Genomic DNA, 109,639 nt, shown 5'->3' with positions numbered 1-109,639 from the left:
TGGAGCCATCACCACGTCGCTCTACGCCTTTCAATTCTCTTCGAGTCTTATTGCAACGGGAGCGTCCTTCCTCATTATCTCAAGTCTCTTGCCGCTTTCAATTCTCTTCGAGTCTTATTGCAACTTGGTACTTGATTTTAGACCCCTCAAGGGGTATTTTCCTTTCAATTCTCTTCGAGTCTTATTGCAACACCCTCAAAGAGGTTCAGGACAAGCTAAGCCAGCTTGCTTTCAATTCTCTTCGAGTCTTATTGCAACCTGAACATTGATCGGGTACCTCACAACCTTGTTACCAACTTTCAATTCTCTTCGAGTCTTATTGCAACCCCGGAGGAGCTCGTCCAGAAGATAAAGGAGGTTGCCCCTTTCAATTCTCTTCGAGTCTTATTGCAACAGCCTATGAGCTGGGCGAAGGCTTTTAACCCCTCAAGCTTTCAATTCTCTTCGAGTCTTATTGCAACTTGAGGACGTCGGCGAACTCGCGCGCCCTGTTGGCGCTGCTTTCAATTCTCTTCGAGTCTTATTGCAACGGTTTCCACACACAGAAATTACCGCTTTAAGAACGAGCTTTCAATTCTCTTCGAGTCTTATTGCAACCGGTGACATACTTCGTGCCAACCGTCTTGAGCTCCTCGACTTTCAATTCTCTTCGAGTCTTATTGCAACTTGGTTCCGCTAGCACCTTCAACGGTGAACGGCGCCTTCTTTCAATTCTCTTCGAGTCTTATTGCAACGCAATAAACAACGTCAACGGCTCCGCCGTCCTTACTCCTTTCAATTCTCTTCGAGTCTTATTGCAACGAGCTCCCCGTTGATAAACAGTAGCCCTGAATCATAGTACTTTCAATTCTCTTCGAGTCTTATTGCAACTTTCGACCCAGCACAAATAAGCAAAAGAAAATAAAACTTTCAATTCTCTTCGAGTCTTATTGCAACTGCTCGGCGTCTGGAGTGTTTATGTCAAAGACCCACCTTTCAATTCTCTTCGAGTCTTATTGCAACGAATAGTATCCTCATTATACCTGCCTCTCCACCGATACTTTCAATTCTCTTCGAGTCTTATTGCAACAGAGCGTGAAATTCGCCCTTTAGCCTAATGGAGAAAGAAGAACGTCCCAATATTTAAACCTTTCTGGAAATCCCCCTCATCATCGCGACCTCTGCTCGGCCTCACGGTAGCTCTTGGATTGGTGATAACCAGTTTTGAGGGCCCGTTGGAGAAACTACCCGCGACTTCCAAACACCTAAGGGCCCTTTAATTCTTACTTAGCCTCTTCTCTGCACATGTTTAAAGGAATGGTCAAGTTTCAATTGGGTTCTTCCCGAAAGTCGTTTTCTCCAGTGGTGTTTCCACTTTCCGAAAAAATTTCGTGACATTTAATCGGTGAATCTGGAACATTATGTCACATTTTCAAATTCATTGAATTCGATTTCCAACAGCCTCTTCCATCATTTCTCTCCGAATTTTCCATTCAGAAGGGGCCTTTCGAGTCTCGGCCTTTTCTCATCGTGATATCTTGGAAAGAGTGCTGGTTGATTTTATATCAAACCTTGCATATTTTGTCCTCAACTTAATAACCTACCGTAATGCTTAAAACCCGCAGGTCTTATAAGCGCAGGAAACAACGGCCATCGGTGGTTAAAATGGTTAGGTACATGGTAACCTCTGCACTCCCTTACGCGAACGGGCCGATTCACGCGGGCCACCTGGCCGGAGCGTACCTCCCGGCGGACATCTTCGTCAGGTACCTGAGGCTCAAGGGAGAGGAAGTGCTTTTCATCTGCGGCACCGACGAGCACGGGACGCCGATAACCTTCCGCGCGCTCAAGGAGGGCAGGAGCCCGAGGGAAATCGTTGACGAGTTTCACGAGCACATAAAGACAACCTTTGAGCGGGCAAAGATAAGCTTTGACTACTTCGGAAGGACTGAACTGCCAGTTCACTATAGAATAAGCCAGGAGTTCTTCCTCAAGGCGCTTGAAAACGGCCACCTCGTCAAGAAGGTCACCAAGCAGGCCTACTGCGAGCACGACAAGATGTTTTTACCAGATAGATACGTCATCGGAACCTGCCCCTACTGCGGTGCCGAGAACCAGCGCGGCGACCAGTGTGAGGTCTGCGGAAGGCCCTTAACGCCGGAAATCCTCATCAACCCGCGCTGTAACATCTGTGGCAACCCGATAACCTTCAAGGACTCGGCTCACTACTACATCAAAATGCAGGACTTCGAGGAGAGGCTCAAGAAGTGGATTGAGAGCAGGCCCTGGAAGCCCAACGTCAAGAACACCGTCCTCGGCTGGATTAACGAGGGACTCGAGGAGAGGGCCATCACGCGCGACCTCGACTGGGGGATCCCGGTTCCGCTCGACGACGAGGATGTCAAGGGCAAGGTGCTCTACGTCTGGTTTGAAGCACCAATAGGATACATCTCCATAACCATCGAGGCCCTCAAGCGCGCCGGAAGAGAGGACGAGTGGAAGAAGTTCTGGCTCAACATCGACGGCGAGACGAGGGTCATACACTTCATCGGAAAGGACAACATACCCTTCCACGCGATATTCTGGCCGGCCTTCCTGATGGCCTACGGCAAATACAAGGACGGGGAAGTCGAGGCTGAGTGGAACCTGCCCTACGACATCCCGGCCAATGAGTACCTAAATCTTGAGGGCAAGAAGTTCTCAACGAGCAGGAACTGGGCCATATGGGTTCACGAGTTCCTTGACGCGTTCCCGGCAGACTACCTCCGCTACTACCTCACCGCGATAATGCCTGAAACTCGCGACAGCGACTTCAACTTCGCCGACTTCAAGAGCAAGATAAACGAGGAGCTGGTGAACAACCTCGGAAACTTTGTGCACAGGGCTTTAACGTTCGTGAACCGCTACTTCGACGGAGTCGTGCCTGAGAGGGGTGAGCTGAACGACCTCGACAAACAGGCCTTCGAAGAGATTGAGAGGGCCTTCGAGGAGGTCGGCGAGCTCATAAGCCAGTACCGCTTCAAGGACGCCCTCAGGCGTGTCATGGAGCTGGCAATCTTCGGCAACCGCTACTTCGACTACCAGAAGCCGTGGAAGACCGCCAAGACCGACCGCGAGAGGACGGCAACAACCGTGAACGTCTCGCTCCAGATCGTCAAGGCCCTCGGAATCATCCTTGAGCCGTTCCTGCCCGACGCCAGCGAGAAGATATGGCACCTGCTCAACCTCGAGGAGCTGAAGCGCTGGGAGTTCACCGAGCTTCCGGCAGGTCACCGCGTTAGGAAGGCCACCCCGATGTTCAGGAAGGTCACCGACGAGGACATAATCTACTTCATCGTCAACTACATAGCCAGGGGCAACCCCGAGAGTGCCAGGGTGCTCCTTAACAAATACTACAAGAAGGACGACGTTGTGAGGGTGACCCTCGAAAAGTTTGGCGAAAAGCGCAGGGAAGAGGCCATGGCAATCCTTAAGAGCATCTACGGTGATGAAATCGGGGCCAAGTCCGAGAAGGCCGGAAATGCCTCCAAGAAGGAGAAGGTAAAGAAGGAAAAAGGTGGTGAAAGCATGGAGTACGTTAGCTTTGACGACTTCGCGAAGCTCGACCTCCGCGTTGGAAAGATAATCGAGGTCAAAGACCACCCGAACGCCGACAGGCTCTACGTGGTCAAGGTCGACCTCGGAGACGAGGTCAGGCAGCTCGTCGCCGGTCTGAAGAAGTACTACAAGCCGGAAGAACTCCTCAACCGCTACGTCGTCATCATAGCGAACCTCGAGCCCAAGAAGCTCAGGGGGGTAGAGAGCCAGGGAATGCTCCTTGCCGCCGACGACGGCGAGAACGTCGCCCTGCTCATGCCGGACAAGGAGATAAAGCTCGGCGCGAGGATAAGGTGAGGCCTTCGAAACCCTTTTCTTTTCTTCCGTAACCTTCAGAGGGCTGAAAATTTCCTTGAAAGGTTCATCAGGGCTTAGGCTCCGAAACTCTTAAAAAGTTATAGGCAGAGTATTATACCATGGCAATAACTTTCGTGGACAGAAAGCGGGAGCTTGAGTTCCTCGAGGAGCTGTGGGAGAAGGAGAACTCCTTCCTCCCGGTCTACGGGAGGAGAAGGGTAGGGAAGACGAGGCTCATCAAGGAGTTCATGCGGAACAAGCCCTCCGTTTATTACCTTGCTCGGAACAGCACCTACTCCGACAACCTGAGGGAGTTTTCGAGGGCGGTGCTTGAGGCATTTCCCTCAGCTTTTCTGAGCGAAACGTCGTTTTCGAGCTTTTCGGACGTTTTCGGATACCTGACAGAGAAGGGAAAGGTCGTGGTCGTTATAGACGAGTTCCCCTACCTCATCCAGTCCGACAAAAGGGTTCTGAGCGAGTTCCAGTACATAGTGGACGAGATAGTCAGGACATCAAACCTCCACCTGATACTCGTTGGCTCATCCGTCGGCATGATGGAGGAGCACGTACTGAGCCAGAAGAGCCCGCTCTACGGCCGGAGGGACGGGCAGATAAAGCTCTCCCCGCTCGGGTTCTTTGACTCATGGAAGCTCCTCGGGGTTGACGTTGAAGAGGCGGTTCAAATATACGGGGTAACCGGCGGAATTCCGGCGTACCTTGAGCTTTTCGAGAGGTTCGAGGACGTGAAGAGGCTGGCCTTTGACAAGAGGGGCTTTCTCTATGCCGAGGGCGACTTCCTTCTCTCAAGCGAGCTGAGGGAGCCGAGGGTCTACAGGCTCATCCTCAAGGCAGTAGCTGAAGGGAAGAGGAGGTTCAACGAGATAAGCACCTATACAGGAATCCCGCGTTCAAACCTTTTTAAGTACGTTGAGGTTCTTGAGAGGCTCGGATTTCTTAAACGGGAAATCCCGATAACAGCGAAGCCGAAGACTAAAAACACCCTTTACAGGATTGACGACAACTACTTGGCTTTCTACTTCCGCTTCGTCGAGCGTTACAGGAACGAGATAGAGCTTGAGGACCTCAGCTTCTGGGACGATTTCTTGAGGGATTACAACCACTACCTCGGAGGAGTCTTTGAGGACGTTGCAAAGGAATTCATCCTCAGGCTTAACAGAGCCGGCAAGCTGCCGTTTCGCTTAGCCAAGATCAGCAGGTGGTGGCGGAAGGGTGAAGAGGTAGACCTAGTTGCACTGGACGAACGGAGTAGGAAAGCCCTCTTCGTCGAGGTCAAGTGGAAAGACCTGAGCGAGAGGGAAGCCATGGGAATTCTGAAGGACTTGGAGAGAAAGGCCGAGCTTGTGGGGTTGAAGGGATGGGAGGCAAACCACGGGATAGTGGCACGGAGAGTTGAGAACAAAGAACGCCTTAGGGAGAGAGGCCACTTCACCTGGGACTTGGAAGATTTCAAGAGGTTTGCCCGCAAAGAGTGAGGTATAGTGGAAAAGCAAAGCCCAAACAAACCCATTCTTTAAAACTTGAGCTCCACCCAGTTTTCCTTTCCCCTTTTGTAGACCTTGACGAGGCCGTTCTCTTCGAGGCGCTTGAACATCCTCCACGCCGTGGTCTTCGGAATCCCAAGGGCCTTTCTGACGTCCGCCTGTTTGGCCCTCCCGCCCTGGTCGTAAACGTAGAGGAGCGCGTTGATTTCCCCCTCAGTGAGTCCCAGCGACTCAAGCTTCTCCCTGAACTCGTCCCTTGAGACCGGCAGGTCTCCGGTGCCCGTTTTCTTTTTGCTCCAGTATGCGAGTGCACTGACCCCAACGATGGCAATGAGGCCAATCAGCGGGAGCAGGCTCTTTATACCTGCCGTTGAGGACGTGTCGGGGCTTTCGGGCGTCGTGCTTTCAGGGGTTGTTGAGGTCGGCTGGGGCGTTGAGGTAGTTGAAGAGGTCGAGCTGGAGGTCGTGTTTGTGGGGGTGGACTGCGTGTCCGATGTCGTGGTTGTCGTGGTCGGCGTCGGTTCCGGCGTGGACGTGGGGGCAGGGAGAATGTAGGAGACGTACTGGTTTCCGGGGGGCATAGTTATGGTGTTTGCGGTTATCGTGAAGGGAAGGTCGCTCAGGTCGACCACGACCGCCCCAGCGGGGAGCTTTACCGTTACGGGATAGGGAAAGCTGTAGCTCAGGTTCCAGAGCTCCCCCTCCTTTGATGTGAGAGAGGCCGTGAAGTACGTGATTCTAATCTTTGTCGTGGAGTTGAGGGCGTAGACCGTTAGAGAGCTCCCGTTCACCTCAAAGAGCAGGGGGTCTCCACTCTCGTCCAGAACGGAAAGCCCCGTGATGTTCCCACCCAGAACAGGGACTTCAACCGCCACCGAATACTCCGAGGGGAGGACGACCTGCGTCACCTTAACGTAACCGCTCTCATAGACCTCGACCAAAACTATCTCAACGGTGGCCTGTCCAGCAACAAGGGGCAGGAATACCATCAGGAGCACCGCTGCCGCGAGCTTTCTCAACTACCTTCCCCCCGCGTTCTTCCCTTTCCTGGAGTTTGATTGGAGACGTTCTGTGGAGGGGCGCCGTTGGGGCCTCTGTCGCTGTTTCCTGGTTGAGGTGACTGTCCCTGGCCGCGCCGGGCCGCTCCACCAATCCCGCCTTTCTGCTTCAGTTCCCTCATAATTCTCGGGACTTCCTTGAGGATCCTCAGGATTTCCCCGGTGTCGCCGCTCTTGATGGCCTCTTCAAGCTCCACTTTTAGGGTGAGGAGCTCCGTTGTATTGGCGCCTCTCTCGATGAGCATATCAATTCTGCGGAGCTGGGCATCTCCCAGCAGCTTTGCCTTCCTCTCGACAGCGCCTTTGACCGCGAGGTTTATCGCCTTCTCAAGCTTTTCCCTCGATGTTACGAGGAAGGCAATCTTGTGAACGATGTCCTGGGTGTCGTTCTTTTCAAGAGACGTTTTCACGGCGTTGTAAGCGAAGAGGGTCTGGTTGTACCATGCTTCGAGATTTTTCAGGTCTTCCCCACTCAGCTCGCCGGACTCGATGAGCTTTCTGGCGTACTCAAGGACGTTGGCAGTAACTTCAACCTCGCTCTCGGCAACCGATACCCAGTTGGTCCCCCCGCTTTCTGAGTCGCTTCTCTCCCCCCCACAGGCCTTTAGTGCAGAGCGGTAGAGGCGCATTGCTTGGAGGGCCTCGTTAATGCTCTCGTTGTACTGACCGGCCCAATAGAGCTCCTTTGCCCTTTCCAGCAGGGCATCAGCCTCGTCGGAAATGCATCCAATCTGGTGGGTGTAGTTCGCCAGCCTCTCCAGGGCCATGAGAAGCCCGTTTGCACGTTCTGAGGCCGAGACGGTCTCAGGACTAACCCCGCCGGTCTGGGGAATGGTGGAGATGAGCATCACCAGGATAAGCAGGAGTGGGGCTCTCCTCACCGTTATCACCGTGTTAAGTTGCCCCCGCACCTAATTAGGGAAGCGGTGGAACGGAGGGCTTAAAACGTTTCCTCAAGTTCCTCTTGATTTCAGACGGATAAAGTTGGGGAGAAAAGATATAACGTTTTCTCTACCGCCTCAGCTCCACCCAGTTCTCCTTCCTGCCCCTGATGATTTTGATAAACCCCTTCTCCTCAAGGCGCCTGAACATTCTCCAGGCCGTTGTCTTCGGAAGCCCAAGGGCGTCTCTTATCTCCGCCTGGCTGGCCCTCCCGCCGTGCTCCAGGAGGTATCTAATCGCCTGCTTCTCTTCGTCTCTGAGCTCATCACTCTCCAAGAGGGCTTCAACGTCTATTTTCCTTCCCCTGATTTTGAACCAGTAACCTGCCACTGCCCCACCGGCCAAAACGGCCACGGTTGCCAGTAGGGCCTTAACGGGAATGCCACTACCGCTGGTGTCTTCGTCTGTAGTGCCTTCATAGGAACGAGACTCCCCAAGGACGTAGGAGATGCTCTGGTTTCCGGGGGGCATTGTTATTGAAGTCCCGTTTATCTCTAGGGGCACATCGCTTAAATCGACGACAACGGTGCCTTCAGGGAGGACGACCTCAAAGGGAACCCCGGAAGAAACGTTGACCGTCCAGACTATCCCCTCCTTAGAGGTGATGTCGGGGGTGTAATAGGACACCGTAACGATCTCAGCGTCCCCGGGATAGATGAAAAGAGTTCCGTTTTCGAGCCTGAAGTCAAGGGGGTTTCCGTTCTCGTCTTCAACAATAACGTTCTCGTAATGCCCACCGATGAGGGGGAGCTCAATCTGGGAGGAGTAATCCTCAGGCAGTATTTCGTATTCGGTCTTAACATAACCGTCGGGGTAGACGGCCAGAACGAGCGACGAGATGGTATAGGCACTAACCTGGGGCAGGAGAAGCAACGCGATCATTATGATGGGCAGGGCCCTGGATTTCATCTTGGCCATCCCTCCCAACGAAAAAGGAAAGGTCAGGAGTGGGCGGAGATAAACTCTTCGACCCTGCGGAGCATGTCCAATGCCTTCGCAAAGTGGGGCTTGGCCCCAAGCGGTTTCTCCGTCTTGAGGAGGTGGAGGCCGGTTCTGAGCTCCTGGACGGCCGCCCTCAGCTGGGCCTCGGCCCTCTGGGTGTTTATGCCCCTGCCCTTAAGCTCGCGGAGCGCTTTCCAGTCCTTCTGAACCCTGTCGCTCATTTCCCTGATGAAGGCACGGACGTCCTTCAGCTTTTCTTCGAGCTCCCCCTCGCGGGCCTTCCTGAGAACGAACTCGACGGCCCTGTGGAACTGGGCTATCGTCTCCCTGTTGTCCTGTATGGCCTTCAAGGCCTCTTCCCATTTGCCTTCCTCTGCCAAGCTTTTGGCTTCGTTGTAGACGTCCAAGAACGCGTTGAGGCTTTCCTGAAGTCTTGTCACGTTGTAGCCGTTCTCAATCCCCTTCTCGATGGCGTTCTGGGCTATCTCAATTTCCTTCTCGCCCTTGGCCAGGAAGTCCTTGACGATTTTATCAGCGTTTGCATAGGCGAGCTCCTCGCGGACCTTCTTCAGCTCCCCATCGAGGAGGGCCTTCTTTTCCCGGGCGGTTTCGTAGTCCTCTTTTGCCTTCTCGTAGTCCCTGGCCTTGAGGTCGTCCAGCACTGCTTTGTACGCATCTCTAGTCTCGTTGTAGAGCTCCTTGAGGTTGCCCACGTCTATTCCCTGGTTCTCCGCCAGCCTTATTGTCTTCTCGACGAACCTGAAGTACTCCGCCATGCGCTCGATTTCCAGCCTTATGTGCGCCCACTCGTCTTGACCCCTGCCCTTTGCTTCCTTGAGGCCCGAAAGAGCAACTTTGTAGTGGTGCATGGCCGTTAGGCTATCGCGGATGGAGTTGTAGCAGTCGCCGGCCTCGTACTCACTAACTGCTCTCTCTTTATACTCCTCTGCAAGCTTGTAGTGGGTCAGTATCGTTGAGTTCTCAGGAAGTTTATCCTTTATGGGCTCTATCTTGTTCTCCGCGAGCTTGCTGAGCTTCTGGAGTTGCTCAGTCAGCTGGCCCGCTATCACCATCTCTCTGGTGCTGTTGTCGAGGGCCAGGTCTCCGTAGGGCTCTGGAGCGGTGCCGTTTGCCCCCGCGTCGCTGCCCTCCGCAAGGCTGAGGGGCAGTGCGCTACTAACCAGCAGTATCACAAGGGCCATTGCCAGGCCCCTTGTTCCCACCATCGCCATCACCGATGAACACTGGGGCGTTGTTATATTTGAGGACTCCGGTGGAACGAACGTTTCAGAGCGTTCCTTTTTCCTCAAGCTCCTTTGCAAGCAGAGATACAGTCAATATGCCCTCCAATATGCTTTCAAAGTTCGGACTCTCGCCGAACTGGGCAAAAAGCGTCCCATAGTTTGGGTGCCACGCATCGACCTGCTTTCTTCCTTTGGCAGTTATGATGTAGACGACCCAACCCCTCTCCTCAAGCCACTCAACGAGCCTCCAGGCGTCGGCCATGTCCTTGACTTCAAAACCAAACTTCTCACGAACTTTCTCAATTAGCTCCCTCACCGCTTTCACCGACCAAACTTTGCACGGCGGTTAATAAACCTTCACAGGAGCATCTTGAGAGCGACCAGAATTAGAACACCTGCGAAGGCCCTCCGCAGGGTCTCAGGGTGGACGCTGTGGGCCGTCAGAGCGCCGAGCCTCCCGCCGATTATGAGGCCCGGGGCGAGCAGAATCGCCGTGTGGACGTCCACCTGTCCGAGCTGGTAGTGCTCAATTGCCCCCGCCAGGGCGGTGAAAAACAGGGCAAAGCTCGATGTCCCGACGGCGTATCTCATTGGCATGCCCACGAACGTATGGAAGAGCGGAACGTTGAGAACCCCCCCGCTTATCCCCAGAAGTCCGCTCACGAGGCCGGAGAGGATTCCAACAATTGGAACGCGGAAGTTGTGGATTTCGCCACCGTTCTCCTCAATGCCCCCCTCTCTTCTGGCCATTTTGTAGGCCAAATACAGCAGGAGAAGCGCAAAAATCAGCTTGAGCTTCTCCCCCGCAATTAGTGACGACAAGTACGCGCCGAGAACTGCAAAGGGTACCGAAAAGATTTCTTTGAGAAGGACGACGCGGTAGAGGACGGCGCCTCTTCTAATATGGGTTATTGAAGCGGAAAGCGAGCTGAGGACGATGCAGGCCAGGCTCGTCCCTATGGCCAGGTGTATGGGCTCACCTAAGAGGACGAGAGTCGGCACTATCAGGAATCCTCCGCCGACGCCGAGGAGGCCGGCTATGAACCCGATGCCGAGGCCGATGATGAGGTCGAGGAGGTACTGGAGCATAAAAAAGGGTGGAAAGGGCCGTTTAAAAGCTTCACGGGACCCCAAATCCGAGCCCCTTTAGGACCATTCTCAGCGCGAGCAGGGCCATAACGACCGCAAAGGCCTTCTTGAGGTCGCTGGCCTTCGTTCTCTTCGCGATCCTCGCGCCGAGCTGGGCGCCGACGATGAGACCCGGCACGAGGAGGACGAGCCACTGAACTTCAACGTTGCCCATCATGTAGTGCTTGAGCGCTCCAGCCGTTGCCGTAAAGACTATCGCGAAGCTTGAGGTGGCAACTGCGTGGTGTATCGGCAGGCCGAGGTATGTCAGGAAGGGCACGTTGATTATTCCACCCCCGACGCCGAGGAGGCCGCTCGCTATCCCTGCGAAGAAACCACCGACGGGTACCAGCTTGTAGTTAATCTCAACGTCCTCAAGCCTTACCTCGGTTGGCTCCGCGGTCTTCTTGCGGTATATCCTTATTGCAACGACGACCAGCGCGAGACCGAAGATGACCTTCAGCTGGGAAGAGCTTATGAAACCCGTCATCCACGCGCCGATGTAGGCACCGACTACTGCGGTTGAGGCCAGCAGGAGACCGGCCTTGTAGTGTATCCTTCCCTGCCTTGCGTACGCTACTGCAGAGCTGAGCGATGTGAAGACCACCGCCGCGCTCGACGTTCCGACTGCGTGGTGTATCTCAACGCCGAGCAGGTTGAGCGTTGGCACTACGAGGAACCCACCCCCGAGGCCAAACATGGCCGCGAGGATGCCGATGAAGATTCCAACCGCGAAGTAGCCAAGATATTTCAGCATGGAATCACCTTCAGAGCCCTTTGCTCCGCATGTTGGGACAAAGCCCCAACACGTCGGGAAGCTTCGCTTCCCACGAAGCGCTAGCGGAAAGTTTAAACACTAATCTAATAATCTAATATTGTTTTTTCGCAACCCTGTTTCCATTCCCTATCATTTCTGCATTGGTTCCGGGTATTTACAAGGTTACCACTCGAAGGCTATCGCCTCCACGAGCTTTATCAAAGCCTCGAAGTCTTTCTCGGTGAAGTTCCCCGGAAGGCCGATTCCGTCACCGCTTCCGCGCTGGTATTCAATGTCGTTGCGCTCCGCTATTTTGACAGCCTTCTCGGGGACGTCCCCAATCACGGGGCCCGCCCCGGGCTTTCCGTCAAAAAGACCGAGTCTAAGAACGGTTCCCTTGAAGTCCGGGGTAAATCCGAAGGCGAAGAGGTTCCTGCCCGGGACGTCGTGGTCCGTTAAATCCGCTATCGCCTTTACAGCAACTTCTACCAGCGGCCACTCCTCAGGTTTCTCAATGATGAAGGCAAGTCTGTCCGAAAAGTCCCCTTCGTCGTCGCCGAACTCAAAGATTAACCCCTTCTCGGTTTCAGTAATTTCGCCGTACGGTTCGAGAAGGGCCTTAAGCTTTTCCTTCCATTCCATCTCCACCACCTCAGAGCATCTTTACCTCCTTAGGTGAGCGGACTTTGAGAACCTCGCGGTTCACCAGAGCCTCCGGAACCTCGCCGCGGAGGACGGCGAGCAGGTTCCTAACCGCCTGGAAGCCCATGTCCTCCATCGCCTCCTTCGAGAGGCCCGCGTAGTGGGGGGTTAAAACAGTCTCCCACTCGTACTTGAAGAGCTCGTGCTCCTGAACAGGCTCGTTTTCGAAGACATCGGTCGCGTAGCCCTTCAGCTTTCTTTCCTCGATGGCCTTTGTGAGGGCTTTCTCGTCCACCAGCGTTCCGCGCCCGATGTTCACCAGGTACTTCCCCTCAAGGAGCTTCAGCCTCTCCTCGTTGATGATGTGGTACGTCTCCTTGGTCGCAGGGAGGGCTAAAATAACGATGTCGCTCTCCTTCAGAACCTCGTCGAGCGGGAGGTACTTCGCACCCACTTCATTCTCAATGTCTGGCTTCCGCGAGCGCGACCAGTAGAGTATCTCCGTGCCCATAGCCTTCATTCTCCGCGCTATGGCCTTTCCTATCGCGCCCATTCCGAGGATTCCGACTTTCTTGCCGTAGACCGTCTCAATCCCCTTGAAACCGCTCCAGACGGTGTTGTGTGACTCCCACTTTCCTGCCCTTAGGAACCTGTCCGCGTAGGGAATCTTTCTGAGGAGGTCTATGGTCAGGCCAACGGCGAACTCGGCAACGGCCTCGCTGAGGACTCCAGAGACCTTGGTAACGTAGATTCCTTTCTTGGTTGCGGTCTCAATATCAACGTGGTCGTAGCCTGCTGAATGACAGCTTATGACCTTGAGCCTCTCGGCCCTCTCAAGGACTTCCTTCGGGAGGGGATTTGTCGGGGAAATAATCACCCCATCGTATTTGCCGATGACCTCTTTAAGCTCCTCAACGCTTGGGTACAGAATCACATCAACGTCCGCCCATTTCTTGAGTTCCTCAAGGGGTTTGCTCTTCATCTTAAAGAGAACGGCCACCTTCGGCCTCATGCTATCACCTTAAGACCCATATCGAAACGAACCTAATAAGGTTTCTCCTGATGAAGTGGCAAATCTCACCTGAGAAAGCTTAAAAACTCCTTCCAGTTCTCCCTTTAGGTGGTGCAGATGGGGAAGGTAAAGCGTGAGAAGTGGAGCAACGAGTTCAGCGAGTGGTACAACGAGCTCCTTGAGACCGCCGGAATTATTGACAAGCGCTACCCCGTCAAGGGAATGAACGTCTGGCTTCCGTACGGGCTGAAAATCATGCGCAACATCGAGGCCTTCATAAGGGCCGAGATGAACAGAACCGGCCATGAGGAGGTTCTGTTTCCAGCGCTCATCCCTGAAACCGAGTTCCAGAAGGAGGCCGAACACATAAAGGGCTTTGAGGACGAGGTCTACTGGGTAACTCATGCGGGCCTCGACCCGCTCGACGTGAGGCTCATCCTCCGCCCGACGAGCGAAACCGCGATGTACTCGATGTTCTCCCTCTGGATTCGCTCCCACGCGGATTTGCCCTTCAAGGTCTACCAGATAGTCAACGTCTACCGCTACGAGACCAAGCACACGAGGCCCCTCATCCGCGTTAGGGAAATCAGCAGGTTCTTCGAGGCGCATACAGCTCACGTTGACTTCGAGGACGCCGAGAGGCAGATAAAGGAGGACCTCGAGATATTCGACCGCCTCGCGAAGTTCCTTGCTTTGCCCTACATCATCTCAAAGAGGCCCGATTGGGACAAGTTCCCCGGAGCTTTCTACTCACTGGGAGCGGAAATAATGATGCCCGACGGGAGGACTCTTCAGATAGGCACGATGCACAACTACAAGCAGAACTTCGCCAAAGCCTACAACATCCAGTACGAGACCGAGACGGGCGACCACGAATTTGTGCACCAGACGACCTTCGGAATGAGCGAAAGGCTTCTCGCGGCAGTTATAGCGGTTCACGGCGACGACAGCGGAATGGTTCTCCCGCCGACGATAGCTCCGATTCAGGTCGTTATCGTACCCATTCCGAAGAAAGATGCGAGCGTTGACGTCTTCGCCTACGCGAGGGAGATAGCGGAGGAGCTGAGGAAGGCTGGCTTCCGTGTCCACGTTGACGAGCGCGACATAAGGCCGGGCAGGAAGTACTACGACTGGGAGCTGAAGGGCGTTCCCCTGAGAATAGAGGTCGGCCCGAGGGACGTCGAGGGCAGAAAGGCAGTCCTTGCCAGGCGTGACACCTTTGAAAAGATTCCCGTCGAGCGCGACGCTATAGTCGAGGAGGTGAAGAAGACCCTCGACGCGATTCACGAGAACCTTTACAACCGCGCCAAGGGGTTCCTTGAGAGCCACATCAAGCGCGTTGACACGATTGAGGAAGCCAAGGCAGTTTTCGAGGACAGGCGGGGTATAGTCGAGATTCCCTGGTGCGGTGACGAGGAGTGCGGGCTTAAAATGGAAGAGGAGCTCGACGCAAAGATGCTCGGAACACCTTACCCCGAGGAGAAGGCCAAAGCTCCAGAGGGCAAGAAGTGCCCAGTCTGCGGCAGGGAGGCCAAGTTCATAGCACGCTTTGCCAGGACTTACTGAGCCTTTACTCCGGTTTCTTTCTAATTTCCCCTTAAAATCCGGGAAACAACTAAAACCGGGTGAACCCTCATGATTCTCGGAGTCCACGACGGCCACGACGCGGGAGCGGTGCTGATAGACGGCGAAAGGATTTTCGCGGTCAACGAGGAGCGCCTCAACAGGGTTAAGAAGTACAGGGGCTTCCCCGAGCTCAGCATCAAGGCGGTTCTCAACATGGCCGGTGCCAGCCCCGAGGACGTTGATGTGATAGCTGTCGCGGGGATTTTCAGGAAGCAGTCACGGCTTCTGGAGCTTGAGGCGGGGCTGAAGGGGATCTTTGGGCCGGAATTCAAGAGGAAGGTGCTTTTCGTGGAGCACCACCTCGCCCACTCCGCTGGCGCCTACTATACCTCCGGCTGGCGCGAGGCCCTGGCCCTGAGCATAGACGCAGCAGGGGACGGCCTGAGTTCGTCAATCTACGTTGCAAGGGACGGGGAGATGATACGGATAGCCCAGAGCACCTACATTGACTCCCTCGGCGACTTTTACGCCTCTGTGACAGAGCTTTTGGGCTTCAGGCCGATGCGCCACGAGGGCAAGGTCATGAGCTTAGCGGCATATGGAAGACCCACCTACGACCTGAGCGCGATAATAGAGCTCAACGGGCTGAGCTTTGAAAACCACCTGAAGGTCATCGGCGTTGAAGCGACAAGAAAACTGGCGGATTTCTTTGGCTATCCATTCTCCCAGGCAAAGGAGATTGCGAACCAGATGAAGCGCGGAAAGCTTGACGGCGAGCTCCAGAGGAAGGCCATCGAGATAGCCGCGAGCTCCCAGGCGCACCTTGAGAAGCTCATCGAGGAGCTGGGCATGAAGCTCAAATCGAAAGGTTTTCCCCTGACCTACGCCGGCGGTGTTGCCCAGAACGTCAAGGCCAACGCCGTACTGAGGAACATCGTTGGGGACGACAACCTCTGGGTCTTTCCGGCTATGGACGACGGGGGGCTGGCCTTCGGTGCGGCGGCATTTGTGAAAGCCCAGCTTGAGAGGCTCGACGGCGGATGGAAGCCATTCAAGCTTGAGCACGTCTATATAGGTCCCTCCTACGATGAGGCCTATGTCGAGGACTTCCTGAGAAAAGAAGGCCTTGAATTTGAGGAGGTAGATGAGAAGTTCGTCGCTGACGCCCTTGCCGAAGGGAAGCTCGTAGGCTTCTTCCAGGAGGCGATGGAGTTCGGGCCGAGGGCTTTAGGCAACCGCTCAATCCTCGCAGACCCCTCTGACGAGGGCGTCAAGGAGAGGCTCAATTTAGCGCTCAAGAGGGACGTCTTCCAGCCCTTTGCACCGTCAATGCTCTGGGAGAGGGCTGAGGAGTACCTCGAAGACCTCGGGGGGAAGCCGAACGAGTTCATGACGATGAGCTACACTGCCAGCGATGTCTTCAGGGAGCTTGCTCCTGCGGTTGTGCACGTTGACGGCACGACGAGGCCACAGGCGGTAAGGAAGGAGATAAACCCAAGCTACTACGAAGTCATCAAGGCCTTCGAGAGAAAGACTGGCCTTGGAGCAATCCTGAACACGAGCTTCAACATGCACGGCGAGCCGATAGTATGCTCGCCGGAGGACGCGCTGAAGACGTTCAGAAACGCCGGGTTGGACGTCCTTGTGGTCGAAGGGTTTGCAGTGTGGAAAAAGAATGAAATCACTCGGCCGCGAGCTCGATGAGCTTCCTCATGTGGATTTCAGCCGTGTCAAAGACCTCGACCGGCACGTCGCCCTGCTTTATGGCCAGCGGGAGCTCGGTGCAGCCGAGGATGACCCCCTCAACGCCCTTTTCTTGTGCGTACCTCTTAACAAGATTGATTAGATATGATTTGCTCTTGAGGTTCTCAAAGGCCAGCTCCTCGAAGATTATCCTGTCTATTTCGTCAATCTCTTCTTCGTTGGGGGTTATTACCTCAAAGCCCGCCTCGCGGAGGGCGTTCTTGTAGAAGTCCGCCGTCATCGTCGTCTTCGTCCCGAGGAGGAGAACCTTCTTGACGCCCCTCCTTTTCATCTCCTCTATGAGGGCGTCGATTATGCTCACCATTGGCACATTGACGGCTTTCTGAACCTCCGGGAAGACGATGTGGGGGGTGTTAGCGGTCAAGGCTATTATCTCAGCTCCAGCCTTCTCAAGGGCCTTCGCGGCCTTGATCAGTATCTCTTTCCGCCCCTCCCAGCCACGCGGGTTGTTTTTGAACTCATCAAAGTTTATCGAGTAGATTATCAGCTCCGGAAACGTAAACGGCCCGAACTTTTCTCTGCTCAGCCTGATGTAGTTCCGGTAGTAGTAACAGGTTGATTCCGGCGTCGTTCCACCTATGAGGCCTATCTTTTTCATGGCGAACCACCGGGAAAAGTAGACGCAATGCAATTATGAACCTTTTGGTTTGAAACAAAAGGTTGGGAATAACGTTGAGCAAAGAGAGATTGCAAAAACAGAAATGCTAAAGAAGCTTCTCGATTTCTTCCCAGAGCCTCTCGGCGAGCTCGCGCTTGTTCATCTTGGGCAGTTTCTTCGTAAAGTCCCTACCCACGAGTACGACCTCGTTCTCGTCGCTTCCGAAGGCCTTTAGCGTGTTGGCCACCACCAGGTCGCTTCCCGCCCTCTCCATCTGCTTCCTCGCGGCCCCTATGAGCTCGTCCTCGCTGAGGCCCGTCTCCGCCTTGAACCCAACGAGGAAGACATCTGGCTGGAGTTCCTTGACGCGGTCTATTATCTTCGGCGTGGGTTCGAGCTCAAGGGTTAGTTCTTTTCCGCTCTTGATTTTCTTGTCCGCCTTGTTCTTGACACGGAAGTCGCTCACCGCCGCGGCTAGGACAACGATGTCGTACTTCTTGCTCTTCAACTCGTCCTCTATAGCATGGAGCATCTCCTCGACGGTCTCAACCTCAATCTGGTTCTCCACGAAGCTGGGAACGCTTCCCTTCGTCTTGATGAGCGTTACCTCGGCCCCCCTGAAGTCTGCCTCTTCGGCGATGGCAACGCCCATCTTCCCGCTGCTCGAGTTGGTTATGTAGCGGATCGGGTCTATGTACTCCCTCGTTGCACCCGCAGTCACGAGGACGCGCTTACCCTCCAAGGTCTTGGGGTGGAGCTTCCGGATAACGCGGTAGACTATCTCGTCTATTGAAGCGACCTTCGCCTTGCCCTCCTCAAATCTTGGCCCTATGAACTCTACACCAAGTTTCTTAAGCTTCTCAATGTTCTCAACGACTATCGGGTGCTGGTACATTGTGGAGTGCATTGCTGGGGCAATCATAATGGGTGTGTGGGCGAAAGCCGTCGTTACAACGGTCGTAACCGGCGTGTCATCTATGCCGTTGGCAATCTTCCCTATCGTGTTGGCCGTTGCTGGACAGACGAGTACCAGGTCTGCCTTGTTCTCGTGTTCTCCAGCCAGTTCAACGTGCTCGATGAAGCCCGTGATTTCCGTCACTACCGGGTTCCCCGTAGCGAACTCCATCGCGTAGGGATGGATTATCTTCTGGGCGTTCTCGCTCATGACCGCGTGAACCTCGGCGCCGTGCCTTATCAGCTCCCTAGCGAGCTTGACGCACTCCACTGCCGCTATGCTTCCTGGAATAGCGAGGACTATTTTCTTACCGACGAGCTTCCTGCTCTTCGTTGCGTGGATAAGTTTGACGTGGTGAAGCATCACGACCACCAGAAAAGGTTGGGAGGGGAAGTTAAGAAACTTCTGACTGTGTCACACAAAGACAACACCATTAGTAGAGGCGTTTGCCACGCTGGTTCTGAACTGGACGAAAAGCCCGTCCTCGATTATTGAGCTCCTGACCTTCTCTGCTTTGAGAAGGTTGATTTTACCAATCGTCAGGTTGAGGACTGCGTCTATAAGCTCGCGGGGAGCGTCTGCGGAGGTGCCCACTATCAGGGTGTCCGGATAGAACTTGCTGATGTTGTACAGGAGCAGTATGGCGACGGGGTAGGACTTCTCTGCAACATCCACCCTGACAAGGAAGGCCTCGTGAATTGCCTTGCCGACTTCCCTCTCATCGACTATTGTAACCTCAACGGGGACATCAACGACTGCGGCGAGCTTGAGGAGGAACACCTGGAGGGCGCTCTTTGAGACCACCGTCCGTATAATAACGCTGTTCGTGTCCTCGCGGTAGTAAACTCTCTGGAGCTTGGAGTCCTCTCTAACTATGACGTCCATGACGTCGTTGAGTCTTTTTAGGGGTACTTCGAACTCCAGTAACACCATATTTGACCCCCCACATGTACAGCTTACATTTAGTATGTCATTTAGTATGTCATGTAATAGTCTAGCAGTCTTATTAATCTTTAGGTTATGTCTTTACTCTTCATGAACGGCGTCATCTTCAAACTTTTTGACTTCTTCCTGTGTTCCGACCCACACAACAATGGTCGGCTCGACCGTTATCATTCCGTCTTTAATCATCGGCTTGATTTCGCATATTGCCTTTTCTATCTTATAACCCCTGTCAACTACTTCAATGACGATTGGTAGGTCAGTTGAAAGCCTCATGACGTCGCTTGAATGAACTCTGCTCTTCTTTCCGAAGCCGTATATGCCCCTGTAAACGGTGGCCCCCGCCATACCCATCTCGCGGAGCTTCTCAACTATCACCTTGTAGAGGGGCCTTCCGTTCCAGCGGTCGTTCTCACCTATGTAGATGCGAAGGCGGAGCGTGTTCCAGTGCTCAACTTCGACCATTGACTCACCTCCGGGCCAGGATAAACCCTATAAATACTAGGCTTATGGTTACAAAAACGTTTGCCAGGACGTTGAGGCCGGCTATGATGTACTCCCTCTCGCGGAGGAGTGAGAATGTCTCGTAGGAGAACGTGGAAAACGTGCTCAGCGCACCGCAGAAGCCAGTCCCAAAGAAAGCCCTCCAGTCAGCCGGGACGTCCACTCCCCAGAAGAGCAGGCCGTAGAGGTAGCCTAGTATGAGGCTGGCCATGGAATTCACTAGCAGGGTTCCCACGGGGAAGTCTTTATACACTGGGAGCAGCCCCGAGATGTAGAACCTCGCCAGTGCACCGAGAGCGCCGCCGAGCATTACTGCGGTCGCTATTTTCGGGTTCATTGTCTCACCTCTCCTTTTGCTTATCTCGCTCTTTTGAGAAGACTCTCATCTCCAGCGAAGATGGAACATTTAAATTTTTGGGTTTCATCGCGGGTTTTTACTTTGGTCTTATTTCTCCTGAGTGGGTAGGGCAGTTCTCCTCACACGAACCTGCTCATGAAGTCAACCACTGCCAATGCGCGGTAGGTGTTCTGAAAGTTGGATATTCCGAGCTCAAGGCTCCTCCTGAAGCCGCCGTTGGAGTTCCAAAGCTGGCGTATGAACCAGACGTGCCTTCTTGGGCAGGTTGGCGTTTCGTCCTGAAGCTCCAGTCCCCTTGTAGCGTAGAAGGTTGGCTCAAGGTACGGGGGAAGGCTGTAGGGCACCTCGGTGAAGCCGCCCCAGTCACCGCAGAGCTCGCAGTTCCTGAAGTGTGGGCTCTTGGGCGGCCGGTAGCCGAGGATATAGAGGGTGAAGAGCGCCTGGTATGTCATCGTCGTCGTTGGTTGCTTGACGCCGTAGCCGTTTCCGTTGCGGAACTTCATCACGAACTCCCTTATGGCATCTCTCTCATCTGGGTTGAACTTCAAGCCAACTGCATCAAAAGCCTTAGTGACCCAGTAGGTGGCTTCGAGGGGCGTTGCCGTCCCGAACTCCTCGCTTCCACCCAGCCCAACGGCGAACTTGCCTTCTGAAGGATTGTACTTGGTGAAGACTATCTCAGTCTTCTCCCTCGCTGTGTCCTTTGCCCCAAGCAGGGCGAGGCCTTCGAGGGCCATCGCTATCGCAACCACGGCCGTCTGCGGCTGAATTGCGCTGGCCAGGAACTCAATCGTTTTCTCAGGTTTGGGGAACTCTAGACCGAGGAGCTTGTAGATTTTGACCGCGTAGTAGGTGTCGTTCACGTTGGTGTCACTGAGTACGCTCACGAAGCAGTACCCACCGTCCTCGTGCCGTCTCTCCTCAACGTAGCGTAAGACGGCATTGACGTTAACGTAACGTCCAAGTCTGCGAAGCTTCGAGCCCATTCTACCGCCTCCCAAGCTTTTAGCGGAGAACAGGCGTCATCAGCCCTTTCGGGCGGTTCGGGCTCGAAGCCCCGGGCGGACGCCATCGCCCAGGGCTCCATTTTGGGAAGGGATTTAAAAACCTCTCGGTTGCCCTCCTAAAAGAACGCTTATAAATTCCGCACTCACTACACTTGAGAGAGGGTAAAACATGGAGTTCATAGGCTTCACATACGTCACTAATTTCCTTGAAAACACCCTAAAGGAAGCTATGTTCGAAGTAGTTGACGAGGCCAACAGACTTCTCAGGGACTGGGACTTGGGAGTACGGTTTCTCTACCTCGACAGCCTTACTCTTGAGCCGGGCTACCTTATCAGCGTAAAGACCCCAGAGGAGACCGTGAGGCTCTATCCCCTCGAAGTTCTCATTGACTTCCTCGACTACAGGCTCAAGGTCGAGATGGAGAAGGACAATGGCTTTGTTATGAACAAGATACTCGGCCTGATAAGCTTCCCTCTCGCATCACGAAACCCGTATCTGGACTTCTACGAAAGCTTTCTGGGGTTCGAGACCGAGAGACTCGGCAGGAAGATAATGGTGCTATCCATGAAGCCCTTCGAGTCCGATGCCCTCAAGATGGCTCTGCGTGCCCTTGAGAGCCCTCACGTTGATGAAGACGTCAAGCGCCTTGCGAGGCGCGTCCTCTCCCGCGAGCTTGAAACGTTCAAGATGCGCCTGCTCAAGGGTATCCTTCACGAGGTCGGCCACGCCTTTGGTCTTGAACACTGCTCCGGCTACTGCGTTATGAATTCCCCCGGCACGATGGCCCTGTGGGACACCCGGCCGGCGTTCTTCTGCGGCTCGTGCATGAAAAAGCTCAGGGAGAGTTTGACTTTTTCTTTTGAGCCTCGAAAGCTTTGAGGTTCTCTACAACACGTGCCACTGCGACCTCTCAGGCCCCCAAACAATAAGCAGTGACGCGCCCGGAAACGTTTTTTAGCAGAAGCACGTAGTCTCTTTTAGGTGGTAGCATGAGGCTCCCAGGGCAGAAGACAAAGATTATAGCGACACTCGGCCCCGCGTCGCTCAAGGAGAAGACAGTGTCCGCGATGGTTCGTGCAGGAATGAGCGTCGCAAGGCTCAACTTTGCCCACGGTGACCTAAAACAGCATGAGAAGGCGGTAAAGCTCGTCAGAAAGGTTTCAGAGAAGCTTGACAGGCCTATTGCGATACTCGGCGACCTTCCCGGTGTCAAGATTCGCGTTGGGGAAATCGAGGGCGGTTCGGTAAACCTCAGGCGCTGGCAGACTGTGACGCTGACGACGAGGAACGTCACCGGAAACGAGTCGGTAATCCCGGTGCAGTTCAAAGACTTCCCGAAGCTCGTCTCGAAGGGAGATATCATCTACCTCAGCGACGGGTTCATAGCGCTCCGTGTCGAGGAGGTCAGGGATCAGGACGTGATATGTAAGGTCCTCGTTGGGGGAACGCTGTTCTCCCACAAGGGCATAAACATTCCGAAGGCGAGGCTCGCAATAGACGCCGTGACGAAGAAAGACCTGGAGTTCATTTAGTTCTCCCTCGAAGCAGGTATTGACGCGGTTGGAATAAGCTTCGTCGGCTCGGCCTACGACGTTCTTAAGGTGAGACGCTTCGTTGACTCCCACAACGGCAACCTCTTCCTCGTCGCCAAGATAGAGCGCCCAGATGCGGTCAGGAACTTTGACGAGATTTTAAACGCCGCCGATGGTGTCATGATTGCGAGGGGAGACCTTGGCGTGGAAATGCCGATTGAGAAGCTCCCAATACTTCAGAAGAAGCTCGTCAAGAGGGCCAACTGCGCCGGCAAGCCGGTCATCACGGCCACCCAGATGCTCGAAAGCATGACCCATGAGAAGCTCCCGACGAGGGCAGAGGTTACGGACGTGGCCAACGCCATTCTCGACGGAACGGACGCTGTCATGCTCTCCGAGGAAACTGCCGTCGGAAAGTACCCGGTTGAGGCCGTGAAGATGATGGCAAAGATTGCCAGGACAACCGAGGCCTACCTTGACAGCATGTGGGCCAGCAGGACGGTTGAGTGGAAGATGAACGAGCTGAAGGGACGCGGGCCCGCCAAAGGCACCATAAAGGACGCGATAGCAAGGAGCATCATCGAGGCCCTCAACTCCCTCGACATCAAGTACATACTGACGCCGACAAGGACTGGACAAACGGCGAGGCTCATCGCGAGGTTCAAACCTAGGCAGTGGATTCTGGCTTTTGTGACCAACGAATGGGTCGCCAACACGCTGATGTTCTCCTACGGAGTCTACCCGTTCAAAGTGGAAGAGACTAGTGAAGAGGAGATAATCCGTGTGATAACGGGCCTTGGACTCGTAAAAGAAGGGGACACAGTGCTGCTGACCAAGGGAACCCCCATAGGAAAAACGGTAGGAACGAACACGATACGTATTTTCAACGTCTGAGCCTTCCCTGCTCTCCATTTAATATTTCAGCCTAGGGTTGTACTCCAGCAGCATGAGCCCGTTCTTGAAAATCCTTATCGTCCCGCTTTCGGAGAGGCTTATCGCCATCGCCTTTGTGAGCTTTGTTATTCCCGCGGCCGCTATGTGTCTGCTCCCAAGGCCGGGGGGCAGCATGAGGTCGATTACCTTCGGCTCAACTTCCAGATACCTTCCGGCCGCAACAATTCTCCCGTCCTCTTTTATGATGAAGGCCCCGTCGAGCTGGGCAAACTCCTTTATTATCTCCTTGCTGTCCCTGTCCATGACGTTTATTTTATGCCCTTTGAACGGGTTTGGAATCAGCTGGTGGGAGTGCTTCAGGACTCTCCTCGTGTCCCCGATGACGAATATCGTCCCCACGGGGTTCCCTTCCCTGCCCTCGATGCTGAGTTCGATTGCAATCTCCAGCATTCTCTGCAGGACGTTCTGGTTCTGGGCAAAAAAGCTCTTCATTGCCAGAATTCCCTTTTTGACCGTCTTGATGCCTATCGCGTCCTCCGTAACGTAGACAAATGAGTCCCCCTCTTTTACGATGTCCTGCTCTATGAGAAACGCTGAAATCAGGTTGAGCACGTTGTTCAGGTCGAGGTTCTGGGGGACGGAGACCCTCTTGATTTTCTCGTCCTCGACGTCGAAGGAGGAGCCGACGATAATGATTGACAGGTCTGTTTCAGGTATTTTGTCCTCTTCTATCTCCTTCATTATCACGAGTGCCTTGGCGCCGAGCTTCTCAGCTATCTTCAGGGCGCTCTCTATGAGGACTTGATACGTCTTCATGACCCTTCAGCCCTTTTGGCCCAAAAAAGTATAAAAAGCTAGCGGGGAAGTGGGAGCGGTGGTTTCATGAAGGTAGTTGTTGCAATAACCGGTGCGAGCGGGGCCGTTTACGGTGTGAGACTGGCCAGCGTTCTCCGCGAGCTCGGCCATGATGTTATTCTCCTTGCAACTAAAACCGGGATAAAAGTTGCCAGGCACGAGCTCGGTGTTGAAATCGAGCCCGACTACTATGAAGATGACCTGTTTGCCCCAACTGCCTCGGGCTCTTATCCCTTCGACGCCATGGTCATCGCACCCTGCTCCATGAAGACCCTGTCCGCGATAGCCAACGGTTACGCTGACAACCTGATAACGAGGACGGCGGACGTTGCGTTGAAAGAAAGACGAAAGCTTGTGCTCCTCATACGGGAAACTCCTTTGAACCTGATACACATTGAAAATATGCTCCGGGCAACCCGTGCAGGTGCTGTTGTAATGCCAGCGTCGCCTGGATTTTATACAAAACCAAAAACTGTAGATGATATAATAAACTTTATAATCGGCAAAATCTTAGACGTTCTGGGAATACAAAACGAAATTTACAAGCGCTGGGGGACTCCCCATGGTGCAGCTAGACGACCTTGACAGGGCCATACTCAGACTGCTAAAGGAAGACGCTCGCCTGACAATCTCAGAGATAGCGGAGCGGCTAAACAGACCAGAATCAACTGTTCACTTTAGAATCAAGAAGCTCCAGGAGAGGGGCATAATCGACAGGTACACCATAGTCCTTGGAGAGGCTCTCCGGCCCAAAGCGGTTGCTCTGGTCTACATCCAGGTGGAGACTCCAATCATCGAGGACTTCCTTGAGAAGTACATCAACCACATCATGAAGACCCTCTCGATTCTGCCCAACGTCCTCGCCGTTGCAAGGAGCACTAAAGACAGCCTCGTTGCGCTCGTGGGAGAGGAAAACGAGGAGAAGCTCAACAAGTTCATTGACGAGACCATAAGGGTGCTCCCAACGCTGAAGCGCGTGGAAGTAATACCCCTAACGGAGCTCGTCAATGGCGGCGACGTTATTGGGTTCCTTGTGAGGGTCTGATATGGAAGTTGAGGTCAAATTCAGAGTCGATTTTGAAGACGCGAAGCAAAAAATTGAGTCTCTTGGTGCCGCCTTCGTTCGAGAGGAGCTCCAGGAGGATATCTATTTCTCCCTGCCCCTCCCAAAACTCCTCCGCGTGAGGAAGCTTGGGAACCTTGGAAAGGCCTTTCTAACGTACAAGGAGATTAAAGACCCCGGCAGAAACGAGGAGTTCGACGAGATTGAGGTGGGGGTCTCGGACTTTGACAAAACCGTTGAGATTTTCAGGCGCCTCGGCTTCGAGGAGGACATCGTTGTAAGGAAAAAGCGCCTCGTCTACAGGCTCGGTGAAGTCACATTTGAGCTCAACGACGTTGAGGGCCTCGGCGGTTTCCTCGACATAGAGGTGATTTCTGAGGACGTTGACGACGCCAAGAGAAAAATCTGGGAAGTCGCGAAGAAACTCGGCCTGAGCGGGGAGGACGTCGAACCGAGGCTTTACCAGGAGCTCCTGAGGGAAGCCAAAAGCGGGAAAAAGTGAAGCCGAGCATTGGAGGCACAGAGACGGTTTAGAGACTTCACCTTGCTGTGGCGACGATTTTGATTATGTCGTTGAACTCCAGCTCGTAGTCTTCTCCGACGCGCCTCTTTGTCCTGGCGTTCACCGCGTAGAGGAACGTCTTTCCGAGGTCGGTGTGGACCTTGTAGGCCAGGTCTCTGGGAGTCGAGCCCTTCGGGAGCAGGTAGACGTGCGGCAGGACGTTGCCGAACTGGTCCGTGAGTTTGTTCTCGTCCTGAACCGGGTAGACCGGTATGAGGTTGAGCAGTTCAAAGACCGCCCTGTTGATGACCTCCTGAACTCCGGTGGAGCCAAAGCGGTCGAGCACTTTCTCCTTTATGAGCATGAGGGCCTTCTCCTGCTTGGGACTCATCGGTTTGAGGATTTTGAAGTCGCTTGAGCCCGGCACGTAGTCAATAAAGCCCGCCTTGGCAGCCTTTCTAAGGGTGAGCTCAGCGGCGGCGCTAGTTGGAATGACGATATAGCCCCTCTTCTTGCCCTCCTCAACGAGCCTCTTTATCCCCTCGTCGGTTGCGGCGTCGGCCTTGTTGGCCGCTATGATAATCGGCTTGTTGGTCTTCCTGAGCTCGCGGACGAAGGCGAGTAAATCCTCATCGCTCCACTTCGTCGGGTCGCTTGGGAGGCCAACCTTGTGAACCGCTTCCCAGACATCTTCTTCGGTAACCCCAATGCCCGAGAGGTGGTCTGCTATCGCTTGCTCAAGCTTCATGTGCTGGAGCTTTATCCTCTTCGCGAACTTCTCCCAGCCCTTCTTGAGTATCCCGTAAATCCAGTAGTCTATCTCCCTCTCAAGGAACTCGATGTCCTCAACTGGGTCATGGTAGTCTGTCGGCTGACCCTCGGCGTCTGTCTTGCCGGTCGCGTCGATGACGTGGATTAGAGCGGAAGCCATCCTCAGGTCGTCGAGGAACTTGTTGCCCAGTCCACGCCCCTCGTGAGCTCCAGGGACGAGACCGGCAACGTCTATCATCTTTATTGGAATCAGGGCCTTTCCGTCTCTGTACTCGTAGTTCTGGGGGTTTGGCTGACAGCCGAGCTCCTTGCAGGGGTGCTCCGCTATTGCGTAGGTGACACCGACGTTCGCGTCTATCGTCGTGAACGGGTAGTTGGCTATATCAACGTCAACGAGGGTGGCCGCTGAAAAGAATGTCGACTTTCCAACGTTTGGCTTTCCGACGACACCTATCTCCATTTCTCCCACCGGGCCAAGTTGGAAGGAGGGTTTTAAGGGGTTTCGGCCAGAAACCTATGGGAGAAGAAAAAGGCTCAGAGCTCCTCAAGGCCGAGTGCGAGTCTGACAGCCTTCTCGGCTATCACGTCGAGGGGGTCTATTAGGGAAACACTCAGGTCGTCAGGCTTAAGCGCAACGCTTACCTCAGTACAGCCAGCTATGATTCCATCAACCCTGCGTTCAAGCTTTCTGGCGACTTCCAAAAGGAGCTTCCTCCCCAGCTCAAGGTTTCCTGCCTTAACGCCCTCATAGATGGCCTCCATGACGCGTTTTTGGTCATTTTTGTTGGGCACCGCTATCTGGACTCCTCTGCTGAGGAGCGCACGGTGGTAGATGAGGCCCTTTACCGTCCCGTCAGTTGCTAGGAGGCCAACCTTCCTGAGCCCCATCTCCTCGATTTTCTTCGCGGTCTCCTCTATCATGTTGACGAGGGGTATGCTTATGGCCTTCTGTATTGTCTCTGCAAAGAAGTGGGCCGTGTTGCAGGGCATTATGATGAAGTCTGCCCCCCAGCTCTCAAGCTTCCTCGCGCCCTCTATCAGCTTGGGCCTCGGGTCTTCGCCGTTTCCAAGGATAAACGCCGTCCTATCCGGGATTTTGGGGTTGTTGTAAATTATTATCCTCGGGTGGTCCTGGTCCCTCTTTGCTGGCGTCTTCTCGACTATCCTCCTGAAGAGCTCGACCGTCGCGAGGGGGCCCATTCCGCCGAGGATGCCGATGATTTTCTCGGCCATCCTCACTCCTCCAGCCAGACGGAGTCGTCGCCATAGTAGTTCAGCTTCACGACGAAGAGCCTGAAGGGCTCGTCGCGCTCGTTGACGACCCAGTGGACAGTCTTAGGCTTGACGAGGAATATATCACCGGGCTTTGCATGGTACTCGGTCTCGCCGATACCAAGCTTCGCCTCGCCGCTTATTATGTAGAACAGCTCGTACTGGTGGAGATGATAGTGCTTCTTAACCGTCTGCCCCGGCTTCACCTCGACTATCTGGGCGTAGCTCCCCTCGGGCAGTTCGCCCTCGAAGAGCGGAAGCTTCCTGTAGGTGCCCCTGTCTATGAGGTTCTTGATTTCGGCCTTCATGATTGTTGGATGGGGGCGGAGAATAAAAACATGACGGGACGGTAACTTTTTGAAGTGCTCCTGCGTATATTTTCAGGTGGTTCCGGTGGGAAAACACCTCCCGCTTCTCGTGCCGGGCCTGGTGTTCCTCGCTGTTGCTGCGTCGAGGGGAACATGGCCGAGTGGCACTGGAACCTCTACACGGCCTCCAAACATCCAATCCACGCCAAGGCGAAGGTGGAAAAGAAGGGCCTCTGCGGACCGGCCCTGATGGCCCTGCTCGCGCTTCTCCCGGCGGCCCTCTCAAGGCGCCGGTGATTTCTCCCCTTTCTTTATGCGGCCCAATCACCCCGTATCCGGTTCGACGACCAAATCCTCAACCACGTCAAGCTCCGAGTCGAAGACCACCCCCTGGCCACTCGCCCCGGACAGGGCCACCTCTGAAAGGAGGGGCCCCGTGAGCATGTTCCGCACCCTTCCGTGGAACTTTATCCAAACGGCCGGCTCACAGGTGCCTCCTGCGGTCAGGTTCAGGCGCAGCTGTCCCGACGAGTTCCCCGAGAAGTCCTTCTCGTAGTAGGCCCCGTCGCTGTAGAGGCCTGAGAAGTCGAGCGGGCGCTGTGTGTACACCAAATCCCCGGGAGCGGAGAGCTCAGCACAGTAGCTACCGGGCGGCTCGGGGCCTTTTGAGTCCGGCCTCTTCAGGGCGTTCAGGGGGTGGATGCCCTTTTTGAGCCCGCCGAGCATCGAGGATATATAGCCTTCGAGCTCCAGCCGGTAGGTCTTGTTTCTCCCGAGCCTCTTAGGGACCAGCACGGACAGCGACCAGTTGCCGTAATCCCAGGGAACCGAGATTTTAAGGGTATAACTGCCGTTCTCTCCCCCGAGAGCGGCATCGGGTAGTGTGAGCTCGTTAGCACTCAGCCCGCTGACCTCTATCCTCTGCGGGAGACCCGTTTCCCTGAACACTGCCCTTATGGACAGAACTGTACATTCACCTTTTCTCAGGTATCCCCTGTACCTTATCGTCCCGTTTTCATAGCTGAAGTCGGAGATTGTGGTGTTGGCCATACGAAACTTTCCTACTTCCTTGGGGATATTTTCGAGAAACCCCGGCGGATACGCGCCGGGTGGACTCGCTAAAAATCGCGACCAGGAGGATGAGAAAGAAGAAAATCACCACGGAGTATTTTTTCATGCCGCTCACCCAAGCCTCCAGTTCCTGTCTCCATCCAGCTCGAACGCCGCTTTTCCCTCAATGTACCGTTCTTTCATTACCGGATATAATAGCCAAAATATATAAGTGTTACTCCAACCAGAGGTTTAAAACCAGACTGGGATTCTTTTCGACCCCCATCGAAAGGCTCAAAAGACTTTTATAGTTGTCCATCCCACAATGGATTGGACAAACGTCAACGGTGGTGGACATGGAGGCACTTGAAAGGGCCCTTAAGTGGGCTGAGGAAAACCTGAAGGCCGAGTACATCGAGCTACGCTACGAGGATTTGAGAAAGACCACGCTCGGCCTCAAGGACGGCGTCTTCACGAGCTTCACGGGGAAGCTCCACAGGGGCGTTGCCATAAGGGTTTTAGCGGACGGCGCCTGGGGCTTCGCCTCGACAAGCGAGCTTGAGAACCTCGAGAAAAAGATTGAAGAGGCCTACAAGCTCGCTAAGGCGGCCGCACAGACGAAGAAGGAGAAAATCCAGCTGGCCGAGATAAAGCCGGTCGAGGACTTCGTGAAGAGCAGGATGAAGCTCAAGCCAAGGGAAGTGGACATCGAGGAGAAAGTTTCCCACCTCAGGGAGCTTGAGAGGCTCCTCAGGGAGGATAACGCTGTAAAGAGTGTCCAGATTCGCTACGAGGACGGCAGCGGGAAAAAGGCCGTCCTCACAAATGAGGGCACGAGGATAGAGTGGGACTACAACTACCTCTACCAGGGGGCATACGTAACCGGAAAGGCCGACGGGAAGCTCGCGATGGCGAGGGACAGCATTGGAGCCGTTGATTACGGCTGGGAGCTGATGACCGAGATAGAGCCGAACGAGAAGGTGAAGGAGAGGCTTCTCAGGAAGATGCACAGCCAGCTGAAAGGAGTGGCTCCGAAGCGCGGTGAGTGGCCCATCGTTGCCGGCCCGATAGTCGTCGGAATCATCGCCCACGAGGCCTTGGGCCACCTCGCGGAGGCAGACCTTACCATAAACTCGCCCTTCAAAGACCTCATCGGCAAGCAGATAGCTCCGGAGTACGTCACGATGAGCGAGCGCTATGTCAAGGGCGGCTTTGGAAACGACAAGTACGACGACGAGGGCGTTCCGGTTAAGGACATCCACATCATCGAGAACGGAATCCTGAAGGAGATAATGCTCAACCGCGAGTACGCGGCGAAGTGGGGAATGGATCCGAACGGCCATGCCAGAGCTGAAAGCTACCGCTACCCGCCGATAATCAGGATGCGCAACACGGTCTTCGAGCCAGGCGACCACTCCTTCGAAGAGCTCATCGAGGACATCAAGTTCGGCTACTACGTCGTTGACTTCCGCGGTGGCCAGGCCCAGCTCAACAGCGCCTTCCAGGTCGGAATCCAGGAGGGTTACGTCATCAGGAACGGCGAGATAGCTGAGCCGATAAGGGACACCTCGATTACCGGCGTTGCCATAGAGGCCCTCAAGAAGATAAGCGCCGTTGGCAAGGACTTCGGCCTCGAGGTCGGCTTCTGTGGCAAGGGACAGACCGCCTTCGTCAGCTCAGGCGGCCCGCACATGAGGTTTGACGGAGGAATACTGATTGGCTGAGGTGGTGACGATGGAGAACCTCATACGCTACGCTGAGAAGCTCTTCGATGAGGTTGAGATTGCAGTTTACCGCTCGAGGGAGGTCAGCGCGAGCGTCGAGCTTAACGAGATTTCGATGGCCTCGACGAGGAGCGGTGCCGTAACGATAATCCGCGGTATAAAGGACAAGCGCCTCGGTTTAGCTATAGTGGACAGCGACGAGGAGAAGCGCGTTAAGGAAGCGATAGAGCAGGCCGCGAAGATGGCGAGGCTCAACAGCAGGGACGAGAAGTGGGTCTCCCTACCGGAGCCCGGAAAGTACCGCGAAAAGCCCAAGCCCAACTACGAGCTGAAGGAGGCTTCTCCCGACACCCTCGTCGAGATGCTCGTCAGGGCTATAAAACTCGCCCGCGAGAAGGACAAGAACGCCATCGTCGCCGGTGGGGAAGGCGGCGTCAGCTGGGAGGAGAGACAGATAGTGAACTCCCACGGAATAGACGTCTTCCAGGAGGGAGGCGCGGCGTTTTTCTTCGTTGAGCTCGTAGGCAGGAAGGAAGGCGTTGTGACGCCTGGAATTTTCGACTTCGACGCGAAGCGTAGCTTAGACCTCGACGTGGAGGGCGTCGTGGAGAGGGCCGTGCAGAAGGTCGGCTGGGCCTACAGCGTTAAGCCGAGCAGGAACGAGGAAGTGCCGGTAATCTTCGGCCCGTGGGCGATAGCGGGCCTCTTCAGCTACGCGCTCTTCCCGGCCTTCAGCGGTGAGCGCTTAGTCAAAGAGACGACTCCACTCGCCGGAAAGGCCGGCGAGAAGGTGGCGAGCGAGATAATAACGCTCTACGACGACCCGTTCCACGAGCTCTCGCTTAATCCGGTCATAGCCGACGGCGAGGGCGTTCCGACGAGGAAGAACGTCCTTGTCGAGAACGGTACCTTCAAGGGCTTCGTCTGGGACAACTACTGGGCAAAGGTTTACGGCACGGAGAGCACCGGAAACGGCAAGCGCGACCTGAACAGCGGCGGAATCAGCATTGGCTTCCACAGCATGGTCATCGAGAACGGAAAGCGCTCGCTGGAGGACATCATAGCGGAAATCGAGCGCGGCTACCTCGTGGACGGTGTGCAGGGTGCGCACTCAAGCAACCCGGACAACGGAAACTTCGCAGTCACGGCGAACCCGGCATTCCTCATCGAGGACGGGGAAGTCGTCGGCTCGAGCGTCTTCCTCATAGCGGGAAACGTCTACGAGCTCCTCGGGCAGGCCAGTGAAGTTACGAAGGAGCAGACTGTAATGCCCTCCAGCACCACAATCATAACGCCGTTCATCAAGTTCGAAAACGTGAAAATCGCTGGAAAGTAACTTTGACTTGACTTTAACTCTCAGTCTTTCCTTTTTCTAACTTTTAGGGTGTTTTATCAAGAAAACACTCGCTTTTAAGCTCATGTTCTCCGCACAAAACATCGCTTCGAGACTTCAAGACCCTGAAGTCAATCGCGATGTTGAACTGCCTCGGGGCGTAGGGGCGGACTTTCCTCCGGTCAAGGAACTCGACCTCAAAGCCAAGCTCCCTCGCAGCGGCTTTAATCTTCGCCTCGTGCTCCGAAAAGAGGTCTTCCTCCGGGCCGAAGCCGTAGTAGTGGACAACTCCTCCGTCCTTAACACTCAGCATGGCCTCCCTCAGGAAGCGGTCGGCGAACTTGGGGAGGTTCATTATGACGCGGTCGGCTTCTAGTTTTCCGGCGACCTTTCTCACGTCCCCAAGGATTGGCACGACGTTGCTGGCTTTGTTCAGCCTGATGTTCTCCTCAAGGTAGCGTATCGCCCAGGGGTTGATGTCGCAGGCAAAGACGAGCTTTGCCTTCTTCGCTAAGAGCACCGCGTACGGGCCGACGCCGGCGAACATGTCGAAGACTACCTCTCCAGGCCGGGCCTTCTCGAAAATCCTCATCCTCTCGGTGGCGAGCCTCGGGGAGAAGTAGACCTTCGCTACGTCGAGCTTCAGTCTTATCCCGTTCTCGCGGTGGAGGGTTTCAGTCCTTTTTTCTCCCGCGAGGTGGATCAGCTCCCTCACGCGGTATTCGCCGGAGACCTTGCTCCCCTTTGCGAAGACGGCCTTTATGTGGCGGTGGACTTTGAGGATTGCCTCCCCAATGGCCCTTCCGTACTTCACAAGCCCCTCGGGGATTTCGATTATGGCAATGTCGCCGATTATATCGAAAGAACTCGGAAGGAGCGGTCTAACTTCTTCGGGGACGTCAACGACCTCGCGGTAGCTGTGGGGCCTCTTCTCAAGTCTCTCAAAATCGGCCTCTACGAGTTCAAAACCCTCCGCTGGCCCTGTGACTGGGAAGAGTATGAACTCACCCTCCCGCTTAACGGCGTAGCCCTTGGCCAGGACGCCGAGTTCGATGAGCTTCCTCCTCGCTTTTTCGGCCTCTCTCTTGGGGACTCTGACGGCGAGCATCGTTCAGTTCAGATGAACACAACTTAAAAACTATTCCTTTTTCGCTTTCGTCTCTCTTTAGTACTTCCTCTAACGTATGAGCACTCATCTAGAAAAACCTCATAAGAGCTAAGATCCAATAGGATAAGTCTTATTTCATCTAATAATTGTTTTGCAACTTTGGCACTTTCATTTACTCTATATCCATTGGTTAAAGAGAAAACTGCAGACATGAACTCCGTGAAAGCCTGCTTTAGGTCTGGAGCATGATTATCTAGCAAGTCATCCAACAGATGGGTATTTATATCAACGCCAGCAATCTTACACAAGTCTTCTAAGTTTTCTGTGCCGTTTAACACATAGGACGTTCCAACGCCTACGGTCAATGTGACGTGTTTTTTAGTTGTGTCAACAAAAATCCGCTTAAATATTGATGTTAAAGGATTAATGACCTCTGTTTGGAGTTTCTGAGTGTGTTCCACCATAAGAGGAAACCGAATAGCCATCTCTTGTTGTTCTGTTGATTTGCGGATGAAGTAAGATTGAATCCCCACAAAAAATGCCATCCCAATGGTACCCATAGCAACGGCTGCATCTAAGAAGTCTGGATTCTTTATGAGAAGGATACTGGAATCAAATATAGCGTCTATGAGGAACAATAAGGATATGCCTACAAAAATAGCTGTGATTAATGAAAAGATATAGTACGGGGACGGATTACCTTTTGTGGATTCTCCCCAAGCCATACGCTTTCCTCTAAGGTTTCTTATGGTGCCCCGGCCGGGATTTGAACCCGGGGCGCGGGCTCGAAAGGCCCGCATGTTTGACCGGGCTACACCACCGGGGCTCGATATTAGGGAAGGGCGAGCGTTTAAAAATCTTTCGTCAGGTCTCGGCAAACCTTTTTAAACCTCCCCCCGAGCCTCAAGCGATGGCCATGAAGACCCTCGCGGACGTTCTCAGGGAGGCACTGAGGGAGAGGGGTATAGAGAGCATCGGAACGCTCTCGAAGCGCTTCCGAAAGTCCAAAAACAAGCTCCAGGATATAGCGGTTGAGATAGTCCACGGCAAGGGCGCAATCTTTCGCGTCCCCGAGAAGACCGCGGTCGCGTGGGACTTGAGCGGGAAACGCGTTGAGGGCTCATACTACGCCTACGCCCCGCTGTGCATGATGGAGAAGTTCGAGCCGGTTCTTACCCCTGAGGAGCTCCGCTCCAGGCTCCCGGAGTGGCCCTACTTTATAATAGACCTCCAGCTCTGGGACAAGCACACCGGGAAGGAGAAGGGCAAGGTCTGCCTCCAGATAAACCAGAGCTACGGCCTGCTGAGGGACTATTTCACCGGCGGAGAGCTGGCCGTGACCTGGGCCGGCGAGGAGTTCAGGTCAATGTTCCACGGCCCGCTTGACAGAATTACCACCTACGAAGGCCCAACCGCCGAGTTCCTGAAGGAGAAGGGGATTGACGAAGTTGTCCTCCTCGACCCCTGGGCGGACGAGGTTCTGAGCGAGAAGGACTTTGAGGTTAATGCCTTCGTAATCGGCGGGATAGTTGACACCGGCAGGGACAAGAAGCTGACGCCTAAGATAGGCGAGGAGCTTGAGAGCGCTGGAATCCGCGTCAGGAGGAGGAAGATCGTCCTCAGGGGGGACGTCATCGGCGTCCCGGACAGGATAAACCGCATCCTCGGCATAATCCTCAAGATGATGGTTGAGGGCAAGTCAATGGACGAGGCCGTTTACGAGCTCCAGGAACCGTTACACGCCCGCTGGCGCCTGAGGAAGGAGCTTCCAAAGAGGGCAGTCAGGTACAAGGTGGACGGCAAGACCTACCGCGTCGTGGAGAAGGAGCTGTTCGAATATTACTCCAGCTGGCTCAAAATCCGCTGGGAGGACTTCGTGAAGGTGCTTAGGGAGCTAGACCTCGTTGCCCTCGAAAGGAAGAGAATGCACCACCTCAACAAGATTTCAAACGCGAGGGTAATCAACGGCAAGCTCTACAGGGTAATCCTCCTCAAGAAGGCCGCGATGCTGTGCTACAACTGCTGAGTCAATCATCTAATTTTTCACGAGAGATACAAAATAGCGGATCCCGTGGTGGCAACTGTGTTAAAAAGCTGATTCCCGACTTATGCTCCCGTAGGTAACTTACGGTACCACCAAATAAAATGGGGGAACAATAGAAAAGAGGTTCAGAAGAACACTATAACCGCGTCCTCGACAACCGCCGTTTCTACCTCTTCGCCCTCGCTGAACACGGCCTTCCTGAGCACGATGTCCTCTTTGCCGAGCTCGACCCTCTCTCCATCGACCTCGAACTCGACCTTTCCGGTCTCCTTGAGGGCCCTGGCGACTTCCTCTGCGTTCTCCTTGAGGTAGGTGGTAATCTTCGGAACGAGTTTGCCGTATTTCGGCCCGACCGTTCTGAAGTTGGGCTTTATCTCGGTGATGCGCTCTTCCAGAGCAGGCTCGCCCCTGATTATCTCCAGCCTCTCGATGTTCATTGTTCCGGCGATGTCCTTCTCGATGGCCTTGAGCCTGTCGTAGCCCTCGGTGGCGTAGATGGCCACGTGCTTGAGCTTGGCGTTGAGAGCTAAGCCGTGGCTGTTCTTGTAGCGCCTCATCGCACCGACTATCTCCCTCGCGAGTTCGCCGAGCTTCTCGGCCTCTTCGTCGATTCTATCCTCCCTGAACTTCGGCCAGTCGAGGAGGTGGACGCTTTTGGCACCAATCCTCTCGCGGAAGAGGTTCTGGTAGAGCTCCTCGGTGATGTGCGGAACGAATGGAGCGAGCAGGAGCATTATGTTGTAGAGCAGCTCGTAGAGCGCCGCTTTGGCTTTCAGCTTGCTCTCCTCGTCGTCGCCGTAGAGGCGGTACTTGATCATCTCAAGGTAGTCGTCAGCGACCTCGTGCCATACGAAGGTCATCAGCTCGCGCGTGAGCAGGTTGAAGCGGTAGCGCTCCATCTCCTCGGTGGCGAACTTGATGAGCCTGTGGAGCCTTGAGAGAATCCAGCGGTCGAGCGGTTCGAGCTCCTCGGGCGCTTTGGCCGGGTCGAAATCCTCTAAGTGTCTCTCGGCGAAGCGGTAGATGTTCCAGACCTTCTGCAGGAAGCGGAAGTTGTAGTCTACAGTTTCCCACTTGAACGGGTGGTCCTCTCCGGGCGGCGCTAAAGCAGTCCAGAGCCTCAGGGCATCGGCGCCGTACTTCGGAATGACCTCGTCCGGGGCAACGACGTTGCCGTAGCTCTTGCTCATCTTTCTCCCATCGGGCCCAGCCACCATTCCGTTGATGAGGACGTCGTGCCAGGGCTTCTCGCCGGTGAGTATGTAAGTCCTGAATATCGTGTAGAACGCCCACGTCCTGATGATGTCGGTTCCCTGCGGCCTGAGAGCGGTCGGGAAGTTGTGCTCGAACCAGCGCTTGGCCTCTTCGTTGCCCTTGATGGCCTCGTGCCACTTGCTGATTATCAGCGGGGTTATGCTTGAGTCGACCCAGCAGTCGAGGACATCGGTGACCGGCTCAAGCTCGGCACCGCAGACCGGACACTTCTCGACGGGCGGCTTGTCGAAGCGCGGGTCAACGGGGAGGTCTTCCTCCTTTGCCGGAACCACGTGGCCGTTCTTACAGACCCAGAAGGGAATCGGCGTGCCGAAAACGCGCTGCCTGCTTATGACCCAGTCCCAGTCCATGCTCTCGGCCCAGTCCTTAAGCCTTAAGAACATGTCCTCTGGGTACCAGTTGATCTGCTCGGCGACCTTCACTATCTCGTCGGTGAAGTCCCTCACCTTGATGAACCACTGGGTCTTGGGGAGCAGCTCGATGGGGGCCATACAGGAGCTCCTCTCGGTGTGTCTGAGGACGCGGTGCCTTATCTTCTCCTTCTTGTAGAGGAGGCCCATCTTCTCGAGGTCTTCGGCTATCTTCTTTCTCGCCTCCTCGGTCTTGAGGCCAGCGTACGGCCCGGCGTTCTCGTTCATCGTGCCGTCCTCGTTGATGGCTATGATGACCGAGAGGTTGTAGCGCTTCTGCCAGACGACGTCCTGCTCGTCACCGTAGGTACAGTTGTAGACCGCTCCGGTTCCAAAGCTCGGGTCAACGTCCTCGTCGGCTATAACCGGTACTTCCCTCTCGAATATTGGCAGTTTAACCTTCTTACCCACAACGTCCTTGTAGCGCTCGTCCTCCGGGTGGACGAAGACGGCAACACAGGCGGGCATCAGCTCTGGCCTCGTGGTGGCTATCGGGACGTGGCCGGAACCATCAGCAAGCGGGAGCTTGATGTAGTAGAGGAAGCCTTCCTCCTCGACGTAGCCGACCTCTGCCTTGGCCAAGCTAGTCCTACAGCGCGGGCACCAGTAGACCGGGTGCTTGTCGCGGTAGAGCATGCCCTTCTTGTAGAACTCAAGGAGGGACTTCTGGACGGCGGCCTTGTACCAGTCGTCCATAGTGTGGTACTCAAGGTCCCAGTCGGCGGAGTAGCCTATCCTTATGAACTGGTTGCGCATGGCCTCGATGGCCTGCCAGGTCCACTCGACACACTTCTGGAGGAACTTCTCGGGCTCGTCCTTGCTTATTCCGAACTCCTTCTCGACCTTGAGCTCGGTCGGGAGGCCGTGGTTGTCGAAGCCCTGCGGGAAGAGCACGTTGTAGCCGGTCATCCTCTTGTAGCGGGCTATGATGTCGATCCAGGTGTGGCTGAGCACGTGGCCGAGGTGAAGCGTCCCGCTCGTGAACGGGGGCGGGGTGTCTATCGCGTAGCTTGGCCTCTTTTCGTCGAGCTCGTACTTGTAGATTTTCTCGTCCAGCCAGAACTTCTGCCACTTGGGCTCAATCTCGTTTGGGTCGTAGTTCTTAGGAAGCATGGGCATCACCCTTTCGGTTTTTTAAAGATGTGATACCCTCAGAAGGGCGGCTTAAAAATCTTAGCAACGCCGGTGGTGCCGGAGTAAAGGCTAACCGAGAAGCGCGGAACGCATGGGATTCAAAGGTTGAAATCAGCGTTACGGTGGACGATATGCACCACCGAGGTATAAAAACGGACCGGGGGTTTAAAAAGTTTGGGGTCAAAGAGCGAAAGGACTTCTCAATCGCTTTCAGGTAGATAGGCATAGAACCGTGCCCCAAGTATTTCAATCCATTCACTCTCTTCGCTAAAACACTCCTCAAACCTCAGGTTCCCGCACTCAAATACACCACAGTCTCCCTTAACCTTTCTAAAGCGTCCAATTATACGGTATCGTTCTTGTTGTTCTTCCTCCAACAAGAATTTCTTTTCTCTTGCAGGCCTTGCGAGTTCAAAATACTGCAAATCAATCACTACATCCACGTACGAGTTTTCCCGCCCAACAAGTCTTAAAACGTCCTCTGAATCGGGCAGGAACGCCACCAGGATCTTTCCCACGGGCTCCACGAGGAAAAGGGCATCGCCGGAGTGAACAACTCCAGTATAGTCCTTAAAAGGATGCAGAGATATCAGTTTAAGCCTGCTGGTTATGATTTCCATATCTTAACCCTCCTGAAGTCCTCCAACACGTAACCATAAAACCTAACTTTCCTCAGCTCAACCCACGCACTTTTCACAGGTTCTGGCTTCCTGGGCCATTCTTTTATATCCGAAAGGTCTATCCTGAGGGCATCGCGCACAAAGAGGGCCTTACCGTTTTGAGTCTCCAACCGCCCTTGGATTGGAAACCTCAGGTTTCCACACTCAAAGATGCCCCACTCTGGCTCAAAGATTTTGAAAAGACCTATCAAACGGTAGCGCAGTGCCGTAGTCCCGGAAGCGGACGGTTCCAAAGTGATAAATGGCTCTTCAGCGTTCATTGGCCCGAAGGCTTCAAAGTAGGGCGGGTCGATTTCCATATCAACGTACTGGCCTTCAAGTTTTGAGAGTTTTTCAGCGTGCTCTCCAACTGGGATGAAGATGCTTATTTTGACGCCTAGCGGTTCTACAAGGAACACTGCTTCTCCTGAGTGAATTGTCCCACTGTAATCTCTAAATGAGGTAAAAGAAAGGAGCAAAAGCCTGCTGGGCACTATAAAGTTTTCGTACATGGTGCGAACCCTCCGGGAACTGTCATTTTCCATTAATTCCATAAGGATTGTACGAACGTGGAGTGGGCCCTCGTATTTTCTCAAGTTTAGGATACGCCGTTGTTATACTCCCATTTTGTTAATAGAAACTACGACTTCTCTGACATAAGCCTTGCCGTTCTCGAAGTACAGGCCAAACTTCTTCGTTACTTGGACTTCATTGGGGAGGTATTTAACTTCGTCAGGGTTCTCGAGTGTTTTGCGGATTAAGTTTATAATGTCATCTCCAGTCTGTGTGTAAAACACCTTATCAAAATCTGTGGCATGTTTCTGGAATATGTGAATCCCCCCAAACTTATAATTGCCCTGCTTGAGTACAGCAAAGTTTTGGATTTTATGTCCACCGACTTTAGTTGTTATACCCTTGGCCTCAAAAACGTCCACAATCTGATGGACTCCTGAGACAGTACCTCTCCAGTATGGCAAATATTCATTTGCGAGCTTTTCGAGCGCCTTTGGATTTGTACCTCTCCGCAACATTGCGCGTATATATCCTTTTTTGACTCCCTTCTCGGAAATTTTTGATATTATCCTGGCAGTTTTGTCAGTGGATAGCCTGAACTTTTCAGAATACTTTACGAGATTTATCCATATTTGCTTGTTTTCTGCAGTTTCCTGCAGTAACCCTGCCTTTGCTAGATTGTCGATTGCTCCCTTGGAGAAAGATACGGTTTTTAGTACTTCCCCAGCAGTATTCTTTGCTTTGATTATAAGTTTTGTGAGTCTGCTCCCGTCCTTTACTATCTCTGCCTCCCATCTGATTTCACCCGATGGTATAACGAATCCCAACGCAAACACTGCTAGGTCATAAGTTTTTGCGACTTTATCACCGAAGTGTTCCTTTAACCATTTTACAACGTCATCATGGACAGTGAAAGTATATATTAAATATCCCACTGCTATTATTATTGGAATCCACGCAAATTGAGGCCGTATCTCGTCTCCTGGCTTTTTTGGATGGGGTTTTGACGGAAGCTTCACATGCTATTAGCGGTTGAATTAACAAAGGTGGCAGTGGCACTTGCCCCGCTGATTGTCATTCCAAGGAAGAGGACCACCAAAGCCAAGGCTAAAAACTTCTTCCCACCCATGGATTCACCTCCAATGTTGTTCATGCAGATAATAAATCCAGATCTTAAAAGTTTTCTATCGAAAATATTAACACGGTGAAGGCAATCAAAAGGAGATTACTTTTTAAAGTTGCATCATTTCACCGTCACCAACCAATAACGCCGGTCGTTGGGCTTCAGCTCGTGCCCGTCCCCGTAGATTTTGACCTTCCTGAAGTGCTTTTCCGCCAGAAGTCTCATCTCCCTCGGGGTGTAGATGTTGAGCTCGTCGTCCACCATGAAGGCCTTAACGCTCCCGTCAGGCTTTAAAATTTGCACGAGCCTCTTGAAGTGGAGCTTCTGGAATGCGGGTTCAACCTTGCGCCAGTCGGTAATCACCAGCCGCTCGTCGCCCTTCCGTTCGTCCCATACTATCGGGCCGTCGCTCCCGCCGTAGAACCAGCACGGGAAGTCTGCTATGAAGACCCCGCCTGGTCTTATGGCCCGCTTTACAGAATTAAATAATTCCTGAATTGTAGAATCATCGAAATACATAATTGATGAGAAGAACATCGTCACGGCGTCAAACTCCTCCTCAAAGCCGATTTCGAGAGCGTTTCCTTGAATGAACTCGATGTTGAGCCCCGCCGCTCCGGCCTTTCTCCTCGCGACCGCGAGCATCTCTTCGTGGAGGTCAAGGCCGATGACCTGATATCCGCGTCTCGCGAGTTCAAGCGTCGGGATTCCCGTCCCGCAGGCGAGGTCGAGGACTTTCTTCACCTCGCGCTCTGCCTCCTTCTGGAAGAGCTCCTCCACGAAGTCTATCTCCCTGGAAACCCGCTCCACCCTCCTTCTGTAAATCGCATCGTAGTATTCAGCCAGAACGGTGTAGAGCTCGTGCATCGCACCACCAAAACTTGAAACGTGGTTCAGGTTAAAACCTTTCCCCAAGCTCCCTGAAGGCCTCAATTAAGATGCCGTTCTCCTCTGGCCTCCTGACTGAAAATCTAATGTATTCCGGCAGGCCGAAGCTTTCACAGCTCCTTACCAGGATTCCCCGTTTTTTCATCGCCTTTGCAAATTCCTCGGCGTTGCCAACACGCTTGATAAAGAAGTTCGCGTCGCTCCTAACGCCTAAAGCCTTCTCAATCCTCTCCTTCTCGCGCCAGATGAGGGGCATCGTCTTCCTGAGGTGCTCGAAGCCATCTTTGATAAGGAACTCAAGGAAAGCAACCCCCGTCGAGCCTATGCCCCAGGGCATTCTCACGCTCCTGAAGGCCTCCTCAAAGCCGGTGACGTAGCCGACCCTTATCCCCGGCAGGCCGTAGCTCTTTGTGAAGGTTCGAAGCTTCACGATGTTTTCCCCTTCTGGGCTCTCCGGTTTCTGCACGAAGTCTATGAAGGCCTCGTCCAGGACGAGGAGCGCCTCTTTCTCTTCCACCGCATCGAGGAGCGGCCTGAGCTCCCTAACGCGGTAGAACTTCCCGTCCGGGTTGTTCGGGTTGCAGAAGAACACCACAGAATCTCTCTCAACGAGCTCGGCCAGCTTTTCGGGCTCGTTCGGGCCTTTGATGACCTCCGCTCCAAAAATTCTCGCCGCGCGCTCGTACTCGCCGTAGGTGTGGCGGGGGATTACAACATTCCTCCCCCGGAGTGCAAGAATTCCAAGCAGGTAGAGCGCCTCCGTGATGCCCGCAGTGACCGTCAATGGTTCGCCCACCAGCTCCACCAGCCCCTCCTCAAGCCTCTCGTAGTAGGGGTAGCGAGTGCTTACCTCCTTTGCCCTCCGGAACATCTCGTCGAGCCACTCAGGGGGGTAGGGGTTCAGCGACGCGGAAAAGTCCAGCAGTCCTTCCTCCCTCGCACCGCCGTGATAGGCCGAGAACTTCACGGGCTCAAGCATGGAACCACCTCCAGCATTAGAAGTATCAGGACGATCGCGACCCATTCTCCAACAACGATCAGATAAACCTTCAACGCCCGCTTTATGTCCTCGTTCTTCGGCGTCCTGCCAGGAAACCGATAGAGGCCGGGCTTTTCAAGCCACACGTCGAGGACGGCACTCATGGCTGAAATGGGCTTGTCGGAGTTGAGTTTGAATCTCGCGAGGAGGTAGTGCCCGAATACCTTCCTTCCGCCGAGCGGGAGGTAGAGGAGAACCGTCAGCCTAGCAGGGATAAAGTTGAGGACGTCGTCAACTCTCGCCGGGAACTTGCCGAAGAACTCGTAGCGCTCGTTCCTGTACCCGAGCATGGCATCGAGGGTGTTCACAGCGCGGTAAACTAATGCCCCTGGAAGACCAAAGAGGAGGAAGTAAAAGAGCGGGGCAACAACGGAGTCGTTGAGGTTCTCGGCAAGGCTCTCTATCGCGGCCGAGTTCAGGTGGGCCCCGTCGAGGGTGCTGGTGTCTCTGCTCACTATCATCGAGACGGCCTTCCGCTTTTCCTCAATGTCCTCTGTTACTGTTCTTGCAACGTGCTTGTACAGGCTCCTCACCGCAAAGGAGCTTTTGAGGAGGTAAACCGCAAGGGCGTAGTTGAGAGGGAACGGGAGGTAAAATGGGACTGTTGAGAGCACAAGGGCAAAGGCCACCACAATGAGGGTTGTAAAAGCTCCTGCGAGGAAATCGAGAACTGGGCCTCTTCTCTTACATCTCCTGTCTAGAAAGCCCGCTATGCTCCCGAACCACACTACGGGGTGGAGTTTGGCCGGCGGCTCCCCGAGGAGAAAGTCCCATAGCAGGGCAAGGAGGAAAATGGCAGTTGGCTCCATTTTGTGGCCTCCCTTGTTTAATGGTGACTCTTGGTATTGTGTTTCCTTCACGAGTTGGGCATAATGGATAAAAAGTCCGGGGGGTTTATAGGTTTGGTGGTTCCGGTGGTTGAGACAAGGAAGTGTCCGTTCTGCGGAGGGACGATGGTGCCGAGCAAAACTGAGAGCCACGGGTATTCCACTTACTTCTGGGTTCCGCCCTGGAAGAGCAAGACCACGGGCCTGCTGAAGGGTGCCGTCTACGGGAAGGGCTGGCTCTGCCTCGATTGCGGGGCGTTGATACCCTACGTTGATGCCGAGACGGTTGCAAAGCTTAGAGAGGAGTACGAGCAGTTAAAGCTGGAGGGAAGGATTTGAAGGGCGTAGCATTCTTTTCGGGCGGGAAAGATGGCCTCTACGCGCTCCACCTTGCCCAAAAAAGCGGAATAGATGTCCCATACTTAATTGCGCTTAAAACGACGATAGGAGCCTCCCCCCACTGGGAGAACTTCTCGGCCCTTGAGGCGTTAGCGAGGGCCATGGGGAAGGAACTCCTCACGTTTGACATGGCGCGGGGTAGCGGAGCGCTGGCCGAGTTTATCTCCTCGCTCGACGTTGACTACCTCATCGCGGGGGACGTCCTCCTTGAGGATCACTATCGCTGGGTTGAGCGCCTTGCTATGGAAGCTGGGGTTAAAGCCCTTGAGCCCTTATGGGGCAAGGATACTAAGAGACTGGCCGGGGAAATCCTGGGGGCTGGCTTTGAGTACGCGATAATAGCCGTGAACCGCGAAAAGCTCGGTAAAGAGTGGCTCGGCTACACCTTCCGCTCGGTCGCCGACCTAGAGCTTTTCCTCGAAAAGAATCCCGGTGTTGACCCGGTAGGTGAGTTCGCGGAGTTCCACACAGTCGTTTTAGCGTCTCCGCTCTTTAAGGGGTGCTTTGACATTGAAATCCTGTCCAGAGAAGAGAGCGAGAGGTATCACTGGGTCAGGTTCGGGCTAAGAAAGGAGAAAAGGTAAATATGGGCAGGGCAAAAAATACGGTGAGTGATGGAATGGGCGAGATATTGCTCAGGATAACCGTCCCTGAGGGTTGGAGTGAGGAGATGAGAAGAGCCCTAGGAGCGAAGACTTGTCGTGGACGTTGCGAGAGCTCCAAAGAGAATGTTACGCAAAGACCAACTTCGTGATTATCTTAGAATATCTCTGAGCAAGAATAAATGTTTAAAACTTAACTTACGAACCCCACCATGGTGAGAGACATGGAGAGCTACTATGACAATGTACCTGAGTTCCGCTATTGGGATGTAAGTGCTTGGAGGAAGTACATAGAGAAGTACATTGGCAGGATATACACCATTACTGAAGCGTTGCTACAGTTTAGGGAGCATCTTAAGACATGGGAGGGAGAAAGGCTTTCTGAGGTTCCTGAAGAATACAGAAAGTTTTTCATAGGGGGAGTAACAGAGAAGGGGCCCTCTGAAAATGCTCTTTCATGGCTTGTGTGGTCGGTATATGGAGCAGGGATTACAGAATTTGACAAGCTCAGAGATATGCTAAAAGCCAATGAACATGAAGGTGCACTCCAAATTTGTCAAGTTCGCTTTATTGATGAGGACTCAGTTGAGTTTCTGAAATTCCTCAAAAAAGCAAACCACCTTTCGAAAGATATCCTTTCAAAGGCTCTTATCACGGTACCCACGAGTTTTTCTCCATATGACCTCGTTAGGAACCCCCGTGAGTTTGTAAAAGCTATCGGGGAACTATATCTGGCATCCGCAAACTTTAGTGCAGCTCACAACTACTACACGTTCTTTATCATCAGCACGAGGAACATTCACTACAAGTATCTGCTAACCGCATATCCAAGGCTTGAGACTAACTTTGGGGTAGTAAGGGAGTTTCTGAAGCTTGAGCCAATGTTCGAGACTTCCATTGAGATTGAATCACTAAGGAGGAAATACACAATCTGGACTCACTCCAAAGGTGGTCTTGCAGATAAGATTTACTCCCTTAATGAACTCGTCATGGAGACATTCAACTTTCCTGAAAACAGAAAGCACAGGATTAAGAGGATACTTAAGTATGCAATTCAGGAACCGGAAGACTTGAAGCTAACTTACTACCAGCTTGCGAAGGATGCCTTGGAGAAAGTGGTAGCCGATGTAGAAGCAAAATTGTACCATCAGTTCAATACCAATAAGCTCACAATTACTATCAACGACCTCTCTGTGACTGTTGGGAACAAATATGGGTTCCAGAGAACCATGTCCTTGCCACTGTTCCTTAACACTATTGGTCCCTGGCTTTTCCTGGGATTGGGAAAGCTCGAACGTGGGTCAGAACCTAACACTCTGGTATACAAACCCGTTGAAGTGTGATGGGGGATACTCATGTCTAACGAGCGGGTACTGACGAAAAGTATTGCCTCCCTTGAGCGACGAGAGCGCATAAGACGACTTAAACACCACGATGAAAAAGGACAACAGGGTTCCAAACCAACGACAATGGAGCACCATATGAGCATAGATGAAGGCATGGTTTCAGTACCAGAGCTTTCGTTTTTGATGTATCGGGTTAGCATTACCCCCAAAGTGAAGTGGGACATTGAATTAAACTCCTCCCCCCTCCCACAGGTTGAGCTCAAAGAGCCCCATGCCTTGGCCTTAGCCGTCCTAAATGATTCTCTTTTTGAGAAAAGACACAATCCTGTCCTTGTTCCATTTATTTCCCTTGATTCCCCAAGTGAGGAGGTTCCAGTTATCAAAGTTGATTCCAATGTTTATACTCCACTTCACACGACCATATTAGTACCTCCCATTGAATTGCCCTCGGCTAAAATTTCAAGTGAAATCAACTTCGAGCCCCACGTTATGAGGAGGCAACTCTCCATACCTAAACTTGAGCTTGATGAGAGACCCAATCTCAACATTGAGGTTAAAGTAGAGTCGGAAATTTCAGACTTTAGGCATGCCTCAGTTATACCGCAGGTAAGGCTCTCGCTCACGAAGTTTAAGATACTGAGCGTTGAGTTGGACAGTGAAATACCTGTTGTGGATTTTTCTATTTCGGTGCCATTACTTAATATCAATCCCTTATCCTCACCGCAGATTGGCCAAGTGGTAAATGTTACTACTGAGGTAAAGTTCCATGCGCCACGTGGGCCCATAGTTCCCTATCTCCGCTTACGTTCACTTGAGGATACCACGAGGGGGGCTGACAATGTGGCCATAGACGCAGAGATTAAGATAACTCCAAAAACTGAACCGAGAACAGCCAGAATTCTCACCCAAGAACGGAGAGAATTAGTTTCAAGGAGAATAAAGCAAGATTCTTCTGTTAGGCCTGTGGAGGTTGAAGCTACATCTAACCCAGAGGTTGGTTCAGGAGAGGGTTCTTCTGAACTTAAGGATCCTCTTGAGGTTCTGTTTGGTGCAGGGGTTGGGAAAATCCGCGACCTTGAGCCTCTCGTGATATTGTTCGAGGAGCTACCGGATGATAGTTATAAGGATACGTTTACGGAGCTCTTGCTAAGGATATACAGGGAAAAACATGGTGGTTATCCAGAAGTTAAAGAGTTAAGCCTAGATGAGGAATGGAACAAACAGGAAATCGAACGGTGGCTCGACGAAGGAAAAATATTTTTAATTGATTTGGATGGGGGAGAAGATGCCAAAATAAACGAGCGGTTGCTGGCTGATAGACTATGGGCAATTTTCTCGAAAAGGAAAGGAATTGTAATATTCTACACAAGGGATATGGAGAAGTTCAAGAAATATAAGCGCATGCTTACAAGTCCAAGCGGCATCAACTGGAGAGATTTACACTTCAAGTTAAGAATTGTTGAAGTTCATTCACCAAAGCTCTCTATCAACGAAAAGCGCAAACTTGCAAGTTTAATTTATGGATATGGAATAAAAATTAAGCTTCCAGACATCGACATTATGACTTTCACGGACAGCATATTTAACATGTCCAAAGAGGAATACGAGAAGAAGCTTAAGAAACTCGTTGGGAAGTACTCCATCGTTGGTATTATTAACGAGGCCGAAGATAAAAAAGGAACCGAAAATGAAAGTCCCGAGCACTATGCTGGTAAGGTTTTCATAGTTAACTACCTTATTAAGAAGCTTCAGGAGGAAGAGGAAATTTCAAAGGACTTTAACGAGATAGAATGGGATAAAGTGGAGAGAGAATACATTTGGACTGAAACTCCCATTAAAGTAAAGGACGAGAGTAAAAAGATTGTCCCTGACGTCACATTTGTTCCTGAGGGAGAACACTACGAGTTTGAGACCCTCTTCGGCGAGGGATTCTCTAAGATAAGTGGGAAAACTCTGAAAAAATACCACAAGTACGCACCTAACAGTAAAGTCAGAATAGTTGTGGAGCCCATAACAGCTTTCCTCCATATGAACGAGTTCTCGACGTTGATTAAGCTTATAAAGAAGGGGAACCGGTTCGGGGAACTTGACGTCAGGTTCTACACTTTTGATGTTGAAAAAGAGAGGTTATTGGACTTAGAATCCTACCTAAGAGAGCTGAGAAAGTTCCTCAAAGAGATATCAAAGCATAGAACGGAGGAAGCGCGGTGACCCCCGAAGAACTTCTCTCTCGCCTCGAATCCAGAGGTATAACCCTTGAAAAGATGCTTGACACCGCGCTGGGACTCTACATCGGCGACGGAGAAGAGGAAGTCCGGGAGAAACTGCGAGAGTTGATGCTCCGCTATCTTGGGGACATCAACGTTCAAGCTCTGCTCCTCTCGGCCCTGCTCCTTGAGGAGAACTTCAGCGTCGAGGGCGACCCTGTCAACCTTGTCGCCGATGAACTTATTGGAATAGACATCGCAGAGTACATCGGCGGGAAGATGGCGCTCTTCAACTTCTTCTATTACGACACGAAAAAGCCAGGAATCCTGGCCGAGCTCCCGCCCTTTCTCGACGACGCCATCGGCGGCTTCATAGCGGGTTGCATGACGAGGCTCTTTCAAGAGACGGGTGAAAAGCCATGAAGAACCTGCTTCCCTTCTTCACCCGGATTCCAGTAAGGGGAGACTTTGAGAAGATTAGAGAAGAGCTGTGGGCGCTCCCCCTTCTCGCACCCCTGACTTCTGCCCTAGGGACTCTAGTTCTTTACTTAAACCTCCCCCTCGCGAACGTCCTGGCGGTTTTGGTCCTTTACCTCACGATAGGCCTGCTCCACCTCGACGGCTTAGCCGACTGGGCCGATGGGGTGATGGTCAAGGGCGACCGCGAGAGGAAGATAATGGCAATGAAAGACCTCAACACCGGGATAGCGGGACTTTTTGCCGTCATTATGGTTCTCTTCCTGCAGGTCTATTCGCTACCGCTTCTCCCGTTCTATGCGTTGTTTTTGGCGGAGCTGAACTCAAAGTTCGCAATGCTCATTGCTCTGGCGACGAAAAAGCCACTCGGCCAGGGACTTGGAGCCTACTTTATGGAAGGTCTTAATAAGAAACAGCTTGTCCTCGGAACTGCCCTTTACTTAGCGCTGCTTTTGCCCTTTGCTTATTTTGACCTGCGCTCACTCTCTTCACTCGCCGGCCTCGTGGCCGGGATTTACGTAGTTCGCCTCTCCATTAAGGAGTTCGGCGGCCTGAATGGGGACTGCATCGGTGCTGTGGCGGAGATAACGAGAGCGGGGGTGCTCTTAGGGATGGCGATGGTTTGGAGCTACTTTGGGGGCTGAGAGCATGATAGTCATAATGGCCGGCGGAAGGTCGAGCAGAATGGGCCGGGAGAAGCCCATCCTGAGGGTTGGAGGAGTGCCGATGCTCCTGCGGGTTTATTACGAGGCCGAAAAAGCCGGCGAGACTGTGGTGGCCCTCTCGCGGAACACCCCCAAGACGAGGGAGCTCTGCCTCCGCGAGGGAGTTCCCTTCTTTGATACTCCCGGGAAGGGCTACGTTGAGGATATTAAATGGCTCCTCTGCGAGTTCGGGCCCTTCGTCAGCGTTTCCTCCGACCTGCCGTTTGTTACGACGGGCGACATTGCGGCAGTAAAACAGGCCTTCGACAGCGAGACGAACCTGACGGGAGTCCTCCCGCTGTGGCTGGTTCCGAGGGACTTAAAGCCCTTAACATACAATGGCTATGCAATCGTTGGTCTGAACGCCGTCGGGACGAGAGGAGAAAGTTTTTTCGAGCTGAGCAACCCCCTGCTGGCCCTCAACGTGAACACGCCGGAAGAGTTAAGGCTTGCCAATAGGATAGCGAGGTTGGTGGGAAGGTGAGGGAGAGCGAGATTAAAGGGACGGTGGCGTTCGTCCTCTTCCTGATACTTGCCGTGCTGTTCCTCTCTGGCTTCCTGCTCCTCGCGGTGGTTTTAATCGCGGTTGGCCTGCTGGTCTTCATCGGGTTCTACATCTACCTTCACCTGAAGCTCTGGTGGGCGAGGAGACACCCGCCGAAGGAGCTTGAGGGGCCGGAGGACTACGTTTAAGTCATTTAGATTCCCTTACGTACGCAATAAGAGTTAGGATGGCGACTCCCACCACTACGAGTAACAAGAAACCACTGGGGCTGTTTTTCTGGTTGGAACAACCAGAGCTCTCCAGGGGAGTGGTGTAGCTGGATGACTGCTGTTTTGATGTGGAAGAAGGAGGAGAAACAATGGAACCGTTTGTAGTGGTTGAGGTGATTGCAGATTCGTTCGTGGTGTAAGGGGAAGCGAGGTTTTCAAAGCTGTAGTTTGGGAATATTTCCAAGCTTTTCTGCCCCAGAGAAACCTGAATCCGCATAATGGGCATGGGTCTAACTGAACTTCCGTTAAAGTAAAAGATGTAGAGAGGTTTTTGGAACATCCCTGTGAGTTCATCCCACGTTACCACACCCTCTTCCTTCCTGAGGCTCCCCCACACAAACCTGCCGTTCATGCTTCCGTTCAGGTACAGTGGGTACCTGTAGGAAATCCTGTATGTGAAGTTGAAATCGACCAGCGTTGTGCCGACCTTCATTCCTCGTTTTCTAGCAATCGTGAAGTTGTCCTCAACGATGTCTATGATACCTGTCGGGACAATGACGAGTCCGTTTCCTTCCGGGAACGCTACCAGGGCATTCACCATGTCTTTGCTCCACAGATACGGCAGTACTTCTCCAACGGGGACGGTGTAGTTTACACCCTCAACACGAAAGATAATATTTCCATCCTCCACGCGCCCAAAAACCGGAAAGACGTGCTTTTTGACCCTCTCCAACCTCTCCGTCAGGGTGTTATTTCCGGACCCATACTCATGGTACTGGCCAATGTGGTAGGTGCCGGAGGAGTTAACAATGTAGAAGTGGTCTAACTGGGTCGTCGGGTCGTAGTCTGGGATGCACTCCCCTGCACTCATGGGTTCGGCTGAATAAAGTCCCGTGCTGACGTAGATAACCCCCCAGTCGGTGGGGGCAATTCCAATCTCAAATCCCGATGAACAAAATCTCACAGTAATCGTCGGGTCTGCATAGGTTGAAGACTGAAGAATGAAGAAGATCAAAAAGAAAGATAGAAACATGCAGGGTCTTCTCATACAACTCCCATCCTCGTAAGGTAGTAGTCAAATACCTTATCCACAACATCAAGCGTTGCCCCAAAATAATATACTACCGGATTGTCAAGCCTTCCTAATACTTTCTGCTGTACAAAATAATAATCACTTGCAAGAGTTAGACAGCATTTTTGATTGCCACAGCATCTACAGTTTCCATGACCCCCAAGCACACATTCATCTGCTTCTAACACAATGTGGGTTTTTCCTGAGCCTATACGCTTAAGAGCTGATAACCAGTCACAGAACTGGGAGAAAGTAACAGGGTACCTTTCTGCAGAGTTCATGTAATAATTTGATTGCACAAATATGTAATCAAAGGACCTCATAGCAGTAGGGGATGGAATGTCTGTGTTTTGTAGGGCATAAGTATGCGCAGAGGGAATCCAGATGAATTTAAGTCCCTTCTCATGTATATATGCTGCTATTTTTGAAAGCACTTCTGGCTTTATAGTTGATTCTTTTTTACCTTTTTGATAGTCTTTAAACATCCAAGCATATTCTAAATCCCAGTAGAATCCTATAAGACTATTGCTATCCACAGAGAGTACCCCATCAATCCAATCAAACCAATAATCTCCTGTGTTAATATTTCCCCGTCCATTCTTGTCTTCATGGGTAGGGTCATATGGGTAATATAGGAGTGAAATATAATATTCAATCTTTGTACCAAGTTCAGATTTCACAAAAATCGCTAAGTCTCTCCCATCGGCGTATCCATTATGCGTGTATTTGGCATCAAACCCTTCAAGTGTTGTAACAATTGCAATATCGAAACGACTTTTGAAGTCTTCAACTGTCGCAGGAGACTTGTTCAGCGTCTTTAGTCTTGAATAATATGCGTTCGAACTTTTATCCCATCTTACGTACCACAATCCGAGTTTATCCATACGGCATATCACCCACTCTATAATATCTGACAATACTTATAAAATTTACTGTTTAAGTTGGATAAATTAAAAAAAATTAATTAGCGTTGTAATATTGAGGTTCTTTTCCACGACCCTTGCGAACCTCTCTATCTCTTCCTCGATGCTCCAGCCCTCAATGGATATTGGTTCGAGTCCCCTTTCTCCCCTCAGGAAGTTGAGAAACGCCTCCGTGAAAGCGAAGTTGTGGAAGATGCCGTGTAGGTAGGTTCCGAAGGTCCTCTCGCCTATCGCTCCATCAGGCTCGAAGGTTTTGGCGCCGTTTATTGCATTTATCACCGAGAACGGCCTTCTGGAGACGCTTCTGCCGAATCGTATCTCGTAGCCCTCGACGGCCATTCCCCTAGCAGGTTCCCATAGAACCTCGGCGTTGAGGTGGTTCGTCCGCTTGTTCCGCTCAAAGACGGTTTTGGCTGGCAACAGGCCGATGCCCTTAACTTCCCCGCGCCCCGATTCGACGGTGTCAATGATTTTCTCCCCGAGCATCTGGAAGCCGCCGCAGATTCCAACGACGAAAGAGCCCTCGCGGTGGGCCTCGATTATCGCCTCCTCAAAGCCGTTCTCTCTCAGCCACAGCAGGTCTTCGACAGTGTTCTTGCTCCCGGGGATTATAATAACGTCGCCTTTGATTTCCTCCGGCTTCGTCACGTAGTCAACGCCGTTCGCCCAGTGAAGTGGCTCAAAGTCCGTGAAGTTGCTTATGTGTGGGAGCCTGATTATCTGAATGTGGAGGTCGCCCCTGACCTTCGGGAACTCTGTCAGGGAGTCCTCCTCTGGCAGGCGGTGCTCGGTGTAGGGGATGACTCCCAGCGTCGGCTTTCCGTATCGCCTTTCGAGGTACTGGAAGCCAGGCTCAAGCAGTGAAGCGTCCCCGCGGAACTTGTTGAAGACGAAGCCCATCACGAGCTCCCGCTCTTCCTCGCTTAGAAGCTCCATCGTGCCGACTATTGAGGCAAAGCTTCCCCCGCGGTCTATGTCGGTGACCAGGATAACCCTGGCGTTGGCGTGTCTGGCAACGCGCATGTTGGCAATGTCGTAGTCCTTCAGGTTGATTTCCACGGGGCTCCCGGCCCCCTCAATTATCACGAGGTCGTGCTTTTCCTTGAGCTCGTCCAGCACCGCCATGGCCTTTCTGAACAGCTCCTCCTTCTTGGACAGCATGTAGTCCCTCGCAGAAACGCTCCCAATGGGCTTCCCCATGAAGACGACCTGGCTCCGCATGTTCCCCTCAGGCTTGAGCAGAATCGGGTTGAACTTCACGGAGGGCTTTTTGCGGCATGCCAGGGCCTGCAGATACTGGGCCCGACTTATTTCCCCACCCTCTACGCTCGGCGCCGAGTTGAGGCTCATGTTCTGGCTCTTGAAGGGGACGACATCATAGCCGAGGTTCGTGAGAATTCTGCAGAGCGCAAGTGCCAGCAGGGACTTTCCGGCTCCCGAAGATGTTCCCTGAACCATAATCGCCTTTCCCATTTTCCTCACCCGATTCTGGGGTATAGCAAATTGGGGGGCTCGCCCTTCGTCGCCATAATTCTGTAAGTTCTGGGCAGAATTTTCATAACCTCCTTTATGCAGCTGTCAACTTCCTCGTAAGGGGGATTCTGGACGAGGGGGTCAATTCTAAATGTGGTCTCCGGGTTCAGCGATGCTATAAACCTCGCTATCCTCAGCACCTCATCGCACTCCACGAGCCCTTTGACGTAGACGGTTTCGGCCACTACCTTCCCGCTCCCCACGAAGCGTTTAAAGTTCTCGAGAACGGTGCGGTTGGAGCGGCCGGTTATTCTCCTGTGAAGCCCATCGTCAAGGGCCTTTATGCTGAACGTAATCCCCCGCACCATGCCAACGAGCTCCTCGTCCAGAAGCTCGCCGTTGGTAATGAGCCACACGTCAATGCCTTCTTCCTTCAGGCGCTTTATCAGTGGCTTAAGCTCCCTGTCAATCGTGGGCTCCCCTCCTCCAAAAAAAGCCAGCCTAACGCCGCTTTCCTTCAAAATCGCGACGACCTCCTCGATGCTCAGGAATTTAACACGGCCCTGAAGCCACAGTTTGTCGAGCTCATTTCTTACATCTTCGGGGAGACCCAGGTCCCACAGTCCAAGCGTCCGCACGCAGTAAGAACACTTCCAGTGACAGCCGTGGAAGAACGCGTACGCGTCCCCGCTTTGGAACTGGACGATATGATAGACGTTTGTCACGTCCCTCACCCCTCGAACGAAAAGGGCCAATCTCAGCCTTGCGACCCATCCAAAGGCACCCGCGTGCCTCAGTTGTCCCTTACTGGATAATCTGTCCAGTTGGAAGGATATATAAACCCATTGGATAATTTGCCCAGAGGTGGTATTTATGATGCTCGTGGTTCTGGGAAACACCGAGATATCCACAGTACCAGGAATAAGCGTTGCAGGTGCCACGCCAGAGCTGACGAAGCTCACGCCGGTGGCCGATGCCGAATACCTCTTCCATGAGAAGCCCTTAACGATTGACACCGTCCCCGTGACACCAGAGGGGCACCCGACTCCCGCCATAATCACGAAGGCCGCGAAGGAGCTCGCGGACTTCCCGGTTCTCATCGTGAGGGGAGGGACTTATCTTTCTCCCCTCATCCCGCACGTCCACATCAGCGGCGCCGTCGGAAGGGACTTCAGGAGGGAACCGGCGCTCCCAGAGTTTGGAGAGATAATCAAGCGCGCCAAACTGCTCGGCGAGGAGCTCAACAAGACGCCGATAAAGGAGCTTGTGATAGGGGAATCGACTCCGGGGGGAACGACGACCGCCCAGGCAGTCCTGTGGGCGCTCGGCTACAACGCTAAGACGAGCTCGGCTTCCCCCGACAACCCACGCGGCCTGAAGGAAAAAGTTATCCGGGAGGGATTTGAGCGCGCTGGAATCGAACACGGCGGGCTTAAAGACAACCCCCTCGAAGCCCTTCGCCAGTTCGGCGACCCCATGATGGCAACGGTGGTCGGCATAGCCCTTGGGTTCAGAAGGAAGGTCGTCCTGGCCGGCGGAACCCAGATGCTGGCCGTTTCAGCACTCCTTAAGGCCCTTGGGGAGGACTTGAGCAGGTTCATGGTGGCTACTACCAAATGGGTGGTCAATGACAAAAGCGCCACATTCATTGAGACGGCCAAGGAAATCGGCATTATGAGCTACGCTGCAGACTTAGACTTCTCAAACAGCGAGTTCAAAGGGCTGAGGGACTATGAGAAGGGCTACGTTAAAGAGGGAGTTGGGGCGGGCGGAGCGACCTGGCTGGCGGTTAAGGCAGGCTTTTCGCCGGAGGAAGTGAGTGCCAAGGTGGAGGAGCTTTACAGGAGGCTCATGGGAATGAGGTGAGACTCCTCCGTTCTTTTGTTCCCTTCCATTTTCTCAGGCTCTCCTCGAGGGCCTTCCTAACGGTCTTCCCAATGTTTATTCCGAGCTCGGTTGCGGTTCCAGCCCACTCGGTCTCGCCCTCGAACGCAAAAACCCCGATGCCGTCGCTTGTCGTCCCGGTGGCGTTGTAGCCGAGCTTCATCAGGGTGTAGGTTTTTGCCTCCGTGGCCGTCATTATCGCGTTGGCCATCGCCCCGACCGTGAGGCCCTCTTTAATGATGAGGGCTATGTTTATCGTTCCAGGCCTCCACGGCGGCTCTTCCCCGGCTATAGCGGGGTTCGTGACCCCTGCGGTGATGTAGGCCCTGACGCTCCCGCTTGTTGCAGTCGCGAGGACTTTTCTCACGCTGGCGGCTGTCATGAAGCCGACGAAGTTGCTCAGCCCGTTTTCGCGCTCGAAGGCGAGGCAGTCCTCCCTGTAGTTGCCGGAGTAATTCTTGGGAACCTGCATGAAGAAGAAGCCGTTCGCTTCAGTAAGCCCTCCCCTGTGAGGGGCGTTGCTGAGAGCTATCATCGGCTCGTCGAAGGGATGAATGAAGTGCTCGAACTCCATGCGTTCACCTTCCTCTAGGGGAATATAACGCTTGCGCAGTTAAACGCTTCCGTTTGCTGAAAGGTTATTAAGTTCAAGGAACGAGCTTACTCGGGTGGTAGTATGGGAGCTGAGGAGCACAAGAAAAAGGCCCCGAAGAAGTTTAAGTTCGCGGTCATAACTGTCAGCGACACCGCGAGCAGGGGAGAGAAGGAAGACGAAAGCGGAAAGTTTCTTTTGGAAGAACTTGAAAAGGCCAGGCACGAGCGGGTTCTTTACAAAGTTGTCCCCGACGAGAAGATGGCGATAATCGGGGCGGTCGTCGAGGCCTTTGAGAAGGGGGCCGAGGTTGTAGTTACCTCCGGAGGAACCGGGATAGCGAGCAGGGACGTCACGATAGAGAGCATCAGGCCGCTTTTCGACAAGGAGCTGACGGGCTTTGGCGAGATATTCAGGCTCCTCAGCTACGAGGAGATAGGCACAGCGGCAGTTATGACGAGGGCAACTGCTGGAATAATCAGGAGCTCCGGCAGGGCCATGGCCGTCTTCTGCCTGCCCGGCAGTCCTGGGGCGGCAAAGACCGGAATCAAGATAATCCTCAAAGAGGCGGGCCATGTCCTCAAGCACGGGAGGGAGTGAGATGAGGGAGTTCAAGACTCTCACGCCCTACAGGAAGGCGCTGAAGCTCCTCTTAGACGACCTGAGCGAGATAAAAGAGACCGAGGAGCTCCATCTGAGCGAGGCCCTCGGACGGGTTCTGGCCGAGGACGTGGTTTCCCCCATAGACAACCCGCCCTTCGACCGCTCCGCCGTTGACGGCTATGCCCTCCGCGCAGAGGACACTTTCCAGGCGAGGGAGTACAGTCCCGTTGGGCTGAAGGTCATAGACGAGATTACCGCAGGTGAGGAGAGCAGGGCAAAGGTCGAGCCGGGCACGGCAGTGAAGCTGATGACCGGGGCAAAGATGCCCGAGGGAGCGAACGCAGTTTTGATGCAGGAGATGGCAGAGCGCGAAGGAGACATCATAAGGGTTCTCAGGCCGGTCGCCCCGGGACAGAACGTCGCGTTCGCTGGGGAGGATGTGAAGAAGGGCGAAGTCGTTCTTAAGAAAGGCCAGGTTTTGAGGCCCCAGGACTTGGCCCTGCTCAAGAGCCTCGGCTTCAAGACCATTAAAGTCAAGAGGAAGCCCCGCGTTGGGGTAATCATCACCGGCGACGAGCTAATCGAGGAGTTTGACGAGGAGGCGTTAAAGGGGGGCAAAATACTTGAGAGCAACTCGGTTATGCTTACCGGCCTGGTTAGGCAGTACTTCGGCGAGCCGGTCTTTTACGGCGTTATCCCCGACGATGAAAAGGCGGTAGGGGAAGCAATTGAAAAGGCGAAAGCCGAGAACGATCTCGTTCTCGTTACCGGCGGTTCTGCCTTCGGCGACAGGGACTTCGCACACCGCTTCGTCAAGGTGCTCTTCCACGGCACGACGATAAAGCCGGGAAGGCCTATAGGCTACGGCGAGAGGGTCTTCATAATGAGCGGCTATCCGGTGGCGGTCTTTACACAGTTCCACCTCTACGTCAAGCACGCCCTGGCAAAGCTCGTTGGGGCCAGAAACTACGAGGTCAGGGTTCGGGCGAGACTAACCGAGCGCGTCTCAAGCCAGCTCGGAAGGTACGAGTTTGTGAAAGTGTGGTACGAGAACGGGGAAGCGAGGCCCATCAAGAAGAAGGGCAGCGGGATAATAAGCTCACTAGTGGAGAGCAACGGGTACATAGAAATCCCTGAGGACAGTGAGGGGTACCTCGAAGGGGAAGAGGTCTGGGTGACCCTGTACTGAGAATCGCTAAAAGTCCTCGCTCAGGAGTTTACCTTCTGGGACTTTTATAATTTCCTTAACGTCCTCTGGAAGTTCACCAATGATGCTCAATTCTTTTTGTGCAATATCTATGATGATTTCCATGGCCTCGCGCCTTCTTTGCTCTAATACATCATGGACTGGATTATCCTTAAGCCATGGAATAATTTCTTTAACATCTCGTTCGGGAGGCTCGATAAGACCACTCGCAGTCATGGCATTATTAACTACACGTTAGAACTAATAACTCTTTCTATTCCCCGGGTTACATACAGAAAAATGTAACCGGGCGGAACGTTGCATTGAAGCTTAGGATTGAGATGTAGTGTGTCGCCCGCCCGTAACGCCCGCCCTCATCGGTGCCAGACGGCGGGCTTGGGCGGGTTAACCCAGGCGGGCGAGAAGTGTGCCCGGCCTGGGTTTCCCGCGGTCATTGCGCTCCGGGACGCGGAAGGCCCTCCCGCGGGGACCTCGCTGAGGCCGGGCTGTCGCCCCCGCATCGCCCCCCGGTTCATTCTCCCCGGGGTCCTCGCGCGGGGGCATTGTTGGTTGAGGTATATCATTTATAACCCTATCCTTTGTCATAATGCCGAAAAGTTATTTAAGGCCACTCTCAAATTTTCAGCCGGTGAGGTAAAATGAAGGACGCGAAGATTATCCACGACGGAGTACATGGGAGCATGAAAGTTGCGGGCCCAATCCTCGAACTCGTCAAAACGCCGGAGTTCCAGAGGCTCAGGCACATAAGACAGCTCGGCCTGGCGTATCTGGTCTACCCCGGCGCAAACCACTCCCGCTTCGAGCACTCGCTTGGAACATGGCACCTGGCAAAGAGGCTCGCGAGTGAGGTCGGGCTGAGCGAGGACGAGAGCCTTCTCCTCCAGGTTGGGGCTCTGCTCCACGACATCGGCCACGGTCCATTGAGCCACACTTTCGAGGGAATCTACCGCCACTACGTCAAGGAGCACGACCACATGCGCCTCGGCCAGGACATCATCATGGGCAAGATAAACATCACCGGCGACGAGGACGGGGGCAGGATACCTGAAATCCTGGAAAAGCACGGAATAGACCCTAGGGAAGTTGCTGACCTCCTACTTGGAAAGGCGGAGAAGCCCTACCTCGGCCAGATGCTCCACGGGGGAGTGGACGTTGACCAGCTCGACTACCTCATCAGGGACGCCTACTACACCGGCGTTGCCTATGGAATAATAGACCTCGAAAGGCTCCTCAAAGTCCTAGAAATCCACAACGGGGAGCTGGTGGTTGATGAGAAGGGCGTCGAAGCTGTTGAGGGAATGCTCGTCGCTCGCTCGCTCATGTACTCCAGAGTTTACTTCCACCATACTGTGAAGATTGCTGAGGGCATGCTCACAAGGGCTTTGGAGTTCGCCCTTGAGGAGGGCCACCTGTGGGACTTCTGGAAGATGACAGACTGCCGCGTCCTCGTTGAGCTTGAGGACCTTGAGGGCCTCTCCTCGGAGCTCACGAGGCGCGTCCTTTACAGGAAGCTCTACAAGGCCGCGGTTCTCGCGAGCGCCGAGGAGCTCGGCCCGGACGAGAAGCGGGAGCTCCTCTCTGCTTACAGAAACGTCAAGAAGAGGCAGGAGCTCGAAAGGGCCCTGGCCGAGGCCGTTGGCGCGAGTGAGGGTGAGGTAATCCTCGAGTTCAGCATAGCAGACCTCATGGTCAGCGAGCCGAGGCTTAAGGAGACCGGTATAAAGGTGCTCCTCGAGAACGGTGAGGTTCAGCCGCTGTCGAAGGTCACTCCTCTAGCAAACGCCCTCAAGAGGCGCCAGACCCCCAGGTGGGCCGTCCTCATAGCCTCACCGGAGAAGTACGTTGACAAGCTCCGCGAGGGCTGGAAAGAGGTGCTCTTCAGCTGAATAGCTTCGCCTTTATCTCCTTTTTGAGTTCTTCAATCATCTCGATGAGCTCGTCAGCGTCCCTCACTTCTTCAAGGCTTTCTTTCGGAATCAGGGGGACTTCCTTGACGACTTCGGTCTTCGTTTTCTCAAGTATGAAGACTCCATCGGAGTTGATTATCCTCCCGACCTCCGCCACCATCTCCGCCCTCTTTACGGTTGAGCGGGTCTTCCTCTCGTCGAGACCGGTCAGGATTCTGAACTCGTCACCCTTTGACACGGCGTTGAACGGGGCCTTCTTCACCTTCACGAGGCCAAACCCCAGGCGCTTCAGCCTCTCAAAGACTTCCTTTTCAAGCGGGCTCTCGGGTTTAACGTCAAGCTTGGCCTCAACGCGCGTGTTTAGGACGTCAATGGGCTCCGCTAGGGCCTCATCAAAGAGCTCTTCGAGCCGGATTGCCACCTCAAGGGACACCGCCTGCTCCCCGCGCTCGTAGTTGAGGACGGTCTTCCTCGAAACCCCCAAAAGCTGGGCCAGTTCGTTCACGGAATAGCCGTGCCTCTCTCTGAGCTCGCGGAGGAGCTCGCCGTTCACCCTAACGTAGAACCCGCCGCGCTCGGCGAAGATTGCTGGAAGCTCGTTGTTGGCCAGAACGTCGTACAGGGTCTCAGGCCTAAGGGCGTACACCCCAAAGCGCTCGTAGACGACACCCTCTTCAAGCTCCGCGTTCTTCGAGCGGACGCCGACTATGAGCGGGGAGGCGTTGAAGAACTTCGCGAGCCTTTTCAGGTCCTCTACCTGCTCCTCCGTTACGGTATCTATATTTGAGACTACCTTGATGAACAGAAGAACCACTAACCGGCTTGCGACCAGGTCAAAGCATGAGCCCCTAAATTCAAGACGGGCGGTTTTGTAGCCCGCACTCCTGAGTATTGCCTCGACGGTTTTAATCAGCTTTTCCCTCTCCATCGAATTTAAATATTCATAACCGCTTAATAAAGTTAAGGTGCACCCTATGAGGCCGGTCGTTCTCAAAGGTAAGCTTGTGTCCCTCGCCGTTCCGGTTAGGGAGGACATCAGAAAGGCATGGCTCTGGTTCAACGACAGGAATGTGAGGCTCTTTTTGACTGCTCCGGAGGAAGTCTTCTTCTTTGAGGACGAGATGGAGTGGTATGAAAGGATAAGAAAAGCAAAAGAGCGCGATAAGGTCTTCTCTATAGTCGAGAACTCAACTTCTTCCCTCGTTGGTTTTATTGGCCTACACAGGATAGACCACCGCGACGGCAACGCGGAGCTTGGCTACTTTATCGGGAAAGAGCACTGGGGACACGGGTACGGGAGTGAGGCCGTGAAGCTCGCCCTTGAATACGCTTTCCAGTGGCTCAACCTGAGAAAGGTCTACGCAAGGGTCTACGAGCCTAACACGGCATCAATAAAGGTTCTCGAAAAGAACGGCTTCAAGCTGGTTGGCAGGCTGAAAAAGCACCACCACGTTCCAGGCTACGGCTTCGTGGACGAGCTGATTTTTGAGAGGTTTAGAGAAGAATAGAGAACTGGAAGAAGCTCAGTCGAGCTTCTTGTGGCAGAACCACCAGTCGTAGCACTCGATCTCGCCCTTGGCCTTGGCTTCCTCGCGCTCTTTGATCTGCTCGACGGTTCCGGCTGGCGGGACTATGGCGCGGTCGCCGATGAGCTCGTTGTTGGGCCACTTGTGCGGGAGGGCGACTCCCTTCTCGTCGCTGACCTTGAGGGCCTTGACGAGCCTGAGTATCTCGTCCCAGTCCCTGCCGACCTCGGCCGGGTAGTAGACTATCGCGCGGATGACGCCCTTGTCGTCAACGACGAAGACGGCTCTCGCGGTCTGGGTTGAACCGCTCGGGATCATGCCGAGCTTCTCGGCGAGCTCACCGCGGTCGTCGGCTATGACCGGGAAGGTTATCTCCTCGCCGAGGTTCTCCTTTATCCACTCCATCCACTTGAGGTGGCTGAAGACCTGGTCAATGCTCAGCCCTATCGGCTCGACGCCGAGCTTCCTGAACTCCTCAGCGCGCTTCTGCATGGCGTAGAACTCGGTCGTACAGACCGGGGTGAAGTCTGCCGGGTGGCTGAAGAGAACGAACCACTTGCCCTGCTCGGCGAAGTAGTCCGGGAGCTTTATCACTCCGTGGGTGGTCTTGACCTCAACCTCTGGGAACTTTTCTCCTATGACGACCATCTTCCATCACCTCTTCTTTTTGTGTGTCGTCTTCACTATAAACTTGAATGGTTCGAATATATAAGCCTTTCGGTTCGCTCAGCGCTATTATCTTTGTCGAATTTCAAGATAGTTTAAGGTGTCACTGGGCAGACATGCAAAAGTTTGCACAGTTTGTTGTCAGAATGAAGGATCAACCAGAAAAGAATCGTCAAAAAGCTTGAAAGAAAAGGCTATTTTTGCCTCAAACTCTCCTCACATCAACCCAAGTTGAGTGATAAGCAGAGGCGTTGCCGTATTTTTCTACGGTCTCGTCCGTCGTCAGGACGTTGGCGTTCCAGCCGAGCAGGGACGGCCAGAAGGCCTTGTACAGGAGGACGACTCCCCGTGGGACGTCCTCACTGAGCTTGGCCTTCGTTCTTACCCTGCCGTACTCGTTGAAGACCTCAACGGCCTCGCCGTCCTTGATTCCCCTCTCGTTAGCGTCGGTCGGGTTGATGTAGAGCTTGGGGTCAATCATGCCGTGGGTGTTGTGGTACTGGCTCGTTATCGTCATTCTGTGGGTTGGCGTTAGCAGGCGGAGCGGGTATTTGCCCCCGAACTTCCTGTACTTCGGGAACGGGCTCAGCCCCCTCTCAACGGCCCTCCGCGAGAAGAACTCAATCCTCCCACTCGGCGTCTCCCACGTCCTGGGCTTTTCGGGAACTTTCACGAAGCCTTTGGCCTTTAGCTCCTCAAAGCTCAGGCCATTGAGTTCAAGAATCTTCCGGATTACCTCCTCGTCGCTCTCATAGAGGTATGGGTTTTCGATGCCGAGTGCCTTTGCCAGAAGGCGCGTGACCTCGCTGTTGCTCTTCCCGTAAAGCCTTGCAACCGGCTCATTTAGGGCCACGTAGCGGTGGTAGTAGCCCTCCGCTATGTCGAGGCGCTCGAAAAAGGTGTTCGCCGGAAGGACGACGTCTGAGTAGAGGGCAGTGTCAGTCAGAAAGATGTCGTGCGTAACGACGAAGACGTCGCTTTCTTTCAAAGCTCTCCTCAGTCTGTTCTGGTTAGGAAGGCTCGCGAGCGGGTTGGAGTTGTAGATGTAAAGGAACTTTATCTCGCCCCGCTCGATGTACTCGGTGAGCTTTACCTGGGGAACTCTTCTGGCCGGCTTCGTCCGTAGGAATGCACCTTCGGCGTAGCTCTTGTCTATCGTTTTCATGTCGTAAATGAAGCCGAAGCTGTGGCCGACGAGAGTGGGGAGGATTGCTATCGCCCTGACAGCCTCACCTCCTGCAAGGGAGCGCTGGAAGCCGTAGCCGATGTGGATTACGCCCTTCTTTTCCGCAAATTCGCAGGCGAAGGTCTCTATCTCCCCAACGCTCAAGCCCGTTTCGCTACTCACATAATGAAGCGATAATGTTTTTACATAATTCTTGAATTCTTCAAAACCATAAACGTTCTCGCGGACGAAATCTTTATCGTAAAGCTCTTCTTCGATAATGACTTTAGCAACTCCGAGGGCTAAAAGGACATCGGTATCGGGTCTAATCTGAAAGAACCTGTCGCTTCTCTTGGCCGTTTCGGTTCTCACGACGTCAACCGTCCAGATTTCGAGGTTGTGCATTCTGGCGAGGGCGAAGCCGTGGAGGTTCGTCCAGAAGGCGTTTATGCCCCAGTAAACGAGCAGCTTTTGGTTTTTCAGCTCCTCAGGATCGAGGCCAACCGCTGTGCCGTAGACGTCCTTTAACGCCTCCTGCCCAGCCCTGTCGCAGACGCCGTAGTCGAGCATAGCGGTGTTGAGGTAGTGGAAGAGCCTAAGTGGAAACGCGTAGTTCACAACTCCTCTATCACCGGCGTACTGGTAAACCAGAACGCTCTCACTCCCGTATTCCTCAATGGTCTCCCTCAGTTTCTTGGCGACGAGGTTAATTGCCTCTTCCCAGCTTGCCTCCCTGAATTCTCCACTTCCCCTCTCGCCCGTTCTAATGAGCGGTTTTTTGAGCCTGCTCTCCGAGTGGAACCATTTTGGCAGAAGCGCACCCTTTGGGCAGAGGAAACCGGCCGTTATCGGGTGTTCCGGATTGCCCCTTACTTTGAGCCTTCCGTCCCTAAGTTCACTTACCATTGCGCAGGTGTCGTAGCAGTCGCGCATGCAGACGGAGAACGGCATGGTTATCACGGTGAGATTTTTACCTTAAACGCGACCTCTCTCTCAACGAGAACCTTCCCAATCTCCTCTGGCAGAACCGCCATGTCCCACGCCTTAAACGGCCCGTATTCTCTCAGGTCCGGCCCTAGAATCGTTGGCAGCTCTGTGGTGATGATGTAGGCGGCTCTTGGGGCTTCCCGCCGGGGGTATTCCTCTTCCTCCTGTTGGATGACTTCAAACTCCTCAGAACCAAATTCTTCCCCGACTTCAGGTAGCTCCTCGCGCTCGATAAACGCCCTAAGAACCGCGAAAATTTTCTTCTCCTCACTGGTGAGCTCGCCGGGGACTCCCTCAACCGCGAGGTCAACTATCTTGTGGAGCCTGATTTTGATTATCTCACGCATGAGCCTCTCGGCTATCTTGAGCTGGGCGAGATAAAGCCTCTCCTCAACGCTTTCGCCCCTCTCACGGGAGCTCTCGGCGCTCAGCTTGAGGGCCTTAATCAGGCTGTCAAACTCCTTGTAGAAGTCGTCGTCCAGCTCCGTGAGCTCGATGCTCGAAAGCTCTGCCTCCAGCAGTTCCCTGAGCTTGACGATGTCCATGGGACCACCTCATAGAAAAAGAAGGGGAAAATCACTCCTCGACGCGCGGTGCGAGGAGGAAGACGAGCCTTCCTTCGTCCCTAATCATGTACTCCATCTGGAGGGGCATCTCGTTGCCGAAGCGGAGGACAACCTCATCGGCCTTTCCGATGCCCTTTATCATGTCGCTGAGGTAGCTGATTCCGTAGGCGCTCTTGGTCTCCTCCTCGACTTCGAGGTCGAGCAGGCCCTCGTCCTCAAGGGTGAGCTTAATCTCGACCTCGTTGGTCTCGCCCTCCGCCTTCATTATGAACTCGTTCTCCCTCGCGATGAACTTGATGGCGTCGCTGACGAGGGAGGCGTCCTTAACGGCCTCCTTGAGGACTTCTCCGAGGAGGACGACCTTGGCTGTGAACGGGAGCTCCGGGAGCTCAAGCTCAAGCTCCTCGACGTCTATGAGCGGAAGGCGGAAGGTTCTCTTCGCGGTGCCCTCAAAGGTTATTTCGAGGAAGTTCTCGTCGCCCTTCCTGAGGATGAGCGTGTCCTTGGCCTTTCCGCGCTTGAGTATCTTCTTGAACTGGTCCATGTTGATTCCAACGGTTTCGGGCTCCTCGACCTCGTACTTGGAGAATATGCTCTCCGGGAGGTTGAGGTCAATGAGAACGACCCTGCTCGGGTCCATCGCGCGCATGCTTATGCCTTCCTCGGTGAACTTAAAAGCCGCCTCGTCTATCAGGTTGCTCGCCGTGGCGATAAGGTCCGCAAACTCCTTGGCACCATCAAAAATCACTTCGAACGGCATCTTCATCCCTCCAGTATTTTAAGCATGAGCCTAACCCTTTCTTTCCCGCGGAATAAATAAGCTTTTCCATTCTCGGTATCAGGAATCCTGCGGTAGGCTTCCTCAAGCTCTTTCAGGGCCTTCTCTGCGAGCCTTCTGAGGGTCTCGTGCTCAAGCTCGTTCACTCGTAGGCCCTCCATGTGTACCCACACTTGGTGCACTTGTAGAATATAGTGCTCGGCTCATCTCCGGCCCTCGTCTGCATCTCCCACCAGTAGGCGGTGTCGTTGCCGCACTTCGGACAGGTAATCTTAGTGGTCGGGAGGGTCTTGACGTCCTGCTCGATGACGACTATGTCCTCGTCGGGCTTGTGCTCAACCTTCTGTGTAATCTTCGTCCTCTCCCTGTCCTTGGCCTCATCAAAAGGCTCCTCGTAGCCACAGACACGGCAGACCCAGACCTTCTTCTTTCTATCTGGAAGCATGATGTTACCGCACTTCGGACAGAACTTCATGAGCCTCACCCCCTTTAGCCGAGGGGTCGGTATGTGGGAGGAGAATAAAAAGTTTTGCCAAGCCCAGCCGGTTATCTTAAACTCCATACCGGGTTCCTGCAATCGGGGGGCAAGCCGCAGATTCTCTTTATGGGCTTGCGTCTCTGTGGAATGAGCAGTATCAGCCCAGTTTCGGCCTTCAACATCATTCAACTACCTCAAACTCGGCCGAGAGCGTTATTTCATAGTTCCCGGTTCTGAAACCCTCTCTGTAGATGAGGACGGTTTTTTCTATACGGTACTTCCCCGGAGGCAAGGGTTCCAGAGTCCCTACGGTGCTTTCTCCTTTGGTGGCCAGCCGTATCCTCTGGCTCCAGTTGCCGCCGGGCGGTATCATATAACCGATCATTGTGAATGTGAGGCCCAGAGGGATTTCCCTCCACTTCCCACCCTCAAGCCGGTAGAGCCTGTAAGCCACGCCGACAAGAAGGGTCTCGCTCCCATTGTTGATTATCGTGAGGGTGGCGGTCTCGCCGGCGTGGTAAACTTCTCTATCGAGAACCATGAGGGCGGAAGTCTGAGAGACTCCAGTATTTTCTGGGGAAGTGCTCTCCCCCGATCTTTCAAGACAAACAACGGCCGAGATAATGAGAATGATGCCAATGACACAAATCAGTTTCCGATTCATCTGTCTTCCCCTCTCACCTCGAACTCAGCCCACACTTCAATCCCCAGGCTCATCTTGTTCACGGGGTCGGTAACCACTAGGATTTTCTCTATTTTGTAATGCCCCGGCTCGAGGTTGAGGTGGGTCAGGTTCACCTTCTGTTCCCAGCTCCTCCCGGGCTCGATTACGACCGCGACCTCAATGAAAGCCAGATTAACGGGAACCTCCTTCCACGTCTCGTTCTCCAGCCGGTAGAGCTTGAAGGCGTAGCCCGTCGTGAAGTTGGCGTTTCCGTTGTTGGTTATTGTAATGACCATCGTATCTGTGGGGGAGTAGACGGTCTTGTCGAGCTTCATGAAGTCGTTCATCGGCCGACACTCCAGTGTGGAGTTCTCGATTATCGGGCAGCCTCCGGTGGGAGCGTGGGCGATGTTCTCCCCGTCGGAGGAGCCGTTGGATGAGCCTCCCCAGTATGAAGCGATGTAATACCCGGCGGGGACCAGCAGGATTATCAGCAGAACGGGAATAATCTTCCTCACGCCACACCACCAGATAAGAGTGCGCAAAAATCCGTTTAACCTTTCCCAACGCTTCAAACGGGATTGCAGTGAAAGGGAGAAAAGAAATCACTCCCTGAGCGGGAGGCCGTGGTCGAAGGAGTAGTAGACCTTCTGGAACTCGGCGCGGAAGCCGTAGACGTCGCGCCTGACCTTGGCCGGGTCCTCCTTGTCGATGAGAACGCGCTTGATGAAGTGAGCAATCTCCTTCATGTCGTCCTCGAACATTCCAACGCGGGTCATCTCCTGGACGCCTATTCTGAGACCGCTCGGCTCGTTGACCTTCTCAAGCGGGTCCCACGGCAGGAGGTTCTTGTTGAGGATTATGCCGGCCTCTTCGAGGAGCGGTGCGGCCCAGCCTCCAGCAGCTGGGTGAAGGTCGCTGACATCAACTATGACCTGGTGGCTCTCGGTGTAGCCCTTGTCCTCGCCGATGACCTTGAAGCCCTCCTCGGCAAGGGCCTCGGCAAGGGCCTTGGCGTTCTTGACGACCTGGGCCGCATACTTCTCACCGTACTCAAGCATCTCCGCCGCGGTGATGACCTTTCCGGCCATGTGGTGGAGGTGGTGGTTGCTAAGCACACCGGGGAAGATGGCCCACTGGAGCTTGGCTATCTCCTCGGTCTCGCCGAAGCGCTTGTAGATTATGACACCGCCCTGAGGTCCGGGGAAGGTCTTGTGGGTCGAGGCGGTGATTATGTCGGCGCCCTCGCGGAGCGGGTCCTGGAACTGCTTTCCGGCGATGAGTCCGAGGACGTGGGCACCGTCGTACATGACGTAAGCGCCGACCTCCTTGGCGACCGGGGCGAGCTCCTTGACCGGGTGCGGGAACGGGAAGAGCGAACCGCCGAAGACAACTATCTTGGGCTCGATCTCGCGGATGAGCTTCTCGGCCTTGTCAACGTCGATGTTGAACTCCTCGTTGTCGAAGGGCCAGGTGTGGACCTCAAGGCCGCGCATTCCGGCGGCACCGAAGGGCATGTGGCTTATGTGGCCGCCGTGGCTGGTGTGGAGAACTATCGCCTTGTCACCCGGCTGGGTGAGGCCGAAGAAGACCGCCTGGTTGGCGTTGGTTCCGGAAATCGGCCTCAGGTCGGCGAAGTCGCTTCCGAAGAGCTTGACGAAGAGCTCGACACCGATGAGCTCGACCTCGTCAACGTACTTACAGCCCTGGTAGTAGCGCTGCTTCGGCCAGCCCTCGGCGTACTTGTGCATAAAGCCGCTCGCAACGGCGCGGGTGACACTCGGAGAAGTCACGTTTTCGCTCGCTATCAGGTTTATCGTGTGCTTCCTCCAGTGCTCGTGGTCCTCAATAAAGTTCAGAACCTTGTCGCGGTATTCACGGTAGCTCATGGTGGACACCTCGGTTGTGCTTTGAACGACGGGAATATAAACCTTACCACATATGTCCACACGTTCAGAGTTGTCCATCAGGCACCGAAGGGTTCTTAAGAGCCCTCAGTAAACACCGGCCATGCTTTCAGGCAGGATAGAGACGCTCAGCGACGACGGCCTTGGAGTCCTTCTCGGCGGGGGCAGGGAGATACACGTCCCCTTCGCTTACCCCGGCGATTTCGTCAGTGTTAGCTCAAAGAGGAGGCGCTTTGGGCGGCTAATTGCGAGGGACTTCAAGCTGATCGAGCCCTCGTCCCTGAGGCAGGCCCCGAGGTGCCCACACTTCGGGAGGTGCGGCGGCTGTCTCTGGCAGGGAATGAAATACAAGGAACAGCTGGGGCTTAAGGCGGAGCTCTTCGAGCGGATAACGGGGATAAGCGCGCCGGTCAAAGGTTCGCCCAAAATCTGGGGCTTCAGGAACGTCAGCAACTTCATCGTGACCACGGCGGGAGTAGGCCTCAAGGAATACGGAAATCCCCTCGGCGTGGTCAGTGTTAGGGAGTGCCCCGTCTTCTCTAATAGGACACCCGAATACCTCCGCTCGCTCCGGGATTTTCTGGCCGAGACCGGACTGAAGCCCTTGAACCTGCGGAAGAGGAGCGGTGACTTCCACTACCTCCAGATACGGGAGGGCAAGTTCACGGGAGAGGTCATGGTGAACCTCATCGCCCATACAAGGCCTTCTAAGGAAGTCGCTGAGGCATTTAAGGACTACTTCTCTTTCGCCGATTCGCTATACTGGAGCATTAAGAGCGATGAAAGAGACAACCCTCACGGAGAGCCTGAACTGGTCGGGGGAAAGCCCCTTATAACTGAGAAAATAGGCGACGTGAGGTATTTAATCCACCCTAACAGCTTCTTCCAGACGAACAGCTACGCCCTCGGACTGCTCCTAAAGGCCGTTGAAGGCTTTACCGAGGGCGGGAGAGTCCTCGACCTCTACTCGGGAGTCGGAACGTTCGGTGTCTGGCTTGCCAGAAGGGGCTTTGATGTTGAAGGAGTCGAAATAAACCCCTCTGCCGTCGAGATGGCCAAGGGAAACGCCGAGCTGAACGGCGTAAACGCCAAATTCCACGTTGGGAGGGCCGAAGAAACCCCAATCGGAGACTACGACACTGTGATAGTTGACCCGCCGCGGAGGGGTCTGAAGGAGGCGGCGGAGTTGCTTGTAAAGAGCAGGGTTGAGAGGGTCATTTACGTCTCCTGCAATCCTAAAGCCTTCAAACTCGACTACGAGAACTACCTGGGGAGGGCTTACAGGATAGGGGTTGCAGTTCTGGTTGATATGTTCCCGCACACACCGCACGTTGAGGCTGTGGTCGAGCTCGTGAGGAGGCGGTAGGTTTTTAAATCCCCTTTTATACTAACCGCGGTGGGACTCAATGGTTCTGGGCAGGAATAAGAGATTAAAATTCATAAATGGAATTCACCATGGGAGCCACCTTGATACAGTCTGCCTGTCCCAGAGGCGCGGCCTGGAGCTCATTAACGACGCGGTCATCGGAAAGTACCCGCAGAGAGCCGTTAAGTTCGAGAAGAAAAAGCTGTTCGGCGGGCAGGCTCTCTCCTACGAGGTAGTGGACGTTCCCCTGGCGGAGGGACTCGTTATCCGGGTGGTAAAGCGCGACATGGAGCCGGTAACGGCCTTTCCGGTTCTTGAAGGGGTCGGGGTGAGGTTCCAGGTGGAAGAAGTCCTGGAGTGGAAGAAGTGGCCTGAGGCCGACGTTTCTGGGGCAGTGGTGAACGAGCACTCCCCTGCGGTTGCGTTTTACGCGGCAGACTACATCGAGAGAAAAGAGGCATACGTCAACTCCGAAAAGCTCGACGTAAAGCTGGCCTTCCTGGCCTACACCGGAACCGCCGAAGAGCTCAAAAGGGAGACCGCAAAGCTCCCGACGGGGGAAGATGTCGTCATTGACCTCAACGAGGCCGAGATACTCCTCCCGGCGAGCATCAGCATTCAGGGCGCGTTCATTGACGACTACGTGATGACCGCCCACGTGCTTGATTTCCGGGAGGTCTCGACGCCCTGCGGGGACGGCTACGTACTTCTCCTCAGCAACGAGCCCCTTGGAAAAGTCAGGGCATTTGTGTTGAAGAAGAACCTGAAGGGAGAAATTGAGAAAGGGACGAGCATGATGCTCGCAGGCTGGCTCCAGGGGACGCTCTGAGTTTTCTCTTTGAATTTGTTTGGGCTCTTCAGTCGAAGTCCCATATCGTCCTGCCCTTGTAGAACATCATTACGTACCCGCAGTTCCTGCAGATGGCTATCTTCACCTTGTGGGCCGTGAAGCCCCACTTGCTGTCGAGCTTTCCTTCCTCAAAGTCAAAGTCCGTCCCACCGCAGAGGGGGCACCTCAGTTGCTTCCGCTCCACAAAAATCACCACTTAGAATAGGAAATAAAGGTATAAAAACGTGACGGAATTAAGTCAGACCGCCTTCCAGAACGGGTCTTCCTTAGCCTTCACCTTTGCCGTCATCTTGAGGGCCTTTATGTCTGTTTCCTCAAGCTCGTTCTTGAGCTGCTTGGCGAGTATGATGACGTCGTTCTTGCTCAGGTCAACGTAGAGTGTCTCGCCGGGGTGTATGTGCCTGCCCACGATAGCTCCTTCAATCGCTATCGCAACGGCGTCGCCCTTCTTGGCCTCCTGCACGAAGTCGTTCTTGTTCTTGATGGACTTAATGACGCCGACTTTCTCGCCCGTTTCCTTGATGAGGGTTACCCCCGGCCTTATCCTGCCCTCAAGCACCTCGACACCTACTATTGCCGGCTTGCTCCTCCTGAAGACGTAGCGTTCATCTGGGTAGAGCCTTATGACTCCCGGGAAGGTGACGTTCTTGAGTAGCTCGCGCTTCTTCTTCTCCTCTTCCGCCTTGACCCAGGCCTCGTAGTCCTCTATGAGCTTGTAGATGATGTTCCCGACGAAAATCGGCACCCCCTTGGCCTTGGCGACCTCTTCGGCATCTTCGTTCACCTTGACGTTGAAGCCGAGGACGACGCCGTACTTCGGCTCTTCCTCACGGACGCTCAAAGCCTCCATGACGTCGGTCTTGCTGATGTTTCCAACGTCGGCCTTCCTTATCGGAATGCCCTTCTCCTGGAGCTCCTTGCTCAGGGCCTCAAGGCTTCCGAGGGTGTCTGCCTTGACGATGACACCTATTTTACCCGTGCTTATGACGACGCTCTGTATCTGGTTCAGGATTTCCTGCTTGGCCCTCTCTACTTCCTCCTCGCTCCTTGCGGCTATTACCGGCGAACCGGCCAGGGCCTCCTCAAGACCAGGGGCGGCTATCTTCACACCTGCAGCGGCGGTGACCTCGTCAACCTGGTCAAAGCGGAAGCGCGGGTCGCGAATTTCGTCGAGGGGCTTCGGCTTGAGGAGGGCGCGGATTTTGGTGACGATGGCTTTGTCCTTTCCACCGACGACGATGGTGTCGTCCTTCCTCAGCGTTCCGTCGTAGATGATGACGTCTATCGTTGTTCCGAGGCCCAGCTCCTCGCGAACCTCAAGGATTGTTCCGCGCGCCGGCCCCTCGACCTCTATCTTGAGCTTCTGCTCAAGGTACTTCTGGCTGAGACCAGCGATGAGAACGAGAAGCTCCGGAACGCCTATGCCGTATTTGGCCGAAATCGGGACTATCGCCAGCTCTCTGGTAAAGTCCTGAACGCGGTCGAAGCGGTTCGCCTGGAAGCCGAGCTCGTAGAACTTGCCGATGAGCTCCCAGAGCTTGGTCTCAAGCTCCTGCTGGGCTCTCTGGTCCTGCTTCTTGATGTTCACAAGGAAGGGCTCGTCCTCGGCAACTTTCCAGCCCTTTATCCTGTCTATCTTGTTGGCGGCGACTATGAACGGCGTCCTGTACCTCCTGAGTATCTCGATGCTCTCTATCGTCTGGGGCTGGAAGCCCTCGTTTATGTCTACTATGAGAACGGCGAGGTCAGCCAGGCTTCCGCCCCTCGCGCGCAGGCTTGTGAAGGCCTCGTGGCCGGGGGTGTCAATGAAGAGAAGCCCTGGAAGCTTTATCTCCCCCTTCCATATCTTGATGAGAGGGCCGGCAAGCTGTTTGACGACGTCAATCGGAACCTCCGTCGCTCCGATGTGCTGGGTTATTCCGCCGGCTTCCTTGCCTGCAACGTTTGTTTTCCTTATTCGGTCAAGGAGCGTCGTCTTTCCATGGTCAACATGCCCGAGAACCGCTATAATGGGCTGTCTAATCTTCTTTGCCATCTTCATCACCTGAGCATAACTCATGGCTGGCCTTTTAAAGGGTTCGGGGCAAGGATTAAAAGGCCAGTAGTAACTTCCAACGGTGGTCATATGATAGCGGGACTTTTACTGGGAGTTGCCGTGGGGATACCCGTTTCCTTCATCTTTGGAAGGGTACTTGGAAGGGCCAGTGAAGTGCTTGTTGCCCTCGTGGGAGTTCCAGTAATAACCTACGCCGTTGCGTTGTACGAGTCCGGGTATTTTGCCGGCCAGACTCTTTCGGTCTCTGTAGGGGGAGCTTCACCGGAGTTCTTTGCGGGGCTTGAAGTCTTCTTGGGGTTAGTCGTAGCCCTGGCTTATGTGTCTCTCAGGACGAGAAAAGGGCTGAGAATAGACGATTTCATTCAAATAAGCGTTACTTCGCTTTCATACACTTCCTTTGGAATCGCCCTTGCGGGCCAGTTCTGGCCAGGGTTTATCGTGGCGGGACTCATCTTAATCGGCCTCATGGTGGCAATGTCTCGCAGGAATCCACTCAGAGGGCTGGACGTGAGACCCTGCCCGCCGGAGGTGGGGGACTGTCTGACGGACGATGACAGTCTAATGAGCGCAAGGGTTAGGGACACTCTCCTCGTTGGTGGGAAAGTCCTCAAAGAGTTCCCTAAGGCCAAGGAGCTCGTGGAGTGTCTAAAGCATACAGGAAAACTTTCCAGGCTGAGGAGAGTGGCAATATTCTTCGTTTCCCTGCTACCCCTCTTAACCGTCTTACTTCCCCGGGGAGATGCTACTATCTTCGTTGGCCTGGCGGTAGCTTACGCGTCCGTGCTCATCGGCGCCGCGCTGTCCACGAGGAGAAGGCCCACTCAGTGCCCGGAACTTGCAGAAGAATACCGGGAGTTTATCAGGAAAAGGAAGAGAAAACTAGACATAGCTGTTTAACGCTCAAGGCAGTCCATGCTGTCAAGGTACTCCTTCTTTCCTTTTGCGTGCGTGTGGTAGAACCAGTCGGCGGCCTTGCAGTACTCAAAGAGCTCTTCGGGCTTGAAGTAGAGATTTATCTCCCTCTCGGCACTCTCCGGGCTGTCCGAGGCGTGAATGACGTTGTAGATGGCATCACCAACGTCGAGGCCGTAGTCGCCCCTTATGCTTCCCGGCTCGGCGTCCTTCGGGTCGGTGGCGCCGGCCATCTTCCTGACGACGCTTATAGCGTAGCGCCCCTCGACGACCATGACGACGCTCGGGGCCTTGGTGATGTAGTCTACGAGGGGCTCAAAGAAGGGCTTTCCCCTGTGCTCCTCGTAGTGCTTCTCCGCCAGCTCGCGGTCAATCCATATCATCTTCATTCCGACTATCTTGAGGCCCTTTTTCTCAAAACGGCTTATGATTTCGCCCACAAGTCCCCTAACAACGGCGTCCGGCTTCAGAATAACGAGGGTCCTCTCTATCTTCTTGTCCGCCATGGGCAACACCAGAACTTATTGTACTGGTGGTTAATAGGTTTTTTGGAGAATGCATGAGACGGAAGAAGCGCCGAAGTTAGAAACATAATGGAAAAGAAAGAAATCATGCCTTCTTGGCCCTCTGGAGGCGGGCCTCCTGGAAGGCCTTGGTCCACTTAAGCTTCCTCGGGTTCCTGCCCATGAAGTAGTACTTCTCGCACTTGCTGGAGCAGAAGAACAGGACTCTGCCGTCGTTCCTGACGAACATCTTACCCGTTCCCGGCTCGAACTCCTTTCCACAGTAGGAGCAGACGTTCCAGCGGGCCATTTTCAACGCCTCCTCTTGATTTCTCTCGCCTCACGCTCGGTCTCCCTGAGGATGACTATGTCACCGACGCGGACGGGGCCCTTGATGTTCCTCCTGATGACGCGCCCCTTGTCGCGCCCCTCGAGGACCCTGACCTTGACCTGGGTAACGCCACCGGTGACACCGGTTCTTCCAACAATCTCGATAACCTCAGCGGGGTAGCCTTCGTCGCTCATACCTCACACCTCTGAAAGACTCGCGAAATGAACCTTAAACCTTTCGTGATAAGGAAGGAAAAGGAGCTCACTTCATGAGCTCCCTAACCTTGGTAGCGATCTCCTCAACGAGCTCGCGGGCCTTGCCCGGCTCGATGATGGCAACGCTAGCAGCCGGAACCTCGATGCCAGCGGCGGCACCGAGCTCCTTCTTGCTCGGAACGTAGATGTACGGAATCTCCTTCTCCTCACAGAGCGGCGGAAGGTGGGCAACTATCTCCTCGGGGTCAACGTCTTCGGCAATTATAACGAGCTTGGCCTGACCCCTCTCGACGGCCTTGGTGGTCTCGTTGGTGCCCTTCCTTATCCTTCCGGTGTCGCGAGCAACTTCAACGGCCTGGAGGGCCTTCTCGGCAAGCTCCTGGGGAACCTCAAACTTCACGTAGCTCGGCTTCGCCATCTTTCATCCCTCCGAAACTTCATCGTTCATCCAGTTTTGCGAGGGGAGTTTGGGGGAGAATTTAAAAGGATTTCGCTAGCCGACTTTCCTCAGCACGAACTCGCAGTACCTGGCACCCATCGCCTCACACTTGGTCTCCTCCCCTTCCCAGCGCTCACCCGTGAACTCCGTGAGGAACTGGGCAAGTGCACCTGCGTAGTGGGCGTGGATTGGGTGGGGGTAGCCTTCTCCTCCCGGAAACAGGCTCGTGCCCCGGACTACCACCACGGAGTCCGACAGCTCAACCAGCTCAAGCCGTCCCCCGCCGCTCGCGAGGGTGAACTTGAAGATGTCCTCAAGCGACTTCTTTAGATCTGCCTCATACTTTCTCGCATACTCGCCATAGCCTATAAACTGCTTCTTGCCCCAGGTGTACAGCAGTCCCTTACCCTTCTCCGGCCCGAGGAACCCGTAAATGGTCTCTATAAGGCTCCTTTCAGTTTCTTCATCAACTATCTGAACGCGGTCATTCCCCAGCCAGAGCGTCCCGTTCTTTCCTGCCTTGAGCTGGGCCTTTATCCCCTCAATGCTCTGGTGGTGCTCCTTCATCGAGCATATTCCCCTCTGAGTCCTGATATACGGGACTTTGGGCTCGACAACGCGGAGGGGCTGGAAGGAGCGCTTGACCTTGATTATTCCCCTGGCCACCTCGATTACATAGTCAAAGGGTATCAGCACCGCGGCCAGGTCGGGTTTTTCGAAGACTTCGGTGTTGACCGCTACGAAAGACGCCTTGCCAAAGAACTTTACGGAGTTAATAAGCCTCACTACGGCTTTTATGTACGTCTTGGGGTTCGACTGGAGCGTGTACTGTGAAGTAACATCGTCTATGGCAAGGATATCGTAGTTCTCCTTCTGGAGGATGTCTTTTATGATTGCGGTTGTGATTCCAAGGTCGAGTGGGTTTGGAATGACGTTTTTCCCGCCCTGTCCCCCTGTGCCGTAGAGGTTGGAGTACCCGTCCATTAATGTCAGGGGCCCATCAAGATAAGGCTCGTAGTCAATGCCGTAATTTCTGAGCTCCCTTAGCAACGTCTGTGGGGGCTGTCTGAAGTTGACAAGCAAGACTTTCTTGCCGTCCTTGAGCGCCTCAAGGACTGCCTGGTGCATTAGGATGATATTGTCATACTCGATTGAACCGATGAACGCTACACTTGACCCCTCTTCAACCCCACCGCCCAGCATCTCGTCGAGCTCTCTCAGTCCCAGTGATAACATCGCGACCCCCTGTGACACTTTCAGTGATTGCTTTTATAACCTTTGCGTGTAGTGTCGCAACGGTGTTAAAAATGTTGCATTATGATCTGAGAACAAACAGAAAGCGATAAAAACTGTCAGTAGCGGCCAAGCTCATCATCCCAGAAAGGGTCAGGGAAAGAACGGGGGAAGGACTCCCCGGTTTTCATCACGGGCCACAAACAGACCTTCACTGGGACTCTTTATCATAACCTCTGTATATCTCAAGGCTCCTCCTGGCCCTCGCCCGCGGAATGTGGTGTCCCATGAGGGCGACTATCTTGTCGGCCTGGGCCTTCCCGTGGTGGAGCATCTTCCTCTCGGTCTTAATCTTCTCAATCCTGAAGGTGTAACCGCCGACCTCGACGACCTCGCCGACAGCGAACTCTTCTTCGCGGGGCACCTTAACGCGGAAGGACTGGGTGATGCCTTTGGGCATGTAGATTGACACCTTTATGACCTTCGGGTAGGTTAAGCTCTCGCCCCAGAGGGTCTTAATCTCGCCGACCTTGGCCCTGTTCACCCTCTTGCCCTCTTCGAGCTCAATCCCGGTAATCCTGACCTCGTCGTCTTCGGTCTCAACTATGTCGCCTACGCGAATTTCCTCGCCCTCTGGAAGCTCTGCCTCGCTCTTGAAGCTCCTCTCGTGCTTGCTGACGATGAGAGGAACCTTGACCAGCTTTGGGAGCGTCACGTGCCAGACGTTACCGCACTCGTTACAGCGCAGGGTAAGCTCTCTCCCGCGCTCCTTGATGACCTCAACGTCATCGCTACCGCACTCGGGACAGATGAAGTACTCCTCCATGTCTCTCACCAGAAGGGGAAAAGGGAAGGCGTTTATAAAGGTGGTGCCAAAAATCATATTGCATCCAACAACTCTAAAATTCTAAGGGCAAAGTATGTCTCCTGTAGTCCCCCATGGGAGGTGTCACCCCTATAAAACCTGAAGCCCCCGTATCTGTATTTTAGAGAGCCAACAAATGTTACGATATCATCAACCTTTTCAGGACAACAGTTCATATATGCCAGCGCTTGCACAACCCTGTATGTGTTATAGATGTCCGGCCCGCCCCAGCCCCCATCGTGCATCAGGCTGTTGAGGTACTGGATGGTTTTGTCGTCTCTATAATCATACCCAAGTTCATGAAGCAGTATAACTGCATTCACTGTCTGGAAAAGAGTCAGGGGGGTGCTGTTTGTATATGCTCCAAACGTCCCATTAGGATTTCGCTTTGAGAGTATAACGTTGATTAAATTCTCCTTAGTCCTTGAACTGAAGGTTACCCCAAGCGCGTTTCCAAGCTTAATAAGTGATATCCAGCCTGTATCTGATAGGATCGAGTTGACTCGACTGCGAGAATACAATTCCATTAACCGGACAGTCTCATTTTTCAGGTATTCTTCGTCATCTTGATTCATGCTCATGTTAAGTTCCTTATATGTCAGGTATATAGAATACAGTGGCTCTGGGTCATCTTGGGAATATGGCCACCTGTCGTGGAGGGCTTTTTCTAAGTAGTTCTTTATCTGAGTTCTGTTGATGCTTGTTCCTATTTTCTTGGCAACGTAGACACCCATATGCGTCAATATTGGGCCACCAAACTTCTGGAAGGTAAAGGCAAATCCTCCCAAGGGGCTCTCCCAACTGTGAATAAACCTTATTGTTTTATTGTCAGGCTTTTTCCCTGCCAGTGCAAGTGCCTCTACAGCATAATATGTGCCCTGGAACTCACCGTAGTCCTGTCCAAACAGATTGAACCCACCATTGGGAAGCTCGTGTGATTTAACGTACACATAAATCGCTTCTGAGCTACTGGATTTCATAAAGCCGTTCTTCCTCAAGGCCTGTGCCAACTCCGTAACCAGAAAGAGTGGAGGGTGAGTCATCAGAATGCTGCTAACGTTCCTAGATATGTTTTCTATGAAGGAAATGTCCTCCTTATACTCCCGTGTTGCTGTATAGTTGACTCCGAGCAAATCCATTGCCCTTGTATATCTATTAAACTCTGAAACAAACTTTAACGCTTCGAGCCTATCGCCCTCACGGGGTGGCGTTAAATTCTTAAATTTTGCGAGCTCATACCTTACAGTATCGTTCAAATTGCTGACGTTGTATCCGAGAACGTGGAGTATCTCAATAGCCTGTTCTGTTACATCGAGACCATCGTATACAAAGGCACCGTTTTCCCTTGTGACATTCATAACAAAATCGATGATTTTATCCGGGTCTCTTGGAGTCGAGTTTAACATCACCAAAGTCATAATCCCATGGTATACGTTTTTGAAGCTGTATCTCACCTTTGATGAGTTTCTGAACATGCCATCTTCCTGAGTATGAAGCCAAGCTATGGTTTGAATCCTGTTGGAAGGTGTTTCGTTGATCGTCCTAAGTGCGGCCACAAAGTAATAGGTTGAATGTACATCTGGAGTAATTGTGTCAACAATCTCAGTGAATCCTCCGTCGGGACATTTGGATAGGTTCAACCGCTTAGCCGTGTAATTCATCCATTCATTTCCCAGAAACACTGATAGGTTCAGAGTCCTGCCGGTGCAGTGTAATCTTGAATAAGTTTCTAGCGGATTTGCTCTCTGGGTTGGCTTTTTGTAGTGGTAAATACCAATGGATAACCCTCCAAGGAGAATAAAAATTAAGAGAAGAGAAAGGCTTTTTTTCAATTTCCTTGCCCCCTAACTTTGTATAGGTTGGCACCTTGATCGTAGGATACTGTTCCTCCAAAGTAAAATGAGCTGAGGGTATGATCCTCCACCCTCAGTATTCCCCAAGTTGAAGCGGCCTCTATGCCTGAGAAGTCCTTTCCTATATTATCGGTATCGTGAAGCACCCCCGAATACGTTGCCCTATCAGAGTTCCCGGTAAAACCTGCTCCCAACGGGACCGAGACACTAACACTTATGCCAACGAACTTTAGCTCAACGCCGAGTGAAATAGTCTTTGCGGGATAACTTTGGGACCACCAGTAGTCATAGGGCTCTATCCAGCAGGCACCCGAAGAGAATCCACCAACGCTGACTACTGAGAACTGATCCTTCTCAATGCTAAGAGACGCATATGCAGAAATATATACATCGCCTTTATCGGAAACGCTGAATACTTTTCTTTCCCTATAATCAAAGTCCGGCCCGTAGAACTTAGTGATGCTTTTAGAAGAATAAGATTTAGGGACAGCATTCTCTGTAGAACCACGTCTATGAAGTTCTGTGAAGTACCGGTTGACTGCCATAAAAACGCTCTTCCTGTCCATCCCAGGGGTAACTGGAATCGTGACAATGCCATTCTTCACCGTCACCGGGACGGGCTTTCCATTCACGAGCACATTGTAATTCTGAACATCAGACGGATCTTTGTAAACAGCAGTAGCACTTGCTTCCTGAATAGTTGCCCCGAGGATTAAAATGGCAACAAGCCACACTATATAACTCCGCATTCACCTCCCTCCAGAGGATGGTCAAATAGACTTTACAATTTAAGTATTTAAATCTTTCGTTTTGTAGATATTAATGTGTAAATTTTAAACATTGTTGTAAATATACAATACTAAACAGTAAAATTGCTATCCAAGGAGCCAGCGCCAGAGGGGAACAAAGCGAACCTTCTTCCCGTTGATTTCCTCAACCCCTTCTTCTTCCCACGTTACAACAGTCAGATTCTGACAGTTGAGGGCCTTCGATGCCCTGAAAAGTGCCCTGAGCTCCCTTTCACGAGTTTGTGGTTCATCAAGGGCGTAGCTTACCCGTATCAGCTCTCTGACCTTCCCCCCAAGCGAAACCACGAAGTCCACCTCGCCTCTTTCATCTTCCCAATAATGAACCTCAAGCCTCGGCTCGAAGTAGCTCTTTCTCCTCAGGAGCTCGATGGCAACGATGTTCTCAATCCTGTAACCGGCGTCTTCGACTCCAAGGGCCGTTGCAAGGCCAACGTCCGCTATGTAGAGCTTCGGTTGACTTCTCAACGACTCAACGTCGCTTGGATGGTATTTCTTGACAGGGAGCACGAAGCCGACGTCCTCAAGGTAACTTAGATACTCCGCAAGCGTCGGCCTGCTGACCTTAACGCCAGTTGAAGAGACGAGGGAGTGGAGCTTTCTGAGTGAGGCCTTTCTCGCGAAGTTCCTGGCTAGAACACGTATCAGGGCCTTCAAAGCCGAGACCTTCTCCACTCCATAGCGCTCAACGAGGTCCCTGTAAACTATCAGGTTGAGATACCCCTGGAGGGTTCTAATCTTCAGCAGGGGCGAGTAATCAACGATTCCCGGGAAACCGCCGTACTCAACGTATTCCTCAAGAAGGCGCAGGAGAATTCCACGTTTCCTTTCGGTTAAGGGCTTTCTCAGCTCGAATTCTTTGAATATCAAAAACTCACGGAACGAGAGTGGAAACAGCCGAAAGCCCAGGGTTCTTCCCCGAAGCGAGGTCGCTATTTCACGAGAGAGCAGTTTTGAAGACGAGCCCGTTATGAACACCCTCGCCCTCTTCCCTTCGAGCAGACGCCTTACGAACATCTCCCAGCCCTCAACGACCTGAACCTCGTCGAGGAAGAGGTACATAACATCAGCATCGGGGTTGTGCTTGTAGTAGAGCTGAACTATCGTGGACAGGTCTCTGGCGGAGATTCCAGCGAGCCTCTCGTCTTCGAAGTTTACGTAAAAAATCCGCTCGATTGGGAGGCCGTTCTCAATTAGTTTCCTCATTGCCAGATAGAGGAGATGGGTCTTTCCCGTCCTGCGGAGACCGTAAACAGAAACCGCAACGTCAACGTTAAGGGGGAGGGTTAGTTCCCTCTCCTTGGCCTCTGGAACCCCGAATTCGTGAAACTCGGCTATGACTTCCTCAAGGACTTCCATCGTACCCGCCATGTGTGAAACTCAACTTTCCAAGATTTAAGGATTTTGGTCAACTTGACTTTACCAAATCATGCAAAAATTGTAAAGTAGAGTTTACCAAATTCCCAGCCTCAGAGCTGGCTCCCTTCCTCGGGGTTCTTAATCTTCAGCAACGGGCAGACCTCCATGCACTCCCTGCAGTGGACGCATCTGTCCCAGTCAACGACTATCTTCTTGCTCCTCTCGTCTATGCTGAGCGCTTCTTCGGGGCATTTGCCAACGCAGACGCCGCAGCCGACGCACTCGTAGGCCCTCTTGATGAGGTGGTAGGCGCTGACGGCCTCTCTCTCGTCCGGTGCCTGTGCTTTCCTCGTTCCGGTGAAGAACTCGACTTCGCCTGCCCTTATCACGTCCCCCTCAACGCCCACCTCGCCGAGTATCGGGGCGACTTCAAGCAGGCGCTTCTTGTTGAGGACGGTGTTGAACTCCAGCTCGTAGCCGTCCTCGGTCTCTTCAATTTTAACCTTAACCGGCTCCCACGAGCGCTCCTCCGGAATCTCGACGCCGAGCTTCCTGGCTATGGACTTCTCACCCTTACTCAGCCTCTTCCACCGCCAGAATCCGTAGGTAATCCACTCCTCGGGGAAACCAAAGCGCTTTCTCCAGTGCTCCAAAGCCCTAAACCATTTCTCCCAGAGCTCCGGCTTCTCGCGCTTGAGCCTCTCGAACTCTGCCAGCGACGCGCTCGGACAGAGGAAGCAGCCTATCCTGTCAAAGCCCCTCTCGTAGAGCGGGTTGTACGGGATCTTCCTGCTGAAGATGTAGAGCCAGACCTCTACCGCGCGCCAGTGGAATATCGGCGACGCGCCGATCTCGTTGGGCACCCACTCGTTTCTCCAGACGCGCGGCTGCTTGAAGCGCTTTATGCTTTCGTACTTCCTCTGGCCGACGAACATAAGGACGCCTTTGGGATAGCTCTCCTTTATGGCGAGCGTTATCGGGCCGAGCTTCGTCACCTTACAGCACCAGCGGTAGTCCCTGCCCGGCGGGGAGAAGACGTAGAGAGCCCTCCAGAACGCGTCTCCAGCGTCGGCCACTATGAATCGGATTCCTTTCGGTTCAAGTTCCTTCCTGAGCTTCTCCACGTACTCAACTGTCTCCGGGAACTCTATACCCGTATTGTTGAAGAAGACTGTGAAGTCCCCTCCAAACTCCTCTAAAGCCAAGCCAAGAACCGCCAAGCTGTCCTTTCCGCCGGAGAACGCGACCGCAACGGGAAGCTCCGAGTACCTGTTCGCGACCCGTCTCATGAACTCCCTGCTCTTAACGACCTTGTCCTCAAGCGCTATGCTGTTGGCCCTCAGCACGTCCTCCATCGTGGCCTTCCTGCCCTCGCGGTAGTTGACCTTTTTCTGCCTCTTCGGTTTTACACCCGTCCCGCGCTCGCCTCTCATCAGGGCCTCATAGTCCTTCTTCGCTATCCCTGTCGCAAAGACCTCGCCGTCCTCGGAAACGAGGATTACCTCGTCGTTCACCCTTATGCTCGGCTCCGCCTCAAGGACCCCGACTGCCATCAAGTTAGCGCCCTTCTTTATCGGCTCGACGGCGCCTTTGTCCACGATTATCCACTTCTTCATCTCCTTCCCGAAGCGCTTCCAGAGAGCTATCGCTCCTTCGACCTTCAGGCCAGCCCGCCAGCGGAGCTCAATGGGGTTGAACTTGACGTAGCCGAAGACGTAGCCGTCAACTATGATTTCGTAGGCGTCGTCCTCGCTGGGAAGCTTGTTGAGCAGGACAACCTTTCCGTCGAGGACTTCACCGATGTCGACGCCGTAGTGCTCCTTGAAGACGGAGCGTATGAACTCGATGTCCTTCTCAAAGGCGAACCTGAGGTCGCCTGGGGGCGTGATGTCCAGCCTGAACACTCTCTCCTTTCCATGAACGGCACAGCTATCGCCGATGAGCGGGACGTTGCACTCCTCACACCAGTTTATGTAAGCCTTACCCAGGAAGACGGGCCTCCCCATTTTCTCTCACCTGAGGCGGGAAAGGTGGAGGGGTTTATAAACCCGGTGGAAGGGCATGGGAGCGGGGTTTCGATACCCATTTAAACTTCCCTGTGCCCCATTCTATGGTGATTTGAATGACACGCAAGCTCTACTACGAGGACGCATACCTCAAAGAAGCGAGGGCAAGAGTCCTGGAAATCAGGGACAACGCCCTTCTCCTCGACCAGACAATCTTCTATCCGACCGGCGGCGGACAGCCCCACGACAGGGGGACGATAAACGGCGTAGAGGTTCTGGACGTCTACAAGGACGAGGCCGGAAACGTCTGGCACGTCGTCGCCGAGCCCGAGAAGTTCAGGTCGGGGGACGAGGTCGAGCTCAAGATAGACTGGGACTACAGGTACAAACTCATGAGAATCCACACCGCGATGCACCTCCTTGAGCACGTCCTCAACGTCGTCCTGCCCGAGAAGTGGGAGCCCTACGGAAGCGGAATGAGCGCAGAGAAGGGCAGGCTGGATATCGTTTATCCCGAGAACGTGAACAAGTGGAAGCAGGAGATTATTGAGACCTTCAACAGGCTCGTGGACGAAGGCGGAGAGGTAAAGATATGGTGGGAAGGCGAGACAAGGCTCACACAGATAAGGGACTTTGAGGTAATCCCCTGCGGCGGCACCCACGTGAGGGACATAAAGGAAATCGGCCACCTCAAGAAGCTCAAGCGCTCCAGCCTCGGGAAAGGAAAGCAGAGGCTGGAGATTTGGCTTGAGGACTGAGCTTTATTCTTTTTCAAACACGTAGAAGTACCTCTCAAGGCTCTTGTGCACGCGCTGGTAGTAGCGCCCCAGCATTCTGAACCCGACTTTCTCCGCCTCGCTCTTTCCGTCGAAGCTCGTCGGGAAGGCTATCGCCAGCCTGCCGCCGTCTTCGAGGACGTTGTAGATGCAGCTCAGCACTTCCCCATACAGTTCGTCCCTTTTCCTTCCCGCGAGCGTCGCGGCGGTTCCGTAGGGTGGGTCAGTGGCAACTGCCTCGAACTTCTTGCCTGGGAACAGCTCCTCAAGCCTCGTGGCGTCGCCGAGCTTTAACTCGTAGTCCTTCACGCCGTAGTGCCTGAGGTTCGTCTCGGCCCCTTCCACCATCTCGGGCTTTATGTCCACGCCGTAGACCTTGAGCCCCAGCAGGCCCGCTTCAATCAGTATCCCGCCGGCGCCCATCATGGGGTCGAGGATTTCCCGTGTTGCCTTAGTGAGGTTTACCAGCGCCCTCGAAACGCGCGGGTGGAGCGAAATCGGCCTGAAGAACGGCCTGTTGTGGGCCTTTCTCCGCTCAAAGTCCTTGGGGTCGAAGAAGCGGTATCTTATTCCAGCGTAGACCCTCTCGCCGCAGTAGACCCTTACAAGCGTATCGGGCTTTGAGAGGTTCACTTTGAAGCCCTGCGAGTGAATGATCGCGCCGAGCTTCCGGGGAAGGTCAAGGACGTCGTGCCTGCAGTTGGCCATCGTCTCGGTATCGACCTTAAACGCCCCCTTAATCGGCCAATCCACTTCTTCAGCCTTCTGGAGGAGCTCTTCAATGGACTCGGCCTCGACTATCAGCTCCCCGTACTCGTGGGCGAGGCCGAGACGGTCGAGGTAGGGGAACGCATCTTCGCCGGCCTCAACCTTTAGAAAGAGGTAGTCCTGCCCGACTATCTCGCCCCCCGCCAGCTCAAGCATGGCCTTCGCTTCGTCCCTTGCCATCTCTGGAAGGTTTCCCAGTATCTCCACGTAGAGCATGGTTTTGGGTTGTGGCCCCCCGTTAAAAGAGTTTGCCCTTCCCGCATGGGAGTTGCTGGCGGGATAACTTTTCAAATTGCCTGCCTACGGGCGCGGGCGCTAGTTCGGCTTTTCTAATAACTTTCTATGACCAGAACAGCGCTCCGGTATGCTTAGATAGTGATAAGATGAAAATTTTAACCGGTGATTCCACATGAAGAGGGCCCTCGTTACTCTCACACCGTCCGAGAGCAAGCGCCTGATTGCCAAAGCAGTTGTGGCGATGCCCGAAGTCCAGCACGCGCTCAAGCACGGCTTCGTTTACATAGCAACGGGCACGACAGCGGCCTACATTGCTGAGGAGATACTCGGGGAGAAACTGGAGAAGGAGAAGTGGACGGTCGGAACTATAAGCAGGGGGAGAACCTGTGTAACCGCGAAGAAGACGTGGCCAAAGCACCTCGTCCTCCACAAGGGTAAGCCCTTCGAGGGCGAGCCCGTCGAGGCGCTCAGGGAAATGGGACGGGAGGACGTCTTCATCAAGGGCGCAAACGCGATTGACATCAACTGGAACGTTGCGGTCTTTGCCGCGGCCCCCGACGGAGGGACTATCGGCAGGACTTTCGGCTGGACGATAACCAAGGGCGTCTTTACGATAACGCCCATAAGCCTTGAGAAGTTCGTGCCGACCCCTGTTGAGGAGAGCGCCAAGCTCACGGGAATTTACTCATTCGACTGGGGAACCGGCCTCTACGCGGCCCTTGTGCCGATACCGCACGCCCACCCCGTGACGGAAGTCGAGGCTTACAGGATACTGGCGGGTGTCGAGGCGATACCGATAGCCGCTGGCGGTGCCGGTGGTGCGGAGGGCAGCGTGACGCTCGTCCTTGAAGGCGAGGACGATGACATGGAGAAAGCCAGAGAGATAACAAAGGCCGTCAAGGGCGAACCCCCGCTGAAGCCGTACACCGAGGACTGCTCCATCTGCCCGTTCGCGAAGATATGCGGCGTCGGAAGTGGGGCGTTTTAAACTTTCATTTTTAGATTTGGCCACCCTAACGGTGGGGAGTTTTCCTGCATTCAGTGTCTCTTTGGTGATGAAGACTTGACAGCGAGGTTGATGCCGTCAGAATAGGCATGGAGCGGGAGAAGCTCACCTGGGAGCTGTGAGAAAGCGGCGAAGGAAGCGGGGCACGAGTCCGTTAGGGGAATCTTCGAGGAGCTAGCAAAGATAGAGAAGGCCTAGTACGACTCGGTGATGAAGACGGGGATATGGATGGACTACCAGGACTTCAGCCTTGAGGTGGACTGATGGACTAATTGAATCCCCCATCAACTATTTTTGTATTTGATACTGGGCAATGTCTCCCGGCGTGGGCCGGGAGAAATAAATGCCGTTCCGGTTTTTGTCGATCCCAGAGTTCGTGCCATCAGCCAACATTTTAACCTTTGGTTGATAACACTAATATTCGGAAAGCGTTTAAAGCGTGCTATCATATTTAGAATTGGTAATACAATGCTAACCCTTAACCGACTGGTCAAGGAGGGTAAAGTGGAGAAGATACTCCAATACGCGAGGGAGTTTCGCGAGCAGGTAGACCCCCATACCACGCGGTGATTGGACGGGGAATCGTTAAAGTCGGAGGGTCTGGCAATGGAGCTTAACCTCAGGCCAATTGGGGTGATACGGTCACCCTACAAGACTCCATCTGAGTGTCCCAGACAGGGAAGGCTCTCGGATGAAGTGTCTGTGGTGGAGGTCTTTCCCGAGTTCGAAGAGGGCTTGAAGGACATAGAAACCTGCACGCACCTGATAATCCTGTACTGGCTTGACCGGGCCAGAAAGAACGTTTTAACAGCCATTCCGCCGCACGACGGCAGGGAGCACGGAGTTTTTGCGACCCGCTCCCCCCACAGGCCGAACCCGATAGGGTTCGCCGTTGTGGAGCTCCTGGAACGGAGGGGCAGGGAGCTTGTTGTGAAGTGGCTCGACGCCGTGGATGGGACTCTCGTGCTTGATATCAAGCCGTATTCTTCCGCCATAGACTGCGTGGAGAACGCAAAAGTTGGGTGGTTCGAGGAGGTGAATAGAAAATGAAGAGGGTTCTCTTGAAAGTCCTCTCGCTCGTGGTCTTGCTTGTCCTCGTGTCCGGCTGTCTGCAGGGTCAGACCACGGGGAAAGCTACGATGGTCGTGAAAGACCTCGCCGGCAGGGAAGTGGCCGTTCCAGAGAACGTTGAGAGGGTGGTAGCAGCTGGCCCCGGCGCCCTGAGGATTATGGTCTACCTCAACGCGACGGACATGGTAGTGGGTGTCGAGGACTTTGAAAAGCAACACCCTGGGGGCAGGCCCTACATTATGGCCCACCCTGAGCTCAAGGAGCTTCCGAGCATAGGCCCCGGCGGGCCGGGAAAGCTTCCCGATCTTGAGGCCTTGATAGAACTCAAACCAGACGTCATCTTCATGACTTATGTTGATGCCAAGACCGCCCAGGACATACAGGAGAAAACCGGAATTCCAGTCGTGGTGCTCAGCTACGGGGAGCTGACGAGCTTCGAGGACGAAAAGCTCTTCGAGTCCCTTGGACTGGCCGGGAAGATTTTGAAAAAGGAAGACCGGGCGCGGGAGGTCATTGACTTCATAAAGTCGGTTCAGGAGGACCTCCTCAGGAGGACGGAAAATGCAGAGAGCCCGAGCGTTTACGTTGGTGGAATAGGCTACAGAGGGGCCCATGGGATAGAGAGCACGAAGGCCAAATATCCCCCCTTCGTCGTGCTCCGCGCGAAAAACGTCGCCGACGAGCTTGGAGAGGGCCACAAGTTCATAGACAAAGAGAAGCTCCTGGAGTGGGACCCGGATTACATCTTCATTGACGAGGGAGGACTAAAGCTGGTGCTCGATGACTACAAGAAGAACCCAGAGTTTTATGAGTCCCTGAAGGCTGTAAAAAACGGCAACGTTTACGGAGTCCTGCCGTACAACTACTACTCCACGAACATCGGCACAGCAATGGCGGACGCGTACTTCATCGGGAAGGTTCTCTACCCGGAGCGCTTTGAGGACGTTGACCCTGTTCAGAAGGCAAACGAGATATACGAGTTCCTCGTCGGCAGGCCCGTTTATGAAGAACTTGCCAGGCAGTTCGGCGGGTTTAAAAAGATAGACCTCTCCACAGAGGAAGCGGAAAACTCACTACCGACTTCGCCGTGATGTGGTATGGAGTACGAAAGGTACGTTGCAACCAGGATTGGGGCGGGAATCTTCCTCTTAGCCCTCATATTTTTGGTTAGCGTGTTCTCCATCTCCCACGGGGGTTATTCCCTTTCGATGGGGGAGGTCTTCCGAGCACTGATCTGGGGAGGCGACTACAGGACCCACATGGTAATCTGGAACATCCGCCTCCCAAGGGTGCTTGCCGGAATCCTCGTGGGCGCTTCGCTGTCAATCTCTGGGGCCGTTATGCAGGGCTTCCTTAGGAACCCCCTCGCGAGCCCGTTCACTATGGGGGTCTCCCACGGGGCCATGTTCGGGGCTTCCATTGCTATCCTGCTCGGGGCCGGCTATTCCGAGAGCTCGGGGAGAATATTCGTGGACAATCCCTATTCCGTTGTGCTCTTCGCGTTCATCGGGGCAATGAGCGCTGCAACCACAATCCTGCTCCTGGCGAGGCTTAAGGGGCTGAGCCCTGAAGCAATAATCCTCTCCGGAATCGCGATGAGCTCGCTTTTCACGGCCTTAACAACCCTCGTGCAGTACTTTGCAGACGAGCTCCAGCTCGCCGCGATGGTCTACTGGAGCTTCGGAGACCTCGGAAGGGCGACTTGGAGGGAAGACCTCATACTCGGGGCGAGCTTCGCGGTGGTCTTCGCTTACTTTGTCATGAAGAGGTGGGATCTGAACGCCTCGGCCCTCGGAGATGAGGTCGCAAAATCCGTCGGCGTCGAAGTTGAGAGGACGAGAATAATTTCGACGTTTCTTGCGACGTTTTTGACGGCCGTAAGCGTCTCCTTTGTTGGTGTTATCGGCTTCGTCGGACTTGTGGCGCCCCACGCTGTCAGGCTTATCTTTGGAGGAGACTACAGGTTCCTGATACCTCTCTCCGCCTTGATGGGTGCCCTCCTGCTCCTTACCGCGGACACAGTTGCGAGGCTTCTCTTTTCGCCGATAGTTCTGCCGGTTGGCGTTGTAACGTCGTTCCTAGGAGCTCCGATGTTTATCTACCTACTGGTGCGCATGGAGGGAGGCAGATGAAAGTTCTGAAGGTTAAAAACCTGAATTTTGGCTATAACGGCTCACAGATACTGCACAACGTCTCCTTGGAGGTGGAGAGGGGAGAGCTGGTGGCGATACTGGGGCCGAACGGTGCCGGGAAGAGCACCCTCATGAAGTGCCTCGCCGGAGTTTTCAAGTGTAATGGAGTGGAGGTTTTTGAAAAGCCCATAAACGAGTACTCTCGCGAGGAGCTCGCGAGAATCATCGGCTACGTGCCTCAGGCCATTGTCCCCGGCTTCATGAGGGTATTTGACACGGTTCTGCTGGGCAGGAGGCCCCACATGGGCTTGAAGCCTTCAAAAAAGGACATTGAGGCCGTTAAATCCACTCTAAAAATGCTGAAAATCGACCACCTGGCCCTGAAACCCATCAACAGGCTCAGCGGGGGAGAACTGCAGAAGGTGAACATAGCAAGGGCGCTCGCGCAGGAACCTGAGATACTCCTGATGGACGAGCCTACCAACAACCTCGACCTGAGGAGCCAGGTGGAAGTGATGAAAATAGCGCGGGAGTTCGTTGAGTCTGGCAAAACGGCCGTGATTATAATGCACGACGTCAACCTGGCGCTGCGCTTCGCGGACAGGTTTGTATTTATGAAAGGCGGCAGGATAATAAAAGATGGCGGCAGAAACGTCCTCACTCCGGGGCTTTTTGAGGAAGTTTATGGGGTCGGGGGCGTCATTGCGGAAGTTCAGGGCGTCCCTGTGGTGGTTCCGGACTTGGTGGACTGACGCACGGGAAGTTCCTCAAAAACGACCCCCTAAAAGGTTATTAACACTGGAGTGTACTGTACACCGGTGATACCATGCTTGCGAAATACCCGTTTGAGATTCCGAAGGATAGACCCCTCTCAAAGAGGGAAATCGCCCAGGCCCTGCGCTGGGCCATCGAGGCCGAGCTCGATGCCATAAACTTCTACGAACAGCTTGCCGAGCACATTGAGGACGAGAGGATAAAGCACGTATTCTACGACGTTGCCAACGAGGAGAAGGAGCACTTTGGGGAGTTCCTCGCGGCTCTCTTTGAGGTTGACAAGGAGCTTGCGAAGTACATGAAAGAGGGCTTTGAAGAAGTCGAGGAAGAGACAGGCATAAAGGTCGAACTCTGAGCTTTTCTCTTTCCCGCCCTTTCTACTGTCCTCGGTTTCTTAGTGACAAAAAGGGAAAGTAACTCACGGCCCAACGTGCATCATCTGGCTGTACATCTCCCAGTCGAGCAGGAGCTCGTACTCGGCCTTGAGCGTGTAGTAGTGGCCCCATTCCATGTCGCTGAGGTAGCGCATGAGCCTCTTCTTGTCCTCGCCTTCGACCATGTTCTCAAGCTCGGCGTAGAACTTCGCCGCCATCTCCTCAGCCTTCATGGCCCAGCGGATTAGGTCTATTATGTCCTGAACGCCCTGGAGTTCGCGGGCAACGGGCTTGAGCTCAGGTCCGATGTGCTCCTCCGGAAAAACGACCTCTTTACCTGGGAACATCTTGGCATAAATCTTCCTCAGGAGCTCCTCGTGCTTCTTCTCTTCCCCTGCGAGCCAGCTTATCTTTCTCTTCAGCTCCTCTATATCAGCCCTCTGGGCGAGGCTTTCGTAGAACTCCCTTGAGCCAATCTCGGCCTTTATGGCCATTCCGAGAAGCTCATCAAGGGAGAAGTCCTTTATCCTTTCGAGGGGAAGCCCCTCGTCAAGTTCGGGCGGAACCATAAATCATCCCCCCGCAAGCAGCAGTCCAAGTTCATTGTAGACTCTTATTCTATTAAACCCTTCCGCTTTCAGGACATCCACGATATCCCGCAGTATTTTGTTCTGGACGTTTACGGCCAGCATCTGGCAGAAATGGCAGTGTGGGGTTGAGCGGGCCATCAAAAGAAACACTTCGACTTCCTTTTCCTTCACGGTTAGCCCGTAGAGGAGCCCTTCATCAGCTATGTTGAGCCCCGTTTCAGGGTCTTGAACCCTTTTTAGAACCTCTACTACCCTCAAGACTTCAAGAGGAAGGCCCTTTTTGGGCCCCTCCGTAGGCCTCTTTTCTGGTTTAAAAATTTCGAGAAGTCCCAAGGCTCAGACCCTCTCAGTGCTGATGTCATCAGCAGTGTAGCCCTTCTTGTTTTCAAAAACTCCGACCGGGTTGTTCTTGAGGTCGTAGACGTAGACGTTCTGGAACTTCACAAGGGCGAAGCGCTCCATTATGTCCCCGATTATTTTGGAGTACGCGATGGGGCTCTCTCCGATGATGTTGTATTCCGCGTGGCTCTCAAAGCGGAGCCAGATTTTTAGGGTATCCTCGGTAACCTCAAGGCCCGCCACAACGCCGGAGTCGAGGATGTCTCCCCCGGTAACGGGGTCGGTTATCTTCCTCAGCTCCTCGATGACGGCCTTGTAGTGCTCGGGCCACTCCCTATCCGGGCTGTAAACTTTCATTTTTCTCACCGTTTTAACGTCTGAATGGCCAGTTATAAGCCTTCCTGGGCAAATTTGAGAACCCTTGCCGCTGGATATGAAAGAGTCAACGAGGCCATCCACAGCAACACTGAGGCAGTGTAGAGCATAATCGCGGGTAAGGAATGCGGATAGAGAGCGTTTACGGTCGTGAAAGCTACAAGAAGCCAAGCAGAAAGCCTTGCCATTGTGGCAGCTTTTATTGGCGAATTTGAATAAAAGGCCACGGCGTCCATCAAGAGAAGCAGAGAAATGTCAGAGAACATCAAAACAATGTATGTTTTTGGATCGTCGCTGATGCCAGCGGAGAGGACAACCAGACCGGTTTGGAAAAGCATTTCAAGCTTTGCTCCAACGAGGCCACTCATCGAGAGGGCATAGACTATCAACGCAGGACCGAGGATAACGAGTATCCTTAAATCAAGACCAGCGAGGCCTCCAACGAACCCCAGAGATGTCATGAGACCTCCTAAAAGGATTAACCAGGATAGTTTTTCCTTTCCGAGTCTGTATCGTTCCACAAGCCTCGTTAAGTGCCATGTGAGAAAAATTCCCACCAGCACAAGAGAGCCATTAACGGCCATTACAAGGGTATACGAATCCATAGTTCTCAACCATAGAACTTAGAAGGCAGGGGATATAAACCTTGCCCAAAAGCTTTAAGTGTTAAAACTCAAAGTTTTATTGGTGATATTAGTGACAGTTAAAGGAAAGTTTGCTCCGGTTGGTGGCAGGGAATACCTGCTCGCCGGGAGTCTGCTGATGACGCTGTCCAATCTCTTAGGCCTTTTCTCGCCTATAGCCTTTGGGCTCGGGCTCGTGGTTTACCTGATTGGTCTCTACCTCTGGAGCGTGGACGTTGACTCGAGGCCCCTGAAGCTGTTCCTGCTTGAGACGGCTCTATTCCTAGTTGCCATCTTCCTCCTCAGCTGGAGCCCGAAGTGGGTCCTACTCAAACCCTCGTGGAACATTTACAAGCTCATTAACTTACTAGCGCCGGCGTATCCTGCCTTTGTTGCCAGCGCCCTCCTGTACAGGCTCAGGATGGGGTTGTTTGCAAAATCGACCGGCGAGCTGAACTTCAACCTCGCCGGAAACATATACCTCATAGGCACCCTCCTCTTTCCCGTCCTGGTTGGCGTCGTTTTGATGAACATCGCCCGCCTCGTCGAGGCGTATTCCTACTGGAAGCTCCCCGCGGCGGCAAAAAGGAACGTCGCCTTCAACTTCCCACCGAGGAAATCACTCGCAGTTCTCGTAGCTTCCCTGATTCTCTCACCGGTTCTCTTCAACGTTCCCTTCCCGAACTACGACGGCTCGGCGCGCTCAAATGGTGTTGCCGTTTACTGGAGTACATCTGGTTCCCCTGCGGTCGTGGACGTTCTCATCAAGGTTCCCGGGAACTTCTGCGGGGCCGGGGTTTACGTTGATGGCATTAAAGTTGGGCAAAAGTACGAGTCAATGACATTCTGGGGCCCGTTTCAGTCCATCCTCGCCCTCTCCGGCGACGAGGTTATAAGGTACCACATAGAGCTCTTCAAGAGCCCTGAAAACGTGACGGTTATGGTATGCGTACGAAACGTCAAGTACGTGCACACCCTAGAAGGCTACGCTCAGGAATGGGTCGAGGACTGGAAAAACATGACGTTCCAGCTCTCGGGAGAAAAATAACGGGGGTTGGGGCAGAAACGAAAAGCTCACTCGAGCGCGACCTCGTTCTCCCAGAGGCCGTGGATGTTGCAGTAGCTGAGCGCGTAGAGCTTGCCCTTCTTCTGGGTCTTGAAGAAGAAGACCGCCCTCGGCTCGGTCAGCGGGTCGCTGTGGTTTGTAAACTCGGTCCTGCCGACGAGAATCGGGAAGTTGCCGTCCTCGGGGTGGAACCAGAGCTCAATCCACGCTATGTGGTGCTCTGGGGTATTTGGGTGCGGTATCTCCTTGCCCACGCTGACTTCGACCTTAACGAGGTCGCCTTCCTTCTTGTACTCTATAACGGGGACGTGCTTCTCCCCCTTCCAGTCTCCACTCTTTACCGTTCCGCTAAGCATCTCAACCACCTCACTCTATCTTTTCAAACTGGTCCTTGGGCGCACCGCAGAGCGGGCAGACCCAATCCTCGGGAAGGTCTTCAAACCTGGTTCCGGGCTCTATCCCGTTGTCCGGGTCGCCCTCGTCCTCATCGTAGATGTAACCACAAACTGTGCACTTCCACTTCGCCATTTCTTTCACCGTCTTAATATTATCAGTCCGACCTTATAAGGTTTGTGGTTCAAACTTAAAAGGTAGAAAAGCGAAAGGTTTACTCAAAGACCACGAACTTATCTCTTGGGACACCGCATACTGGGCACTTCTCGGGTGCCTCATCAACGGCTGTATATCCACAGACCGGACAGATATAGACCCTCTTTATCTCCATGTCCTTTCCGCTCTCGGCGAGCTCCTTGGCCTTCTTGTAGAGCTCGGCGTGTATCTTTTCCGCCTCCAAGGCGTAGTGGGTCGTCCTTACAGCGTCCTTCTCGCCCTGGAACTCGGCGGCGTTCTTGAAGACTGGGTACATCTCCTCGACTTCATAGGTCTCCCCCTCTATACCCACCTGCAGGTTCTCCGGGGTCTTGCCGAGGTTTCCGAGGGCTATGAAGTGGTTCTTGGCGTGAACAAATTCAGCGTGAGCGATGGCCCTGAAGAGCTTGGCTATGTTGGGGAAGCCCTCCTTCTCAGCCTGCTCTGCGAAAATCAGGTACTTCATATGCGCCATGCTTTCGCCGGCAAAAGCGTCTTCCAGAAACTTGCGGGTCATTTTCTTTTCAATTACCATATCTAGCACCTACAAACGTTGTTGCATTAATACCTAGGCATTAAAGTATATAATGATTTCTAGAATTGAAAGCTTAAAGATAGTATTCTCACGCTTCCTATGACCACCCCGCACTTCTTAAAAGAGAAAAGTTCAGGAGAGCCACGCCACGAGCTTCCTAACTGCCTCCCTGAGCTTCTCTTCGTCCTCAGGCCCGGGAGCGCCTTTGCTTTCGACGGTGTCAACGTGGTCGAACTTGCTGCGGGTTATGAGGGTCTCTATCTTCCTTCCGGCGACGCCGCCCCAGCCGAAGGCGCCGACGATAAGAACTGGTTTCTCGTAGTTGGCCTTGTCCACAATCTCGTAGAGGGCATACCTTATGCGCGGGTGTATCTCGGCCTCGTAGGTGGAAGCGCCGATTATCAGGGCCTCGCTGTCCGGGACTTCTCCGAGTATGTGGCTAACGGCCGGCGCTTCCTTGTCGGTGAACCTGTAGACCACCGGGTTGTAGCCGTGCTTCTTGAGCTCGTCTATCACGATTTCCATCCTCTTCTCGACGAAGCCGTACATGGAGTCGTAGATGACGAGAACCTTGCCCTTCTTGACCTTTCCGGCTCCGACTGCCTCATAGTACTCGAATATCCTGGCCGGGTTCTTTCTCCATATAAGCCCATGGCCGGGAAGTATCATCTTGGCATTATCAATTATTCCTAGGTTTCTCAGCTTTTTGATATTCTGGACTATGTACTTGTGGTAATGGCCGATGACGGTGACTATGTACTTGGTCACGTGCGGAAGGTACTTCTGAACTACCTCTTCATCGCTGTCATCAATAGTTTCTGGGATTCCGTAGCCACCGCCGGCGTCGCAGGAGAAGATCAGCTTATCCTCGACCACGTAGGTAATCATCGTGTCGGGCCAGTGGAGCCAGGGGACGGTTATGAAGCGGAAGGTTCTCCTGCCGATCTGGAGCTCCTCACCGTCCTTGACGATCTTGAAGTTCTCGACGACTTCCTTCCCGTAGAAGCCCTCAAGGAGGTTTCTAGCAAAGGCTGTCCCTATTATCTGTGCCCTGTACCCGTTGGCATCAAGAACCTTCGGGAGGGCACCGCTGTGGTCAGGTTCCGTGTGGTGGACTATTATGTGGGTTATCTCTTCGGGATTGACGAGCTCTTTGAGCTTTTCGAGGAAGAGGTCAGCGTACTCGGCCTTTGTCACATCGAACAGAACAACCGCGTCCTTCAGCTTCATCAGATAGGAGTTGTAGGTTATGCCCTCTGGGATATCCCAAGTGGCCTCAAAGTACTTAATACGGTCGTCGTCAACCCTTATGATGTAAAGTTCTGGCTCCTCAAGAAGTCTTTCAACCCTAACTGCGGGCATTTCTATCCCCGAACCTATTTGGTGCGAAGACGTAAATAAGGTTTTCTAAACCAAGAGTTGTGGACAGAACTGGGAGCCGGAGAACACGCCATGGCTCTCTGGTTCTGACATAAATAGAATGGAAAACGGCGGTCATGCCTTTAGGAGCTTGAAAATTTCTTCCAGGTCTGGAAGCTCCCTTGTCGGGTATGCCTTGAAAAAGGCAACCTTCCCTTCCTCGTCTACGAGGATGTTTGCCCTCTCCGAAAAGCATTCCTTTTCGCAGAAGATGCCGTACAGCTTCGCAACTTCTCCGCGTGGCCAGAAGTCGCTCAGAATCCTGAGCTTCTTGAGCCCAATGTGCTCAGCCCAGGCTTTCTTGCTCGGCGCAGGGTCGACGCTTATGCCGACGGGAACGACGTCAAGGGCCTCAAAGCGCTCGCAGTTCTCTTCGAGGGCTTTCATCAGCTTCTCGCACACGCTCGTCCAGGCAAGCAGGTGGAAGGACAGCAGGACTTTCTTTCCCCTGAAATCGCTCAGTCTGAACTCTTCACCGTTCTGGTCCTTCAGGACTAAATCGGAGGCTTTTTCTCCAATCTCCCTGACCTTCTCCCCAGCTAAGGCGAGGGTTCCAACGAGTTAACCCCTCGCCAGTGATGGGGAGGTTCGAGGGGTTCTCATTAGGGCAACCCTTGAAAAGGGTTCTTCGAACCCCTCGGGGAGGGTCTTCCCCCCGTTACCCCCCTCTGAGCATAAAGCCCGCCCAGATTCGGGGTTATGGTCCTCACAACCTTCCTCAAAATGTTAAACGCTCCAACCAAATCCGCGTTAAAGACAAGCCCCGTCGCGGGACACTCAAACAAACCCCTAACAAACCTCGCCCCCTCGTGAGGCTTCCCGCAAACGGGGCAAACCTTAGAAGTGAAAGCCTCATCAACAACCAAAACCTCAATACCATACTCCTCAGCAACTTCCCTAAGACGCTTAATAACCGTATTGAACCGCCAAACGTGAGAAAGGAGAAAATTCTGCCTTTTGCCCCTATCAGAGTTCCGAGCTATGCCCTTAGGATAACCCACCACAATCTTGGAAACGCCAAGCTCATAAAGCTTCCTGACAGTTCCTCTTACGGTAGTGTTTATGTAGTGCTTGGCTTGAAGTTTCGCTTTATCGTGCATTCTTTTAAGCCTTCTACTCGTTTTAACTCCGCTCTTGTTGAGTTTTGACTGGTAGTCAGCAATTTTTCTCCTCCAGTAAAAAGCAATGCGCTTCAGCGGCCTTCCATTCACGAGGAAGCTTTCCCCGTTTTCCACATAAACAGCCATTAGATTGTTTACTCCAAGGTCAATTCCCGCCGAGAGGCTTCCTCTTGGCGTTCTCGGAACGTTCACCCATTCAGTGTTTTCAAGTTTTTCCTCGACAGTAAGGCTAACGTGAGCATACCATTTCCGCTTAACGGGGTCGTAGGTTATCTCTAACCGCCCCTGCTTGCCCTTCAGGTGAACTCTACCCTTGAACTGGACTTCGAGGCGTTTAAACTTGCCGAGGCCTTTTAAGATTAGTTTATTGCCCTCAATCTTATATTGGTCGTTTCTCAGGACGATTAAGGGTTTTCTCCTTCCCTCTTCTTTCAAGTAGTTTGGTGGTTTTGGTTTGAGCCAGTTGGGGAGTTCTCCATTCCTCTTCTTCCTCAGGAGTGAGAAGAACGAACGCCACGCTTCAGCGTTTTTGCGAGAAATTTGTTGGACTGTGGCGGAGCCGATTTCTCGTTTAAACTCTTCGTAAACGGTTTTTTTCTGTGCTGTTGAAGTCCACGATTTTGTGTTGGAAGAATTCTTGTCGCCTCAAGTAGTTTACTCGGTTCCAGGCTTTGGCTCCTGAATCGGCTAACTGGTGGAGGATTTTTGCTTGTTCTTTAGAGGGCTGGAGTTTTACTGTTACTGAGCGCTTCATATCAAGGCATGGTATAAATTTTAGGCTTTAAAATAGTTTTGCCTTCCTGTTTAAAGGCCGGTTGGGTGGTTTACTGCATCCCCGCCGTGAACGGCAAGACTTGAGAAAGAAAAAAGTAACTACACACCCCCAGTTTTTGAGTTAAAAAGAAAACTCCCCCCGCGCATCTCAACCCTCTGAATGCTCGATTCCCCCGAGCAGGTGTCCACTTTAACCCACACAAACACCCGATGAAACACGGCAACGAAGCGTTGTGATGACTTTTGATGCTGGCGAGGACTACTACCTCTTTTAATCTCAACAGTTCGGCAAGGATATAAAGGGGCTCCCTCACTATGATAAGGGTGAAACCAGTGATAAAAGAAGTTCCAACCAGACTCCTTGCCGTCCTGCTGGCCGGAATACTCGTCCTCTCCACGGGATGTCTCAACGACAGTGGAGTCACGCAGACATCCACGGAACAATCCAACGAGAGCACCTCTCTCCAGACCGGGGAGACGGTCAGTTCTTCCCAGAGCGCATCGATGCCAACAAGGTCGGTTTCATCAACGACTGAAACCCCAAGCATCGAAGTGCCTGAGGAGGCCAATGCGACGACTTCCACCGCTACGGAAGTCTCCAGCGTTGTTACGGTCACGTTCATCGTCTCGGTTCCAGACTACACGCCAGAAAACGGCCCGGTTTATATCGCGGGCGACTTCAACGGCTGGAATCCGGGCGATGAAAACTACAGGCTCAAGAAGCGCGAGGACGGTAAATGGGAGATAATGCTGGAGTTCGAGAGGAGGACTAAAATCGAGTTCAAGTTCACCCGCGGCTCGTGGGAGACCGTTGAGAAGGGCAGAAACGGCGAGGAGATTTCAAACAGAGTGCTGGTGCTGGAGGAGAGCGGGGTGTACGAGTTCACCGTCTACCACTGGCGCGATTACGTAGAGGAAGTTGGAGTCGGCACGCACACGATAGTCGGAAACGTGACGACTTTCAAGATGTTCATGCCCCAGCTCAACAGGACGAGGAGGATATGGGTCTACCTGCCTCCGGACTACGAAAAGAGCAACAAAAGATACCCCGTCCTCTACATGCACGATGGCCAGAACCTATTTGACCAGCCGACCTCATTCGCCGGCGAATGGAAAGTGGACGAGACCCTGGAGAGGCTCTTCAGGGAGAAAAACTTCTCGATCATAGTCGTTGGCATAGACAACGGCGGTGAGAAGAGGACAGACGAGTATTCACCGTGGAGGAACGAGGCCTACGGAGGGGGCGGGGAAGGAGACGCCTATGTCCGCTTCATCGTTGAAACCGTTTCCTCCTGCACCTATTTTTGTTTTAAACACTGACTAATCACTACTAATGAGTTCTTGTGGTGCAGGAGGTTGGCCTCAACCGTTAAGTTCACCGGAACCACCGGCTCCTCCCTTAACGGTTCACGGGCCTTCGGGCTGAACGGAAACAGCCCTAACAAGTTCAAGACAGCAACAAAATCCCTGTCTGCAGAAAACCCGCAAACAGGACACTCGAAAACCCTCTGACGCAGAGCGTCATCATTGGGTTTAATCTTAAACGCACCGCAACGAGGACAAACCTGAGAGGAATAAAAAGGATTGACGAAAACCACGGGAACACCAAACTCTACTGCCTTCTCGAAAACAAACCGCTGGAACCCGTTCATACCAATATTATGGAGAGTATTCCTCAACCTCTTCTCGTTCTCCCTTCTCTTCTCTGTAATCTTCTGATTAAAGTTCTTGGGGACAGCCTCAAGGACAATAGTAGTATTCGACTCTTTAGCAACTTCAACGAGCCTCTTCGCCAACTTCCTCTGCAAATCAATTCTCTTGTGCATCTTCCTCTGTCCAAACTTCCTGAGGAATTCCCTCCCCTTCTTCGAGGGAAGTTTTCTCTTCCAGCCAACCAAGTGGGACTCTTGAATCTTCTTCCGCACGTCGGAATAAAACCTCGTTAGCTTTCCCAACTCAGTCCGAACCTGAATCAGGAACTCTCCAGTTCCAAAGGAAACGTTGTCAGCGTTGTAATCCACGCTAAGGAAACTTCCAGTCAATCTGTTTTCCTCAAACTCTTTTTCGAAGACGAAATACGCAAGAACCTTCCGCTCTTTCTCGATAATACGGAGTTTCACGCCAGCCTTTACCTTCCAACCATCATCAAGGTATTTAAAGAAGAGTTTGTGAGGTTTTAGGGGGAGTTTAATTCTCCCTCTCTTTGTAGTTAATCCAATTACGAGGATTTTCCTTCCGTTTCTGAGCGTGTTGAACTGTGGGAATCTCTTGTAATCCCACAGAACGTCGTCCAGCCAGAGTGAAACGTTTCTAATTACTGGTTTCTCTGTTCTGGCCCTGCCCTTTTTCTTCAGTTCGAGAAAACTCCTCGCCCTTGTTGTGGCATCCTGACAGACAGTGTAATAGTAATGGGTTGGTAAGTTGTGTTCTTCCTTGAGTTTCTTGTAAAAGAGTTTGCGGAGTTTCAGGTGGCTCTTTACCCTGTTCTCAACAGCATAATCTGTCAGAAACTCCAAAATTTCCAAGTATTCATCATACACTTCTTTCATTGCCTTGAACTTCTTTTTTGTGAGTGGGAGACTCTCAAGGACTACTGTTTTGGTCAGTTTCACTCGTTCTCGACCTCCGTGAGGAGTTTTTTGAATCCTTGAACGAACTTCTTGTTCTTGTGACTCCTCAGCCCGTAGAGTCTGCCTGCGAAACTGGTGATTATTGCAATCAAGTCTTCTACGAGTTCTTCTTTTGGTGTTTTATCCTTCTTGAAGACTGTTTCAATCCTCACGTTGTAGGCTGTGAAGAGTTCTTCCAAGTATTTGAATCCAAAACGGGTGAGCCTATCGGGGTAAGTTACGATGAGAATGTCATACTCGCCGTTCTTGGCGAGGTTGATTAGTTTTTTGAGCCCCTTTCTGTTCTCTTTCAATCCAGAGGCAATTTCCTTAACCTCATCCACGATTTGGTAGCCTTTGCTAACTGCGTATTGTTCGAGGGTTTTGAGTTGGGTTTCCAAGTCTTCTTTCTGGTCTCTTCCTGAAACTCTGGCGTAGAGGACTGCTCTTGTTGTTTCCTTCTTTTTGCCGAGTAGTTTTTGGACTTCTTCTTCTGGAATTCTGTAGTCTCGGCCTATTTTGATGGCCTTGATTTTTCCTGCATGAATCCAGCGGATTATGGTGACTTTATTGTAATTGAGGAGTTCCGCAACCTCTGAAGGTTTGTAAAACTTGGGCATTACTGACACCTAAGTAAGAATATGCAACGAAAATATTTAAACCTTTTGAATGTCACTATTTAAAGAACAGCCTTAAACCGTACATAGACTCCCACTACAGAACCCTACCGAACGAGACCGGGATAATGGGCTCCTCGCTCGGAGGGCTCATATCTATCTACGCCGGCTTCAAGTATCCGGAGACCTTCCGCTACATCGGGGCCATGAGCTCGGCTTTCTGGTTCAACCCGGAAATCTACGACTTCGTGAGGAACGCCCCCAAGGGCCCGGGGAGGATTTACATCGACTGGGGAACCATTGAGGGAAGCGACCCCAGTGAAATGATAGAGACCAACATGAAGATGGCGGAGGTACTGAAGGAAAGGGGCTACTTGGAGGGCGAAAACCTCCTCGTCGTCGAGGACGATGGGGCAACGCACAGCGAGTACTACTGGTCGAGGCGCTTCCCAGACGCGGTGCTCTGGCTCTTCGGCGGTTGATTTTTAAACCCCCTTCCCTTTTCTTCAAACATGCTCCTCCACATCGGAATTGACGACACCGACTCACCAAACGGCATGTGCACCACCTACCTCGGCGCGCTCCTCTACCGCGAGCTTTCCAGGATAGCGGAGCCCGTAGACCTGCCGAGGCTCATCAGGCTGAACCCGAACGTCCCGTACAAGACAAGGGGCAATGGAGCGGTGGCGATGACCTTCGAGGCCGACGAAGAAGTTATTCCAGATATTAAGAACACCGTCCTCTTCTACGTGAATCAGCTCGCGGACTTCACCCACGAGAACACGAACCCCGGAGTCGTCTTTTTTGAGGGCGAAATTCCCGAAGAGCTCCGCGAGTTCTCGCTTAAAGCCCTTAGAGAGCACGTGACCATTGAAGAGGCCGAAAAGGTCGCTAGAGCAGTTGGAGCGGAGTTCTTCAAGTTCAAGCTCGGGCGCGGGATAATCGGCTCCCTCGGCGCAATCGGCTACCCCCTTAAGCGCTTCACCTACGAGCTTTTGGCCTACCGCGAGCGTGAAAACTGGGGGACGCCGAGGCGGGTTGACGAGGAGAGCGTTTTCCTCGCCGACAAATGGAGCTACCCCTTCACCTACGACAACGTTGACCCCTACAAGAGGACGGTCTTGATAACGCCCCACGGCAAAGACCCCGTCCTCGTTGGCATCAGAGGGATTGACAGGGGAAAAGTCCTCCAGACCTTCGAGATGATTAAGTTTGAAGAGCCCGTCGCCTTCTACCAGCTCTACAAGACGAACCAGAACACCGACGACCACCTGACGCCCAAGAAAATCGGGGAGTTAAAGACCTACGACAGCGCCGTCGTGAGGGGAAGGGTTGCCCGCCCGTACTGGGAGCGCGGGAGGCACGTCTTCTTCGAGCTTGAGGACGAGACCGGGAAGATACGCGTCGCGGCCTTTGAGCCGACGAAGAAGTTTAGAAATTGGGTCAGAAAGCTCCTGCCGGGCGATGAAATCATAGCCGCCGGAGGAGTTAAGGAGCACGAGGGAATCCTGACGCTCAACCTCGAAAAGTTCTACCCTGTGAAGCTCGTCCCTCAAATCGAGTACCGGAAGCCGAAGTGCCCGAAGTGCGGAGGGACGATGAAGAGCAAGGGCGACTACCTCAAGTGCAAGCGCTGTGGCTATAAGATGCCGAAGAAGCTCATTCCGGTTGAAGTCCCGCGCGAGCTGGAGAGGAAGATTTACGAGGTTCCGCCCGATGCAAGAAAGCACCTGTCGAGGCCGCTGGTGCTGCCGGGTGGGGAAGAGAGGATTTTGGAGGCGCTGGAAGTTCTGAAATGATAATCGCCGTTATGATAATCGTGATTATCACAACGTGACACTGATAGTTCGCCGCTGTGTCGTTACCGGTATTTGAGGAAGAGCATGTAGTAGAAAGCCACCCCAATCAGGACGACGCCTAGGACAAAGATGTAGAGCGCCTCTTCGGGCTTTTCTTTAACCACAAGGCGATAGCAGTTTTCGGAGTAGGAGTACTCCACGTTTTCCCTCTTGAGGAGCACGCGGTCGCCCTTCGCGACGAGGGCCTCTTCTCCCCTATGGTACACCCTCAGAAAGCCGTTCTGAACGCCAACACTGTAGCCCCCGAGCTCCCCGGAGCTCCCCTCGCAGAAAGTTCCGGAGATTGCCTCGCTAGGGTAGAGAAGGAACGCGACGATTAAGAGCAGGCCCAGGACGAGTACATACTCCTCGGTGTCCATGCAAAAACGTCTGTAAAAGGGAATAAAAGCGTTGGGGTCACTTCAAAATCCCCAAGCTTTTGTTCGTCTTCTTTATGCTCTCCCACTTGTTGGCGAGCTCGAACATGGCCCTTATCGCGTCTATGTTCTCCGGCACAACGTCGCTCTCCTGGTGGACGGCCTGGATGTAGAAGAGCCTGTTCCCGCGGACGCTTATGCTCTCCTTCCAGACTGCAATCTCATAGAGGTTGTTCCACTCACGGTGGAGGTTGCGGGCGAACTCTATGAGCTGGGCGGTGCTCTCAAAGCCCTTCTCCTTCTCGAAGAGGAGCACGCGCGTGGTGTTCTCGAAGATATCTACGACGTCCTTTGCCTCAACCGGCTTCTTCAGCTCGACCATGATGCTGTGGACGTGCATGAGAGTTGTTGGGACGACGAAGGCGCTCGTCTCGATGTTTATCGGGATTACCGTCTGGACGTCCGGCCCGTGGTGCGACGGAACAGTGACGCTCGGCGTTATGGCGTTGACCGGTCCGCGCTTCGAGTCGTTTGGGTCGGCGGCGCGGCGAATCATCACAGCGTAAACGTAATCGATGTAGTCCTGAATGGCAGAGAGTGTCCTCGTCAGGCCCGTCGTGTTGCACGAGACAACCCTAACGTAGTCCTTGCCGAGGGCATTCTCGTAGTTCGCCTGGGCCACGAAGGAGACCTCGGCGACGCTCGCCTTCTCGCCGCCCTGGAAGATGGCCTTGACGCCAGCCTTCTCGTAGAGGGGCTTGTTCTTTTCGCCCATTCCTCCGGGCGTGGCGTCAACGATGATGTCAACCTCGTTGAGGAGGTCGTTCAGGGTTCCGGCGACTTCAAAGCCTACATTTTCAAACCTCGGCAGGAACTCCTCGCTCGCCGCGTAGACGGGAATTCCGAGCTCCCTCGCGCGGTAGGCCTCGAAGTCCGGCTTCGTCTTGGTGACGCCGACGAGCTTCATGTCGTCCTGCTTCATGACCGCGTAGGCCACTCTCTTACCTATAGTCCCGTAACCGTTAATCCCAACCTTCACCTTAGCCATACTCACCACCAGAAAGTTTTATGGCCATAAAATACTTAAGCCTTGTTTTCACTCGTGGTGAAAACTATCTATGGAGAAGTTGAACTTTTACTCTTTTGAAAGCTTGCCCTTTAGGGCGGGGATGCAGTAAACAACCCAACGGGCATTGAACAGTCGAAACCCTTTTAAGCTTCAACAACGTAATAGGGCCTCGAAGAGGCCACCGTAAAATAACCCGATGGGGTGAGGGATTTCACGTTACCCTCCAGTGTTGGAGGGTTGACGCTGTTAAGCGTCCCTTCAAAACCGCTTTCAAGCGGTTAAAAACTCTGAGGGGGCCTCTAAACCATAACCCCAATCCGGGTTTGCCGGTGGGGGGTAACTGGCCGGAGACCCGGCCTTCGGGCGAACCCGAAACCGGCAACGGGAGTAGGGAATGATTGCCCGTAAACCTTCCCGTCGCTGGCGAGGGGTTAACTCGTTGGAACCCTCGCCCTTAAGGACGGGGAGGAGGTCAGATCTCCGTGCAAATGGCTTCCGCTGGGGTTATAAGGGCCCGCGCCGAAACTTGTCCGGTGGTGGGAATGTTCGCCGAGATACTGACCATAGGGGACGAGCTCCTCACCGGAAACACCGTGGACAGTAACTCCGCCTTCATCGCCCAGAAGCTCACCGAGAAGGGATACTGGGTGAAGAGGAAGACCACAGTTGGCGATGACGTCGAGGAGATAAAGAGCGCGGTTCAGGAAGTCCTTGCGAGGAAACCGGAGGTTCTGGTGATTTCGGGCGGTCTCGGGCCAACCCACGACGACGTTACGATGCTTGCCGTAGCGGGAGCCCTCAACAGGAAGCTCGTTCTCTGCGAGGGGTGCCTTGAGAGGATTAAAGCGTTTTACCGCGGGCTCTACGAGAAAGGCCTGATTGACGACCCGGAACTTAACGACGCGAGGAGGAAAATGGCCTACCTCCCAGAGGGTGCAGTGCCCCTTGAAAACACCGAAGGTGCCGCCCCTGGGGCTTACATCGAGCACGGAGGGGTCAGGATATTCGTCCTCCCGGGGATGCCCCGCGAAATGAGGGCAATGCTAGAAAGGGAAGTCCTGCCGAGGCTCGGTGAGAGGAAGTTCGTCCAGAGAAAGCTTTTGGCCGAGATAACCGACGAGAGCAAGCTCGCGCCGATACTCAACGAGACGCTGAAGCGCTTCAAGGTGAGAATTCATTCCTCGCCCAAAGGCTTCGGCAAGTACATCGGGATAATAATTTTTGGCGAGAGCGAGGAGGAGATAGAGAGGGCCAAGGCCCTTATGGAGGAAATGGGGGTCCGCTTTGGGGAGGGCTGGTAACCTTTAAATCTTCCCTTCCAAGTCCATTAGGGGTGAGAGGGTGCAGATAATCGAAGAGAAGCCCAAGGAGGGCATAGTGAAGGTTAAAGCAGAGACCCTTGACGACCTCTGGCACCTCTACCACGTCATAGACCCCGGCGACGTAGTCTACGCCAAGACGCTGAGAAAGCAGTCCCAGAGAGCTGACTCGCTCCGCGCTGAGAAGGTCGAGGTAATACCCGTCTACCTCGGCGTTAGGGCCGAGAAGATAAACTTCCACCGCTTTGCGAACCAGGTTCGCGTTACAGGGCCGATAGTTTACGCGAGCAGGGACGACGTGCCCCTTGGCAAGTACCACACGATAACGATTGAGGAAGGAACGGTTGTAACAATCCAGAAGCCCCGCTGGAAGGAGCACCACATCGAGCGCCTCAGGGAGGCGATAGAGGCCTCAAAGCGGGCCAAAGTGATGATAGTCGTCGTTGACGACGGCGAGGCAGACATAGCGCTGGTGAGGGAGTACGGCGTCGAGATGGTCGCGAGCATAAGGAGGAACCTCGGCGGGAAGCGCTACAACACCGACAGGGAGAGTGAGGAGAAGAAGTTCTTCCACGACTTAGCAAAGACCGTGACGGAGCTCATGGAGAGGGAGAAAATTGAGAGGGCAATAGTTGCCGGCCCCGGCTTCGTCAAGGAGGACTTCTACAAGTTCCTGCGCGAGAACTACCCGGAGCTGGCCAAGAAGGTCGTCATCGAGGACACGAGCGTGACCGGCAGGACGGGCATCTACGAGGTCATCAAGCGCGGGACAGTGGACAAGGTATACCACGAGAACCGCGTCGCCAAGGAAGTCCAGCTCGTCGAGAATGTTCTTGAGAACATAGCCAAGAACAACGGATTAGCCGCCTACGGCCCCAGGGAAGTTGAAGAGGCTGTGAACTACGGCGCAGTTGAGACGCTCCTCGTCCTCGACGAGCTGTTGAAGAGCGAGCACAGAGAGAAGATTGAGGAGCTCATGGACGCAGTGCGATACGCAAGGGGCGAGGTTGTTATCGTCAGCTCGGAGCACGAGGGCGGTGAGAAGCTGAAGGCTCTGGGCGGCCTCGCGGCTCTGCTGAGGTTCAGGGTGAAGTGAGTTTAAAGGGGAAGAAGGAGAGCCATCTCCCCTGTTTTGCCATTATTTCCCTGGCTTGTCCTCCTGCTTATCGTAGAGCTCCACGTAGGGGTCGCCCTTGAACTCCGGGAAGGGCCTTTCGTCGCCGTTCTCTATGAGCACCCTTTCTTTATCCTCAGTGAACCCGCCGAGCTCAAATGCCAGAATTCCATTTTTAAGCAATTCTGTAATTAAAACATCACTTTTCTCAGGCGGCACTATCGCTATCAGCGTCCCCGTCGAGGAGACGCTCCAGGGCTCAAGCCCATAGAAGTCAAGGACTTTCTTGACCAGTGGGTCGAGGTGGAGCTTATCCGCGTAGACCCTGAAGCCGACTCCTGAGTTGTCCGCTATCTCGTGAAGAGCGGTTAGACCACCTTCCGTCGCATCGTGCATTCCCCTGGCGAAGGGCCTCGCTATCAGGGCATCCGGAACGACGGTCTCGAAGTAAAAGGAGCGCTTTAGTCTCATCAATTCCTTTTTGGTCAGCACGCCGAGGAGTTCCCTCCCCCTGAAGTATGCGGCAGAGACCGCGAACTCAAGGCCTACCTTGGCCGTCACGACTATTCTATCGCCCGGTCTCGCTATCGGCAACCTGAGCTTGTCCTTCCGCACTATTCCTGCAACCGCTGAGGTGCCCATTGGTTCGGGGATGGAGGGGTAAACCCCAGTGTGCCCCCCTATAACAGACCCCCCGTACTTGAGGCACTCCTCGTTTACGTCGGTCATTACCTCCCTGACGTATTCCTCTGATGTGCCCTCCGGAAATAGAAGGTTCAGCACAAGCCATCTTGGTTCGGCACCGAAAACCGCAACGTCGCTGGCCACAAAGTGGTATGCGAAGAACCCGAAGGCTTCTTTGGGAACGCCAATCACGGGATCCGTCGCCACCACGAGGTAGTTTTCTTCGTCGTATTCCAGGACCGCGGAGTCAAAACCTGCCCTCGGCCCGTAGATGACCTTAGCGTCCTCCACACCGAGGTTCGGGAATATAACCTCGCGCAGGACGTCGTTCCTAAGCTTTCCGGGCGGAAGCATCGGAACCACCCTTAAAGCGCCTGACAACTTCACCAATCCCACGGAGGGTCTCCTCATCTGGGTTCCAGGCCATTACCTCAAAGCTGGGGACGCGGACGCTGACCCTAACCCTCCGCCTCCTCGATATTTTGCTCACCTCGTAGTTCACCCGGTATGCCAGATCCATGAGCTCCGGCCTTATGGTCTCCTCTTTGTCGATATACTGGAGCGGACAGCCCTCGCGCCACTGCCTCCTCCTCGCGTGCTCGTACATGCGGTACGGCCTTATGCCGGCTTCCTCCGCCAGTGCCTCGACCTCTTCGGCGGTGTACTTTATGAGGGGCCTGAAGAAAGGCACTCCTATCCTCGGTATCCCGCAGAGCCTTATGTCGCCATCGCACTGGTCGAGTAATGCCCCTATGATTTTGTCGTTGGCGTTGTCGCCCTTGGCGAGGACTTCAAAGCCGTTGTTGAGGGCGAACCACTTGGCGTTCCAGAGCATCACCTTCTTGCAGTGTATGCATACCGGCCCCTTTCTCCCAACTGCCTCGCGGAGAAGGCCGTCCGTGATGTCAACGAGGTAATGCCCAACTCCGAGGCCTTTCGTGAACTTCATCGCCCAGTTGAGCGTCTCCTTCCAGCTCCAGCGGTGGAAGAAAGTCAGAGCTGAAACGTCGAGACCGGCCTGTTTAAGCAAGTAAAGGACTAGAGAACTGTCCTTTCCCCCTGAGAAAAGGACGAGGATTCTCTTTTCCGTGAGCCCGGTCTCCTCTGCGAAGTCCCTGATTTCCCTGACGGCCCTCTCAATCATAAAAAAACGTAAAAGAGGGAGCTTAAAAAACTTGGGCATCAGAGGTTGACCTTATCAACCCACTGCTCGGCGAGGTCCCCGAAGATTGGGAACTTGTAGAGCTCCCCCCGGTAGGCCTTGACCATGCCCACAATCCATGCTATGAGGGCGACGAGCGACAGCAGGTAGGCGATAAGACCCCCAATGATGGGTATAGCCTCAAAAACTCTTATTGCCACTGTGAAAAACAGGAATGTCACCGTCGACTGCATGGCGTGGAATCGGACAAAGTAGCTCTCCTTTTCCAGCAGGAGCAGTATTATTCCCGTGAGCCACCAGAGCAGGTACGCGAGCAGTCCCTCAAGGTTCTCGTCAATTCCTAGCGATGTCTTTCTGACTTCGCCCTCCATGGTATCACCCCCGCGGTTTTGCGCTTATCTTATATAAATGCCTTAGCCTGTCGTGGGGACGAATCCGCGTTCCGAAAACAGGGCGTTTTTCCAACCTCACACAGCCCGAGTTCGAACCCCTTAGTTTTGTTAGGCTCACCAAAGATTTATTAAGGGCAGGGAGGAGTTCAGATAGAATTAGGATAACCTAATGGTGATGAACATGGTTGTGCCTTTACTCTCACTGCTTCCCGGAGAGAGGGGAATTGTGGTCGACCTGCGGGGCGGCCCGAACTTCAGGAGCAGGCTATATGCAATGGGATTAGCCCCCGGGGCCGTCGTCAGGGTTCTAGAGAACTACCCCAGAGGCCCCCTCATAGTTGAAGTCGGCGGAACGAGGATTGCACTGGGCAAAGGAATGGCTGCAAGGGTTTTTGTAAGAAAGCTCTGAGGTGGTAGCATGGCAATGAAGGTCGTCGCTCTGGCTGGGAACCCGAACGTGGGGAAGACCACGATATTTAACGACCTGACCGGAATGCGCCAGCACGTCGGCAACTGGCCGGGTGTCACGGTGGAGAAGAAGGAGGGAGTCTTCGAGTACAAGGGGGAGCGCTTCCTCGTGGTTGATTTGCCCGGAACTTACTCTCTCACGGCCCACTCCATCGACGAGCTCGTTGCGAGGGACTTTCTCCTCAACGGGAACCCCGACGTCGTTGTGAACGTCGTTGACGCGACTTCCGTCCTTAGAAACCTCTACCTTACTATGGAAATCTTTGAAATGGGTCTGAAGAACGTGGTCATCGCGCTCAACAAGATGGACCTCGCCGAGAAGAAGGGGATAAGGATAGACCCACTCAAGATGTCAAAGGCACTCGGTGTCCCCGTCGTCCCGCTCAACGCCAAAGAAGGGGCTGGCCTGGACGAGCTAAAGAAGAAGATATGGGAGATGGCCAACGGCATGATAAAGACCAGCCCCGTGCTTCCACGCTACGACCCCGAAGTCGAGAGGGAGATAGAGCACATCTCAAAGTGCCTCGCGGGAACCGAGCTGGCCGAGCGCTACCCGCTCCGCTGGCTGGCGATAAAGCTCCTTCAGCGCGACGATGAGATAATGAAGCTCGTTTTGAGGCACATAGGCGAAGAGAAGCTGAAGGAGATAATGACCCACATAG

General features: G+C 53.6%; 117 protein-coding genes, 1 tRNA gene, 3 pseudogenes, 1 CRISPR repeat array and 1 riboswitch (2 of these 123 only partly in view). Of the genes and pseudogenes, 45 read left to right on the top strand and 76 right to left on the bottom strand.

The features are described 5' to 3' along the window. Positions 1–1,069: direct repeats of the CRISPR family, unit length 30 nt; unit sequence CTTTCAATTCTCTTCGAGTCTTATTGCAAC (it extends 847 nt beyond the left edge of the window). A gap of 575 nt (positions 1,070–1,644) precedes the next feature. After that, positions 1,645–3,873, top strand: coding sequence for a methionine--tRNA ligase (gene metG, locus ACZ5ER_RS08465; protein WP_050003506.1), 2,229 nt, complete (start codon positions 1,645–1,647; stop codon positions 3,871–3,873). A gap of 119 nt (positions 3,874–3,992) precedes the next feature. Then, the gene (locus ACZ5ER_RS08460) at positions 3,993–5,366 is read left to right on the top strand and encodes an ATP-binding protein (protein ID WP_464934228.1); all 1,374 of its coding nucleotides are present in this window, start codon (positions 3,993–3,995) and stop codon (positions 5,364–5,366) included. 38 nt (positions 5,367–5,404) lie between these two features. Here ACZ5ER_RS08460 and ACZ5ER_RS08455 read toward each other — a convergent pair whose 3' ends face one another. From ACZ5ER_RS08455 to ACZ5ER_RS08415, 9 genes are all read right to left on the bottom strand, one after another. Continuing rightward, positions 5,405–6,394 carry a helix-turn-helix transcriptional regulator gene (locus ACZ5ER_RS08455; protein ID WP_464934227.1) on the bottom strand — a complete coding sequence of 330 codons (990 nt, stop codon included), beginning with the start codon at positions 6,392–6,394 and terminating at the stop codon, positions 5,405–5,407. After that, positions 6,391–7,344: a hypothetical protein gene (locus tag ACZ5ER_RS08450; RefSeq protein WP_464934226.1), complete on the bottom strand. Its 954-nt coding sequence runs from the start codon at positions 7,342–7,344 to the stop codon at positions 6,391–6,393. The genes ACZ5ER_RS08455 and ACZ5ER_RS08450 overlap by 4 nt, the downstream gene beginning before the upstream one ends. A 100-nt stretch (positions 7,345–7,444) precedes the next feature. After that, positions 7,445–8,293 carry a helix-turn-helix transcriptional regulator gene (locus ACZ5ER_RS08445; protein ID WP_320407198.1) on the bottom strand — a complete coding sequence of 283 codons (849 nt, stop codon included), beginning with the start codon at positions 8,291–8,293 and terminating at the stop codon, positions 7,445–7,447. A 23-nt stretch (positions 8,294–8,316) separates the two neighbouring features. Continuing rightward, entirely contained in the window at positions 8,317–9,549 is a 1,233-nt protein-coding gene (locus ACZ5ER_RS08440) for a hypothetical protein (RefSeq protein WP_464934225.1), read from the bottom strand. Between the two features lie 55 nt (positions 9,550–9,604). Continuing rightward, positions 9,605–9,886, bottom strand: coding sequence for a hypothetical protein (locus tag ACZ5ER_RS08435; protein ID WP_227738703.1), 282 nt, complete (start codon positions 9,884–9,886; stop codon positions 9,605–9,607). A 32-nt stretch (positions 9,887–9,918) separates the two neighbouring features. Next, the gene (locus tag ACZ5ER_RS08430) at positions 9,919–10,650 is read right to left on the bottom strand and encodes a sulfite exporter TauE/SafE family protein (RefSeq protein WP_464934224.1); all 732 of its coding nucleotides are present in this window, start codon (positions 10,648–10,650) and stop codon (positions 9,919–9,921) included. Positions 10,651–10,681: 31 nt separating this feature from the next. After that, on the bottom strand, positions 10,682–11,446 hold the full coding sequence (locus tag ACZ5ER_RS08425; RefSeq protein ID WP_050003499.1) for a sulfite exporter TauE/SafE family protein: 765 nt from the start codon (positions 11,444–11,446) through the stop codon (positions 10,682–10,684). 183 nt (positions 11,447–11,629) lie between these two features. Continuing rightward, positions 11,630–12,088, bottom strand: a complete 459-nt coding sequence (locus ACZ5ER_RS08420; RefSeq protein WP_050003498.1) for a hypothetical protein — start codon at positions 12,086–12,088, stop codon at positions 11,630–11,632. A gap of 10 nt (positions 12,089–12,098) precedes the next feature. Beyond that, positions 12,099–13,100 carry a 2-hydroxyacid dehydrogenase gene (locus ACZ5ER_RS08415; RefSeq protein ID WP_464934223.1) on the bottom strand — a complete coding sequence of 334 codons (1,002 nt, stop codon included), beginning with the start codon at positions 13,098–13,100 and terminating at the stop codon, positions 12,099–12,101. 117 nt (positions 13,101–13,217) lie between these two features. On the opposite strand from ACZ5ER_RS08415, the gene proS reads away from it, so the two are divergent. Next, a complete protein-coding gene (proS, locus tag ACZ5ER_RS08410) occupies positions 13,218–14,666 on the top strand; it encodes a proline--tRNA ligase (protein ID WP_464935167.1) in 1,449 nt (482 codons plus the stop codon). Between the two features lie 69 nt (positions 14,667–14,735). Beyond that, complete coding sequence (locus ACZ5ER_RS08405) at positions 14,736–16,370, top strand: carbamoyltransferase family protein (protein ID WP_050003972.1); 1,635 nt, start codon at positions 14,736–14,738, stop codon at positions 16,368–16,370. On the opposite strand, the gene ACZ5ER_RS08400 is transcribed toward ACZ5ER_RS08405, so the two are convergent. The 6 genes from ACZ5ER_RS08400 to ACZ5ER_RS08375 all read right to left on the bottom strand — a co-directional run bounded on the left by ACZ5ER_RS08400 (position 16,348) and on the right by ACZ5ER_RS08375 (position 20,773). Beyond that, on the bottom strand, positions 16,348–17,028 hold the full coding sequence (locus ACZ5ER_RS08400) for an aspartate/glutamate racemase family protein (RefSeq protein ID WP_464934222.1): 681 nt from the start codon (positions 17,026–17,028) through the stop codon (positions 16,348–16,350). The genes ACZ5ER_RS08405 and ACZ5ER_RS08400 overlap by 23 nt on opposite strands. 106 nt (positions 17,029–17,134) lie before the next feature. Then, the gene (coaBC, locus tag ACZ5ER_RS08395; protein WP_050003493.1) at positions 17,135–18,346 is read right to left on the bottom strand and encodes a bifunctional phosphopantothenoylcysteine decarboxylase/phosphopantothenate--cysteine ligase CoaBC; all 1,212 of its coding nucleotides are present in this window, start codon (positions 18,344–18,346) and stop codon (positions 17,135–17,137) included. Positions 18,347–18,397: 51 nt separating this feature from the next. Then, entirely contained in the window at positions 18,398–18,916 is a 519-nt protein-coding gene (locus ACZ5ER_RS08390) for a hypothetical protein (RefSeq protein WP_050003492.1), read from the bottom strand. Between the two features lie 93 nt (positions 18,917–19,009). Further along, positions 19,010–19,390 carry a DUF190 domain-containing protein gene (locus ACZ5ER_RS08385; protein WP_050003491.1) on the bottom strand — a complete coding sequence of 127 codons (381 nt, stop codon included), beginning with the start codon at positions 19,388–19,390 and terminating at the stop codon, positions 19,010–19,012. Positions 19,391–19,394: 4 nt separating this feature from the next. Next, a complete protein-coding gene (crcB, locus tag ACZ5ER_RS08380) occupies positions 19,395–19,766 on the bottom strand; it encodes a fluoride efflux transporter CrcB (RefSeq protein ID WP_050003490.1) in 372 nt (123 codons plus the stop codon). Between the two features lie 140 nt (positions 19,767–19,906). Beyond that, positions 19,907–20,773 carry a prenyltransferase/squalene oxidase repeat-containing protein gene (locus ACZ5ER_RS08375; protein ID WP_050003489.1) on the bottom strand — a complete coding sequence of 289 codons (867 nt, stop codon included), beginning with the start codon at positions 20,771–20,773 and terminating at the stop codon, positions 19,907–19,909. A gap of 23 nt (positions 20,774–20,796) precedes the next feature. Then, a riboswitch (Fluoride riboswitch) is annotated at positions 20,797–20,872 on the bottom strand. Between the two features lie 91 nt (positions 20,873–20,963). Here ACZ5ER_RS08375 and ACZ5ER_RS08370 point away from each other — a divergent pair. Both ACZ5ER_RS08370 and pyk read left to right on the top strand, forming a co-directional pair. Then, positions 20,964–21,674 carry a zinc metalloprotease gene (locus tag ACZ5ER_RS08370; protein ID WP_050003488.1) on the top strand — a complete coding sequence of 237 codons (711 nt, stop codon included), beginning with the start codon at positions 20,964–20,966 and terminating at the stop codon, positions 21,672–21,674. 110 nt (positions 21,675–21,784) lie between these two features. Beyond that, positions 21,785–23,221, top strand: a pseudogene (gene pyk, locus ACZ5ER_RS08365) (pyruvate kinase). 18 nt (positions 23,222–23,239) lie between these two features. On the opposite strand, the gene ACZ5ER_RS08360 reads toward pyk, so the two are convergent. After that, positions 23,240–24,037: a DNA integrity scanning protein DisA nucleotide-binding domain protein gene (locus tag ACZ5ER_RS08360; protein WP_050003486.1), complete on the bottom strand. Its 798-nt coding sequence runs from the start codon at positions 24,035–24,037 to the stop codon at positions 23,240–23,242. 66 nt (positions 24,038–24,103) lie between these two features. Between ACZ5ER_RS08360 and ACZ5ER_RS08355 the strand changes: the two genes are divergently transcribed. The 3 genes from ACZ5ER_RS08355 to cyaB are packed head-to-tail and all read left to right on the top strand — an operon-like array spanning position 24,104 to position 25,641. Beyond that, positions 24,104–24,661: a UbiX family flavin prenyltransferase gene (locus tag ACZ5ER_RS08355; protein ID WP_050003485.1), complete on the top strand. Its 558-nt coding sequence runs from the start codon at positions 24,104–24,106 to the stop codon at positions 24,659–24,661. After that, positions 24,639–25,121 (top strand): Lrp/AsnC family transcriptional regulator, encoded by a 483-nt coding sequence (locus tag ACZ5ER_RS08350; RefSeq protein WP_464934221.1) that lies wholly within the window; start codon positions 24,639–24,641, stop codon positions 25,119–25,121. The genes ACZ5ER_RS08355 and ACZ5ER_RS08350 overlap by 23 nt, the downstream gene beginning before the upstream one ends. Before the next feature lies 1 nt (position 25,122). Then, positions 25,123–25,641, top strand: a complete 519-nt coding sequence (gene cyaB / locus ACZ5ER_RS08345; RefSeq protein ID WP_464934220.1) for a class IV adenylate cyclase — start codon at positions 25,123–25,125, stop codon at positions 25,639–25,641. A 37-nt stretch (positions 25,642–25,678) separates the two neighbouring features. On the opposite strand, the gene ACZ5ER_RS08340 is transcribed toward cyaB, so the two are convergent. The 3 genes from ACZ5ER_RS08340 to ACZ5ER_RS08330 all read right to left on the bottom strand — a co-directional run bounded on the left by ACZ5ER_RS08340 (position 25,679) and on the right by ACZ5ER_RS08330 (position 27,992). Beyond that, positions 25,679–26,872 carry a redox-regulated ATPase YchF gene (locus tag ACZ5ER_RS08340; protein WP_464935166.1) on the bottom strand — a complete coding sequence of 398 codons (1,194 nt, stop codon included), beginning with the start codon at positions 26,870–26,872 and terminating at the stop codon, positions 25,679–25,681. A 74-nt stretch (positions 26,873–26,946) separates the two neighbouring features. Continuing rightward, a complete protein-coding gene (gene cuyB, locus ACZ5ER_RS08335) occupies positions 26,947–27,645 on the bottom strand; it encodes a cysteate racemase (RefSeq protein ID WP_464934219.1) in 699 nt (232 codons plus the stop codon). Between the two features lie 2 nt (positions 27,646–27,647). After that, positions 27,648–27,992: a cupin domain-containing protein gene (locus ACZ5ER_RS08330; protein ID WP_050003480.1), complete on the bottom strand. Its 345-nt coding sequence runs from the start codon at positions 27,990–27,992 to the stop codon at positions 27,648–27,650. A 153-nt stretch (positions 27,993–28,145) separates the two neighbouring features. Between ACZ5ER_RS08330 and ACZ5ER_RS08325 the strand changes: the two genes are divergently transcribed. Next, on the top strand, positions 28,146–28,289 hold the full coding sequence (locus tag ACZ5ER_RS08325) for a CGP-CTERM sorting domain-containing protein (protein WP_464934218.1): 144 nt from the start codon (positions 28,146–28,148) through the stop codon (positions 28,287–28,289). 27 nt (positions 28,290–28,316) lie between these two features. On the opposite strand, the gene ACZ5ER_RS08320 is transcribed toward ACZ5ER_RS08325, so the two are convergent. Beyond that, positions 28,317–29,042: a hypothetical protein gene (locus ACZ5ER_RS08320; protein WP_464934217.1), complete on the bottom strand. Its 726-nt coding sequence runs from the start codon at positions 29,040–29,042 to the stop codon at positions 28,317–28,319. A gap of 356 nt (positions 29,043–29,398) precedes the next feature. Between ACZ5ER_RS08320 and ACZ5ER_RS08315 the strand changes: the two genes are divergently transcribed. Continuing rightward, the gene (locus ACZ5ER_RS08315; RefSeq protein WP_050003478.1) at positions 29,399–30,766 is read left to right on the top strand and encodes a TldD/PmbA family protein; all 1,368 of its coding nucleotides are present in this window, start codon (positions 29,399–29,401) and stop codon (positions 30,764–30,766) included. A gap of 10 nt (positions 30,767–30,776) precedes the next feature. Then, the gene (locus ACZ5ER_RS08310) at positions 30,777–32,102 is read left to right on the top strand and encodes a TldD/PmbA family protein (RefSeq protein WP_464935165.1); all 1,326 of its coding nucleotides are present in this window, start codon (positions 30,777–30,779) and stop codon (positions 32,100–32,102) included. A 43-nt stretch (positions 32,103–32,145) separates the two neighbouring features. Here ACZ5ER_RS08310 and trm5b read toward each other — a convergent pair whose 3' ends face one another. The 3 genes from trm5b to ACZ5ER_RS08295 form a co-directional block, all read right to left on the bottom strand. After that, the gene (gene trm5b, locus ACZ5ER_RS08305; protein ID WP_464934216.1) at positions 32,146–33,207 is read right to left on the bottom strand and encodes a tRNA (guanine(37)-N1)-methyltransferase Trm5b; all 1,062 of its coding nucleotides are present in this window, start codon (positions 33,205–33,207) and stop codon (positions 32,146–32,148) included. A gap of 23 nt (positions 33,208–33,230) precedes the next feature. Next, positions 33,231–33,932 (bottom strand): hypothetical protein, encoded by a 702-nt coding sequence (locus ACZ5ER_RS08300; protein ID WP_464934215.1) that lies wholly within the window; start codon positions 33,930–33,932, stop codon positions 33,231–33,233. Positions 33,933–33,955: 23 nt separating this feature from the next. Beyond that, positions 33,956–34,033: transfer RNA gene (locus ACZ5ER_RS08295), tRNA-Glu, on the bottom strand. A 90-nt stretch (positions 34,034–34,123) separates the two neighbouring features. Between ACZ5ER_RS08295 and trm10 the strand changes: the two genes are divergently transcribed. Continuing rightward, positions 34,124–35,233: a tRNA (guanine(9)-/adenine(9)-N1)-methyltransferase gene (trm10, locus tag ACZ5ER_RS08290; RefSeq protein ID WP_464935164.1), complete on the top strand. Its 1,110-nt coding sequence runs from the start codon at positions 34,124–34,126 to the stop codon at positions 35,231–35,233. Between the two features lie 143 nt (positions 35,234–35,376). Here trm10 and ACZ5ER_RS08285 read toward each other — a convergent pair whose 3' ends face one another. From ACZ5ER_RS08285 to cbiB, 7 genes are all read right to left on the bottom strand, one after another. Beyond that, a complete protein-coding gene (locus ACZ5ER_RS08285) occupies positions 35,377–38,049 on the bottom strand; it encodes a valine--tRNA ligase (protein WP_464935163.1) in 2,673 nt (890 codons plus the stop codon). A gap of 221 nt (positions 38,050–38,270) precedes the next feature. Continuing rightward, the gene (locus ACZ5ER_RS08280) at positions 38,271–38,690 is read right to left on the bottom strand and encodes a hypothetical protein (RefSeq protein WP_464934214.1); all 420 of its coding nucleotides are present in this window, start codon (positions 38,688–38,690) and stop codon (positions 38,271–38,273) included. Then, positions 38,678–39,241 carry a hypothetical protein gene (locus tag ACZ5ER_RS08275; RefSeq protein WP_050003470.1) on the bottom strand — a complete coding sequence of 188 codons (564 nt, stop codon included), beginning with the start codon at positions 39,239–39,241 and terminating at the stop codon, positions 38,678–38,680. Before ACZ5ER_RS08275 ends, ACZ5ER_RS08280 begins: the two co-directional genes overlap by 13 nt. A gap of 102 nt (positions 39,242–39,343) precedes the next feature. Beyond that, positions 39,344–40,261: a hypothetical protein gene (locus ACZ5ER_RS08270; protein ID WP_050003469.1), complete on the bottom strand. Its 918-nt coding sequence runs from the start codon at positions 40,259–40,261 to the stop codon at positions 39,344–39,346. A gap of 224 nt (positions 40,262–40,485) precedes the next feature. Next, on the bottom strand, positions 40,486–41,232 hold the full coding sequence (locus tag ACZ5ER_RS08265) for a class I SAM-dependent methyltransferase (RefSeq protein ID WP_464934213.1): 747 nt from the start codon (positions 41,230–41,232) through the stop codon (positions 40,486–40,488). 31 nt (positions 41,233–41,263) lie between these two features. Continuing rightward, entirely contained in the window at positions 41,264–42,232 is a 969-nt protein-coding gene (locus tag ACZ5ER_RS08260) for an aminotransferase class I/II-fold pyridoxal phosphate-dependent enzyme (RefSeq protein WP_464934212.1), read from the bottom strand. Next, positions 42,217–43,101, bottom strand: coding sequence for an adenosylcobinamide-phosphate synthase CbiB (cbiB, locus tag ACZ5ER_RS08255; protein WP_464934211.1), 885 nt, complete (start codon positions 43,099–43,101; stop codon positions 42,217–42,219). The genes ACZ5ER_RS08260 and cbiB overlap by 16 nt, the downstream gene beginning before the upstream one ends. A 96-nt stretch (positions 43,102–43,197) precedes the next feature. On the opposite strand from cbiB, the gene ACZ5ER_RS08250 reads away from it, so the two are divergent. The 8 genes from ACZ5ER_RS08250 to ACZ5ER_RS08215 all read left to right on the top strand — a co-directional run bounded on the left by ACZ5ER_RS08250 (position 43,198) and on the right by ACZ5ER_RS08215 (position 49,547). Beyond that, on the top strand, positions 43,198–43,458 hold the full coding sequence (locus ACZ5ER_RS08250) for a hypothetical protein (protein WP_227738701.1): 261 nt from the start codon (positions 43,198–43,200) through the stop codon (positions 43,456–43,458). Further along, entirely contained in the window at positions 43,455–44,102 is a 648-nt protein-coding gene (locus ACZ5ER_RS08245; RefSeq protein WP_464934210.1) for a PAB0415 family putative ATP pyrophosphatase, read from the top strand. Before ACZ5ER_RS08250 ends, ACZ5ER_RS08245 begins: the two co-directional genes overlap by 4 nt. 233 nt (positions 44,103–44,335) lie before the next feature. Then, entirely contained in the window at positions 44,336–45,463 is a 1,128-nt protein-coding gene (locus tag ACZ5ER_RS08240) for a hypothetical protein (protein WP_464934209.1), read from the top strand. Between the two features lie 138 nt (positions 45,464–45,601). Next, positions 45,602–47,677, top strand: a complete 2,076-nt coding sequence (locus tag ACZ5ER_RS08235; protein WP_144244849.1) for a hypothetical protein — start codon at positions 45,602–45,604, stop codon at positions 47,675–47,677. Beyond that, positions 47,674–48,096, top strand: a complete 423-nt coding sequence (gene cobZ / locus ACZ5ER_RS08230) for an alpha-ribazole phosphatase CobZ (protein WP_081947232.1) — start codon at positions 47,674–47,676, stop codon at positions 48,094–48,096. Before ACZ5ER_RS08235 ends, cobZ begins: the two co-directional genes overlap by 4 nt. Further along, the gene (gene cobS, locus ACZ5ER_RS08225) at positions 48,093–48,794 is read left to right on the top strand and encodes an adenosylcobinamide-GDP ribazoletransferase (protein WP_050003461.1); all 702 of its coding nucleotides are present in this window, start codon (positions 48,093–48,095) and stop codon (positions 48,792–48,794) included. The genes cobZ and cobS overlap by 4 nt, the downstream gene beginning before the upstream one ends. A 4-nt stretch (positions 48,795–48,798) precedes the next feature. Then, positions 48,799–49,338 carry an NTP transferase domain-containing protein gene (locus ACZ5ER_RS08220; protein WP_464934208.1) on the top strand — a complete coding sequence of 180 codons (540 nt, stop codon included), beginning with the start codon at positions 48,799–48,801 and terminating at the stop codon, positions 49,336–49,338. After that, positions 49,335–49,547, top strand: a complete 213-nt coding sequence (locus ACZ5ER_RS08215) for a hypothetical protein (protein ID WP_464934207.1) — start codon at positions 49,335–49,337, stop codon at positions 49,545–49,547. The genes ACZ5ER_RS08220 and ACZ5ER_RS08215 overlap by 4 nt, the downstream gene beginning before the upstream one ends. A gap of 1 nt (position 49,548) precedes the next feature. On the opposite strand, the gene ACZ5ER_RS08210 is transcribed toward ACZ5ER_RS08215, so the two are convergent. Genes ACZ5ER_RS08210 through ACZ5ER_RS08195 form a run of 4 tightly spaced genes read right to left on the bottom strand, consistent with a single transcriptional unit; the run spans position 49,549 to position 53,761 of the window. After that, the gene (locus ACZ5ER_RS08210; protein ID WP_464934206.1) at positions 49,549–50,616 is read right to left on the bottom strand and encodes a hypothetical protein; all 1,068 of its coding nucleotides are present in this window, start codon (positions 50,614–50,616) and stop codon (positions 49,549–49,551) included. Next, positions 50,613–51,536 carry a DUF4855 domain-containing protein gene (locus ACZ5ER_RS08205; RefSeq protein WP_464934205.1) on the bottom strand — a complete coding sequence of 308 codons (924 nt, stop codon included), beginning with the start codon at positions 51,534–51,536 and terminating at the stop codon, positions 50,613–50,615. The genes ACZ5ER_RS08210 and ACZ5ER_RS08205 overlap by 4 nt, the downstream gene beginning before the upstream one ends. 54 nt (positions 51,537–51,590) lie before the next feature. Beyond that, positions 51,591–53,036 (bottom strand): cobyric acid synthase, encoded by a 1,446-nt coding sequence (locus ACZ5ER_RS08200; RefSeq protein WP_464934204.1) that lies wholly within the window; start codon positions 53,034–53,036, stop codon positions 51,591–51,593. A gap of 5 nt (positions 53,037–53,041) precedes the next feature. Further along, positions 53,042–53,761 carry a radical SAM protein gene (locus ACZ5ER_RS08195; protein WP_050003457.1) on the bottom strand — a complete coding sequence of 240 codons (720 nt, stop codon included), beginning with the start codon at positions 53,759–53,761 and terminating at the stop codon, positions 53,042–53,044. 148 nt (positions 53,762–53,909) lie between these two features. Here ACZ5ER_RS08195 and cobT point away from each other — a divergent pair, with 148 nt between their 5' ends. Beyond that, positions 53,910–54,902 carry a nicotinate mononucleotide-dependent phosphoribosyltransferase CobT gene (gene cobT, locus ACZ5ER_RS08190; protein ID WP_050003456.1) on the top strand — a complete coding sequence of 331 codons (993 nt, stop codon included), beginning with the start codon at positions 53,910–53,912 and terminating at the stop codon, positions 54,900–54,902. On the opposite strand, the gene ACZ5ER_RS08185 is transcribed toward cobT, so the two are convergent. Next, entirely contained in the window at positions 54,886–55,494 is a 609-nt protein-coding gene (locus ACZ5ER_RS08185) for an adenosylcobinamide amidohydrolase (RefSeq protein WP_050003455.1), read from the bottom strand. The genes cobT and ACZ5ER_RS08185 overlap by 17 nt on opposite strands. Before the next feature lie 102 nt (positions 55,495–55,596). Between ACZ5ER_RS08185 and ACZ5ER_RS08180 the strand changes: the two genes are divergently transcribed. After that, the gene (locus tag ACZ5ER_RS08180; protein ID WP_050003454.1) at positions 55,597–56,112 is read left to right on the top strand and encodes a MogA/MoaB family molybdenum cofactor biosynthesis protein; all 516 of its coding nucleotides are present in this window, start codon (positions 55,597–55,599) and stop codon (positions 56,110–56,112) included. A 1-nt stretch (position 56,113) separates the two neighbouring features. After that, complete coding sequence (locus ACZ5ER_RS08175) at positions 56,114–57,304, top strand: molybdopterin molybdotransferase MoeA (protein WP_050003453.1); 1,191 nt, start codon at positions 56,114–56,116, stop codon at positions 57,302–57,304. Between the two features lie 6 nt (positions 57,305–57,310). Here ACZ5ER_RS08175 and ACZ5ER_RS08170 read toward each other — a convergent pair whose 3' ends face one another. Continuing rightward, positions 57,311–57,538: a hypothetical protein gene (locus ACZ5ER_RS08170; RefSeq protein WP_050003452.1), complete on the bottom strand. Its 228-nt coding sequence runs from the start codon at positions 57,536–57,538 to the stop codon at positions 57,311–57,313. 422 nt (positions 57,539–57,960) lie between these two features. On the opposite strand from ACZ5ER_RS08170, the gene ACZ5ER_RS08165 reads away from it, so the two are divergent. Beyond that, positions 57,961–59,208, top strand: coding sequence for an HD domain-containing protein (locus tag ACZ5ER_RS08165; RefSeq protein ID WP_464934203.1), 1,248 nt, complete (start codon positions 57,961–57,963; stop codon positions 59,206–59,208). Here ACZ5ER_RS08165 and ACZ5ER_RS08160 read toward each other — a convergent pair. After that, positions 59,201–60,157 (bottom strand): transcriptional regulator, encoded by a 957-nt coding sequence (locus tag ACZ5ER_RS08160; protein ID WP_050003450.1) that lies wholly within the window; start codon positions 60,155–60,157, stop codon positions 59,201–59,203. The two genes, ACZ5ER_RS08165 and ACZ5ER_RS08160, sit on opposite strands and share 8 nt — an antisense overlap. Before the next feature lie 46 nt (positions 60,158–60,203). On the opposite strand from ACZ5ER_RS08160, the gene ACZ5ER_RS08155 reads away from it, so the two are divergent. Further along, positions 60,204–60,737 (top strand): GNAT family N-acetyltransferase, encoded by a 534-nt coding sequence (locus ACZ5ER_RS08155; protein WP_050003449.1) that lies wholly within the window; start codon positions 60,204–60,206, stop codon positions 60,735–60,737. A gap of 15 nt (positions 60,738–60,752) precedes the next feature. Here the strand turns inward: ACZ5ER_RS08155 and ACZ5ER_RS08150 are convergent, their stop codons facing one another. From ACZ5ER_RS08150 to glyA, 9 genes are all read right to left on the bottom strand, one after another. After that, positions 60,753–61,403, bottom strand: coding sequence for a peroxiredoxin (locus ACZ5ER_RS08150; protein WP_050003448.1), 651 nt, complete (start codon positions 61,401–61,403; stop codon positions 60,753–60,755). 223 nt (positions 61,404–61,626) lie between these two features. Further along, entirely contained in the window at positions 61,627–63,537 is a 1,911-nt protein-coding gene (locus ACZ5ER_RS08145; RefSeq protein ID WP_050003447.1) for a molybdopterin-dependent oxidoreductase, read from the bottom strand. Between the two features lie 5 nt (positions 63,538–63,542). After that, the gene (locus tag ACZ5ER_RS08140; protein ID WP_464934202.1) at positions 63,543–64,118 is read right to left on the bottom strand and encodes a DNA replication complex subunit Gins51; all 576 of its coding nucleotides are present in this window, start codon (positions 64,116–64,118) and stop codon (positions 63,543–63,545) included. 31 nt (positions 64,119–64,149) lie between these two features. Then, the gene (locus ACZ5ER_RS08135) at positions 64,150–64,899 is read right to left on the bottom strand and encodes a DNA polymerase sliding clamp (protein ID WP_464934201.1); all 750 of its coding nucleotides are present in this window, start codon (positions 64,897–64,899) and stop codon (positions 64,150–64,152) included. A gap of 2 nt (positions 64,900–64,901) precedes the next feature. Next, positions 64,902–65,063: a hypothetical protein gene (locus ACZ5ER_RS08130; RefSeq protein ID WP_464934200.1), complete on the bottom strand. Its 162-nt coding sequence runs from the start codon at positions 65,061–65,063 to the stop codon at positions 64,902–64,904. Continuing rightward, positions 65,060–65,392: a transcription factor S gene (locus ACZ5ER_RS08125; protein WP_464934199.1), complete on the bottom strand. Its 333-nt coding sequence runs from the start codon at positions 65,390–65,392 to the stop codon at positions 65,060–65,062. The genes ACZ5ER_RS08130 and ACZ5ER_RS08125 overlap by 4 nt, the downstream gene beginning before the upstream one ends. 184 nt (positions 65,393–65,576) lie before the next feature. Further along, complete coding sequence (locus ACZ5ER_RS08120) at positions 65,577–66,059, bottom strand: immunoglobulin-like domain-containing protein (RefSeq protein WP_464934198.1); 483 nt, start codon at positions 66,057–66,059, stop codon at positions 65,577–65,579. Beyond that, the gene (locus ACZ5ER_RS08115; RefSeq protein ID WP_464934197.1) at positions 66,056–66,577 is read right to left on the bottom strand and encodes an immunoglobulin-like domain-containing protein; all 522 of its coding nucleotides are present in this window, start codon (positions 66,575–66,577) and stop codon (positions 66,056–66,058) included. The genes ACZ5ER_RS08120 and ACZ5ER_RS08115 overlap by 4 nt, the downstream gene beginning before the upstream one ends. An 87-nt stretch (positions 66,578–66,664) precedes the next feature. Next, positions 66,665–67,948: a serine hydroxymethyltransferase gene (gene glyA / locus ACZ5ER_RS08110; protein WP_464934196.1), complete on the bottom strand. Its 1,284-nt coding sequence runs from the start codon at positions 67,946–67,948 to the stop codon at positions 66,665–66,667. A gap of 121 nt (positions 67,949–68,069) precedes the next feature. Between glyA and rlmD the strand changes: the two genes are divergently transcribed. Together rlmD and ACZ5ER_RS08100 are read left to right on the top strand one after the other, a co-directional pair. Continuing rightward, on the top strand, positions 68,070–69,332 hold the full coding sequence (rlmD, locus tag ACZ5ER_RS08105) for a 23S rRNA (uracil(1939)-C(5))-methyltransferase RlmD (protein ID WP_464934195.1): 1,263 nt from the start codon (positions 68,070–68,072) through the stop codon (positions 69,330–69,332). A gap of 40 nt (positions 69,333–69,372) precedes the next feature. Then, positions 69,373–70,161, top strand: coding sequence for a hypothetical protein (locus ACZ5ER_RS08100; protein ID WP_050003439.1), 789 nt, complete (start codon positions 69,373–69,375; stop codon positions 70,159–70,161). Positions 70,162–70,189: 28 nt separating this feature from the next. Here the strand turns inward: ACZ5ER_RS08100 and ACZ5ER_RS08095 are convergent, their stop codons facing one another. Beyond that, positions 70,190–70,366, bottom strand: coding sequence for a hypothetical protein (locus tag ACZ5ER_RS08095; protein ID WP_169741391.1), 177 nt, complete (start codon positions 70,364–70,366; stop codon positions 70,190–70,192). 54 nt (positions 70,367–70,420) lie between these two features. Beyond that, positions 70,421–72,223 (bottom strand): translation initiation factor IF-2, encoded by a 1,803-nt coding sequence (gene infB, locus ACZ5ER_RS08090; protein WP_464935162.1) that lies wholly within the window; start codon positions 72,221–72,223, stop codon positions 70,421–70,423. An 84-nt stretch (positions 72,224–72,307) separates the two neighbouring features. Here infB and ACZ5ER_RS08085 point away from each other — a divergent pair, with 84 nt between their 5' ends. Then, the gene (locus ACZ5ER_RS08085; RefSeq protein ID WP_050003437.1) at positions 72,308–73,135 is read left to right on the top strand and encodes a hypothetical protein; all 828 of its coding nucleotides are present in this window, start codon (positions 72,308–72,310) and stop codon (positions 73,133–73,135) included. On the opposite strand, the gene ndk is transcribed toward ACZ5ER_RS08085, so the two are convergent. From ndk to ACZ5ER_RS08035, 10 genes are all read right to left on the bottom strand, one after another. Further along, a complete protein-coding gene (gene ndk / locus ACZ5ER_RS08080; protein WP_050003436.1) occupies positions 73,132–73,656 on the bottom strand; it encodes a nucleoside-diphosphate kinase in 525 nt (174 codons plus the stop codon). The two genes, ACZ5ER_RS08085 and ndk, sit on opposite strands and share 4 nt — an antisense overlap. A 103-nt stretch (positions 73,657–73,759) precedes the next feature. Further along, complete coding sequence (locus tag ACZ5ER_RS08075) at positions 73,760–73,963, bottom strand: 50S ribosomal protein L24e (RefSeq protein WP_050003435.1); 204 nt, start codon at positions 73,961–73,963, stop codon at positions 73,760–73,762. A gap of 2 nt (positions 73,964–73,965) precedes the next feature. Further along, on the bottom strand, positions 73,966–74,178 hold the full coding sequence (locus ACZ5ER_RS08070) for a 30S ribosomal protein S28e (protein WP_050003434.1): 213 nt from the start codon (positions 74,176–74,178) through the stop codon (positions 73,966–73,968). A 67-nt stretch (positions 74,179–74,245) separates the two neighbouring features. Then, a complete protein-coding gene (gene rpl7ae / locus ACZ5ER_RS08065) occupies positions 74,246–74,617 on the bottom strand; it encodes a 50S ribosomal protein L7Ae (RefSeq protein ID WP_050003433.1) in 372 nt (123 codons plus the stop codon). 75 nt (positions 74,618–74,692) lie between these two features. Next, a complete protein-coding gene (locus ACZ5ER_RS08060) occupies positions 74,693–75,874 on the bottom strand; it encodes a V4R domain-containing protein (protein ID WP_464934194.1) in 1,182 nt (393 codons plus the stop codon). Positions 75,875–76,082: 208 nt separating this feature from the next. Continuing rightward, positions 76,083–76,697 (bottom strand): HVO_0476 family zinc finger protein, encoded by a 615-nt coding sequence (locus tag ACZ5ER_RS08055; RefSeq protein ID WP_050003431.1) that lies wholly within the window; start codon positions 76,695–76,697, stop codon positions 76,083–76,085. Positions 76,698–76,750: 53 nt separating this feature from the next. Beyond that, the gene (locus ACZ5ER_RS08050; RefSeq protein WP_464934193.1) at positions 76,751–78,568 is read right to left on the bottom strand and encodes a prenyltransferase/squalene oxidase repeat-containing protein; all 1,818 of its coding nucleotides are present in this window, start codon (positions 78,566–78,568) and stop codon (positions 76,751–76,753) included. Then, a complete protein-coding gene (locus tag ACZ5ER_RS08045; protein ID WP_464934192.1) occupies positions 78,565–79,338 on the bottom strand; it encodes a hypothetical protein in 774 nt (257 codons plus the stop codon). Before ACZ5ER_RS08045 ends, ACZ5ER_RS08050 begins: the two co-directional genes overlap by 4 nt. A gap of 126 nt (positions 79,339–79,464) precedes the next feature. Beyond that, a complete protein-coding gene (locus ACZ5ER_RS08040; RefSeq protein WP_464934191.1) occupies positions 79,465–80,766 on the bottom strand; it encodes an ATP-binding protein in 1,302 nt (433 codons plus the stop codon). Between the two features lie 98 nt (positions 80,767–80,864). Then, positions 80,865–82,760, bottom strand: coding sequence for a phosphoadenosine phosphosulfate reductase domain-containing protein (locus ACZ5ER_RS08035; protein ID WP_464934190.1), 1,896 nt, complete (start codon positions 82,758–82,760; stop codon positions 80,865–80,867). A 116-nt stretch (positions 82,761–82,876) separates the two neighbouring features. On the opposite strand from ACZ5ER_RS08035, the gene ACZ5ER_RS08030 reads away from it, so the two are divergent. Beyond that, positions 82,877–83,518: an alanine--tRNA ligase-related protein gene (locus ACZ5ER_RS08030; RefSeq protein ID WP_464934189.1), complete on the top strand. Its 642-nt coding sequence runs from the start codon at positions 82,877–82,879 to the stop codon at positions 83,516–83,518. Between the two features lie 3 nt (positions 83,519–83,521). Here the strand turns inward: ACZ5ER_RS08030 and ACZ5ER_RS08025 are convergent, their stop codons facing one another. Beyond that, complete coding sequence (locus ACZ5ER_RS08025) at positions 83,522–84,520, bottom strand: TIGR01177 family methyltransferase (protein ID WP_464934188.1); 999 nt, start codon at positions 84,518–84,520, stop codon at positions 83,522–83,524. Between the two features lie 193 nt (positions 84,521–84,713). Between ACZ5ER_RS08025 and ACZ5ER_RS08020 the strand changes: the two genes are divergently transcribed. The 7 genes and pseudogenes from ACZ5ER_RS08020 (at position 84,714) to ACZ5ER_RS07990 (ending at position 89,879) form a co-directional block, all read left to right on the top strand. Next, entirely contained in the window at positions 84,714–85,529 is an 816-nt protein-coding gene (locus ACZ5ER_RS08020) for a hypothetical protein (protein WP_464934187.1), read from the top strand. Between the two features lie 80 nt (positions 85,530–85,609). After that, a pseudogene (locus tag ACZ5ER_RS08015) lies at positions 85,610–85,811 on the top strand (rubrerythrin); the annotation flags it as partial. 342 nt (positions 85,812–86,153) lie between these two features. Next, entirely contained in the window at positions 86,154–86,597 is a 444-nt protein-coding gene (gene tsaA, locus ACZ5ER_RS08010; protein WP_464934186.1) for a tRNA (N6-threonylcarbamoyladenosine(37)-N6)-methyltransferase TrmO, read from the top strand. Next, positions 86,594–87,709: an iron ABC transporter substrate-binding protein gene (locus tag ACZ5ER_RS08005; protein ID WP_464934185.1), complete on the top strand. Its 1,116-nt coding sequence runs from the start codon at positions 86,594–86,596 to the stop codon at positions 87,707–87,709. Before tsaA ends, ACZ5ER_RS08005 begins: the two co-directional genes overlap by 4 nt. A 6-nt stretch (positions 87,710–87,715) precedes the next feature. Continuing rightward, positions 87,716–88,750 carry a FecCD family ABC transporter permease gene (locus ACZ5ER_RS08000; RefSeq protein WP_050003421.1) on the top strand — a complete coding sequence of 345 codons (1,035 nt, stop codon included), beginning with the start codon at positions 87,716–87,718 and terminating at the stop codon, positions 88,748–88,750. After that, entirely contained in the window at positions 88,747–89,502 is a 756-nt protein-coding gene (locus ACZ5ER_RS07995; RefSeq protein WP_464934184.1) for an ABC transporter ATP-binding protein, read from the top strand. Before ACZ5ER_RS08000 ends, ACZ5ER_RS07995 begins: the two co-directional genes overlap by 4 nt. Positions 89,503–89,576: 74 nt before the next feature. After that, positions 89,577–89,879, top strand: a complete 303-nt coding sequence (locus tag ACZ5ER_RS07990; RefSeq protein ID WP_050003419.1) for a ferritin family protein — start codon at positions 89,577–89,579, stop codon at positions 89,877–89,879. Between the two features lie 63 nt (positions 89,880–89,942). On the opposite strand, the gene ACZ5ER_RS07985 is transcribed toward ACZ5ER_RS07990, so the two are convergent. Genes ACZ5ER_RS07985 through ACZ5ER_RS07970 form a run of 4 tightly spaced genes read right to left on the bottom strand, consistent with a single transcriptional unit; the run spans position 89,943 to position 91,816 of the window. Further along, positions 89,943–90,467, bottom strand: a complete 525-nt coding sequence (locus ACZ5ER_RS07985) for a ferritin family protein (RefSeq protein WP_464934183.1) — start codon at positions 90,465–90,467, stop codon at positions 89,943–89,945. A gap of 3 nt (positions 90,468–90,470) precedes the next feature. After that, positions 90,471–90,821, bottom strand: a complete 351-nt coding sequence (locus ACZ5ER_RS07980; RefSeq protein ID WP_464934182.1) for an iron-sulfur cluster assembly protein — start codon at positions 90,819–90,821, stop codon at positions 90,471–90,473. Positions 90,822–90,824: 3 nt separating this feature from the next. Further along, the gene (locus ACZ5ER_RS07975) at positions 90,825–91,184 is read right to left on the bottom strand and encodes an iron-sulfur cluster assembly protein (RefSeq protein ID WP_464935161.1); all 360 of its coding nucleotides are present in this window, start codon (positions 91,182–91,184) and stop codon (positions 90,825–90,827) included. A gap of 32 nt (positions 91,185–91,216) precedes the next feature. Further along, positions 91,217–91,816, bottom strand: coding sequence for a hypothetical protein (locus ACZ5ER_RS07970; protein ID WP_144244844.1), 600 nt, complete (start codon positions 91,814–91,816; stop codon positions 91,217–91,219). A 73-nt stretch (positions 91,817–91,889) separates the two neighbouring features. On the opposite strand from ACZ5ER_RS07970, the gene ACZ5ER_RS07965 reads away from it, so the two are divergent. Beyond that, positions 91,890–92,873: a DUF996 domain-containing protein gene (locus tag ACZ5ER_RS07965; RefSeq protein ID WP_464934181.1), complete on the top strand. Its 984-nt coding sequence runs from the start codon at positions 91,890–91,892 to the stop codon at positions 92,871–92,873. 26 nt (positions 92,874–92,899) lie between these two features. Here ACZ5ER_RS07965 and ACZ5ER_RS07960 read toward each other — a convergent pair whose 3' ends face one another. The 6 genes and pseudogenes from ACZ5ER_RS07960 to ACZ5ER_RS07935 form a co-directional block, all read right to left on the bottom strand. Continuing rightward, positions 92,900–93,247, bottom strand: coding sequence for a class II SORL domain-containing protein (locus ACZ5ER_RS07960; protein WP_464934180.1), 348 nt, complete (start codon positions 93,245–93,247; stop codon positions 92,900–92,902). A gap of 10 nt (positions 93,248–93,257) precedes the next feature. Then, positions 93,258–93,419: a rubredoxin gene (gene rd, locus ACZ5ER_RS07955; protein WP_050003414.1), complete on the bottom strand. Its 162-nt coding sequence runs from the start codon at positions 93,417–93,419 to the stop codon at positions 93,258–93,260. 79 nt (positions 93,420–93,498) lie between these two features. Further along, on the bottom strand, positions 93,499–94,014 hold the full coding sequence (locus ACZ5ER_RS07950; RefSeq protein ID WP_464934179.1) for a rubrerythrin family protein: 516 nt from the start codon (positions 94,012–94,014) through the stop codon (positions 93,499–93,501). Positions 94,015–94,146: 132 nt separating this feature from the next. Next, complete coding sequence (locus ACZ5ER_RS07945) at positions 94,147–95,376, bottom strand: FprA family A-type flavoprotein (protein ID WP_050003412.1); 1,230 nt, start codon at positions 95,374–95,376, stop codon at positions 94,147–94,149. 132 nt (positions 95,377–95,508) lie between these two features. Continuing rightward, the gene (locus ACZ5ER_RS07940) at positions 95,509–95,952 is read right to left on the bottom strand and encodes a redoxin domain-containing protein (RefSeq protein WP_464935160.1); all 444 of its coding nucleotides are present in this window, start codon (positions 95,950–95,952) and stop codon (positions 95,509–95,511) included. 42 nt (positions 95,953–95,994) lie between these two features. Next, positions 95,995–97,308: pseudogene (locus ACZ5ER_RS07935) on the bottom strand (RNA-guided endonuclease InsQ/TnpB family protein). A gap of 353 nt (positions 97,309–97,661) precedes the next feature. Between ACZ5ER_RS07935 and ACZ5ER_RS07930 the strand changes: the two are divergent. Continuing rightward, entirely contained in the window at positions 97,662–98,648 is a 987-nt protein-coding gene (locus ACZ5ER_RS07930; protein WP_464934178.1) for an alpha/beta hydrolase, read from the top strand. Here ACZ5ER_RS07930 and ACZ5ER_RS07925 read toward each other — a convergent pair. Beyond that, positions 98,627–99,940, bottom strand: coding sequence for an RNA-guided endonuclease InsQ/TnpB family protein (locus ACZ5ER_RS07925; protein ID WP_464934177.1), 1,314 nt, complete (start codon positions 99,938–99,940; stop codon positions 98,627–98,629). The two genes, ACZ5ER_RS07930 and ACZ5ER_RS07925, sit on opposite strands and share 22 nt — an antisense overlap. Continuing rightward, complete coding sequence (locus ACZ5ER_RS07920; protein ID WP_050003411.1) at positions 99,937–100,557, bottom strand: IS607 family transposase; 621 nt, start codon at positions 100,555–100,557, stop codon at positions 99,937–99,939. Before ACZ5ER_RS07920 ends, ACZ5ER_RS07925 begins: the two co-directional genes overlap by 4 nt. A gap of 32 nt (positions 100,558–100,589) precedes the next feature. Between ACZ5ER_RS07920 and ACZ5ER_RS07915 the strand changes: the two genes are divergently transcribed. Together ACZ5ER_RS07915 and tiaS are read left to right on the top strand one after the other, a co-directional pair. Further along, complete coding sequence (locus ACZ5ER_RS07915) at positions 100,590–101,036, top strand: alpha/beta hydrolase (RefSeq protein WP_227738783.1); 447 nt, start codon at positions 100,590–100,592, stop codon at positions 101,034–101,036. 30 nt (positions 101,037–101,066) lie between these two features. Further along, a complete protein-coding gene (gene tiaS / locus ACZ5ER_RS07910; RefSeq protein WP_464934176.1) occupies positions 101,067–102,353 on the top strand; it encodes a tRNA(Ile2) 2-agmatinylcytidine synthetase TiaS in 1,287 nt (428 codons plus the stop codon). A 62-nt stretch (positions 102,354–102,415) separates the two neighbouring features. On the opposite strand, the gene ACZ5ER_RS07905 is transcribed toward tiaS, so the two are convergent. Together ACZ5ER_RS07905 and ACZ5ER_RS07900 are read right to left on the bottom strand one after the other, a co-directional pair. After that, positions 102,416–102,772 carry a hypothetical protein gene (locus ACZ5ER_RS07905; protein ID WP_050003409.1) on the bottom strand — a complete coding sequence of 119 codons (357 nt, stop codon included), beginning with the start codon at positions 102,770–102,772 and terminating at the stop codon, positions 102,416–102,418. Between the two features lie 37 nt (positions 102,773–102,809). Beyond that, positions 102,810–103,817 carry a phosphorylating glyceraldehyde-3-phosphate dehydrogenase gene (locus ACZ5ER_RS07900; RefSeq protein ID WP_464934175.1) on the bottom strand — a complete coding sequence of 336 codons (1,008 nt, stop codon included), beginning with the start codon at positions 103,815–103,817 and terminating at the stop codon, positions 102,810–102,812. Positions 103,818–104,380: 563 nt separating this feature from the next. On the opposite strand from ACZ5ER_RS07900, the gene ACZ5ER_RS07895 reads away from it, so the two are divergent. Both ACZ5ER_RS07895 and ACZ5ER_RS07890 read left to right on the top strand, forming a co-directional pair. Further along, positions 104,381–105,139: a molybdopterin-binding protein gene (locus tag ACZ5ER_RS07895; RefSeq protein WP_050003407.1), complete on the top strand. Its 759-nt coding sequence runs from the start codon at positions 104,381–104,383 to the stop codon at positions 105,137–105,139. A gap of 40 nt (positions 105,140–105,179) precedes the next feature. Further along, positions 105,180–106,253: an mRNA surveillance protein pelota gene (locus tag ACZ5ER_RS07890; RefSeq protein WP_464934174.1), complete on the top strand. Its 1,074-nt coding sequence runs from the start codon at positions 105,180–105,182 to the stop codon at positions 106,251–106,253. A 42-nt stretch (positions 106,254–106,295) separates the two neighbouring features. Here ACZ5ER_RS07890 and ACZ5ER_RS07885 read toward each other — a convergent pair whose 3' ends face one another. Genes ACZ5ER_RS07885 through ACZ5ER_RS07875 form a run of 3 tightly spaced genes read right to left on the bottom strand, consistent with a single transcriptional unit; the run spans position 106,296 to position 108,488 of the window. After that, positions 106,296–107,309, bottom strand: a complete 1,014-nt coding sequence (locus tag ACZ5ER_RS07885) for an AIR synthase family protein (RefSeq protein ID WP_464934173.1) — start codon at positions 107,307–107,309, stop codon at positions 106,296–106,298. Beyond that, entirely contained in the window at positions 107,287–108,099 is an 813-nt protein-coding gene (locus tag ACZ5ER_RS07880) for a 7-cyano-7-deazaguanine synthase (RefSeq protein ID WP_464934172.1), read from the bottom strand. Before ACZ5ER_RS07880 ends, ACZ5ER_RS07885 begins: the two co-directional genes overlap by 23 nt. Positions 108,100–108,137: 38 nt before the next feature. Continuing rightward, positions 108,138–108,488, bottom strand: a complete 351-nt coding sequence (locus ACZ5ER_RS07875; protein ID WP_050003404.1) for a DUF4870 domain-containing protein — start codon at positions 108,486–108,488, stop codon at positions 108,138–108,140. Positions 108,489–108,690: 202 nt separating this feature from the next. Here ACZ5ER_RS07875 and ACZ5ER_RS07870 point away from each other — a divergent pair, with 202 nt between their 5' ends. Then, entirely contained in the window at positions 108,691–108,918 is a 228-nt protein-coding gene (locus ACZ5ER_RS07870) for a FeoA family protein (protein WP_050003403.1), read from the top strand. A gap of 9 nt (positions 108,919–108,927) precedes the next feature. Then, positions 108,928–109,639, top strand: partial view of a ferrous iron transport protein B gene (gene feoB, locus ACZ5ER_RS07865; protein WP_464934171.1) — the beginning only. The gene runs 1,277 nt beyond the window's last position; 712 of the gene's 1,989 nt are visible here — the first part of the coding sequence; the start codon lies at positions 108,928–108,930; its stop codon lies off the right edge, out of view.

The organism is Thermococcus marinus (assembly GCF_055389025.1).
The sequence above is the reverse complement of the archived record's forward strand: the minus strand, read 5'-3'. Positions and strand labels throughout refer to the sequence as shown.

Excerpts from the sequence above, each read along its gene's own strand:
- metG (WP_050003506.1), top strand. The coding sequence starts at position 1,645 with ATGGTTAGGTACATGGTAACCTCTGCACTCCCTTACGCGAACGGGCCG.
- ACZ5ER_RS08460 (WP_464934228.1), top strand. The coding sequence starts at position 3,993 with ATGGCAATAACTTTCGTGGACAGAAAGCGGGAGCTTGAGTTCCTCGAG.
- ACZ5ER_RS08445 (WP_320407198.1), bottom strand. The coding sequence starts at position 8,293 with ATGGCCAAGATGAAATCCAGGGCCCTGCCCATCATAATGATCGCGTTG.
- ACZ5ER_RS08440 (WP_464934225.1), bottom strand. The coding sequence starts at position 9,549 with ATGGCGATGGTGGGAACAAGGGGCCTGGCAATGGCCCTTGTGATACTG.
- ACZ5ER_RS08430 (WP_464934224.1), bottom strand. The coding sequence starts at position 10,650 with ATGCTCCAGTACCTCCTCGACCTCATCATCGGCCTCGGCATCGGGTTC.
- ACZ5ER_RS08425 (WP_050003499.1), bottom strand. The coding sequence starts at position 11,446 with ATGCTGAAATATCTTGGCTACTTCGCGGTTGGAATCTTCATCGGCATC.
- ACZ5ER_RS08420 (WP_050003498.1), bottom strand. The coding sequence starts at position 12,088 with ATGGAATGGAAGGAAAAGCTTAAGGCCCTTCTCGAACCGTACGGCGAA.
- ACZ5ER_RS08415 (WP_464934223.1), bottom strand. The coding sequence starts at position 13,100 with ATGAGGCCGAAGGTGGCCGTTCTCTTTAAGATGAAGAGCAAACCCCTT.
- proS (WP_464935167.1), top strand. The coding sequence starts at position 13,218 with ATGGGGAAGGTAAAGCGTGAGAAGTGGAGCAACGAGTTCAGCGAGTGG.
- ACZ5ER_RS08405 (WP_050003972.1), top strand. The coding sequence starts at position 14,736 with ATGATTCTCGGAGTCCACGACGGCCACGACGCGGGAGCGGTGCTGATA.
- ACZ5ER_RS08400 (WP_464934222.1), bottom strand. The coding sequence starts at position 17,028 with ATGAAAAAGATAGGCCTCATAGGTGGAACGACGCCGGAATCAACCTGT.
- coaBC (WP_050003493.1), bottom strand. The coding sequence starts at position 18,346 with ATGCTTCACCACGTCAAACTTATCCACGCAACGAAGAGCAGGAAGCTC.
- ACZ5ER_RS08390 (WP_050003492.1), bottom strand. The coding sequence starts at position 18,916 with ATGGTGTTACTGGAGTTCGAAGTACCCCTAAAAAGACTCAACGACGTC.
- ACZ5ER_RS08385 (WP_050003491.1), bottom strand. The coding sequence starts at position 19,390 with ATGGTCGAAGTTGAGCACTGGAACACGCTCCGCCTTCGCATCTACATA.
- crcB (WP_050003490.1), bottom strand. The coding sequence starts at position 19,766 with ATGAACCCGAAAATAGCGACCGCAGTAATGCTCGGCGGCGCTCTCGGT.
- ACZ5ER_RS08375 (WP_050003489.1), bottom strand. The coding sequence starts at position 20,773 with ATGGGCTCGAAGCTTCGCAGACTTGGACGTTACGTTAACGTCAATGCC.
- ACZ5ER_RS08370 (WP_050003488.1), top strand. The coding sequence starts at position 20,964 with ATGGAGTTCATAGGCTTCACATACGTCACTAATTTCCTTGAAAACACC.
- ACZ5ER_RS08360 (WP_050003486.1), bottom strand. The coding sequence starts at position 24,037 with ATGAAGACGTATCAAGTCCTCATAGAGAGCGCCCTGAAGATAGCTGAG.
- ACZ5ER_RS08355 (WP_050003485.1), top strand. The coding sequence starts at position 24,104 with ATGAAGGTAGTTGTTGCAATAACCGGTGCGAGCGGGGCCGTTTACGGT.
- ACZ5ER_RS08350 (WP_464934221.1), top strand. The coding sequence starts at position 24,639 with ATGGTGCAGCTAGACGACCTTGACAGGGCCATACTCAGACTGCTAAAG.
- cyaB (WP_464934220.1), top strand. The coding sequence starts at position 25,123 with ATGGAAGTTGAGGTCAAATTCAGAGTCGATTTTGAAGACGCGAAGCAA.
- ACZ5ER_RS08340 (WP_464935166.1), bottom strand. The coding sequence starts at position 26,872 with ATGGAGATAGGTGTCGTCGGAAAGCCAAACGTTGGAAAGTCGACATTC.
- cuyB (WP_464934219.1), bottom strand. The coding sequence starts at position 27,645 with ATGGCCGAGAAAATCATCGGCATCCTCGGCGGAATGGGCCCCCTCGCG.
- ACZ5ER_RS08330 (WP_050003480.1), bottom strand. The coding sequence starts at position 27,992 with ATGAAGGCCGAAATCAAGAACCTCATAGACAGGGGCACCTACAGGAAG.
- ACZ5ER_RS08325 (WP_464934218.1), top strand. The coding sequence starts at position 28,146 with ATGGCCGAGTGGCACTGGAACCTCTACACGGCCTCCAAACATCCAATC.
- ACZ5ER_RS08320 (WP_464934217.1), bottom strand. The coding sequence starts at position 29,042 with ATGGCCAACACCACAATCTCCGACTTCAGCTATGAAAACGGGACGATA.
- ACZ5ER_RS08315 (WP_050003478.1), top strand. The coding sequence starts at position 29,399 with ATGGAGGCACTTGAAAGGGCCCTTAAGTGGGCTGAGGAAAACCTGAAG.
- ACZ5ER_RS08310 (WP_464935165.1), top strand. The coding sequence starts at position 30,777 with ATGGAGAACCTCATACGCTACGCTGAGAAGCTCTTCGATGAGGTTGAG.
- trm5b (WP_464934216.1), bottom strand. The coding sequence starts at position 33,207 with ATGCTCGCCGTCAGAGTCCCCAAGAGAGAGGCCGAAAAAGCGAGGAGG.
- ACZ5ER_RS08300 (WP_464934215.1), bottom strand. The coding sequence starts at position 33,932 with ATGGCTTGGGGAGAATCCACAAAAGGTAATCCGTCCCCGTACTATATC.
- trm10 (WP_464935164.1), top strand. The coding sequence starts at position 34,124 with ATGAAGACCCTCGCGGACGTTCTCAGGGAGGCACTGAGGGAGAGGGGT.
- ACZ5ER_RS08285 (WP_464935163.1), bottom strand. The coding sequence starts at position 38,049 with ATGCTTCCTAAGAACTACGACCCAAACGAGATTGAGCCCAAGTGGCAG.
- ACZ5ER_RS08280 (WP_464934214.1), bottom strand. The coding sequence starts at position 38,690 with ATGGAAATCATAACCAGCAGGCTTAAACTGATATCTCTGCATCCTTTT.
- ACZ5ER_RS08275 (WP_050003470.1), bottom strand. The coding sequence starts at position 39,241 with ATGTACGAAAACTTTATAGTGCCCAGCAGGCTTTTGCTCCTTTCTTTT.
- ACZ5ER_RS08265 (WP_464934213.1), bottom strand. The coding sequence starts at position 41,232 with ATGCACGAGCTCTACACCGTTCTGGCTGAATACTACGATGCGATTTAC.
- ACZ5ER_RS08260 (WP_464934212.1), bottom strand. The coding sequence starts at position 42,232 with ATGCTTGAGCCCGTGAAGTTCTCGGCCTATCACGGCGGTGCGAGGGAG.
- cbiB (WP_464934211.1), bottom strand. The coding sequence starts at position 43,101 with ATGGAGCCAACTGCCATTTTCCTCCTTGCCCTGCTATGGGACTTTCTC.
- ACZ5ER_RS08235 (WP_144244849.1), top strand. The coding sequence starts at position 45,602 with ATGAGCATAGATGAAGGCATGGTTTCAGTACCAGAGCTTTCGTTTTTG.
- cobS (WP_050003461.1), top strand. The coding sequence starts at position 48,093 with ATGAAGAACCTGCTTCCCTTCTTCACCCGGATTCCAGTAAGGGGAGAC.
- ACZ5ER_RS08220 (WP_464934208.1), top strand. The coding sequence starts at position 48,799 with ATGATAGTCATAATGGCCGGCGGAAGGTCGAGCAGAATGGGCCGGGAG.
- ACZ5ER_RS08210 (WP_464934206.1), bottom strand. The coding sequence starts at position 50,616 with ATGAGAAGACCCTGCATGTTTCTATCTTTCTTTTTGATCTTCTTCATT.
- ACZ5ER_RS08200 (WP_464934204.1), bottom strand. The coding sequence starts at position 53,036 with ATGGGAAAGGCGATTATGGTTCAGGGAACATCTTCGGGAGCCGGAAAG.
- cobT (WP_050003456.1), top strand. The coding sequence starts at position 53,910 with ATGATGCTCGTGGTTCTGGGAAACACCGAGATATCCACAGTACCAGGA.
- ACZ5ER_RS08185 (WP_050003455.1), bottom strand. The coding sequence starts at position 55,494 with ATGGAGTTCGAGCACTTCATTCATCCCTTCGACGAGCCGATGATAGCT.
- ACZ5ER_RS08180 (WP_050003454.1), top strand. The coding sequence starts at position 55,597 with ATGGGAGCTGAGGAGCACAAGAAAAAGGCCCCGAAGAAGTTTAAGTTC.
- ACZ5ER_RS08175 (WP_050003453.1), top strand. The coding sequence starts at position 56,114 with ATGAGGGAGTTCAAGACTCTCACGCCCTACAGGAAGGCGCTGAAGCTC.
- ACZ5ER_RS08170 (WP_050003452.1), bottom strand. The coding sequence starts at position 57,538 with ATGACTGCGAGTGGTCTTATCGAGCCTCCCGAACGAGATGTTAAAGAA.
- ACZ5ER_RS08165 (WP_464934203.1), top strand. The coding sequence starts at position 57,961 with ATGAAGGACGCGAAGATTATCCACGACGGAGTACATGGGAGCATGAAA.
- ACZ5ER_RS08160 (WP_050003450.1), bottom strand. The coding sequence starts at position 60,157 with ATGGAGAGGGAAAAGCTGATTAAAACCGTCGAGGCAATACTCAGGAGT.
- ACZ5ER_RS08155 (WP_050003449.1), top strand. The coding sequence starts at position 60,204 with ATGAGGCCGGTCGTTCTCAAAGGTAAGCTTGTGTCCCTCGCCGTTCCG.
- ACZ5ER_RS08150 (WP_050003448.1), bottom strand. The coding sequence starts at position 61,403 with ATGGTCGTCATAGGAGAAAAGTTCCCAGAGGTTGAGGTCAAGACCACC.
- ACZ5ER_RS08145 (WP_050003447.1), bottom strand. The coding sequence starts at position 63,537 with ATGCCGTTCTCCGTCTGCATGCGCGACTGCTACGACACCTGCGCAATG.
- ACZ5ER_RS08140 (WP_464934202.1), bottom strand. The coding sequence starts at position 64,118 with ATGGACATCGTCAAGCTCAGGGAACTGCTGGAGGCAGAGCTTTCGAGC.
- ACZ5ER_RS08135 (WP_464934201.1), bottom strand. The coding sequence starts at position 64,899 with ATGCCGTTCGAAGTGATTTTTGATGGTGCCAAGGAGTTTGCGGACCTT.
- ACZ5ER_RS08125 (WP_464934199.1), bottom strand. The coding sequence starts at position 65,392 with ATGAAGTTCTGTCCGAAGTGCGGTAACATCATGCTTCCAGATAGAAAG.
- ACZ5ER_RS08120 (WP_464934198.1), bottom strand. The coding sequence starts at position 66,059 with ATGAATCGGAAACTGATTTGTGTCATTGGCATCATTCTCATTATCTCG.
- glyA (WP_464934196.1), bottom strand. The coding sequence starts at position 67,948 with ATGAGCTACCGTGAATACCGCGACAAGGTTCTGAACTTTATTGAGGAC.
- rlmD (WP_464934195.1), top strand. The coding sequence starts at position 68,070 with ATGCTTTCAGGCAGGATAGAGACGCTCAGCGACGACGGCCTTGGAGTC.
- ACZ5ER_RS08100 (WP_050003439.1), top strand. The coding sequence starts at position 69,373 with ATGGTTCTGGGCAGGAATAAGAGATTAAAATTCATAAATGGAATTCAC.
- infB (WP_464935162.1), bottom strand. The coding sequence starts at position 72,223 with ATGAAGATGGCAAAGAAGATTAGACAGCCCATTATAGCGGTTCTCGGG.
- ACZ5ER_RS08085 (WP_050003437.1), top strand. The coding sequence starts at position 72,308 with ATGATAGCGGGACTTTTACTGGGAGTTGCCGTGGGGATACCCGTTTCC.
- ndk (WP_050003436.1), bottom strand. The coding sequence starts at position 73,656 with ATGGCGGACAAGAAGATAGAGAGGACCCTCGTTATTCTGAAGCCGGAC.
- ACZ5ER_RS08075 (WP_050003435.1), bottom strand. The coding sequence starts at position 73,963 with ATGGCCCGCTGGAACGTCTGCTCCTACTGTGGAAAGGAGTTCGAGCCG.
- ACZ5ER_RS08070 (WP_050003434.1), bottom strand. The coding sequence starts at position 74,178 with ATGAGCGACGAAGGCTACCCCGCTGAGGTTATCGAGATTGTTGGAAGA.
- rpl7ae (WP_050003433.1), bottom strand. The coding sequence starts at position 74,617 with ATGGCGAAGCCGAGCTACGTGAAGTTTGAGGTTCCCCAGGAGCTTGCC.
- ACZ5ER_RS08060 (WP_464934194.1), bottom strand. The coding sequence starts at position 75,874 with ATGTTATCACTGGGACTGAGAGAGCTCGACGAGATGCTGGGCGGTGGG.
- ACZ5ER_RS08055 (WP_050003431.1), bottom strand. The coding sequence starts at position 76,697 with ATGGAGGAGTACTTCATCTGTCCCGAGTGCGGTAGCGATGACGTTGAG.
- ACZ5ER_RS08045 (WP_464934192.1), bottom strand. The coding sequence starts at position 79,338 with ATGCGGAGTTATATAGTGTGGCTTGTTGCCATTTTAATCCTCGGGGCA.
- ACZ5ER_RS08040 (WP_464934191.1), bottom strand. The coding sequence starts at position 80,766 with ATGGCGGGTACGATGGAAGTCCTTGAGGAAGTCATAGCCGAGTTTCAC.
- ACZ5ER_RS08035 (WP_464934190.1), bottom strand. The coding sequence starts at position 82,760 with ATGGGGAGGCCCGTCTTCCTGGGTAAGGCTTACATAAACTGGTGTGAG.
- ACZ5ER_RS08030 (WP_464934189.1), top strand. The coding sequence starts at position 82,877 with ATGACACGCAAGCTCTACTACGAGGACGCATACCTCAAAGAAGCGAGG.
- ACZ5ER_RS08025 (WP_464934188.1), bottom strand. The coding sequence starts at position 84,520 with ATGCTCTACGTGGAGATACTGGGAAACCTTCCAGAGATGGCAAGGGAC.
- ACZ5ER_RS08020 (WP_464934187.1), top strand. The coding sequence starts at position 84,714 with ATGAAGAGGGCCCTCGTTACTCTCACACCGTCCGAGAGCAAGCGCCTG.
- tsaA (WP_464934186.1), top strand. The coding sequence starts at position 86,154 with ATGGAGCTTAACCTCAGGCCAATTGGGGTGATACGGTCACCCTACAAG.
- ACZ5ER_RS08005 (WP_464934185.1), top strand. The coding sequence starts at position 86,594 with ATGAAGAGGGTTCTCTTGAAAGTCCTCTCGCTCGTGGTCTTGCTTGTC.
- ACZ5ER_RS08000 (WP_050003421.1), top strand. The coding sequence starts at position 87,716 with ATGGAGTACGAAAGGTACGTTGCAACCAGGATTGGGGCGGGAATCTTC.
- ACZ5ER_RS07995 (WP_464934184.1), top strand. The coding sequence starts at position 88,747 with ATGAAAGTTCTGAAGGTTAAAAACCTGAATTTTGGCTATAACGGCTCA.
- ACZ5ER_RS07990 (WP_050003419.1), top strand. The coding sequence starts at position 89,577 with ATGCTTGCGAAATACCCGTTTGAGATTCCGAAGGATAGACCCCTCTCA.
- ACZ5ER_RS07985 (WP_464934183.1), bottom strand. The coding sequence starts at position 90,467 with ATGGTTCCGCCCGAACTTGACGAGGGGCTTCCCCTCGAAAGGATAAAG.
- ACZ5ER_RS07975 (WP_464935161.1), bottom strand. The coding sequence starts at position 91,184 with ATGAAAGTTTACAGCCCGGATAGGGAGTGGCCCGAGCACTACAAGGCC.
- ACZ5ER_RS07960 (WP_464934180.1), bottom strand. The coding sequence starts at position 93,247 with ATGCTTAGCGGAACGGTAAAGAGTGGAGACTGGAAGGGGGAGAAGCAC.
- rd (WP_050003414.1), bottom strand. The coding sequence starts at position 93,419 with ATGGCGAAGTGGAAGTGCACAGTTTGTGGTTACATCTACGATGAGGAC.
- ACZ5ER_RS07950 (WP_464934179.1), bottom strand. The coding sequence starts at position 94,014 with ATGGTAATTGAAAAGAAAATGACCCGCAAGTTTCTGGAAGACGCTTTT.
- ACZ5ER_RS07945 (WP_050003412.1), bottom strand. The coding sequence starts at position 95,376 with ATGCCCGCAGTTAGGGTTGAAAGACTTCTTGAGGAGCCAGAACTTTAC.
- ACZ5ER_RS07920 (WP_050003411.1), bottom strand. The coding sequence starts at position 100,557 with ATGCCCAAGTTTTACAAACCTTCAGAGGTTGCGGAACTCCTCAATTAC.
- tiaS (WP_464934176.1), top strand. The coding sequence starts at position 101,067 with ATGCTCCTCCACATCGGAATTGACGACACCGACTCACCAAACGGCATG.
- ACZ5ER_RS07905 (WP_050003409.1), bottom strand. The coding sequence starts at position 102,772 with ATGGACACCGAGGAGTATGTACTCGTCCTGGGCCTGCTCTTAATCGTC.
- ACZ5ER_RS07900 (WP_464934175.1), bottom strand. The coding sequence starts at position 103,817 with ATGGCTAAGGTGAAGGTTGGGATTAACGGTTACGGGACTATAGGTAAG.
- ACZ5ER_RS07895 (WP_050003407.1), top strand. The coding sequence starts at position 104,381 with ATGTTCGCCGAGATACTGACCATAGGGGACGAGCTCCTCACCGGAAAC.
- ACZ5ER_RS07885 (WP_464934173.1), bottom strand. The coding sequence starts at position 107,309 with ATGCTTCCGCCCGGAAAGCTTAGGAACGACGTCCTGCGCGAGGTTATA.
- ACZ5ER_RS07880 (WP_464934172.1), bottom strand. The coding sequence starts at position 108,099 with ATGATTGAGAGGGCCGTCAGGGAAATCAGGGACTTCGCAGAGGAGACC.
- ACZ5ER_RS07875 (WP_050003404.1), bottom strand. The coding sequence starts at position 108,488 with ATGGAGGGCGAAGTCAGAAAGACATCGCTAGGAATTGACGAGAACCTT.
- ACZ5ER_RS07870 (WP_050003403.1), top strand. The coding sequence starts at position 108,691 with ATGGTTGTGCCTTTACTCTCACTGCTTCCCGGAGAGAGGGGAATTGTG.